The 115,343-nt window shown below is 60.1% G+C and carries 101 protein-coding genes and 3 tRNA genes (2 of these 104 cut by a window edge); 61 read left to right on the top strand and 43 right to left on the bottom strand.

The features are described 5' to 3' along the window. The 3 genes in view from CXQ82_RS25690 to CXQ82_RS25680 are tightly spaced (at most 60 nt apart) and all read right to left on the bottom strand, a layout consistent with a single transcriptional unit that may run on beyond the window. Window positions 1-537, bottom strand: partial view of an isochorismatase family protein gene (locus CXQ82_RS25690; RefSeq protein WP_101272868.1) — the 5' portion only. The gene continues 48 nt to the left of window position 1, outside the view; the window shows 537 of its 585 coding nt (coding positions 1-537); the start codon lies at window positions 535-537; its stop codon lies off the left edge, out of view. 60 nt (window positions 538-597) lie between these two features. Beyond that, on the bottom strand, window positions 598-1,434 hold the full coding sequence (locus CXQ82_RS25685) for a pirin family protein (protein WP_101272867.1): 837 nt from the start codon (window positions 1,432-1,434) through the stop codon (window positions 598-600). A gap of 11 nt (window positions 1,435-1,445) precedes the next feature. Continuing rightward, a complete protein-coding gene (locus CXQ82_RS25680) occupies window positions 1,446-2,510 on the bottom strand; it encodes an alkene reductase (protein WP_101272866.1) in 1,065 nt (354 codons plus the stop codon). 100 nt (window positions 2,511-2,610) lie between these two features. Between CXQ82_RS25680 and CXQ82_RS25675 the strand changes: the two genes are divergently transcribed. Beyond that, a complete protein-coding gene (locus tag CXQ82_RS25675; RefSeq protein WP_101272865.1) occupies window positions 2,611-3,492 on the top strand; it encodes a LysR family transcriptional regulator in 882 nt (293 codons plus the stop codon). 144 nt (window positions 3,493-3,636) lie between these two features. On the opposite strand, the gene CXQ82_RS31345 is transcribed toward CXQ82_RS25675, so the two are convergent. Continuing rightward, window positions 3,637-4,551, bottom strand: a complete 915-nt coding sequence (locus tag CXQ82_RS31345) for a hypothetical protein (protein ID WP_157832194.1) — start codon at window positions 4,549-4,551, stop codon at window positions 3,637-3,639. Window positions 4,552-4,904: 353 nt separating this feature from the next. Here CXQ82_RS31345 and CXQ82_RS25670 point away from each other — a divergent pair, with 353 nt between their 5' ends. Continuing rightward, window positions 4,905-5,282: a DUF2513 domain-containing protein gene (locus CXQ82_RS25670; protein ID WP_101272864.1), complete on the top strand. Its 378-nt coding sequence runs from the start codon at window positions 4,905-4,907 to the stop codon at window positions 5,280-5,282. 148 nt (window positions 5,283-5,430) lie between these two features. Further along, entirely contained in the window at window positions 5,431-6,267 is an 837-nt protein-coding gene (locus tag CXQ82_RS25665) for a hypothetical protein (RefSeq protein ID WP_101272863.1), read from the top strand. A 262-nt stretch (window positions 6,268-6,529) separates the two neighbouring features. On the opposite strand, the gene CXQ82_RS25660 is transcribed toward CXQ82_RS25665, so the two are convergent. From CXQ82_RS25660 to CXQ82_RS25615, 10 genes are all read right to left on the bottom strand, one after another. After that, complete coding sequence (locus CXQ82_RS25660) at window positions 6,530-6,709, bottom strand: hypothetical protein (protein WP_101272862.1); 180 nt, start codon at window positions 6,707-6,709, stop codon at window positions 6,530-6,532. Window positions 6,710-6,802: 93 nt separating this feature from the next. Beyond that, window positions 6,803-7,645, bottom strand: a complete 843-nt coding sequence (locus CXQ82_RS25655) for a chromosome segregation protein SMC (protein WP_101273869.1) — start codon at window positions 7,643-7,645, stop codon at window positions 6,803-6,805. A 98-nt stretch (window positions 7,646-7,743) separates the two neighbouring features. Beyond that, window positions 7,744-10,632, bottom strand: a complete 2,889-nt coding sequence (locus tag CXQ82_RS25650) for a DUF927 domain-containing protein (protein WP_101272861.1) — start codon at window positions 10,630-10,632, stop codon at window positions 7,744-7,746. Then, window positions 10,629-10,901, bottom strand: a complete 273-nt coding sequence (locus tag CXQ82_RS25645) for a DUF3077 domain-containing protein (RefSeq protein WP_017846197.1) — start codon at window positions 10,899-10,901, stop codon at window positions 10,629-10,631. The genes CXQ82_RS25650 and CXQ82_RS25645 overlap by 4 nt, the downstream gene beginning before the upstream one ends. Further along, window positions 10,898-11,182: a hypothetical protein gene (locus CXQ82_RS25640; RefSeq protein WP_099491479.1), complete on the bottom strand. Its 285-nt coding sequence runs from the start codon at window positions 11,180-11,182 to the stop codon at window positions 10,898-10,900. The genes CXQ82_RS25645 and CXQ82_RS25640 overlap by 4 nt, the downstream gene beginning before the upstream one ends. A 527-nt stretch (window positions 11,183-11,709) precedes the next feature. Continuing rightward, window positions 11,710-12,015: a hypothetical protein gene (locus CXQ82_RS25635; RefSeq protein WP_101272860.1), complete on the bottom strand. Its 306-nt coding sequence runs from the start codon at window positions 12,013-12,015 to the stop codon at window positions 11,710-11,712. Continuing rightward, complete coding sequence (locus CXQ82_RS25630) at window positions 12,012-12,266, bottom strand: AlpA family transcriptional regulator (RefSeq protein WP_026078127.1); 255 nt, start codon at window positions 12,264-12,266, stop codon at window positions 12,012-12,014. Before CXQ82_RS25630 ends, CXQ82_RS25635 begins: the two co-directional genes overlap by 4 nt. Before the next feature lie 82 nt (window positions 12,267-12,348). After that, complete coding sequence (locus CXQ82_RS25625) at window positions 12,349-13,293, bottom strand: hypothetical protein (RefSeq protein WP_101272859.1); 945 nt, start codon at window positions 13,291-13,293, stop codon at window positions 12,349-12,351. Between the two features lie 246 nt (window positions 13,294-13,539). Then, window positions 13,540-14,781, bottom strand: coding sequence for a tyrosine-type recombinase/integrase (locus CXQ82_RS25620; protein WP_101272858.1), 1,242 nt, complete (start codon window positions 14,779-14,781; stop codon window positions 13,540-13,542). Window positions 14,782-14,946: 165 nt separating this feature from the next. Then, window positions 14,947-15,031, bottom strand: a tRNA-Leu gene (locus CXQ82_RS25615). Window positions 15,032-15,139: 108 nt separating this feature from the next. On the opposite strand from CXQ82_RS25615, the gene queA reads away from it, so the two are divergent. The 6 genes from queA (at window position 15,140) to CXQ82_RS25585 (ending at window position 21,228) form a co-directional block, all read left to right on the top strand. Next, complete coding sequence (gene queA, locus CXQ82_RS25610) at window positions 15,140-16,204, top strand: tRNA preQ1(34) S-adenosylmethionine ribosyltransferase-isomerase QueA (protein WP_101272857.1); 1,065 nt, start codon at window positions 15,140-15,142, stop codon at window positions 16,202-16,204. 5 nt (window positions 16,205-16,209) lie between these two features. After that, window positions 16,210-17,325 (top strand): tRNA guanosine(34) transglycosylase Tgt, encoded by a 1,116-nt coding sequence (gene tgt / locus CXQ82_RS25605; protein WP_163034556.1) that lies wholly within the window; start codon window positions 16,210-16,212, stop codon window positions 17,323-17,325. Between the two features lie 43 nt (window positions 17,326-17,368). Then, window positions 17,369-17,707, top strand: a complete 339-nt coding sequence (yajC, locus tag CXQ82_RS25600) for a preprotein translocase subunit YajC (protein WP_003175975.1) — start codon at window positions 17,369-17,371, stop codon at window positions 17,705-17,707. 62 nt (window positions 17,708-17,769) lie between these two features. Then, window positions 17,770-19,638, top strand: coding sequence for a protein translocase subunit SecD (secD, locus tag CXQ82_RS25595; RefSeq protein WP_101272855.1), 1,869 nt, complete (start codon window positions 17,770-17,772; stop codon window positions 19,636-19,638). Window positions 19,639-19,647: 9 nt separating this feature from the next. Further along, window positions 19,648-20,562 carry a protein translocase subunit SecF gene (secF, locus tag CXQ82_RS25590; protein WP_101272854.1) on the top strand — a complete coding sequence of 305 codons (915 nt, stop codon included), beginning with the start codon at window positions 19,648-19,650 and terminating at the stop codon, window positions 20,560-20,562. A 123-nt stretch (window positions 20,563-20,685) separates the two neighbouring features. Then, window positions 20,686-21,228, top strand: a complete 543-nt coding sequence (locus CXQ82_RS25585) for a glycine zipper 2TM domain-containing protein (RefSeq protein WP_015885750.1) — start codon at window positions 20,686-20,688, stop codon at window positions 21,226-21,228. Window positions 21,229-21,433: 205 nt separating this feature from the next. On the opposite strand, the gene suhB is transcribed toward CXQ82_RS25585, so the two are convergent. Further along, a complete protein-coding gene (gene suhB, locus CXQ82_RS25580; RefSeq protein ID WP_003175971.1) occupies window positions 21,434-22,249 on the bottom strand; it encodes an inositol-phosphate phosphatase in 816 nt (271 codons plus the stop codon). Window positions 22,250-22,394: 145 nt separating this feature from the next. On the opposite strand from suhB, the gene trmJ reads away from it, so the two are divergent. The 21 genes from trmJ (at window position 22,395) to CXQ82_RS25475 (ending at window position 41,235) form a co-directional block, all read left to right on the top strand. After that, complete coding sequence (trmJ, locus tag CXQ82_RS25575) at window positions 22,395-23,165, top strand: tRNA (cytosine(32)/uridine(32)-2'-O)-methyltransferase TrmJ (RefSeq protein WP_003210307.1); 771 nt, start codon at window positions 22,395-22,397, stop codon at window positions 23,163-23,165. Between the two features lie 2 nt (window positions 23,166-23,167). Next, window positions 23,168-23,950, top strand: coding sequence for a serine O-acetyltransferase (gene cysE, locus CXQ82_RS25570; RefSeq protein WP_101272853.1), 783 nt, complete (start codon window positions 23,168-23,170; stop codon window positions 23,948-23,950). A gap of 301 nt (window positions 23,951-24,251) precedes the next feature. Then, complete coding sequence (gene iscR, locus CXQ82_RS25565) at window positions 24,252-24,743, top strand: Fe-S cluster assembly transcriptional regulator IscR (RefSeq protein ID WP_003194020.1); 492 nt, start codon at window positions 24,252-24,254, stop codon at window positions 24,741-24,743. Window positions 24,744-24,793: 50 nt separating this feature from the next. Then, window positions 24,794-26,008 (top strand): IscS subfamily cysteine desulfurase, encoded by a 1,215-nt coding sequence (locus CXQ82_RS25560; RefSeq protein WP_101272852.1) that lies wholly within the window; start codon window positions 24,794-24,796, stop codon window positions 26,006-26,008. A gap of 99 nt (window positions 26,009-26,107) precedes the next feature. Then, window positions 26,108-26,494: a Fe-S cluster assembly scaffold IscU gene (iscU, locus tag CXQ82_RS25555; protein WP_003175965.1), complete on the top strand. Its 387-nt coding sequence runs from the start codon at window positions 26,108-26,110 to the stop codon at window positions 26,492-26,494. A gap of 28 nt (window positions 26,495-26,522) precedes the next feature. After that, window positions 26,523-26,846: an iron-sulfur cluster assembly protein IscA gene (iscA, locus tag CXQ82_RS25550; protein WP_101272851.1), complete on the top strand. Its 324-nt coding sequence runs from the start codon at window positions 26,523-26,525 to the stop codon at window positions 26,844-26,846. Between the two features lie 8 nt (window positions 26,847-26,854). Further along, on the top strand, window positions 26,855-27,376 hold the full coding sequence (gene hscB, locus CXQ82_RS25545) for a co-chaperone HscB (protein WP_101272850.1): 522 nt from the start codon (window positions 26,855-26,857) through the stop codon (window positions 27,374-27,376). Window positions 27,377-27,427: 51 nt separating this feature from the next. Then, the gene (gene hscA / locus CXQ82_RS25540; protein ID WP_101272849.1) at window positions 27,428-29,290 is read left to right on the top strand and encodes a Fe-S protein assembly chaperone HscA; all 1,863 of its coding nucleotides are present in this window, start codon (window positions 27,428-27,430) and stop codon (window positions 29,288-29,290) included. Between the two features lie 3 nt (window positions 29,291-29,293). Then, window positions 29,294-29,635: an ISC system 2Fe-2S type ferredoxin gene (gene fdx, locus CXQ82_RS25535; RefSeq protein WP_032890689.1), complete on the top strand. Its 342-nt coding sequence runs from the start codon at window positions 29,294-29,296 to the stop codon at window positions 29,633-29,635. Window positions 29,636-29,649: 14 nt separating this feature from the next. Continuing rightward, the gene (gene iscX, locus CXQ82_RS25530; RefSeq protein ID WP_101272848.1) at window positions 29,650-29,850 is read left to right on the top strand and encodes a Fe-S cluster assembly protein IscX; all 201 of its coding nucleotides are present in this window, start codon (window positions 29,650-29,652) and stop codon (window positions 29,848-29,850) included. Between the two features lie 92 nt (window positions 29,851-29,942). After that, window positions 29,943-30,368, top strand: a complete 426-nt coding sequence (ndk, locus tag CXQ82_RS25525; RefSeq protein ID WP_083356869.1) for a nucleoside-diphosphate kinase — start codon at window positions 29,943-29,945, stop codon at window positions 30,366-30,368. Between the two features lie 29 nt (window positions 30,369-30,397). Continuing rightward, entirely contained in the window at window positions 30,398-31,546 is a 1,149-nt protein-coding gene (rlmN, locus tag CXQ82_RS25520; RefSeq protein WP_101272847.1) for a 23S rRNA (adenine(2503)-C(2))-methyltransferase RlmN, read from the top strand. Between the two features lie 12 nt (window positions 31,547-31,558). Continuing rightward, window positions 31,559-32,317 (top strand): type IV pilus biogenesis/stability protein PilW, encoded by a 759-nt coding sequence (pilW, locus tag CXQ82_RS25515; RefSeq protein WP_101272846.1) that lies wholly within the window; start codon window positions 31,559-31,561, stop codon window positions 32,315-32,317. After that, window positions 32,317-33,318: a RodZ family helix-turn-helix domain-containing protein gene (locus tag CXQ82_RS25510; protein ID WP_101272845.1), complete on the top strand. Its 1,002-nt coding sequence runs from the start codon at window positions 32,317-32,319 to the stop codon at window positions 33,316-33,318. The genes pilW and CXQ82_RS25510 overlap by 1 nt, the downstream gene beginning before the upstream one ends. A gap of 2 nt (window positions 33,319-33,320) precedes the next feature. Beyond that, entirely contained in the window at window positions 33,321-34,430 is a 1,110-nt protein-coding gene (gene ispG, locus CXQ82_RS25505) for a flavodoxin-dependent (E)-4-hydroxy-3-methylbut-2-enyl-diphosphate synthase (protein ID WP_101272844.1), read from the top strand. Between the two features lie 21 nt (window positions 34,431-34,451). Next, window positions 34,452-35,741, top strand: a complete 1,290-nt coding sequence (gene hisS / locus CXQ82_RS25500) for a histidine--tRNA ligase (RefSeq protein WP_101272843.1) — start codon at window positions 34,452-34,454, stop codon at window positions 35,739-35,741. A gap of 41 nt (window positions 35,742-35,782) precedes the next feature. Continuing rightward, window positions 35,783-36,424: a YfgM family protein gene (locus tag CXQ82_RS25495; RefSeq protein ID WP_101272842.1), complete on the top strand. Its 642-nt coding sequence runs from the start codon at window positions 35,783-35,785 to the stop codon at window positions 36,422-36,424. Next, window positions 36,417-37,568, top strand: coding sequence for an outer membrane protein assembly factor BamB (gene bamB / locus CXQ82_RS25490; protein ID WP_101272841.1), 1,152 nt, complete (start codon window positions 36,417-36,419; stop codon window positions 37,566-37,568). The genes CXQ82_RS25495 and bamB overlap by 8 nt, the downstream gene beginning before the upstream one ends. Window positions 37,569-37,702: 134 nt before the next feature. Beyond that, a complete protein-coding gene (gene der, locus CXQ82_RS25485) occupies window positions 37,703-39,172 on the top strand; it encodes a ribosome biogenesis GTPase Der (protein WP_053135513.1) in 1,470 nt (489 codons plus the stop codon). A gap of 135 nt (window positions 39,173-39,307) precedes the next feature. After that, window positions 39,308-40,456, top strand: a complete 1,149-nt coding sequence (locus CXQ82_RS25480) for a pyridoxal phosphate-dependent aminotransferase (RefSeq protein WP_101272840.1) — start codon at window positions 39,308-39,310, stop codon at window positions 40,454-40,456. Continuing rightward, window positions 40,444-41,235 carry an amidohydrolase gene (locus tag CXQ82_RS25475; protein ID WP_101272839.1) on the top strand — a complete coding sequence of 264 codons (792 nt, stop codon included), beginning with the start codon at window positions 40,444-40,446 and terminating at the stop codon, window positions 41,233-41,235. The genes CXQ82_RS25480 and CXQ82_RS25475 overlap by 13 nt, the downstream gene beginning before the upstream one ends. A gap of 159 nt (window positions 41,236-41,394) precedes the next feature. On the opposite strand, the gene leuA is transcribed toward CXQ82_RS25475, so the two are convergent. From leuA to CXQ82_RS25445, 5 genes are all read right to left on the bottom strand, one after another. Continuing rightward, a complete protein-coding gene (leuA, locus tag CXQ82_RS25470) occupies window positions 41,395-43,074 on the bottom strand; it encodes a 2-isopropylmalate synthase (RefSeq protein WP_101272838.1) in 1,680 nt (559 codons plus the stop codon). A gap of 398 nt (window positions 43,075-43,472) precedes the next feature. Next, complete coding sequence (locus CXQ82_RS25460) at window positions 43,473-47,270, bottom strand: membrane-targeted effector domain-containing toxin (protein WP_157832193.1); 3,798 nt, start codon at window positions 47,268-47,270, stop codon at window positions 43,473-43,475. A 298-nt stretch (window positions 47,271-47,568) separates the two neighbouring features. Further along, window positions 47,569-48,390 carry a M23 family metallopeptidase gene (locus CXQ82_RS25455; protein WP_101272835.1) on the bottom strand — a complete coding sequence of 274 codons (822 nt, stop codon included), beginning with the start codon at window positions 48,388-48,390 and terminating at the stop codon, window positions 47,569-47,571. A 3-nt stretch (window positions 48,391-48,393) separates the two neighbouring features. Next, on the bottom strand, window positions 48,394-49,773 hold the full coding sequence (xseA, locus tag CXQ82_RS25450; protein ID WP_101272834.1) for an exodeoxyribonuclease VII large subunit: 1,380 nt from the start codon (window positions 49,771-49,773) through the stop codon (window positions 48,394-48,396). Window positions 49,774-49,783: 10 nt separating this feature from the next. Continuing rightward, the gene (locus CXQ82_RS25445) at window positions 49,784-50,674 is read right to left on the bottom strand and encodes a LysR family transcriptional regulator (protein ID WP_101272833.1); all 891 of its coding nucleotides are present in this window, start codon (window positions 50,672-50,674) and stop codon (window positions 49,784-49,786) included. 99 nt (window positions 50,675-50,773) lie between these two features. Here CXQ82_RS25445 and CXQ82_RS25440 point away from each other — a divergent pair, with 99 nt between their 5' ends. The 4 genes from CXQ82_RS25440 (at window position 50,774) to guaA (ending at window position 55,465) form a co-directional block, all read left to right on the top strand. Then, complete coding sequence (locus tag CXQ82_RS25440) at window positions 50,774-51,541, top strand: sulfite exporter TauE/SafE family protein (RefSeq protein WP_101272832.1); 768 nt, start codon at window positions 50,774-50,776, stop codon at window positions 51,539-51,541. A gap of 143 nt (window positions 51,542-51,684) precedes the next feature. Next, window positions 51,685-52,233, top strand: a complete 549-nt coding sequence (locus CXQ82_RS25435; RefSeq protein ID WP_101272831.1) for a sugar ABC transporter ATPase — start codon at window positions 51,685-51,687, stop codon at window positions 52,231-52,233. Between the two features lie 104 nt (window positions 52,234-52,337). Further along, entirely contained in the window at window positions 52,338-53,807 is a 1,470-nt protein-coding gene (gene guaB / locus CXQ82_RS25430) for an IMP dehydrogenase (RefSeq protein WP_016977684.1), read from the top strand. A gap of 80 nt (window positions 53,808-53,887) precedes the next feature. Next, window positions 53,888-55,465, top strand: coding sequence for a glutamine-hydrolyzing GMP synthase (gene guaA / locus CXQ82_RS25425; protein WP_016977685.1), 1,578 nt, complete (start codon window positions 53,888-53,890; stop codon window positions 55,463-55,465). Between the two features lie 510 nt (window positions 55,466-55,975). Here the strand turns inward: guaA and CXQ82_RS32070 are convergent. Further along, window positions 55,976-56,194, bottom strand: coding sequence for a hypothetical protein (locus CXQ82_RS32070; RefSeq protein ID WP_371917330.1), 219 nt, complete (start codon window positions 56,192-56,194; stop codon window positions 55,976-55,978). A gap of 35 nt (window positions 56,195-56,229) precedes the next feature. Beyond that, on the bottom strand, window positions 56,230-56,934 hold the full coding sequence (gene treR / locus CXQ82_RS25415; RefSeq protein WP_101272830.1) for a trehalose operon repressor: 705 nt from the start codon (window positions 56,932-56,934) through the stop codon (window positions 56,230-56,232). Between the two features lie 191 nt (window positions 56,935-57,125). On the opposite strand from treR, the gene treP reads away from it, so the two are divergent. From treP to CXQ82_RS25390, 5 genes are all read left to right on the top strand, one after another. Then, complete coding sequence (gene treP, locus CXQ82_RS25410; protein ID WP_101272829.1) at window positions 57,126-58,568, top strand: PTS system trehalose-specific EIIBC component; 1,443 nt, start codon at window positions 57,126-57,128, stop codon at window positions 58,566-58,568. A gap of 117 nt (window positions 58,569-58,685) precedes the next feature. After that, window positions 58,686-60,332: an alpha,alpha-phosphotrehalase gene (treC, locus tag CXQ82_RS25405; protein WP_101272828.1), complete on the top strand. Its 1,647-nt coding sequence runs from the start codon at window positions 58,686-58,688 to the stop codon at window positions 60,330-60,332. Between the two features lie 71 nt (window positions 60,333-60,403). Continuing rightward, window positions 60,404-61,624 carry a carbohydrate porin gene (locus CXQ82_RS25400; protein ID WP_101272827.1) on the top strand — a complete coding sequence of 407 codons (1,221 nt, stop codon included), beginning with the start codon at window positions 60,404-60,406 and terminating at the stop codon, window positions 61,622-61,624. 94 nt (window positions 61,625-61,718) lie between these two features. Continuing rightward, on the top strand, window positions 61,719-64,223 hold the full coding sequence (gene ptsP / locus CXQ82_RS25395) for a phosphoenolpyruvate--protein phosphotransferase (RefSeq protein WP_101272826.1): 2,505 nt from the start codon (window positions 61,719-61,721) through the stop codon (window positions 64,221-64,223). A 2-nt stretch (window positions 64,224-64,225) separates the two neighbouring features. Beyond that, window positions 64,226-64,513 (top strand): PTS transporter subunit EIIB, encoded by a 288-nt coding sequence (locus CXQ82_RS25390; protein ID WP_101272825.1) that lies wholly within the window; start codon window positions 64,226-64,228, stop codon window positions 64,511-64,513. 136 nt (window positions 64,514-64,649) lie between these two features. On the opposite strand, the gene mltF is transcribed toward CXQ82_RS25390, so the two are convergent. Beyond that, complete coding sequence (mltF, locus tag CXQ82_RS25385) at window positions 64,650-66,110, bottom strand: membrane-bound lytic murein transglycosylase MltF (protein WP_101272824.1); 1,461 nt, start codon at window positions 66,108-66,110, stop codon at window positions 64,650-64,652. Window positions 66,111-66,397: 287 nt separating this feature from the next. Here mltF and purL point away from each other — a divergent pair, with 287 nt between their 5' ends. Both purL and CXQ82_RS25375 read left to right on the top strand, forming a co-directional pair. Further along, a complete protein-coding gene (purL, locus tag CXQ82_RS25380; RefSeq protein ID WP_101272823.1) occupies window positions 66,398-70,294 on the top strand; it encodes a phosphoribosylformylglycinamidine synthase in 3,897 nt (1,298 codons plus the stop codon). A gap of 4 nt (window positions 70,295-70,298) precedes the next feature. Further along, window positions 70,299-70,610 (top strand): NGG1p interacting factor NIF3, encoded by a 312-nt coding sequence (locus CXQ82_RS25375; protein WP_101272822.1) that lies wholly within the window; start codon window positions 70,299-70,301, stop codon window positions 70,608-70,610. Between the two features lie 69 nt (window positions 70,611-70,679). Here CXQ82_RS25375 and CXQ82_RS25370 read toward each other — a convergent pair whose 3' ends face one another. Beyond that, entirely contained in the window at window positions 70,680-76,424 is a 5,745-nt protein-coding gene (locus tag CXQ82_RS25370) for a membrane-targeted effector domain-containing toxin (protein ID WP_101272821.1), read from the bottom strand. A gap of 379 nt (window positions 76,425-76,803) precedes the next feature. Between CXQ82_RS25370 and CXQ82_RS25360 the strand changes: the two genes are divergently transcribed. Further along, window positions 76,804-77,067, top strand: a complete 264-nt coding sequence (locus CXQ82_RS25360) for a DUF6124 family protein (protein WP_101272819.1) — start codon at window positions 76,804-76,806, stop codon at window positions 77,065-77,067. Between the two features lie 116 nt (window positions 77,068-77,183). Here the strand turns inward: CXQ82_RS25360 and nagE are convergent, their stop codons facing one another. The 7 genes from nagE to CXQ82_RS25325 form a co-directional block, all read right to left on the bottom strand. Then, a complete protein-coding gene (nagE, locus tag CXQ82_RS25355; protein ID WP_101272818.1) occupies window positions 77,184-78,875 on the bottom strand; it encodes an N-acetylglucosamine-specific PTS transporter subunit IIBC in 1,692 nt (563 codons plus the stop codon). A 26-nt stretch (window positions 78,876-78,901) separates the two neighbouring features. Further along, window positions 78,902-81,412 carry a phosphoenolpyruvate--protein phosphotransferase gene (gene ptsP, locus CXQ82_RS25350; RefSeq protein WP_101272817.1) on the bottom strand — a complete coding sequence of 837 codons (2,511 nt, stop codon included), beginning with the start codon at window positions 81,410-81,412 and terminating at the stop codon, window positions 78,902-78,904. 29 nt (window positions 81,413-81,441) lie between these two features. After that, window positions 81,442-82,452 carry an SIS domain-containing protein gene (locus tag CXQ82_RS25345; RefSeq protein ID WP_101272816.1) on the bottom strand — a complete coding sequence of 337 codons (1,011 nt, stop codon included), beginning with the start codon at window positions 82,450-82,452 and terminating at the stop codon, window positions 81,442-81,444. Then, window positions 82,445-83,551 (bottom strand): N-acetylglucosamine-6-phosphate deacetylase, encoded by a 1,107-nt coding sequence (gene nagA, locus CXQ82_RS25340; RefSeq protein WP_101272815.1) that lies wholly within the window; start codon window positions 83,549-83,551, stop codon window positions 82,445-82,447. Before nagA ends, CXQ82_RS25345 begins: the two co-directional genes overlap by 8 nt. A gap of 12 nt (window positions 83,552-83,563) precedes the next feature. Then, window positions 83,564-84,295: a GntR family transcriptional regulator gene (locus CXQ82_RS25335; protein WP_101273868.1), complete on the bottom strand. Its 732-nt coding sequence runs from the start codon at window positions 84,293-84,295 to the stop codon at window positions 83,564-83,566. A gap of 263 nt (window positions 84,296-84,558) precedes the next feature. Continuing rightward, window positions 84,559-85,062, bottom strand: a complete 504-nt coding sequence (locus tag CXQ82_RS25330) for a murein L,D-transpeptidase family protein (RefSeq protein WP_101272814.1) — start codon at window positions 85,060-85,062, stop codon at window positions 84,559-84,561. A gap of 37 nt (window positions 85,063-85,099) precedes the next feature. Beyond that, window positions 85,100-85,648, bottom strand: a complete 549-nt coding sequence (locus CXQ82_RS25325; protein WP_101272813.1) for an NUDIX hydrolase — start codon at window positions 85,646-85,648, stop codon at window positions 85,100-85,102. Window positions 85,649-85,794: 146 nt separating this feature from the next. On the opposite strand from CXQ82_RS25325, the gene CXQ82_RS25320 reads away from it, so the two are divergent. The 5 genes from CXQ82_RS25320 to purT all read left to right on the top strand — a co-directional run bounded on the left by CXQ82_RS25320 (window position 85,795) and on the right by purT (window position 89,051). Then, the gene (locus tag CXQ82_RS25320) at window positions 85,795-86,397 is read left to right on the top strand and encodes a CoA pyrophosphatase (protein WP_016971944.1); all 603 of its coding nucleotides are present in this window, start codon (window positions 85,795-85,797) and stop codon (window positions 86,395-86,397) included. Between the two features lie 35 nt (window positions 86,398-86,432). After that, on the top strand, window positions 86,433-86,957 hold the full coding sequence (locus CXQ82_RS25315; protein WP_101272812.1) for a gamma carbonic anhydrase family protein: 525 nt from the start codon (window positions 86,433-86,435) through the stop codon (window positions 86,955-86,957). Further along, window positions 86,954-87,169 (top strand): DUF1289 domain-containing protein, encoded by a 216-nt coding sequence (locus CXQ82_RS25310; RefSeq protein WP_101272811.1) that lies wholly within the window; start codon window positions 86,954-86,956, stop codon window positions 87,167-87,169. Before CXQ82_RS25315 ends, CXQ82_RS25310 begins: the two co-directional genes overlap by 4 nt. 162 nt (window positions 87,170-87,331) lie before the next feature. Further along, the gene (locus CXQ82_RS25305) at window positions 87,332-87,799 is read left to right on the top strand and encodes a VUT family protein (RefSeq protein WP_101272810.1); all 468 of its coding nucleotides are present in this window, start codon (window positions 87,332-87,334) and stop codon (window positions 87,797-87,799) included. A 70-nt stretch (window positions 87,800-87,869) separates the two neighbouring features. After that, on the top strand, window positions 87,870-89,051 hold the full coding sequence (gene purT / locus CXQ82_RS25300; protein ID WP_101272809.1) for a formate-dependent phosphoribosylglycinamide formyltransferase: 1,182 nt from the start codon (window positions 87,870-87,872) through the stop codon (window positions 89,049-89,051). A gap of 86 nt (window positions 89,052-89,137) precedes the next feature. Here purT and CXQ82_RS25295 read toward each other — a convergent pair whose 3' ends face one another. The 3 genes from CXQ82_RS25295 to CXQ82_RS25285 form a co-directional block, all read right to left on the bottom strand. Further along, a complete protein-coding gene (locus tag CXQ82_RS25295) occupies window positions 89,138-90,448 on the bottom strand; it encodes an MFS transporter (RefSeq protein ID WP_101272808.1) in 1,311 nt (436 codons plus the stop codon). 353 nt (window positions 90,449-90,801) lie between these two features. After that, window positions 90,802-92,040 carry a transporter associated domain-containing protein gene (locus tag CXQ82_RS25290; protein WP_101272807.1) on the bottom strand — a complete coding sequence of 413 codons (1,239 nt, stop codon included), beginning with the start codon at window positions 92,038-92,040 and terminating at the stop codon, window positions 90,802-90,804. Between the two features lie 12 nt (window positions 92,041-92,052). Then, window positions 92,053-92,865 carry an inner membrane protein YpjD gene (locus tag CXQ82_RS25285; RefSeq protein ID WP_101272806.1) on the bottom strand — a complete coding sequence of 271 codons (813 nt, stop codon included), beginning with the start codon at window positions 92,863-92,865 and terminating at the stop codon, window positions 92,053-92,055. Window positions 92,866-93,084: 219 nt separating this feature from the next. Here CXQ82_RS25285 and ffh point away from each other — a divergent pair, with 219 nt between their 5' ends. The 10 genes from ffh to thrC all read left to right on the top strand — a co-directional run bounded on the left by ffh (window position 93,085) and on the right by thrC (window position 101,941). Beyond that, a complete protein-coding gene (gene ffh, locus CXQ82_RS25280; RefSeq protein ID WP_101272805.1) occupies window positions 93,085-94,461 on the top strand; it encodes a signal recognition particle protein in 1,377 nt (458 codons plus the stop codon). A 250-nt stretch (window positions 94,462-94,711) separates the two neighbouring features. After that, window positions 94,712-94,963, top strand: a complete 252-nt coding sequence (gene rpsP / locus CXQ82_RS25275) for a 30S ribosomal protein S16 (protein ID WP_003175899.1) — start codon at window positions 94,712-94,714, stop codon at window positions 94,961-94,963. 5 nt (window positions 94,964-94,968) lie between these two features. Continuing rightward, window positions 94,969-95,505 carry a ribosome maturation factor RimM gene (rimM, locus tag CXQ82_RS25270; protein WP_028617814.1) on the top strand — a complete coding sequence of 179 codons (537 nt, stop codon included), beginning with the start codon at window positions 94,969-94,971 and terminating at the stop codon, window positions 95,503-95,505. Continuing rightward, window positions 95,487-96,260: a tRNA (guanosine(37)-N1)-methyltransferase TrmD gene (gene trmD / locus CXQ82_RS25265; protein WP_024077235.1), complete on the top strand. Its 774-nt coding sequence runs from the start codon at window positions 95,487-95,489 to the stop codon at window positions 96,258-96,260. Before rimM ends, trmD begins: the two co-directional genes overlap by 19 nt. 45 nt (window positions 96,261-96,305) lie before the next feature. After that, window positions 96,306-96,656, top strand: a complete 351-nt coding sequence (gene rplS / locus CXQ82_RS25260; RefSeq protein WP_003175895.1) for a 50S ribosomal protein L19 — start codon at window positions 96,306-96,308, stop codon at window positions 96,654-96,656. Window positions 96,657-96,738: 82 nt separating this feature from the next. Beyond that, window positions 96,739-97,152: an acyl-CoA thioesterase gene (locus CXQ82_RS25255; RefSeq protein ID WP_016977715.1), complete on the top strand. Its 414-nt coding sequence runs from the start codon at window positions 96,739-96,741 to the stop codon at window positions 97,150-97,152. A gap of 108 nt (window positions 97,153-97,260) precedes the next feature. Beyond that, complete coding sequence (xerD, locus tag CXQ82_RS25250; protein ID WP_101272804.1) at window positions 97,261-98,157, top strand: site-specific tyrosine recombinase XerD; 897 nt, start codon at window positions 97,261-97,263, stop codon at window positions 98,155-98,157. A gap of 140 nt (window positions 98,158-98,297) precedes the next feature. Continuing rightward, on the top strand, window positions 98,298-99,029 hold the full coding sequence (locus tag CXQ82_RS25245; RefSeq protein ID WP_064053737.1) for a thioredoxin fold domain-containing protein: 732 nt from the start codon (window positions 98,298-98,300) through the stop codon (window positions 99,027-99,029). Between the two features lie 130 nt (window positions 99,030-99,159). Next, on the top strand, window positions 99,160-100,464 hold the full coding sequence (locus CXQ82_RS25240; protein WP_101272803.1) for a homoserine dehydrogenase: 1,305 nt from the start codon (window positions 99,160-99,162) through the stop codon (window positions 100,462-100,464). A gap of 67 nt (window positions 100,465-100,531) precedes the next feature. Beyond that, window positions 100,532-101,941 carry a threonine synthase gene (gene thrC / locus CXQ82_RS25235; protein ID WP_101272802.1) on the top strand — a complete coding sequence of 470 codons (1,410 nt, stop codon included), beginning with the start codon at window positions 100,532-100,534 and terminating at the stop codon, window positions 101,939-101,941. A gap of 81 nt (window positions 101,942-102,022) precedes the next feature. Here thrC and CXQ82_RS25230 read toward each other — a convergent pair whose 3' ends face one another. Then, window positions 102,023-102,244, bottom strand: a complete 222-nt coding sequence (locus CXQ82_RS25230; protein WP_101273867.1) for a hypothetical protein — start codon at window positions 102,242-102,244, stop codon at window positions 102,023-102,025. Window positions 102,245-102,545: 301 nt separating this feature from the next. Here CXQ82_RS25230 and CXQ82_RS25225 point away from each other — a divergent pair, with 301 nt between their 5' ends. Further along, window positions 102,546-102,830, top strand: coding sequence for a DUF3509 domain-containing protein (locus tag CXQ82_RS25225; RefSeq protein ID WP_101272801.1), 285 nt, complete (start codon window positions 102,546-102,548; stop codon window positions 102,828-102,830). A 182-nt stretch (window positions 102,831-103,012) separates the two neighbouring features. On the opposite strand, the gene CXQ82_RS25220 is transcribed toward CXQ82_RS25225, so the two are convergent. Together CXQ82_RS25220 and CXQ82_RS25215 are read right to left on the bottom strand one after the other, a co-directional pair. After that, window positions 103,013-103,897 (bottom strand): TIGR02285 family protein, encoded by an 885-nt coding sequence (locus CXQ82_RS25220; protein ID WP_101272800.1) that lies wholly within the window; start codon window positions 103,895-103,897, stop codon window positions 103,013-103,015. Then, complete coding sequence (locus CXQ82_RS25215) at window positions 103,897-105,096, bottom strand: CaiB/BaiF CoA-transferase family protein (RefSeq protein ID WP_101272799.1); 1,200 nt, start codon at window positions 105,094-105,096, stop codon at window positions 103,897-103,899. Before CXQ82_RS25215 ends, CXQ82_RS25220 begins: the two co-directional genes overlap by 1 nt. Before the next feature lie 136 nt (window positions 105,097-105,232). Between CXQ82_RS25215 and CXQ82_RS25210 the strand changes: the two genes are divergently transcribed. Beyond that, window positions 105,233-105,775 (top strand): YaeQ family protein, encoded by a 543-nt coding sequence (locus tag CXQ82_RS25210; protein WP_101272798.1) that lies wholly within the window; start codon window positions 105,233-105,235, stop codon window positions 105,773-105,775. A 174-nt stretch (window positions 105,776-105,949) separates the two neighbouring features. After that, complete coding sequence (gene recJ / locus CXQ82_RS25205) at window positions 105,950-107,659, top strand: single-stranded-DNA-specific exonuclease RecJ (RefSeq protein ID WP_101272797.1); 1,710 nt, start codon at window positions 105,950-105,952, stop codon at window positions 107,657-107,659. 77 nt (window positions 107,660-107,736) lie between these two features. Here recJ and CXQ82_RS25200 read toward each other — a convergent pair whose 3' ends face one another. The 4 genes from CXQ82_RS25200 to CXQ82_RS25185 form a co-directional block, all read right to left on the bottom strand. Further along, on the bottom strand, window positions 107,737-109,023 hold the full coding sequence (locus CXQ82_RS25200; RefSeq protein ID WP_101272796.1) for a virulence factor family protein: 1,287 nt from the start codon (window positions 109,021-109,023) through the stop codon (window positions 107,737-107,739). Next, window positions 109,023-111,665 carry a bifunctional lysylphosphatidylglycerol flippase/synthetase MprF gene (gene mprF, locus CXQ82_RS25195; RefSeq protein WP_101272795.1) on the bottom strand — a complete coding sequence of 881 codons (2,643 nt, stop codon included), beginning with the start codon at window positions 111,663-111,665 and terminating at the stop codon, window positions 109,023-109,025. Before mprF ends, CXQ82_RS25200 begins: the two co-directional genes overlap by 1 nt. A gap of 279 nt (window positions 111,666-111,944) precedes the next feature. Further along, window positions 111,945-112,021, bottom strand: a tRNA-Met gene (locus CXQ82_RS25190). A 207-nt stretch (window positions 112,022-112,228) separates the two neighbouring features. Further along, window positions 112,229-112,305 (bottom strand) — tRNA-Met (locus CXQ82_RS25185). A 279-nt stretch (window positions 112,306-112,584) separates the two neighbouring features. Here CXQ82_RS25185 and dinB point away from each other — a divergent pair. Then, window positions 112,585-113,643, top strand: a complete 1,059-nt coding sequence (gene dinB, locus CXQ82_RS25180; RefSeq protein ID WP_101272794.1) for a DNA polymerase IV — start codon at window positions 112,585-112,587, stop codon at window positions 113,641-113,643. 144 nt (window positions 113,644-113,787) lie between these two features. On the opposite strand, the gene CXQ82_RS25175 is transcribed toward dinB, so the two are convergent. Both CXQ82_RS25175 and CXQ82_RS25170 read right to left on the bottom strand, forming a co-directional pair. Next, window positions 113,788-114,741 carry a hypothetical protein gene (locus CXQ82_RS25175; RefSeq protein ID WP_101272793.1) on the bottom strand — a complete coding sequence of 318 codons (954 nt, stop codon included), beginning with the start codon at window positions 114,739-114,741 and terminating at the stop codon, window positions 113,788-113,790. Between the two features lie 20 nt (window positions 114,742-114,761). Continuing rightward, window positions 114,762-115,343 carry the 3' end of a proline--tRNA ligase gene (locus tag CXQ82_RS25170; RefSeq protein WP_101272792.1) on the bottom strand. It continues 1,134 nt past the right edge of the window, so only the last 582 of its 1,716 coding nucleotides appear in the window; the start codon falls outside the window, past its right edge; it ends in the stop codon at window positions 114,762-114,764.

The raw sequence follows: 115,343 nt of genomic DNA, 5'->3' as shown, positions 1-115,343 counted from the left end.
CGGTGTTGCCCAACTGCCAGCCAGTTCAGCAATCAACTGGTTAGTGGTGGTCAGTGTTACACCAGCTTTGTCCATGCGGCGCAGAGCAATGTCATCGGCCATGGCGGTGGGCGAAGCGCCACCATCTGCTACGACTTGGACTTCATAGCCTTCACGGACCAGCGAGAGCGCTGGATAGACGGTGCACACATCATTGGTTACACCCGCAATGATCAGTTTCTTGCGGCCTGTCGCTTTTACTGCTGCTGCGAAGTTCTCATCGTCCATGGCGTTGACGATGCCCATACGTTTGATTCGACCGGCAAACTCAGTTGGAAGAATCTCTTCCAGTTCGCTCAACAGCGGGCCTTGGGCATACTCTTCCATGCTGGAGGTCAGTACCACCGGGAGCTTCAGGATGCGGGCTGCTTTGGCCAGCATCAGAGCGTTGCGCTTCAGTTCTTCAAAGGGCATGGATTTAGCCCAGCCCATGGTTCCGACCTGATGGTCAATTAGCAGCAGAGCAGCATTATCAGCATTGAAGTTTTCGAATGACATGGTGATTCTCCTGGCAACTACGATGGGGCACTTACCCCGGTTTTTGGGTATATAAATCGCTTAACGCGCTTGCAGTGTTCCGAACTCACCGCGCCGGTAGCCATTGACTGCTGCGGCCAGTGCGTCCATCGAAGCGAGGGCCATGGACCCTTGCCAATACACGGGTTGATTTAACGGAGTTCCGGAGAGCAGCACGGCCTTGGCATCTCCATTCTTCGCTTGCAGGGTGATAACTCGATCCGTGCCCTGAGGAAGATTGACTGGTGCCTTCGGGTCGATCAGGTTGAAGGCCCTACCGTCGACGTAAACCTCGCCGTCAATTGGCATAACGAATGCCACGTGTCCTTCTGGCACTGGAATTTTCACTTCGCTTGCGGCTTCAAGGGATATGTCCAGAAGCCTTACGTCCGTAGGCAGTAATAGCGGAGAGGCCAGTCCTTCGAAGTTGCCCACGGGGACTCTGATTTTTACACCCGCCAAATAAACAGTAGGGACATCCTGAGCCTCAACACTGAAGACAAAGGGTGCATCAGCTTGCTTGTCTTCGGGCAGGTTGATGAAGATTTGCAGCATGTGAACGGTCTTGCCTGGCTGGGCTGGAACCTCTTCATGAACGATGCCTTCACCCGCCGCCGTCCAGTGCAAACCACCGGGTTGAATCACGTTGCGGTTGCCCAGCGAGTCACGGTTGTCGATGCCTGTTTCCGAATCCAAAAATAGATAAGAGACTGCTGAAAAACCTGCATGAGGATGAGGGGGAAACGTCGGTCCGCTGATCCATGCATGGTCTACGCCGAGAAACGGGTCGATGGGTTTCGCATTCTGATCACCACGCAGACTGAGTGCCCGAAACTGGCTGCCGTGGTTCATGCGCTGTAAGCGTGCGGTGGGTTGCATGACGAAGCTCCTCAGGCCCCTTGGGACATAGTTGGATAATCGACATAGCCTTCTGCACCTGGAGCGTAAAAAGTGTCTTTATTCGGCATATTCAACTCTGCGTCGGCGCGGAACCGCTCAGGCAAATCAGGGTTGGCCAGGAAGGTGCTGCCAAACACTACCGCGTCTGCTTTGCCTTCATTGATCAATGACTCGGCGCTGTCTTTGGTCTGGCCGCTGCCGATCAGGTAGCTGCCATCGAACAGTGGGCGCAGCGCCGCGTGGTAATCGAACTTGGCCCCGAAAAGCGCGACGTGCAGGTAAGCGAGCTTGAGGTCGCGAAGCTGCTTGACGAGGTACTTGTAGGTTTCCTGCGGATTTGCATCGACGATGTCGTTGAAGTTCATCTCCGGGGAAATCTTGATGCCGATACGGTCACTGCCCACTTCACTCACCATGGCGGCGAGCACTTCTTGTACGAAGCGAGTGCGGTTTTCAACCGAGCCACCGTACTGGTCGTTGCGCTGGTTGCTGCCGGTGGAGAGAAACTGCTCAGGCAGATAGCCCGAGGCAGCGTGCAATTCAACGCCGTCGAAACCGGCTTCAATGGCCCGGCGAGCAGACTGACGATAGCCTTCAACCACCTCGGCGATTTCAGAGACGGTCAGGGCGTGCGGTGTCACGAAATCCTGCAAGCCGGTGGCGGTGTAGGTCTGGCCTGCGGCCTTGATTGCAGAAGGTGCTTGCGGTTGGGCGCCTTCGGGTAGCAAAGAAGGGTGAGACACCCGTCCGCAATGCATCAGTTGCATGAAGATGCGACCACCACGGGCATGCACGGCATCAGTGATTTTCTTCCAGGCCGCGATTTGTTCGGCGGTTTCAATACCAGGGGTGCGAACGTAACCTTTGCCCAGCGCGACCGGAAACACGCCCTCGCTGATGATCAGCCCGGCAGTGGCGCGCTGTGCGTAGTAGGTGGCAACCAAATCGCTGGGTACACCTGCATCATCGGAGCGCGAGCGGGTCATCGGTGCCATGACCATACGGTTAGACAGGGTGAAGCGTCCTATCTGGACTTCGGCAAAAAGAGAGTTCATTTCGGTGCTCCTCAGAAGTGATGTGGCTATGATTCATCAAGCCGAAGTTGGGATAAATGCCGTAAAATCGAAATAACTAATCCATAAATGGGATAATGCTGTGGATTTTCTCAACGACATGGCTCTGTTTGTCGAGGTGGTGAAGGCGCGCAGTTTCACGCGTGCGGCGGAAACGCTGGGGATACCCAATTCGACGTTGTCGCGACGTATCAGTGAGCTGGAGAAAGGGATTGGCTTGCGGCTGCTGCACCGCACGACTCGCAAGATTGAGCTGACCGAAGCGGGCCAGTTGTACTTTGAACGCTGTAAACGACTCGTCGATGAAGCCCGTCTGGCGCATGAACAGCTGGGAGAAATGCTGGCCCGGCCCAGCGGGCTGTTGCGAGCTTCGCTACCGGTTGACTTCGCAACGGTCTACCTAGCCCCACTGATTGCAGACTTCGCCAGGTTCTATCCCGGTATCAGTTTCGAGTTTGACCTGAGCCCGCGTCAGGTCGATCTGATCAGCGATCCGGTGGATGTAGTAATCCGTATGGGCGAGCCGCCAAACTCGAACCTGATCGCTCGCAAACTCGCGAGTTTAGGGCGCGGACTGTATGCATCTCCACGATACCTCGAGGTTTCCGGCGAGCCTGAGCACCCAGCCGACCTGGTTAATCATGAATGCCTGCGAATGCGTAGCGCAGGTGCCGACCGTTGGACGCTGTCACGCGCCTCCGAGAGCGTGGATATCGATGTAGGAGGACGGTTCGAACTCAATAGCGTAGGCATGCTCAGGCGTTTGGCATCGTTGGATCTTGGTATTGCATTGCTGCCTGAGGGCATCGCGGGGCAGGACGTCGCAGACGGAACGCTTTGTAAAGTCCTGTCGCAATGGCAGGCATCACCAGTGTCGGTCTATGCACTGACCGAAACGCGCCTGCTTCCGGCGAAAACCCAAAGGTTTATTGAGTTTCTAAGAGATAAGCTAGAAGGTGCGTAGTGTCGAGTGCGAATGGCCGCTTTTGGCTGGTTGCTGCCCGTCACGAACGGCAGGAATCGGCCAGAAGCTGACAGAGGCTACAGGCAGAAATCGACCCAGAGCTACCTGTCGTAGACGACTGCAGTGGGCACTAGGTTTTCATTCCTATTTCGTTTGATGTTCCCATGCTGCTACTGATTGAATAAAGCCGTTGAGTATATCTGCTATACAAGAGTGGAGAGCGGCAGTCTTATCGCTGATTGTTTTGGCAAGCACCATTGTTTCTGTACTTGAGCTTTGGTCAAAATTTAAGTTTTCACCTCCGCCAACAAGAATGGCTCCGTCCGCTCTAATGTTTAGAGTGCCGGCGGGAACGAATTCAAAATGCGCGATACGGTCTCTTATTGACGGCGCACCGCCTTCGGACATTACAAATTCGAATGTTGAAATATGTTTGCTATGTATGTCTGTGATAGCTTTTACAACCTCTGAAGGGCGTTTGCGAGCGAGTTTTTTAGGTAGTGTTCGAAACGAGCTGATACGTTCTTTGAAGAATGCACTAATGGCAGTGGAAAGTTGGTCAAGGCAGCGGCGATAAGCCATCACATACGCTTGATATTCGAAGTCCAGAATCTGCGTTCCACCGATTCCGAGCGTTGAATTTTTCGAAGCGGCTGGTATCCCGCCGAGAGATGCCAGCCGTCTCATTAGCTCTGCCTCTACACCCAGCAATCTACCTTGGTGATACAGTACGCATAAAAAAGATTGCTGGACATTTCCGAGAACTCCGTTCACAAGCTGGTGATACCAATAGTCAGCTTTGTTTTCATTATTGCGAAGCCGAGTTATGAAGTCAGGCTGAGGATCGGTCACATAACGATGAAATTTTAAAAAAGGCTCTTTTAGATCAGCGCCCATTTCAAATCCAGTGACTTCTCGCGCAACTTGAAAACAAGCTTGTGTTTCAACGGAAAAAATAGCTTTAAGTGCATCTACGTGTTCTGCTGTTACACTATCTCCAAGCGTCGCAAGCGCCTCCAGTAGGGCAGCGTTTAGTAGTATGTTCTGATTATTGTTCACGCATGCTCCTGTGCTCTATGAATGATATTCAGTCGGATTCTACACCTCCGGATAGCGGAAGGCTGTCACAAAAAGTCGCAGAAATCCCTCTGTTACAAGTGGGTAAAAGGAAGCACGGAGCGAAATGTTGAGGACTAAAAACCGTCAAGAGATAGTCCGCGTCTGGCCGACTGTATTCATCCGAGAGGGGCGGTTATTGGCCGATTTCTGCCGTTCGTGACTGGCAGCAACCGTCCAAATTCGGACATCTACCTTCGCTAGCACACCTGCCACAAGGCACTTCAGCAGGCTCACTGAGCAGACTCCCTCTATGTCTGATAATGTCTTCAATAACACAAGATTGGAGGCTTTAGATGAAACTCGATAAAGACCTAGTCCGCGAGATCATGTTGGCCATCGAAGCCAGCGACAAAACCCCTGATTCCTGGATCGATCTCACCATCGAAGGCCACAGCGAGGATGAAGTTTCCTACCACGTCATGCTGCTGCACGAGGCAGGATTCATAGTGGCGCAGGATCTCTGCTCGATGAGTGATTTTGATTGGCGGCCAAAACGGTTGACCGTAAGAGGGCACGAGTTCCTGGACACCATTCGAGATCGTGAAGTTTGGCGTCTGACCAAAGCAGGTGCAGAGAAAGCGGGCGGCGTGAGCTTGATGGTCATGCTCGAGATCGGCAAAGCCTATGGCAAACAGGTGCTCAAAGATCGATTAGGGATTGAGCTACCATGAATGGATACTTACTGCACGCCAGGGCTAGGCAGCTCCCGAAAAAATTGGCCAGGAGAAAATATATTGCGGACGAATTATCGCGAAAAAATATCTTGCTGGCTGCACGCTGGCAGAAGCAGCCACCTGTTGAAAGTTGGTATCAACAGTGATGTATAACAGTGCGGAACGAGAGACGATTGGCCTATGCATATGCCTTGAAGCAATTGGAGATATTGTAAATCACGCACTCCTACTTTTTCGCGATGTATCGAGTTTTCCCGGAGAAGCAGAAGTACTCTTTCATTCGCCGATTCACCGTGATTTATTCCTAATTCGCCTTTTGGATTTCGTAAAAGAAGGTGTTGATAAAAATCTAACAGGGGTTTCTGGTTCGTGCCTGGAAGTTCTACGGGCGGCATGCAGTACCAGACACTTCGATAGAGGGGAAAGCGTCGTTGCGATGAAAGAAGCTCTTGAGGAGCTTGAGTCTTGGCTAAACCATAAGAAGGAAATAACGCTATGGTTACCAACCCTCAATACCAATGCAAAAATATCCATATCAAGACTTGAGTTCTTGAAAATTTCCGGCAATCAATCGAAGCACAATCTTTCACGTCTTACAGGGGTGTCAAGGGGCGTAGCCAAGATACTCACTGAACATGGCTACTCGATTTCAGAAGAACAAATCCCTCTAGCACTTGACGATTTTCGAGAGCATCTTTCAGAAAATTACTTTATATACTATGGCACTTGGCTTTCCGAATTGCTGAATAATATTCGCTGGGCACTCCAAAGCTATCTTATGCCAACCTTTGTTCGCGCGTACAAAATAGAAGACTACGATAGCGGAATGTATCGGTATGAGTACCCTTCTGATATTCAATCAGAAATTCCAAGGCAATGGTTTTGGAGGCTAATGAATAATGTCAGAGCCCGTCCATATTTAAAGAAGTTCAAAGGGGCACATTACTTGAAGCAGGAGAGTTCACTTGAGTGGAACGAGTAAGCTTGGTAGCCGCACAGCCTAACTCCGTCGAGATGAATGCCCACAAACTTCCCATATGGGTTCCCTTCCCAGCTTCGGCGATACGATGGTCTCTCACGTCAAGCGTTAGCGTCCATGCGGACGCCGACTGAACGTCCGCAATTGGCCGGAAGCGGTCATAAGCTCGCAGCCGCCACAGACTGAAAGCCAAAAAATCTGGGGTATTTTTTTGTAATGGAAGGATACAGCGAGGCGGAAGCTGTTTTAGGCTTCCGCTTCTTCATCACCCTCCTTTTCTTTTAAGTTGGACGTCAATGAAATCAAGCTCTGCCTTGATTGCATCAATCGTGAGCGTCTCAACCTTGGTGCTTTCGTTTGCTCTTCCGTTGAGCTTTTTCACTCCAGCCATGCCGACGATTATCCCGTTCAAATGCAGCTGTCGGGCCTTCAGGTCATCAGGCATCTGAGCGCTGTTCTTTGGTGTTTGATTCATGGTTAGACCGATGGTAGGCCCGAAGCAACCGGCCCTCGCCGGTTGTTTCGGGGAGGGTTTAGGTTAGGCCGCCAACAGGTCAAGCAGGCTGTGTTGGTGTGAGCGTTCTGCAAGCTCTCGGAAGGTCCAGCTTCCGAAGTTTTCACCTTGCTCAGGGATGTCCAGATTCAGCAGCGCAACCGGATCACGATTAATCAGTCTGCGCGCAGCCCACAACTTGCCACCGGTCTCCAGCAGTGCTTTCGCGGCCTCATTCCATTGTTCTTCCAGCACAGTGTTCGCCAGGTGAGCCGCGTTGTTCTCGATCTTGGCGCATTCTTTTTGTGCCTCAGTGATGTGCAGATCAATCGTCACTAACTCTTGCTCCAGCGCGTTGATGATCAGTTGTTGGCGACGGTGATGCTCAGCCGCAGCCGTGAGGTTTTTTGCAGCCTTTTGAGCTTCCGCGTTAGCGGCTTTCTCGCCCTCCACGTCGCCCCAGGCGACAGCCTGAGCATAAGCGGTGGCTGCGTCCGTTTCAGCTTGTCGAGCCTTTGCCATGTCTTCCTGATCGCTCTGGCGGACCTGCTGCAACCGTGTCTCAATGCTGTTGCGCTTTTCGTTGAGCTCCATCTCGTCGGCTTTCCAAGTCGCCATCGCGCTGATGTAGCCCGCAGCCAAGCTCTCACGGTTTGCCAATGTCTCAAGGCGATGAATCTTTTGATTCAGCTTGCTGATCTCCAGATTTCGCGAGTCGATGCGTCTTTTGTGATCGTTGATTTCATCCTGGACGGCCCTTTGGCGGCCCTCCTGGATAACCTCGGGATTTTCCAATGCCGCTTCAAAGGGCGCTAGATCGCGCTGAATGCTCTCCATTTCGAGGGTCAGTGTGTCGCGGCGGTCTTTCAGTTCTTGGATAGTGTTCATCTGTATTGTCTCTGTGTACTGCGGTTGATAGGGATGGTCGTCGAACGGCTGGCGAGGCCGGGAATGAGCCGGCGCTACCTCGATCAGCAGACATGCCGTCAAGCGGCCTTGGCCTCGCCTTCATCCGTTCCTGGAACGGTCTTCACTACGTAGCAGCGTTGAGGCCCCAGTCCAGGTAGCCGAATCAAGCTGTACGCTTTTCCGTCGGTTCCCGGTTCGAGCACGCCCCGTTGAAGCAGCTCCTTGTTCACCGCACTAATATTCATGCCCTTGAAGATCTCGGCCCTCCAGGCTTCCGGGAGTACGTAGTAGGTGTTGGTGGTGTGCAGGGCATCACCCATGCCGTGTTCCATCGTCTTGCGAAAGCCGAGTCGATCAATCGTGCGTGGGCCGTGTTCATCGATCTTGGCAGCCGCAGATTCCCAGCGGGTGAAGCGGCTTTCTCCAAAGCGTTCGATGACCTGGTGCAGTCGAGCCACAATCGCATCACCCTCGAAGTTACCGGCGCCGCCACGCTCGGCTAGCCATGCATGCAGGCAAACCCGTGCAGCCGTCGTGGCCGTACCATCAGGCCAACCGGTGACTCCAAAGGCGGTAGCCAACTCTCCGGCCGCTGCGGCGAGGCCAAAGCGAAGGGCGGCACGCTGGGCCTGACCACTGGCCGAGGCGGGTAGGTTTTGGGTGATAAACTGTTCCACCGTGCGGCGAACGATCACCGACCACCTGAGCATTTCTTCGGGCGCACACAGTGCGTGCAGGAAGGCGGTGAGGGGTGTGCCGTAGTATTTGGCTACACGGGCCTTGAGCGCATCGGAGAGGGCAGCAGCATCCTCAAAACCATTCAGCACATCGAACATGCCGAGGCCCTTGCTGGCATCCGCTGGCACCGCAAGCATGCGCACCTCCATACCGGCTTTCAGCTCCTTGTTTGCATCCGCCATGTGCTGCGCCAATGTCTTTTCTCCGGTCGAGAGAAACAGTAAGCGCCACTCCTGTACCTGTCGGCCCGCTTGTCCTCGATCATTCGCCCGGGCTTTACCGGTGCCATTGCCGAGCATGTACACCGTCTCGCCAATAATGCGTGGGTCACACATGCCAATTTCATCTAGCACCAGGAGGCCGTCCGAGTGAGCGGCTGCGATGGACTCCAGGGCGTTGTCTGTCGAACGCCACGAACGCACTAGGCGCGGTCCGCCATAAACCGAGGCGGCAACTTGTAGGTGAGTGGTCTTGCCACCGGAGCTGTCGCCGTACAGGTGGAAGCCGCCCGACTCATGCCCCAGCAGGTTCAGCAAAGGCCCTGCAAACGCCACAGAGACGACAAACGCCAAGCGGTGGTTACCAACGCACAGCGCACCGATTTGCTGCTGCCACTGCTCCAGAGAGCCCGTCTCGCTGATCGGTGGCAACTGGGCACCGGCCTCATAAAAATGCAGGTGTTCGGCGTGCGAGCCAATCTGTTGTTCGGGCAAAAGGAAAGCGTTGTCGTGCCAGCCCAAGCGCGTCACCAAACGTGCGCGCTGAGCACTGTCGAAGCCGCCGAGATAGCTCTGCAGGTCATTACGGGCGTTGCGCCCTGACCGACTTCCGGCAAGGCGTAGGCCCATGTCGACCAGTGGCCCAAGTACGTCCTTGCCGAAGTCACCAGTCATGGTTCGGGCCGGAATGTTCCAGCGCTTTTTGGCGCCGTCCGGGTCGTCGAATTCGACCAATAAACCCCAGTTGTGGCCCTTGTCGTCGCGAGTACGGGCGATGATTTCGAGAGGCGAACACACAGGACGCGCCTCGCCATCATCGCCGGAATAAAACACCCCTTCAGACGTCAGGCGAAAGCCGCCCGGCAATAGGTCGTTTTTCGATTTCGCGGGGCGTTTGGCGGGCGCCTTGGCCTTTTGTTCTTGAGGTTCAGTAGGCTCAGCGGCACTGCCGAAAAACTCACCGCTGCGCACCAGCTCGGCGACGTGGGCAGCGGTCCAGCCTTTGGCTAACGCATCCGCTGCATCGTCGCCGTCTGCCCATTTTCCACCCTTGAAGAGCGTGGGCTCTCCGCCTTTGCTGCTGGGCTTGAGCTTTAGCACGTCGAGCGAGATTCGTTGCACTGAAGCGGAGCCCAGCTCAATCAGCTTGAGCTCGATGGCGTCCATGCATGTCTTGCCGCTGGCATCGTTATCCGGCCATAGCACCACCGTGCGCCCTTTGAGTGGCGTCAGGTCGGCCTTGTGCCAAGAGTTGGAGCCGTTCGGCCAGCACGTGGCTACATGGTCGGGCATCAGTTCAGCGGCGGCATCAGCAGCCTTCTCGCCTTCACATAGCACCACGGGTGCGTCGGCGCGCTGTGCCAGTTCATCCAGGCGCATCAATGGCCTAGGCTCAGGCAGGCCTTGCCAGCGCCATTGTGTGGTTTGCCCATCGGAGCGTTTGCACCAGGTCAACGGCGCAAAGACCTTTCGTGGCTTGCCATCTTCATCGGGGCTCAGGTCGAAGCGATACAGCGTCATGACTGGGTGGCCCTGAGCATCGCGATAGATCCACACCTTGGACGGAACACCGTGTTGCGGGTGCTTGGCAGGACACTTGTTCATAGCCTCGACCGGGATCGGCTGAATCACGATCCACTCGGGCGCTGTGGGTTTGGTCGGTGCGCTTTTGGCAGTCGCAGAGCCAGCGGTAACATTGAGCAGATCCGCCAGCTTTTTGCAGGCCTCAACGTCCGTGCCGCCGTCGATGTAGCGCACTAGGTCGATCAGGTCACCGCCCTTATCGCCGGTGGCGAAATCCGCCCAAGTGCCTTTGCTCAAATTGACCTTGAGTGAGCCTGCACGTTTGTCCGTGCGCGTGGGGTTTGGTGCTGTGTATTCCTTGCCGCCGTCGACGCGTTTGCCGTTCGGCAGCCATTGAGCAAGCACGCGGTCGATGTTCTTCAGGGCAGCGATTTTTACGTCGGCAAAGCTGGGACGTTTTGAGGTGTTGCCGGTGCGCTGAATCATGGCGTTGTCCTCGTTGCATACAGCGCATCGTTGACGTCATCGATCAGCGCTTTTGCCATTTCGCCTAGGTAGAGAGCAGGCCAGCTGAACCGCTCGCCCTCATTACTCATGGCTGCGTCGAGGGTCAGTTGATTGGCGTAGTACTGAAACAGCGATATGGCCTCAAGTGCGTCCTCGATTGGCACGCCTGCATTGACCCTAAACAGCTTTTGAGTACCGCTGGCAACGCATGAGAATTCGGCACGCCCGAGAGTGTTGGCAGTGTTCACAGCGCACCGCCTTTCTGGCCCATTGGCACAGAGGTGGCATCACCGTACAAGGCGAGTGTTTTGATCAAACCCAAGGTGCCGCGCACGTCCCAGATAACGGAAGACAGCACGCGGTTGGAGAGCACAGGTTTATCGCCGTCGAAGTGATCTTCCAGCAGCATGAGAACTGAGTCGGCACGGTCGAGGGCGCAGGTGATGGCATCAATGGGAATACCGGCTTCGGCGTCCTGGCTGACGCAGAGCAAATCCTCGGGTAGTGAAAAGCCTGGGAGCATGCTCATTGGGCGCCCCCTGCGGCTTCCAAGGCTCGCGCTTTGGACATATGGGCGTTGTAACGGGAGAGACGTGTAGCGAGGCTGGAGTTGGCGTGTAAAGCGGCGAGAGCCATTGCTCGATGAGCAGCAGCGCGAATTTTGGACGGATTGAGGGCAGGCATAGGTGACGCTCCAAGTTTGAAGATGGAGCTGCCACGGATCGTCGCCAAACGATTTATGGTGGCAGCTGTGCGCAGGTTGGCGAACCGGGAACTTGGAACCCGGCAGACCCGAAGGTCTCCCACGCACAGCTGCCATAACACGAAGCGGCAGGCACAAAAAAAGCGCCTGCTGTCGGATGGGGCGCCTGTGCGCCAAGTATCTCGGGTCGCCAAACCCGGTCGCTGAATTTGCAGCGACGACCAAAGAGTAACGTCCGTTTTTTGAAAGTGCAACTGTGCAGATCACTTGCAGATTTTTTCGATGCGGCATAAATTGCTCAGGCATGTAGATTTACCTCAACGCCTCCGGTTGCCGCCGGGGGCGTTTTCGTTTCAGGCATGGACGTCCCAGCGCAGGGAGACAAAGGGCAGCAGGTCGCCTTCGAGGCAGGCGCGTGCATCCTCGTAGGCGTCTATCTGTTGGCCTTCGTCGACGATGATTGCTTGCGGGGCTTGGCAAGGAACTGACAATGCGCACCAGATGCCATCTCTCCATCGCATCACCATGACGTCCCGGTTCAGGCGTTTTTGCTCTGTACGGTAGCGCTCAAAACGTTGCATCCAGCGTGAAGAGAAACCGACTTTTCTGAGTACAGAGAAGGGCTGCAAAATGGCCCTATTGGCAGTTCGAATTTTCATGCTGCCACCTGATCGCGGGCAGCGATGCGTGCGCGAGTCCATGCCTGAACTTCTCCCAATACCCACGCAACCGGAGCGCTTCGGGCATTGCTGTTACTCAGCTTTACCGGCAACGGGAACCCGCTTTCAGGTTGACGCATCAGCTTGTAGATAGTCGGGCGTGCGAGCCCTACGATTGAAATGACCTCGGGCATGCGGATGAGCGTCATCGAGGGATCGTGCGAGGGAATTGCTTTTAATACGGTAGTCATAGCGAGCTAACCCTTTGTTAATTGAGACAACGGGTCATACGCTACGCAGGGGAGGAAGAGTGGACTGTGTCCGCTCCCTTTTTTATTTCAGAGGTCTAAGGCCCAGAGCGGTTAAATGCTCTCGAATGGTTTTTTTTGTGCCGTGGCTCTTCCGTTCGGAAAGAATATTGGTCAGTTCAGCATCGGACAGGCTTCGCATTTCAATTTTCCGACCATTAATGATTTGCTCGGCAGCAGCCTTGATTTTTGCTCGTCTATCCATTGTGTCGGTCTGTATTTTTGAGCTGGGATCACGGTTCCCCTTACCGGCTTCCTGGCCTCGTCTCGTCGCCTTTGTTGAAAATGCGTCGTTGAGAACTCTATGCATCAGGCTTGATGTATTGAAGCCTTTTTTAAACACATCCATCTGCTCCACCTGGCGATAAAGACTCGCCATCATCAACGCTTGATTCGCCTCACCTAACAACGTAGCGAAGTCTTCTCGTGCTCGGATTTCGTTTCCGCTACTACGGTCACGCTCTTTTTCGATTAGAGCAAGGTACTGGCGGGGTGAGTCGTGTCTCAGTTGCTCTATCAGGTCTGCATCAATGTCGTAGGTCACGAGTTCAAGGTCTAATAGCCAATTTGCGAGCGTCTCAACGGCCTGCGTTCCAAGTACCAGGGCGTAGGTAGCCACGAGCTGTGAGTCTGCTGCGGAACGGCTGACCCGAAGGAGTCCTCGAATCACGCTTGGCAACGAGCCTGCTTCCGCAGAGTCGGCATGGTCGTAGATGGCATCACGTAAGGAGTAAAGGGTTCGTGTGATCGACTCTGCACCTGGGGAGTAGGAACCCTCCTCAAGCCAGAACGATGTGGCTGTGTTGATCAGATCGAAGGCACTTTTGAAGTGTTCGTTGAACTGCGGAAACAGCGCAAGACTGTGAACGGCTGCCTCGACATCGTCCCGATCCCACACCAGGCACGTTACGTCGAAACCTGCGATTTCGAGTTCGAGCTCTTCTGCCTCGATGCCCCGTTCAAAGTCCATTTAGATCTCCCCGCCGCCCCGAAGCCGATAGGCTGTTACAGCGATTTGCAGGTGGAGGCGCCACTGCCAGCAGGGTTGATGGCGTGGCTTTTCTGTAACACGACTGCTCGATGTAACACGTGGCGCTCAGAAGCTTTGCAGTGCGTGTAACGCTAAATATATTCAATAAATACAATGGGTTATTGGTGGTCGTAACACGCGTAACACGCGTAACGCCGTTTTTGGAGGGATATAGGGTTGACGGCTTCACACGGCCTTCCCAAGTTGACCTTGCACTACATTTCCGGCCTCTAGGGAATCAAGGTGATCGGCGTACCATTGCATCATTTTTACTCGTTGCTCAAAGTATTGGGCCTTGTTGTATACCCCCGAAATGCCTTCCTCTTTGTGAGCCAACTGCGCTTCAACGTGTTCCTTCGGCCAGCCATGTTCTCGAAGTAACGTGCTCGCGGTGTGTCGAGTGCCGTGTCCTACTAGACGCCCTTTGTAGCCAATGGTAGCGAAGACTTTGTTGATCGTGTTTTCGCTGATGGTTGGGTTCTTTGCTCCGACGCCGGGGAAAAGCCAGCGACTCCGTCCCGTTAAACAGTGCAGGTCCCTCAGTGCCGTAACGGCTTGGTGGGGAAGGGGGCATACAAAATCTCGGCGCATCTTCATCTTGGCAGCAGGCGTCGTCCAAATGGCCTTCTCAAGGTCGAACTCTTTCCATTCAGCCAAGCGGACCATGCCTGGGCGGGACGCCGTCCAGATACAAAGCCATGCGGCGGTACGTGCCGTCAGTCTGCTGGGAGTGTTTTTGAGTGATTGGAGAAACTCAGCGAGTTCAGGCTCCAGCAAGTGTGGATGCTGCTGAGTCTTGGCTGCCTGGGCGGCAATGTCGCGAAGGCGGCTGCCCGGATCGTTTTCGGTGAGTCCTAAACCAATCGCTCGGCCGAAGATTTGGTTGATCCAGGTGCGGCACTTTTCTGCCACGTTGTGAGCGTTTCTAGCTTCGAGGGATGCCTGGAGATCTGCACAGTCGGTGCGGGTGATTTCGTCGAGGGGCTTATCTCCCAATGCCGGGAGTATGTCCTTGTCGAGGTAGGTGCGGATTTTGTGAAGGGTAGAGGGTGCGAGGCCCTTTTCTTCTTTGACCTTGAGCCAAGCCTCAGCAGCCGTTCGAAACGTTCGAGCCTTGGCCGCATCGATTGCAGCTTTAGCAGATCGTTTCAGCTCAAGGGGATCGGCGCCGCTACTCACTACTTTGCGTAGATCGGCAGCTTTCTCTCTTGCCAGCGCACCACTGACCTCTGGGTAACCCCCTAGCCCCATCCAAGCCCAATTGCCCGCAGGACGTTTGTAGCGTAGCTGCCAGGATTTACCACCATCAGGTTTGACCCTGAAGTAGAGGCCGTTTCCGTCTAGCTCCCGGTATTCCTTTGACTCCGGCTCCAGCCCTGCAAGCGTCGTGTCTGCGAGAGGGCGGCGCTTTATATCTGCGCGCTTCATCCTTGTATCCCAAAGTTCGGTATTTTTCTCAGGATACAAGCAGGGATACAGGGATACAACGGATAAGGGGATACAGAGGTAGATAGCCAGACACAAAAAAACCGGCTCAAGTGGCCGGTTTCTTTGGGTCTTAAAGCCTGGTAGAGACTTTCAGATACTGCTATATGGTGCCCCGAGGGAGACTCGAACTCCCACTCCTTTCGAAAACGGATTTTGAATCCGCCGCGTCTACCAATTCCGCCATCAGGGCTCAATGGCGGCGAAGTATAGAGATGAGATTACCGTTGGTCAATCACGTTTCATGGTCAATTTTAACTATTTCCGCTAGACTTCCCGGCCCTGCTAGACGAACCCCATCATGCGCGTTGCTGACTTTACTTTTGAGCTCCCTGATTCGCTGATCGCTCGCCACCCTTTGGCCGAGCGTCGCGCCAGTCGACTGCTGACCCTGGACGGGGTGAGCGGTGCCCTTGCACACCGTCAATTCACTGATTTGCTTGAGCATTTGCGCCCAGGCGACTTGATGGTATTCAACAATACCCGGGTGATTCCGGCGCGGCTGTTTGGCCAGAAAGCTTCCGGCGGCAAGCTGGAAATTCTGGTGGAGCGGGTGCTGGACAGCCATCGCGTGCTGGCCCATGTGCGCTCCAGCAAGTCGCCGAAACCTGGGTCGAGCATCCTCATCGACGGCGGTGGCGAAGCCGAGATGGTCGCGCGTCATGACGCGTTGTTCGAGCTCAAGTTTGCCGAGGAAGTGTTGCCGCTGCTGGAGCGCGTCGGCCATATGCCGTTGCCTCCTTATATAGACCGCCCCGACGAAGACTCGGACCGCGAGCGCTATCAGACCGTGTACTCCCAGCGCCTGGGTGCTGTAGCCGCGCCAACTGCCGGCTTGCACTTTGACCAGCCGTTGCTGGATGCAATCGCCGCCAAGGGCGTCGAGAGCGCCTATGTGACCCTGCACGTGGGGGCCGGCACGTTTCAGCCGGTGCGTGTGGATAATATCGAAGACCACCACATGCACAGCGAATGGCTGGAAGTCAGCCAGGAAGTCGTGGATGCCGTGGCGGCGTGCAAGGCACGTGGCGGTCGCGTAGTGGCCGTGGGCACCACCAGCGTGCGCTCCCTGGAAAGTGCGGCGCGCGATGGCGTGTTAAAGCCGTTCAGTGGCGACACCGATATCTTCATCTACCCAGGCCGGCCGTTCCATGTGGTCGATTGCCTGGTCACCAACTTCCATTTGCCGGAATCCACCCTGTTGATGCTGGTGTCGGCATTTGCCGGTTATCCCGAGACCATGGCCGCTTATCAAGCCGCCATCGATAATGGGTACCGTTTTTTCAGCTACGGTGATGCGATGTTTATCACCCGTAATCCGGCGCCGACTGCACCTGAGACAGTTGCCCCAGAGGAACAACTATGAGTCGTATGTCGTTTGAATTGTTGGCCACAGATGGCAAGGCTCGTCGTGGTCGCCTGACCTTCCCGCGTGGCACCGTCGAGACCCCGGCCTTCATGCCGGTGGGCACCTACGGCACTGTAAAAGGCATGTTGCCGCGCGATATCGTCGCCACCGGCGCCGAGATCATCCTCGGCAACACCTTCCACCTGTGGCTGCGCCCAGGCACGGAAGTGATCAAGAAGCACGGCGACCTGCATGATTTCATGAAATGGCAAGGTCCGATCCTCACTGACTCCGGTGGTTTCCAGGTGTTCAGCCTGGGCGCCATGCGCAAGATCAAGGAAGAGGGCGTGACCTTCGCCTCGCCGGTGGACGGTTCCAAAGTGTTCATGGGCCCGGAGGAGTCGATGCAGGTGCAGCGCGACCTGGGCTCCGACATCGTGATGATTTTTGACGAGTGCACGCCGTACCCGGCCGACGAAGAGGTTGCGCGGATCTCCATGGAGCTGTCGCTGCGCTGGGCCCAGCGTTCGAAGAATGCTCACGGCGACAACACCGCTGCTTTGTTCGGTATCGTCCAGGGCGGCATGCACGAAAGCCTGCGTAAGCGCTCGCTGGAAGGGCTCGACAAGATCGGCTTCGACGGCCTGGCCATCGGCGGTCTGTCGGTGGGCGAGCCCAAGCACGAGATGATCAAGGTGCTGGATTATCTGCCGGGCCTGATGCCGGCTGACAAACCTCGTTACCTTATGGGCGTTGGCAAACCGGAGGATCTCGTAGAGGGTGTGCGCCGCGGTGTGGACATGTTCGATTGCGTGATGCCAACCCGTAATGCCCGCAATGGGCATCTGTTCATCGATACAGGCGTGCTGAAGATCCGTAACGCGTTCCATCGCCATGATGATTCGCCGCTGGATCCCACCTGTGATTGCTACACCTGCCAGAACTTCTCCCGTGCTTATCTGCACCATCTGGACAAATGCGGGGAAATGCTGGGTAGCATGTTGAATACCATCCACAATTTGCGTCACTACCAAGTCCTGATGGCTGGTTTGCGCGAGGCTATTCAACAGGGTACATTGGCCGCCTTCGTCGATGCCTTCTATGCCAAGCGCGGGCTTCCTGTGCCGCCCTTGGACTGAGTTTTCCGACCCTAAGATTCACTATTTGCAACTGGAGTGCTAAATGAGCTTTTTTATCTCTAACGCCATGGCTGACGCCGCTGCGCCTGCTGCTGCCGGCCCTATGGGCGGTGGTTTCGAGTGGATTTTCCTGGTCGGCTTCCTGGTCATCTTCTACCTGATGATCTGGCGTCCACAGGCCAAGCGCGCCAAAGAGCAGAAAAACCTGCTGGGCAGCCTGCAGAAAGGTGACGAAGTTGTAACCACCGGCGGTATCGCTGGCAAGATCACCAAGGTTTCCGACGCTTTCGTGGTTCTGGAAGTTTCCGACACCGTAGAAATGAAGTTCCAGAAGGGCGCCATCGCCGCCACGCTGCCAAAAGGCACGCTGAAAGCGATCTAAGTAACAACCTTTACCAATCGACGGGGCGCGCAAGGCGCCCCGCGTTATAAGCGGGCGGCGTGATGCTGAACAAATACCCTCTGTGGAAATACGTACTGATCCTGGCGGTGCTGGCGATCGGATTTATTTATTCCGCTCCCAATCTTTATCCTGATGACCCTGCGATCCAGATCACTGGCGCCAGCACTTCGCTGCAGGTCAATCAGGCTGATCTGGAACGCGCGAGCAAAGCGCTCACCGACGCGGGTATCCAGGTTAAAGCGGCAACGTTGGCGGCTGGTGCGAAGGGCGGCTTGTTGCGCCTGACCAAGCAAGAAGACCAATTGCCGGCCAAGGATGTCGTGCGCAAGGCCCTGGGTGACGACTACGTTGTCGCGCTCAACCTGGCACAGACCACGCCACAGTGGCTGCGCAGCATTGGCGCGCACCCGATGAAGCTGGGTCTGGACTTGTCCGGTGGTGTGCACTTCCTGCTGGAAGTCGACATGGACAAAGCCCTCGACGCGCGCCTGAAAGTCTACGAAGGCGATGTGAAGAGCCTGCTGCGTAAAGAGAAGCTGCGCTATCGCAGCCTGCCGCAGCTCAACGGTGCCATCCAGCTGGGCTTCTCTGATGAAGCTTCCCGCGAACAGGCCCGTGCGCTGATCCGCAAGAATTTCAACGATTTCGACATCGTGCCGGCCGACCTCAATGGCCAGGCGGTACTGCGTCTGGCGATGAGCCCGGCGAAAATCGCGGAAATCCGCGAGTACTCCATCAAGCAGAACTTGACCACGGTACGTAACCGCGTCAACGAGCTGGGTGTAGCCGAGCCGATCGTGCAGCGCCAGGGTGCCAACCGCATCGTGGTTGAACTGCCGGGCGTACAGGACACCGCTGAAGCCAAGCGTATCCTGGGTAAAACCGCCAACCTGGAGTTCCGCCTGGCGGCTGAGCCAGGTGCTTCGCGTGCCACTTCCGAAGAGTTCGAGTTCCGCGAAGGCAACCGCCCACCGGCGCAGATCGAGCGTAGCTTGATCATCACCGGCGACCAGGTAACCGACGCCAAGGCCGGTTTCGGCGAGCACGGTACCCCTGAAGTGAACATCCGCCTGGATGGCCACGGCGGCGAGTTGATGAGCCGCGCCACGCGCAGCAACGTCGGCCGCAGCATGGCGGTGATCTTCATCGAGCAACGCCCTGTTACTACCTACACCAAGCAAACGGTCAACGGCGTCGAAAAAGACGTGCCGGTACAGACCTTCAAGGAAGAGAAGAAGATCATCAGCCTGGCGACCATCCAGTCGCCGCTGGGTGCTCAATTCCGCATCACTGGCCTGAACGGCCAGGGCGAATCCTCGGAGCTGGCCCTGCTGCTGCGTGCGGGTGGTCTGGCGGCGCCGATGTACTTCGCTGAAGAACGCACTATTGGCCCGAGCCTGGGTGCCGACAACATCACCAAGGGTGTCGACGCGGCCTTGTGGGGCATGCTGTTCGTATCCCTGTTCATCATCGCCATCTACCGCTTCTTCGGCATCATCGCCACCGTGGCCCTTGCGGGCAACATGGTGATGCTGCTGGCCCTGATGTCGCTGCTGGGTGCTACGCTGACACTGCCAGGTATCGCCGGTATCGTACTCACCATGGGTATGGCGGTAGACGCCAACGTACTGATCTTCTCGCGTATTCGTGAAGAGATCGCCAACGGCATGACCGTACAGCGTGCAATCAACGAAGGCTTCGGCCGGGCATTTACCGCAATTCTCGACTCCAACCTGACCACCCTGTTGGTCGGCGGGATTCTCTTTGCCATGGGCACTGGCCCGGTCAAAGGTTTTGCGGTGACCATGTCCCTCGGTATCTTTACCTCGATGTTCACGGCCATCATGGTGACCCGCGCAATGGTCAACCTGATCTATGGCGGGCGTGACTTCAAGAAGTTGTGGATTTAAGGGGCTGCCATGTTACGTACAATCAACTTCATGGGCGTTCGCAACGTTGCGTTCGGCGTCACTGTGCTCCTTACAGTTCTGGCGTTGTTCAGCTGGTTCCATAAGGGCCTGAACTACGGTCTGGACTTCACCGGCGGTACGCTCATCGAGCTGACCTACGAGAAGCCGGCCGACGTTACCCTGGTGCGCAATGAGCTGGTCAAGGCCGGCTATCACGAAGCCATCGTGCAGAGCTTTGGTGCAACCACCGACCTGCTGGTGCGTATGCCTGGCGAAGACCCGCAATTGGGTCACCAGGTAGCCGAGGCCTTGCAGAAGGTGGGCGGCGACAACCCGGCAGCGGTCAAGCGGGTCGAGTTCGTGGGCCCGCAGGTGGGTGAAGAGCTGCGCGACCAGGGCGGCCTCGGCATGCTGATGGCGCTGGTCGGCATCATGATCTACCTGGCGTTCCGCTTTCAGTGGAAGTTCGGTGTCGGCGCCATTGTGTCGCTGATCCACGACGTGGTCGTGACCGTGGGCATCCTGGCGTACTTCCAGATCACTTTCGACCTGACGGTATTGGCGGCGGTGTTGGCGATCATTGGTTACTCGCTGAACGACACCATCGTGGTATTCGACCGGGTGCGTGAGAACTTCCGTGTACTGCGCAAGGCGACGTTGATCGAAAACATCAACATCTCCACCACCCAGACCCTGCTGCGGACCATGGCGACGTCGATCTCCACCTTGCTGGCGATCGCTGCGCTGATGATCTTCGGTGGCGACAACCTGTGGGGCTTCTCCCTGGCGCTGTTCATTGGCGTGCTGGCGGGTACCTACTCGTCGATCTACATCGCCAACGTGGTGCTGATCTGGCTGAACCTCAACAGCGAAGACCTGATCCCTCCGGCCGCTACTGGCAAGGAGGTCGACGACCGCCCTTGATGGGTATTCGTTGATATGCTGTTACAAAGAAGGCACGAGTATTGAACTCGTGCCTTTTTTTTTGCTCCAAGGCTGGGTATAGCGCGGATCTTTCGGTCCGTTTGTGATGGTCAGGAGGTTCACGTGAACAAGTCGTTGCTGGTTGGTGCGGTATTGGGTGCTGTCGGTGTGACTGCCGGGGGTGCTGTTGCCACCTACAGCTTGGTGAAAAGCGGCCCTGAGTATGCGCAAGTGCTGGCAGTGCAGCCGGTAAAAACCCAGATAAAAACCCCGCGCGAGGTCTGCAAGGACGTCGCAGTGACCCGGCAGAAGCCGGTGCAGGATCAACATCAGATCGTCGGTACCGTGGTCGGTGCGCTGGCCGGTGGCCTGTTGGGCAATCAGGTTGGTGGCGGTAATGGCAAGAAGCTGGCTACTGTAGCCGGTGCGGTCGGTGGTGGTTACGCCGGTAACAAGGTTCAGGAAGGCATGCAGAACCGCGATACCTACACCACGACCCAGACCCGCTGTAACACCGTTAACGACATCAGCGACAAGGTTGTCGGTTACGACGTGCGTTACACCCTGGATGGCAAGGAAGGTTCGGTGCGGATGGATCGTGACCCAGGCGGCCAGATTCCGGTCGACAAGGAAGGGCGCTTGGTTCTGGGCCAGAACCAGCAGTAATTCCAGGGCCTAGTGCAATTTAAAATGTGGGAGGGGGCTTGCCCCCGATAGCGGTGCATCAGTTAATGAGTTTTTAACTGAGCCACTGCCATCGGGGGCAAGCCCCCTCCCACATTTGATTGGTATTGTTGCTGATGCCTGGGTCTGGCTCAAAACCCAGGCATAAAAAAAGCACCCCTAGGGGTGCTTTTTTGTGCTCGCTCGCTTAACGCTTCAGCGAGGCCGGCAGGTGCGGCTGGATCGCCGTCAGTACTGCCTTGAAGCATTTGGTGTTGCCGGCAACCACGTGGCCTTTCTCAAGGAAGTCGTGACCACCGGTGAAGTCGCTCACCAGGCCGCCGGCCTCTTGAATCAGCAGGGCGCCTGCAGCCATGTCCCACTCGGACAGGCCCGACTCCCAGAACGCGTCAAAACGACCGGCGGCCACGTAGGCCAGGTCCAGGCTGGCTGCACCGGCGCGACGGATGCCGGCGGTCTGGCCAACCAGGGCGCGGAACATACCCAGGTAGTTTTCCAGGTTGTCCATCTGGTCGTCACGGAACGGGAAGCCGGTGCCCAGCAGGGCGCCGTCCAGGCTGGTACGGCCGCTGACGCGCAGGCGACGGCCATTCAGCTGGGCGCCACGGCCACGGCTGGCGGTGAATTCTTCCTGGCGAACCGGGTCGAGAACAACGGCGTGTTCCAGGCGGCCACGGTATTTGCACGCGATGCTCACGGCAAAGTGCGGGATACCGCGCAGGAAGTTAGTGGTGCCATCCAGTGGGTCGATGATCCACAGGTAGTCTTCGCCTTCGCCGCTGCCTTTGTGCAGGCCGGTTTCTTCACCGAGGATGCCGTGGGTAGGGTAGGCCTTGCGCAGAGCGTCGATGATTTTCTGTTCGGCGGCGCGATCCACCTCGGATACATAATCCTTGGCGTCTTTTTCGTCGACCTTGATGGTATCCAGGCGCTCGATGGAGCGGAAGATCAATTCACTGGCGCTGCGGGCGGCGCGCAGCGCGATATTCAGCATGGGCTGCATGGATGTGTCACCTAAGGTTGTTAAAGAAAGCCGGGCATTCTAGCAGAAACTTTCTTCAGGTGAAGGACGACGTTAGCTTTCATGGCATAACCTTAGGCTGTTCTGTAAGATTTGCTCCCCTTTCCCGTGTCCGAGAGCGCCTCCCTTGCTGCAAAACATTCGTGTCGTCTTGGTCAATACCAGTCATCCCGGCAATATCGGCGGGGTGGCGCGAGCCATGAAAAACATGGGGCTGACGCGCCTGGTGCTGGTTGAGCCGCGTGTGTTCCCGCACCACGAGGCTGATGCCCGTGCCTCTGGCGCCAATGACATCCTGGAAAAAGCCCAGGTCGTCGCCACCTTGGAAGATGCCTTGGTCGGCTGCAACCTGGTGCTTGGCACCAGCGCCCGCGACCGTCGCATCCCCTGGCCACTGCTGGATCCGCGCGAGTGTGGGACCAAAGTGGTGGAAGAGGCGGCCGGCGGCGCTGAAATCGCCCTGGTGTTCGGTCGTGAAGATTCCGGCCTCACCAATGAAGAGCTGCAGCGATGTCATTATCACGTGCACATTCCATCAGACCCTGAGTTCAGTTCGCTGAACCTTGGGGCGGCGGTGCAGGTGTTGAGTTACGAAGTGCGCATGGCCTGGCTGGCCGCTGAAGGTCAGCCGAGCAAGGTAGAGAAGGATGAAGTCGCATCGACCAAAAGTGGCGAGTTGGCCACCATGGACGAGCTGGAGCGATTCTACGAGCACCTGGAGCAAACCCTGGTGGCCATCGAATTCCTTGATCCTGAGAAACCACGGCACTTGATGGCGCGCCTGCGCCGCCTGTACGGGCGCAGCTCGGTCAGCCGAGCCGAAATGAATATATTGCGTGGCATCCTCACGGAAACCCAGAAAGCGGCCCGTGGCGAGCTTCTTAAGCGGAAGGATTAAAAATGTTCGAGCGTTTGCGAGAAGATATCCAGAGTGTTTTCCACCGTGACCCGGCGGCGCGCAACGCCTTTGAAGTGCTGACCTGCTACCCGGGCATGCATGCGATCTGGATTCACCGCCTGTCCGGTGCCTTGTGGGGCATGGGCTGGAAATGGTTGGCGCGGCTGGTGTCGAACTTTGGCCGCTGGTTGACCGGGATCGAGATTCATCCGGGCGCCAAGGTCGGGCGTCGGTTCTTTATCGACCACGGCATGGGCATCGTCATTGGCGAGACCGCTGAGATCGGCGATGACGTGACGCTGTATCAGGGTGTGACCCTGGGTGGCACCAGCTGGAATAAAGGCAAGCGCCATCCCACGTTGGAAAACGGTGTGGTGGTGGGCGCGGGCGCCAAGGTGCTCGGCCCGTTCACGGTTGGCGCAGGCGCCAAGGTCGGCTCCAATGCCGTGGTGACCAAGGCCGTGCCGCCTGGCGCGACCGTGGTGGGTATTCCGGGCCGAATCATCGTCAAGCCGGAAGTCGGCGACGAGCAGGAAGCCAAGCGCAAGGCCATGGCCGAGAAGATCGGCTTCGATGCCTATGGCGTCAGCGAAGACATGCCCGACCCGGTGGCGCGCGCCATTGGCCAATTGCTCGACCATTTGCAGGCGGTAGATGGCAAGTTGGACGGCATGTGCGGCGCGCTCAAAGAGCTGGGCAGCAGCTATTGCGCCAAGGACCTGCCTGAGCTGCGCGAAGAAGACTTCGCCGAGATCAAGAGCGAAACCGCCACCAAGGCAGGCTAACGTCTCGAGCTCAGCGCAAATCCCTGTGGGAGGGGGCTTGCCCCCGATGGCAATGTGTCAGCCACTATATTTATTGACTGATCCACCGCTATCGGGGGCAAGCCCCCTCCCACATTTGATCTCCATTGGTCTTGAGATTCAGCATTGAGCCCGCCGCCGCTGGTCCATCCGGCCCCACCCTGCTATGATTCGCGCGCCCTTTTTACGGGTAATCCTGACTAAAGTACTAGGTCTTATAGTTGACTTAAATACTCGGGAATCGCATACTTGCCCCCATTCTGAAACACCTTGGTACTTGTCCATGAGACTGACTACAAAAGGCCGATACGCGGTGACCGCCATGCTTGACCTGGCCTTGCACGCGCAAACTGGGCCGGTGTCCCTGGCCGATATCTCCGAGCGCCAAGGCATTTCCCTGTCCTACCTCGAGCAGCTGTTTGCCAAGTTGCGCCGTAGCAATCTGGTTTCCAGCGTGCGTGGGCCAGGCGGCGGCTATCAACTGTCCCGCGACATGCAGGGCATTCAGGTAGCGCAGGTCATCGATGCGGTCAACGAATCCGTCGATGCCACCAAATGCCAGGGTTTGGGTGACTGCCACGCCGGCGACACCTGCCTGACCCACCACTTGTGGTGTGACTTGAGCCTGCAGATCCATGAGTTTTTGAGTGGTATCAGCTTGGCTGATCTTGTGACTCGCCGTGAGGTACAAGAAGTAGCCCAGCGTCAGGACCAGCGCCGTTGCAACACCAAGGCGCCGCGTCTGGACAAGATTGAAGCGTCCGCCGTCGAGTGACAGCCGAAGAGCTAACGGCACGCCAGCCAGCCTGATTTAGGAGAAAGTCCATGAAATTGCCGATTTACCTTGATTACTCAGCGACCACCCCGGTTGATCCGCGTGTCGCGCAAAAGATGAGCGAATGCCTGCTGGTTGACGGAAACTTCGGCAACCCAGCCTCCCGTTCCCACGTATTCGGCTGGAAAGCCGAGGAAGCGGTCGAGAACGCTCGTCGCCAAGTTGCTGACCTGGTTGGCGCAGACCCGCGCGAAATCGTCTGGACCTCCGGTGCTACCGAGTCCGACAACCTGGCTATCAAGGGCGCGGCGCATTTCTACGCGACCAAAGGCAAACACCTGATCACCACCAAGATTGAGCACAAGGCTGTCCTCGACACCATGCGCCAACTGGAGCGTGAAGGTTTCGAGGTCACCTACCTTGAGCCAACCACCGACGGTATCGTCACCCCGGCCATGATCGAAGCCGCGCTGCGTGAAGACACCATCCTGGTTTCCGTGATCCACGTGAACAACGAAATCGGCACCATCAACGACATCGCCGCCATTGGCGAGCTGACTCGCTCCAAAGGCATTCTGCTGCACGTCGACGCTGCTCAGTCCACCGGCAAGGTCGACATCGACCTGTCCAAGCTGAAAGTCGACCTGATGTCGTTCTCTGCCCACAAGACCTACGGCCCTAAAGGCATCGGTGCCCTCTACGTCAGCCGCAAGCCGCGCGTACGTATCGAAGCGACCATGCACGGTGGCGGTCACGAACGTGGCATGCGTTCCGGCACCCTGGCGACCCACCAGATCGTTGGCATGGGCGAAGCATTCCGTGTAGCCAAGGAAGACATGGCTGCCGAAAACATCCGCATCAAGGCCCTGAGCGATCGCTTCTACAAGCAGGTCGAGAACCTTGAAGAGCTGTACATCAACGGCAGCATGACCGCCCGTGTACCGCACAACCTGAATTTGAGCTTCAACTACGTCGAAGGCGAGTCGCTGATCATGGCGCTCAAGGACCTGGCGGTTTCGTCCGGTTCGGCCTGCACCTCGGCGTCCCTTGAGCCTTCGTACGTGCTGCGCGCCCTGGGCCGCAACGACGAATTGGCACACAGCTCGATCCGCTTTACCTTCGGCCGCTTCACCACTGAAGAGCAAGTCGACTACGCCGCGCAGAAAGTCTGCGAAGCCGTCAACAAGCTGCGCGTTCTGTCGCCGCTGTGGGACATGTTCAAAGACGGTGTCGACATTTCCAAGATCGAGTGGGCGGCACACTAAATATAGAAGCCGCCACCCAAGCTCTGTAGGAACGTGGCGGAAAACGCAGGCGTTTTTACAGGGTTCCAGAGCGGCCCTGATGAGTGAGGATTCAGTACCATGGCTTACAGCGAAAAGGTCATCGACCACTACGAAAACCCGCGCAACGTCGGCAAGATGAACGCGGAAGACCCAGATGTCGGCACCGGCATGGTCGGCGCTCCGGCGTGCGGCGATGTGATGCGCCTGCAGATCAAGGTCAACGACGCTGGCGTTATCGAAGACGCCAAGTTCAAGACTTACGGCTGCGGTTCGGCCATCGCCTCCAGCTCGCTGGCGACCGAATGGATGAAAGGCAAGACCCTGGATGAGGCTGTCACCATCAGCAACACCCAGCTGGCCGAAGAACTGGCCCTGCCGCCAGTGAAAATCCACTGCTCCGTACTCGCAGAAGACGCCATCAAGGCGGCCGTTCGCGACTACAAGCAGAAGAAAGGCTTGATCTAAGCATTTGGCGACGAGTAAGGAGTCAACGATGGCTATCAGCATGACAGAAGCGGCTGCGCAGCACATTCGCCGCTCCCTGAATGGGCGCGGTAAAGGTGAGGGGATTCGTCTGGGTGTTCGCACCACGGGCTGTTCCGGCCTTGCCTACGTGCTGGAGTTTGTCGACGAGGTGGTTGAAGACGACCAGGTGTTCGAAAGTCACGGCGAGAAAGTGATCATCGACCCTAAGAGCCTGACCTACCTAGACGGCACCGAACTCGATTTCGTCAAGGAAGGGTTGAACGAAGGCTTCAAGTTCAACAACCCCAACGTACGCGGTGAATGTGGCTGCGGCGAAAGCTTCAACATCTGAGGCTATTCGTGGGTACTCCTTGTCATTTCGCTTTATTCGAGCTGCAGCCGAGTTTTCGGCTGGATCTCGAGCAGCTTGCCACGCGCTACCGAGAATTGGCGCGTGGGGTGCATCCGGACCGCTTTGCCGACGCTTCCGAGCGTGAGCAACGCCTGGCCCTGGAGCAATCGGCCAGCCTCAACGAAGCCTATCAGACGCTCAAAAGCCCTCCGAAACGCGCGCGCTACTTGCTCGCGATGAACGGTGGTGAGTTGCCGTTGGAAGTCACGGTGCACGATCCGGACTTCCTGATGCAGCAGATGCAGTGGCGCGAAGAACTCGAAGACTTGCAGGACGAAGCCGATGTGGCGGGTGTCGCAGTCTTCAAGCGCCGTCTGAAAGTGGCCCAGGATGAGCTGAACGAAAGCTTCGCCGCCTGCTGGAGCGATGCCGCGCAACGCGAGCAGGCCGAGCGCCTGATGCGGCGCATGCAGTTCCTCGACAAGCTCACCTACGAAGTGCGCCAGCTAGAAGAGCGCCTCGACGATTAACCCAGTGCTGCCCGTGATGCACGCCTGATAGACAGATAAGACCTGATTACCATGGCTCTACTGCAAATCGCCGAACCCGGCCAAAGCCCACAACCGCACCAGCGTCGCCTGGCGGTGGGGATTGACCTGGGCACCACCAATTCCCTGGTTGCTGCCTTGCGCAGCGGCCTGTCCGAACCGCTGCCCGACGCTGATGGCCAGGTGATCCTGCCGTCCGCCGTGCGTTATCACGCGGACCGCACCGAAGTGGGCGAGTCGGCCAAGCTGGCCGCGTCTACCGACCCGTTGAACACCGTGCTGTCGGTCAAGCGCTTGATGGGTCGTGGTCTGTCCGACGTCAAGCAATTGGGTGACCAGCTGCCGTACCGCTTTGTCGGCGGTGAATCCCATATGCCGTTCATCGACACCGTCCAGGGCCCGAAAAGCCCCGTGGAAGTGTCGGCCGATATCCTCAAGGTGCTGCGCCAGCGCGCAGAAAAAACCTTGGGCGGTGAACTGGTCGGTGCGGTGATCACGGTTCCGGCCTATTTCGATGACGCTCAGCGCCAGGCCACCAAGGATGCGGCGAAACTTGCGGGCCTGAACGTGCTGCGCCTGCTCAACGAACCGACTGCGGCGGCCGTGGCCTATGGCCTGGACCAGCACGCCGAAGGCCTGGTCGCCATTTACGACCTGGGCGGTGGCACCTTTGATATTTCGATCCTGCGCCTGACCGGCGGTGTGTTTGAAGTACTGGCCACCGGTGGCGACAGCGCCCTGGGCGGCGATGACTTTGACCACGCCATTGCGGGCTGGATCATCACCAGCGCCGGTTTGTCAGCCGACCTGGACCCGGGCGCGCAACGTAATCTGTTGCAAACCGCCTGCGCGGCCAAGGAAGCCCTGACTGACGCAGCTTCTGTTGAAGTTTCCTACGGTAACTGGTCGGCCCAACTGACTCGTGAAGCCTTCGATGCGTTGATCGAGCCGATGGTCGCCCGCAGCCTCAAGGCCTGTCGCCGTGCTGTGCGTGATTCCGGTATCGAGCTGGAAGAAGTCGGCGCGGTGGTCATGGTTGGCGGTTCCACCCGCGTACCGCGTGTTCGGGAAGCAGTGGCCGAAGCCTTTGGTCGTCAGCCGCTGACTGAAATCGACCCGGATCAAGTGGTCGCCATCGGCGCCGCCATCCAGGCTGATACCCTGGCCGGCAACAAGCGCGATGGCGGCGAACTGCTGCTGCTCGACGTGATTCCGTTGTCGCTGGGCCTGGAAACCATGGGCGGCTTGATGGAGAAGGTGATTCCACGCAACACCACCATCCCCGTCGCCCGCGCCCAGGACTTCACCACGTACAAAGATGGCCAGACGGCCATGATGATTCATGTGCTGCAAGGTGAGCGCGAGCTGATCAGCGACTGCCGCTCCCTGGCGCGCTTTGAATTGCGCGGCATCCCGGCCATGGTTGCCGGTGCGGCGAAGATTCGCGTGACCTACCAGGTCGACGCCGATGGCCTGCTCAGTGTCGCTGCGCGCGAACTGGCCTCGGGCGTTGAAGCCAGCATCCAGGTCAAGCCGTCCTACGGCCTTACCGACGGCGAAATCGCCAAGATGCTCAAGGATTCGTTCCAATATGCCGGTGACGACAAGGTCGCTCGCGTGCTGCGTGAGCAGCAAGTGGATGCCCAGCGCCTGCTCGAAGCGGTGCAGGGCGCCCTTGAAGCCGATGGTGAGCGCCTGCTGGATGCCGAGGAGCGCATGGTCATCGACCTGCAGATGCAGGAACTGGCCGAACTGATGAAAGGCAACGATGGCTACGCCATCGAGCAGCAGACCAAGCGCTTGTCGCAGGTGACTGACGCCTTTGCCGCCCGGCGCATGGATCAGACGGTGAAAGCCGCACTGGCCGGGCGCAACCTGAATGAAATCGAGGAATAATTAATGCCGCAGGTCATTTTTCTGCCACACGCCGAGCATTGCCCGGACGGTATGGTTGTGGAGGCTGAGACCGGCAAGTCCATCCTCGAAGTTGCCCATGACAACCATATCGAGATCGAAAGCGCCTGCGGCGGTGTGTGCGCCTGCACTACCTGCCACTGCATCATCCGTGAAGGCTTCAACAGCCTGGAAGAAGCGGACGAGCTGGAAGAGGACTTTCTTGATCGCGCCTGGGGCCTGGAGGCGCAATCGCGTCTAAGCTGTCAGGCAAAGGTCGGAACTGAAGACATCACCGTCGAAATTCCGAAATATTCGCTCAACCATGCGGCCGAAGCGCCGCATTGATTCAAGGAAATGTCATGAGCCTGAAATGGGTTGATGTACAAGAAATCGCTATACAACTTGCTGAAAGACACCCGGATGTCGATCCTCTGTCGGTGAACTTCGTCAAGTTGCGCAACCTCGTGATGGAGCTGCCGGAATTCGACGACATCCCTGATCGGGGTGGCGAAAAGGTTCTGGAGGCGATTCAAGGCATGTGGATCGAAGAAGCAGACTGAGCCGCCTTTTTACGCAGTTAGGCAATACCCAATAACCCGCGTATAATTCGCGGGTTTAATTTTTCGTAAATTACCGTTTCTGGAGTTACACCATGGCTGTTCAACGTACTTTCTCCATCATCAAGCCTGACGCTGTTGCAAAAAACGTCATCGGCGAGATCACCACTCGTTTCGAAAAAGCCGGCCTGAAGGTTGTAGCTTCGAAACTCAAGCAACTGTCCAAAGCTGAAGCTGAAGGCTTCTACGCTGAGCACAGCGCTCGTGGCTTCTTCGGCGACCTGGTCTCCTTCATGATCTCCGGCCCTGTTGTTGTTCAGGTTCTGGAAGGCGAAAACGCTATCGCTCTGAACCGTGAGCTGATGGGCGCTACCAACCCTAAAGAAGCTGCTGCCGGCACCATCCGTGCTGATTTCGCTGAGTCCATCGACGCCAACGCTGTTCACGGTTCGGACTCCGAAGCCGCTGCTGCTCGCGAAATTTCGTACTTTTTCGCTGCTACTGAAGTAACCGCTCGCTAAGCATCGGCTTAAAGAGTGAGGGTGAATCCATGACTACATCGACTGTTAAAACCAACCTGCTGGGGCTGACCCAGCCGGAAATGGAGAAATTCTTCGACTCAATCGGGGAGAAGCGTTTCCGTGCCGGTCAGGTAATGAAGTGGATTCACCACTTTGGTGTCGACGATTTCGACGCCATGACGAACGTCAGCAAGGCCCTGCGCGACAAGCTCAAGGCCATTGCTGAGGTCCGTGGTCCCGAAGTGGTCAGCGAGGACATCTCCAGCGACGGCACCCGTAAGTGGGTGGTGCGCGTGGCGTCCGGCAGCTGCGTCGAGACTGTATACATTCCCCAGGGCAAGCGCGGCACCTTGTGCGTTTCGTCCCAGGCAGGCTGTGCCCTGGACTGCAGTTTCTGCTCCACCGGCAAGCAAGGCTTCAACAGCAACCTCACCGCCGCCGAAGTCATCGGCCAGGTGTGGATTGCGAATAAATCCTTTGGCAGCGTCCCGGCAACCGTCGACCGTGCCATCACCAACGTGGTGATGATGGGCATGGGTGAACCGCTGCTGAACTTCGACAACGTGATTGCGGCCATGCATCTGATGATGGACGACCTGGGCTACGGCATCTCCAAGCGCCGTGTGACCCTGTCGACCTCCGGCGTGGTACCGATGATCGATGAGCTGGCCAAGCACATCGACGTCTCCCTGGCGTTGTCGCTGCACGCACCCAATGACGCATTGCGTAACCAATTGGTGCCGATCAACAAGAAGTATCCGCTTAAGATGCTGCTCGAATCTTGCCAGCGTTACATGGCGACCTTGGGTGAGAAGCGTGTGCTGACCATTGAGTACACCATGCTCAAGGACATCAACGACAAGGTCGAGCACGCGGTCGAGATGATCGAGTTGCTCAAGAACACCCCGTGCAAGATCAACCTGATTCCGTTTAACCCGTTTCCACATTCTGGCTACGAGCGGCCGAGCAACAACGCCATCCGCCGTTTCCAGGATCAACTGCACCAGGCCGGGTACAACGTCACCGTCCGCACCACCCGTGGTGAAGACATCGACGCCGCCTGTGGCCAATTGGTAGGACAGGTGCTGGATCGCACCCGTCGCAGCGAACGTTATATTGCCGTGCGCGAACTGAACGCCGCCGAAGATATGCCGCAGATCGCTGTGAATCGAATCTGAGAGAGGATCTCTATGCCCTTGCGCCTTGCGCTGCTTTTGCTTGTTACCGGCCTTGCGGCCGGATGTGTTTCATCGGGCTATGACGGCCCTTTGCAAACCGGTAAAGGCCGTGACGAGGCGCGAGCTGCCTATGTGCAGTTGGGCTTGGGTTACCTGCAGCAAGGGATGAGCGAACAGGCCAAGGTGCCGTTGCAAAAGGCCCTGGCGCTGGACAGCGGCGATGCCGACGCCAATGCCGCACTGGCCTTGGTGTTCCAGGCCCAGGCCGAGCCTGAGCTGGCCGAGCAATATTTCCACAAGGCCCTGGCTTCCCGTCCTGCCGACCCAAGGATGCTGAACAATTACGGCAGCTTCCTGTTCGGGCAGAAACGTTATGACCAGGCCGCCCGTTATTTCCAGCAGGCCAGTGCCGATACCCTCTATCCTGAGCGCTCGCGCGTTTTTGAGAACCTTGGCGTGACGTCGGTGCACCTCGGCCAGCGCGACAGCGCGCGCCAGCAACTGGAAAAAGCCCTGCACCTCAACAGTCGCCAGCCACGGGCCTTGCTCGAAATGGCTGAGTTGTCTTACGAAGACAGGCATTATGTGCCGGCACGTGACTATTACGAGCGTTTTAGCCTGCTCAGCGGGCAAAATGCACGTAGTCTATTGCTCGGTGTGCGGCTGGCGATGGTTCATGAAGAACACGCCACGGCCGCACGTTTTGGCCAGCAACTCGAACGACTCTATCCCGGTACGCCGGAATATCAGCAATACCTGTCGGAGCAATGATGAAAGCGGCGCACCCGGAAGTTGTAGCAGCTAATCGCGTAAACCCAGGCGAGACCTTGCGTCAGGCCCGCGAAAGCAATGGTTGGTCGCTGGCAGAAGTGGCCCTCAAGCTCAATTTGACCGCCACGTCCCTGGGCAACCTGGAAGCCGGCGCGTTCGACAAGCTGCCGGGGCATACCTTCGCCCGCGGCTATATCCGTGCCTATGCCAAGTTGCTGGGTATCGACCAGGCCGTGCTGGTCCAGGAATTCGATCAGTTCACCGGTACCGATTCCCAGGGCAGTAACGTGCATGGCCTGGGTCGCATCGAAGAGCCGGTGCGGGTCTCCCACACTATCTTGCGGATTGTCAGCCTGTTGTTGCTGATCGCTGTGATCGGCGGCGGTTTTGTCTGGTGGCAGGACCAGACCTCCCTGCGCACCAAGGACCTGGTCAGCAACGCCATGGAGCACGTCGAAGTCGAAAGCGCCGACGGCACCACTCAGATCCATCCGCTGGATGAGCCCGAAGACCAGGCGGTTGCCGAAGCCCAGGCTGCGCCTGAAGCCCCGGCTACCGCCGAGCAGGCTGCGCCGCAAACAGCGCCAGCCGATACGGCGGCTGCAGCGGCTCCGGCTGTACCTGCTGCCCCTGCGCATACCCCGACGGCTCCGGTCGCCCAGGCGCATACACCGGCCGCGCCGGCGCCAGCGACTACCGCGCCAACTGCCCCGGCAGCGCCTGCGATGTCGCCGCCTACCACCCCCGCGTTGATCGCCGGTGATGGGCGCGTACAGATTACTTTCATCGCTGACTGCTGGACGCAGGTCACCGATGGCAATGGCAAAGTGCTGTTTAGCGGTCTGAAGCGTAAGGGAGATACTCTTGACCAGGGCGGCAAGCCTCCTTTGACGCTGCGTCTGGGCTTTGCCCGTGGCGCGCAAGTGGCCTACAACGGCCAGCCTGTGGACGTGGCGCCGTTCACCAGTGGCGAGACTGCTCGCCTCAAGTTGGGACAATAGTCATGCACGGCGAATCTCCAATCAAACGTCGCGTATCGCGCAAGATCTGGGTCGGCTCGGTGCCGGTGGGTGGCGACGCCCCCATCGCGGTACAGAGCATGACCAACAGCGACACCAATGACGTTGCCGCCACCGTCGCCCAGATCAACCGTCTGGAAGCGGCCGGCGTGGACATCGTGCGGGTATCCGTACCCGACATGGACGCTGCCGAAGCGTTTGGTCGCATCAAACAATTGGTCAAGGTTCCGCTGGTTGCCGACATTCACTTCGACTACAAGATCGCTTTGCGCGTGGCCGAACTGGGTGTGGACTGCCTGCGTATCAACCCGGGCAATATCGGTCGTGAAGACCGTGTGCGCGCGGTAGTGGATGCGGCGCGTGACCGTGGGATCCCGATCCGTATCGGCGTCAACGCCGGCTCCCTGGAAAAAGACCTGCAAAAGAAATACGGCGAGCCGACCCCGGCGGCGCTGGTTGAGTCGGCGCTGCGCCACGTTGAACACCTCGAACGCCTGAATTTCCAGGACTTCAAGGTCAGCGTAAAGGCCTCCGACGTGTTCATGGCGGTAGAAGCCTACCGCCTGCTGGCCAAGGAAATCGTGCAGCCGCTGCACCTGGGTATCACTGAAGCAGGCGGTTTACGCTCAGGCACAGTGAAATCTGCGGTGGGTCTCGGTATGCTGCTCGCCGAAGGGATTGGCGATACCATCCGTATCTCCCTGGCTGCAGACCCCGTAGAGGAAGTGAAAGTCGGTTACGACATTCTAAAGTCCCTGCGTTTGCGTTCCCGCGGTATCAATTTCATTGCCTGCCCGAGCTGCTCGCGGCAGAACTTCGACGTGGTGAAAACCATGAACGATCTGGAATTGCGCCTCGAAGACCTGCTGGTGCCGCTGGATGTTGCGGTGATCGGCTGCGTGGTCAACGGCCCGGGTGAAGCCAAGGAGGCCCATGTGGGCCTGACCGGCGGTACCCCGAACCTGATTTACATCGACGGCAAGCCGTCGCAGAAGTTGACGAATGACAATCTGGTGGATGAGCTCGAAAGGCTGATCCGCGAGAAAGCGGCCGAGAAGGTCGCGGCTGACGCAGCGCTTATCGCGCGCGGCTAAGAACGAATTTAAGGATTTGATGTGAGCAAGTCTCTGCAAGCCATTCGTGGCATGAACGACATCCTGCCGGAGCAGACGCCGTTGTGGCGCTACTTCGAGAGCACGGTCGCGCGCCTGCTGGATAACTACGGTTACAAACAGATCCGCATGCCGATCGTGGAATTCACCGAGCTGTTCAAGCGCTCCATCGGTGAAGTGACCGACATCGTCGAAAAAGAGATGTACACCTTTGAAGACCGCAACGGCGACTCCCTGACCCTGCGTCCGGAAGGTACTGCTGCGTGCGTGCGCGCCGTGCTCGAGCATGGCCTCACCGGTGGTGGCCAGCCGCAGAAGCTGTGGTACATCGGCCCGATGTTCCGCCACGAACGCCCCCAAAAAGGCCGCTATCGCCAGTTTCACCAGATCGGCCTGGAAGTCTTCAACCTTGACGGCCCGGATATCGACGCCGAGCTGATCGTGCTGACCTGGCGCCTGTGGGGCATGCTGGGTATTCGCGATGCGGTCAAGCTTGAGCTGAACAGCCTGGGCACCAGCGAGTCCCGTGGGCGCTACCGTGAAGCCCTGGTGGAATTCCTGTCTGCGCGCCTGGACAAGTTGGACGAAGACAGCCAGCGCCGTCTGAAAACCAACCCGCTGCGCGTTCTCGATACCAAGAACGCCGACACGCAAGCCGTACTGGTCGACGCGCCGAAAATGGCCGACTACCTGGACGACGAGTCCCGCACGCACTTCGAGGGCCTCAAGGCTCGCCTGGATGCGGCCGGTATTCCTTACGTGATCAACCCGAAACTGGTGCGTGGCCTCGATTACTACAGCAAGACCGTGTTCGAATGGGTCACCGACAAGCTCGGCGCCCAGGGCACCGTGTGCGCGGGCGGCCGTTATGATGGCCTGGTCGAGCAGATGGGCGGCAAGCCGACCACCGGCGTAGGCTTTGCCATGGGCATTGAGCGGCTGATCCTGCTGCTGGAAACCCTGGAGCAGGTCCCGGAAGAAATCTCCCGTCAGGTGGACGTGTACCTTTGCGCCTTTGGCGAGGCTGCCGAACTGGCTGCCCTGGCCTTGAGCGAAAAAGTGCGCGACCAACTGCCAAACCTGCGCCTGCAGATCAATGCCGGCGCCGGTAGCTTCAAGAGCCAGTTCAAGAAGGCCGACAAGAGCGGTGCGTTGTATGCACTGATCCTTGGCGATGACGAGCTGGCCCAGCAAGTGATAGGTTTCAAACCCCTGCGTGGCCAGGGCGAGCAACAGAACATTGCCTTTGATGCGCTCGCTGCGCACTTGGCCACCTGCGTCGTGCAGGGTTGAAACTGTCGAACAGCCGAATTTAGCGATTAAGGAGTATTGGGGTGTCGAGTACTGATGATGAGCAGTTGGCCGAGTTCAAGGACTGGTGGCAGCGTAACGGCAAGCCCCTGGTTACCGGCGGCCTGCTGGCTTTAGTGGTGGTGTTCGGCTGGCAAGCCTGGACCAAGTATCAGGCCAACCAGTCCCAGGGCGCCTCGATCCTCTATCAGCAATTGCTGGAAACCACGTTGACGCCTGACGGCAAGCCTGACCCTGCGCAAGTAGCGGACCTGGCCGGCAAGCTCAAGAACGAATTCGGCGGTAGCACCTACGCCCAATACGGCAGCCTGTTCGTCGCGAAAGTCGCGGTCGACACCGGCAAGCTGGATGACGCAGCCACCGAGCTGAAGGCTATCGCCGACAAGCCGACCAACCCGACCCTGGGTGAAATCGCACGTCAGCGCCTGGCTCAGGTATTGGCGGCACAGAACAAGGCTGACGAAGCACTCAAACTGCTCGACGGCGATGCTGACAAGGCATTTGTAGCCACTCGCGAAGAGCTCAAGGGCGACCTGTTGGTCCAATTGGGTCGTACCGACGAAGCCAATGCTGCGTACAAGAAAGCCAAGGCGGCGCTGTCTGATGAAGCAGCGGTCGGTGGCTTACAAATCAAGCTGGACGACTTGGCCAAAGGGGATGCGTGACGTGATCCGTTGGAAACATGCAGCATTGCTGGCTCTGGCCGTTCTGGCCGCGGGTTGCAGCAGCAACAGTAAAAAAGAACTGCCTCCGGCCGAGCTGACCAGCTTCAAGGAAGAAGTGGTCCTGCAAAAGCAATGGAGCCGCTCTATCGGTGACGGTCAGGGCGAGACCTACAACATGTTGGTACCGGCAATCGACGGTGACAACATTGTGGCCGCTGACGTGACCGGTGTCGTGATCTCCATGGATCGCATGAACGGCGACGTGAAGTGGAAGAAAGACCTCGAATTGCCAGTGTCCGGCGCCGTAGGCGTGGGTTACGGCCTGGTGATGCTCGGCACGCTGAAAGGCGAAGTCGTGGCCCTGGATTCCAGCACCGGTGAAGAGAAATGGCGCGCTCGCGTGACCAGTGAAGTACTCGCACCGCCTGCTACCAACGGCGATATCGTCGTGGTGCAAACCCAGGACGACCGTGTAATCGGCCTTGACGCCGCTACCGGCAACCAACGCTGGTTGTACGACAGCACCCCGGCGGTGTTGACCCTGCGCGGTACCAGTGGTCCGGTTGTGACCAACAATCTGGCCGTTGCAGGCCTGTCGACCGGTAAAGTAGTCGCCCTGGACACCCAGAACGGCGTGCCGGCCTGGGAAACCCGTGTGGCCATCCCGCAAGGTCGTTCCGAACTGGATCGCGTAGTGGACATCGACGGCGGCCTGCTGCTGTCGGGCGAAACCCTCTACGTCGCAACTTACCAGGGCCGCGTTGCCGCACTGGACCTGCAGAGTGGCCGCGTCAACTGGCAGCGTGATGCTTCCAGCTACGCGGGTGTCGCCCAAGGGTTTGGCAGCGTCTACGTAAGCCTGGCGTCCGGCACCGTTGAAAGTGTCGACGAGCGTTCCACCACTGCACTGTGGAGCAACGACTCCCTGGCCCGTCGTCAACTGTCGGCCCCGGAAGTGTTCTCCAGCTATGTAGCGGTTGGCGACTTCGAAGGCTACCTGCACCTGCTGAGCCAGGTAGACGGTCGCTTTGTAGGTCGTGAGCGTATCGACAGCGACGGCCTGCGTGCTCGTCCGCTGGTCGTGGGTAACATGCTTTATGTGTTTGGCAACAGCGGCAAGCTGGAAGCCCTGACCATCAAGTAAGAACTATGCTTGGGGTAACACCCAGGCGGCCCCGCTTCGGCGGGGCATGCGGCATTTGAATATGCTGCCCCGAGCACCAGCCGCTGCCATGCAGCGGCTTTTGTATTTTCTGAAATAACGAAGTGGAGAGCCGCATGGTTCCCGTAATCGCCCTGGTGGGCCGACCTAACGTCGGCAAGTCCACCTTGTTCAACCGCCTGACCAGGACTCGCGACGCCATTGTCGGCGACTTGTCCGGTCTGACCCGTGATCGCCAATACGGTGAGGCAAAGTGGCAAGGGCGCTCCTACATTATCGTCGACACCGGGGGTATCTCCGGTGATGAGCATGGCATGGACGAAAAGATGGCCGAGCAGTCGCTGCTCGCTATCGAAGAAGCCGATGTCGTGTTGTTCCTGGTAGACGCCCGCGCGGGCTACACCGCTGCCGACCAGATGATTGGCGAGCACTTGCGCAAGCGCAACAAGCGTTCCTATCTGGTCGCCAACAAGATCGACAACATCGATCCTGAAGCGGCCCGTGCCGAATTCAGCCCGATGGGCCTGGGCGACGCGATCCCGGTCGCCGGTGCTCACGGTCGCGGCATCACCCAAATGCTGGAAATCGCCCTGCGCGACTTCCCGAAGGATGACGCTGAGGAAGAAGAAGGCGAAGAAGAGATCGTCGCCGAAGGTGAGGAAGCCAAGCGCATTCCTGGCCCGAGCGAAAAAGACGGTATCAAGATCGCCATCATCGGCCGCCCTAACGTGGGCAAGTCGACCCTGGTTAACCGCATGCTCGGTGAAGACCGGGTAATCGTGTATGACCAGCCGGGCACCACCCGCGACAGCATCTACATCCCGTTCGAGCGTAACGACGAGAAGTACACGCTGATCGACACCGCCGGTGTGCGCAAGCGCGGCAAGATCCACGAAGAAGTTGAAAAATTCTCCGTGGTGAAAACCCTGCAGGCGATCAAAGACGCCAACGTGGTGATCTTTGTGATGGACGCCCGCGAAGGCGTGGTGGACCACGACCTCAACTTGCTGGGCTTTGCCCTGGAAGCCGGTCGCGCCCTGGTGATCGCGATCAACAAGTGGGACGGCATGACGCCGAGCGAGCGCGATTTCGTCAAGATCGAGCTGCAGCGTCGCTTGTTCTTCGTCGAGTTCGCCGATATTCACTTTATCTCGGCACTGCATGGCACCGGCGTGGGCAACCTCTACGCGTCCGTACAGAACTCGTTCAAGTCTGCGGTTACCCGCTGGCCGACCAACCGCCTCACCCAGATCCTGGAAGATGCGGTGGGCGAGCACGCCCCGCCGATGGTCAACAACCGCCGGATCAAACTGCGTTACGCCCACTTGGGTGGTGCCAACCCGCCGATTATCGTGATCCACGGTAATCAGATCGAGAAGGTGCCAAAGTCCTACGTGCGTTACCTGGAAAACACCTACCGCCGTGTCTTGAAGCTGGTCGGTACGCCGATCCGCATCGAGTTCAAGGGGGGCGAGAACCCATACGAAGGCAACAAGAACACACTGACTGACCGTCAGGTGAACAAGAAGCGTCGTTTGATGACTCACCACAAGAAAGCCGACAAGAAGCGCCGCGACAAGAAATAAGCGCTGCTTTGAGTTGTAAGCTACACGCTGCAAGAGAGGGCTCCTTTGGAGCCCTTTTTTGTGTGCGATGGTTTGTCGCTTGACCCGCCTGTGGCTTGCAGCTTAAAACTTGGGGCTCACCTGCAGGGGCCTCCGATGATCACCAGCAAGCTGCCGAATGTCGGCACCACCATCTTCACCACCATGTCTCAATTGGCCGCCGAAACCGGCGCGCTCAACCTGTCCCAGGGTTTTCCAGACTTCAATGGCCCCCAGGCATTGCTCGATGCCGTGGGCAGGCACGTTGCCAGCGGGCATAACCAATATTCACCGATGACCGGCCTGCCGGCCCTGCGCCAGCAAGTGGCGGCCAAGATCGCCCGCAGCTATGGCGCTACGGTCAACCCGGACAGCGAGGTCACCATCACGCCCGGCGCCACGGCGGCGATCTTCTGCGCGATCCAGGCGGTGATCCGCAGCGGCGATGAAGTCATCGTGTTCGACCCCAGCTACGACAGCTACGAGCCCTCGGTCGAGTTGGCCGGTGGCCGCTGCGTGCATGTGCAATTGAGCCTGCAAGGCTTTGCGCTGGACTTCGACAAGATCAAGGCCGCGTTGTCGCCACGCACACGGATGATCATCCTCAACACCCCACACAACCCTACCGGGGCGCTGATCAGCCGCGCCGAGCTGGATCAACTGGCCGAGCTGATCCGCGACCGCGATATCTACCTGGTCAGCGATGAGGTCTACGAACACCTGGTATTTGATGGCGTGCCCCACGTCAGCGTGCTGGCGCATGAAGAACTGTATCAACGTGCGTTTGTGGTCAGCTCCTTCGGCAAGACCTATCACGTCACCGGTTGGAAAACCGGCTACGTGGTCGCGCCGCCGGCACTGACCGCGGAGCTGCGCAAGGTGCACCAATACGTGAATTTTTGCGGCGTGACGCCGTTGCAGTTCGCGTTGGCCGACTTTATGGCCGCCCACCCGGAACACGTTGATGAGCTGCCGGCGTTCTATCAAGCCAAGCGCGACCTGTTCTGCGACCTGCTGGCGCCGTCTCGTTTCAGCTTTACCCGGGTGACCGGCACTTACTTCCAATTGGTGGATTACTCACAGATTCGCCCGGACCTGGATGACGTCGCCATGTCCTTGTGGATGACCCGCGAGCATGGCGTGGCGACCATCCCGGTGTCGGTGTTCTACCAGAACCCACCGCAAGGCCAGCGCCTGGTGCGCCTGTGCTTTGCCAAGCGCGAGGAGACGTTGCAACAAGCAGCGGAAAAACTATGCGTGATCTGAGTGCATTGCCGAACCTGAATATCGCCCTGGTCCAGACCCACCTGGCGTGGCATGACCGCCAGGCCAACCTTGAGCATTTCGAACTGTTGCTGGAGCAGGCCAGGGGCGCCGACCTGATCGTGCTGCCGGAGATGTTCACCACGGGGTTTTCCATGGAGTCGGCGACCCTGGCCGAGCCGGAAAATGGTCCGACCCATCACTGGCTCCTGGCCCAGGCGGCCCAGTACAACGCGGTGATCACCGGCAGCGTGATCATCCAGGCCGCCGACGGCAGCCACCGCAATCGCTTGCTGTGGGCGCGACCGGACGGCGAGGTGCTGCATTACGACAAGCGCCATCTGTTCCGCATGGCCGGCGAACACGACCACTACACCCCCGGCGAACGCCAGGTGCAGTTCGAGTTGAAGGGCTGGCGAATTCGCCCGCTGATTTGCTATGACCTGCGTTTCCCGGTGTGGAGTCGCGATGCTCAGGATACGGACCTGCTGCTGTATACCGCCAACTGGCCGGGTGCGCGGCGCCAGCACTGGAACCGCCTGTTGCCCGCGCGGGCGATCGAGAACCTGTGTTATGTCGCGGCGGTTAACCGCGTGGGCACGGATGGCAAGGGCTTTGCCTACACCGGTGACAGCCAGGTGCTGGATTTCCAGGGAGAGACCCTGCTGAGTGCGGGGGAGGCGGATGGGGTGTTTCAGGTCTGCCTGGATGCGGCGGAGCTGGCAGCCTATCGCAGCAAGTTTCCAGCGAACCTGGATGCAGATAGTTTTCAGTTTGTCTGATAGACCGCTATCGGGGGCGAGCCCCCTCCCACAGGGGAATGCATTCCAAGTGTGGGAGGGGGCTTGCCCCCGATGAGGCCCTGACAGGCAACACACATCTCAAGCCAAAAAAAAGCCCCTGAGTTCTCACTCAAGGGCTTTTTAGATTTCAGCGCTCAGTTACGCCGCTTTAGCTTCCTGCTGGCTCAACGAGCGGTTCAGCGCGCTGAACACCGCCTTGAAGCTCGCGGTAGTGATGTTTTCATCAATGCCCACGCCATGCACCGGACGCTCGCCGTTCACACGCAGCTCAATGTAGGCAGCCGCCTTGGCGTTGGTGCCCGCACCGATCGCATGTTCGTTGTAGTCCATGATCTCCACACCAATCGGCAGGCCCGCCACCAGCGCTTCCAGCGCGCCGTTGCCTTTGCCTTTCCAGTGCAGGTTGGTTTCGCCCTGGCCCTTGCCCGAGACTTCCACCTCGACAAAGCTGTTGCCGTTTTCTTCCTGCAGGCGATGGCTGACCAGCGCGTACGGGGTGTTGGCTTGTAAGTATTCACGCTGCAGCAAGGCGTAGATCTGCGGTGCGGTCATTTCCAGGCCCACGCGGTCGGTTTCGGCCTGTACCACCTGGCTGAATTCGATCTGCATGCGACGCGGCAAGCTGATGTCGTATTCCTGCTCCAGCAGGTAGGCGATACCGCCTTTGCCCGACTGGCTGTTCACCCGAATCACTGCTTCGTAGCTGCGGCCGATGTCGGCCGGGTCGATCGGCAAGTACGGCACTTCCCACAGGGCGTCGGCTTTTTGCTGGGTAAAGCCCTTGCGGATGGCGTCCTGGTGGGAGCCGGAGAACGCGGTGTGCACCAGGTCGCCGACGTACGGGTGGCGTGGGTGCACTTGGATCTGGTTGCACTCCTCGACGACTTTGCGCACGCCGTCGATGTCGGAGAAGTCCAGCTGCGGGTCGAGGCCCTGGGTGTACATGTTCAAGGCCACAGTGACCAGGTCGACGTTACCGGTACGCTCGCCGTTGCCGAACAGGCAGCCTTCGACACGGTCGGCACCGGCCATCAGGCCCAGCTCCGTGGCGGCTACGCCGGTGCCACGGTCGTTGTGGGTGTGCAGGCTGATGATCACGCTGTCGCGGCGGTTGATATGGCGACCGAACCACTCGATCTGGTCGGCATAGATGTTCGGCGTGGCGCACTCGACGGTGGCGGGCAGGTTGAGGATCATCTTGTGCTCAGGCGTCGGGTTCCACACCTCGATCACCGCGTCACAGACTTCCTTGGCGAACTCCAGCTCGGTCGCGCTGAACGTCTCCGGCGAGTATTCGAACGTCCACTGGGTTTCCGGCTGCTGGGCGGCATATTTGACGAACAGCTTGGCCGCGTTGACCGCGATGGCCTTGATGCCTTCCTTGTCCTGGTTGAAGACGATGCGGCGGAACGACGGCGACGTGGCGTTGTACAAGTGCACGATGGCCTTTTTGGCGCCGCGCAGGGATTCGAAGGTGCGTGCGATCAAGTCTTCACGGCCCTGGGTCAGCACCTGGATGGTGGTGTCCTCGGGGATGTGGTTGTCTTCGATCAAGGTGCGCACGAAGTCGAAGTCGGTTTGCGAAGCGGCCGGGAACGAGGCTTCGATTTCCTTCACGCCGACGGCGACCAGGGTCTTCCAGAAGCGCAGCTTTTTAACCGCGTCCATTGGCTCGATCAGCGACTGGTTGCCATCACGCAGGTCGGAGCTGCACCAGATCGGCGCTTCGGTGATGGTCTTCGACGGCCAGGTGCGGTCCGGGATGTCGATGGTCGGGAACGCGCGGTACTTCGAAGACGGGTCTTTGAGCATGCTCATCGGGAAATCCTTTGTTGTAGGGGCCGAGAAAAGGCGGCCTGCCGTGAAACTGTTTTTGGGTAGAAAGCTTGGGGCGAGGCAGATCGATTCAGCCTGGCAGTCGTGCGCTGACGAGGCACAGGCTGCGGTGCTGGCGGAGCTGAATGAGGGTGTGAGAGGTTTTCATAAGCTCAACCCTAATCGTGGGCAGGGGAGATGGCAAGTGGTCTGAAAAAATTGATAGGATTTCTTCATAAATTGAATTTTATAGCTATTTATTGTGGTTTATCCCTGACTTCATTGATTTTTTTGCGGCGGTATCCAGAGCTGTGCAATTTAGAAGGGGCAGGTGTCATGAGTGCGATTTCGCATTGGACGTACGCAATGATGATGCATTCACCATTGCGTAACCGGAGCCTTCAGGTGACTTTATGGAAAATCTGGTAGTCCCCGGCGGTAAGGCTGTCCGTTACGCTCCTCCCGGGATCTCTCGGTATTGAGGGAGCGCGGGTGATCATACTCCGGTTGGAGGTTGTCGCCGGGTACACGCCTATCCCCATACCGCCATTGAGTTCAGCCAGGCCTGGAACATTGCGAGACGTGTTCATATGGGACCTGCCCACCAGGGCGAGTACTTTCTCGCCGGGCTTGCGGTTTTGCAGAACACGAGTCGCGTAGTAGTTGAACTCCTGCAGGCGCGTAATCCCCTTCGCGTTGTCTCCGACGTCATTGTAGAAACCTGGCATATCTGATCGCCGGGTCAGGTAGCGATGCTCAAGTGCTTTTATCGTTATACCGTTTTCACGCGCAAGCTCAGACAGTTCCGAGAGTGTGGGTGACGCGCCCTGCGGCCGGCCACTGCCCATGCCCGCATCGACGACGTGGCCTGCGGCGTTGGTTTCGACGTTTTCAAGATAGAGCGTGGTGACACCGGCCTCTTTGAGGGTCTGCATATGCTCTTTGATCAACTGAAAACTGACGATTTCGTTGTGCAACTCGCCCAGCACGACAACGTCGTTGGTTTTATAGGCTTCACGCAAGAGATCGGCAGGCGATGCGTCGGCCGCAAGCGTCAGCTGAGGCGGGCGCGGCGGCATTTGGCCCTCTGCGACCATGTTGTGATAGAAGCGCTGTGCGTCCCGCCTGAACCAACTCCTGGCCACCGGAAGTGTTCGTGGGGTGAAATCGGCCTCGATCAGGCGGCCGTTGCTGCGGCTGAAATACTCGGTCGTGGGTAACCCTTTGCCTGTCGGGTCTCCGCCCGGTAGTTCATTCAGCCGCCATTCACCGTTTCCTGCGGATTGCACAGATGCCACTATTTTATTGCCCTTGGGGGCTGTCGGCGAGGCATTGGGATTCACGATATTGACCCGTCCGCTGCGCGCGTGAAACGCTGAGTCGATCTGATACACCTTGTTCAGTCCAGTGCTGTCGGTAAAGCGCACATACCAATTGTCGCCGACGTTGTAGGTGCCGTCCGGCCTCAGCGGTCGTCCCTCGATCAACGAATCCGACACGGTGTAGCGACTCAGGTCACGGCTCGCACCTGAGGACGGAACGCGGGTCGAGCCTGCCACCGGAGGTGCGCTCGCAGGCAGCTCTGGGGTTATGGGCAGGCGAGGCTTGGCCAGCGGTCGCAGCGGCGAAGTGCGAATCAATGGGATGCCCGTCGCCGACGTCGCAAAATCAGCATAGATCGCACGCCCAAGTGCTGGCTGCTTGATCAGTTTGGGCAGGGATCTTGCGTTTGCGCGCAGAGCCGTTACTCCGGCTTTTCCTAACCGGACTGCTGTGGACGCGCCTTTGCCGAGCACCGGCAGCAGGTCCAGGAATATCGTAGCGACTTCAATGCCGAACTGGATCTTGTTGGTGGTCGATTGCGCTGCTACTTCTGCGCTGCTGACTGACTGGTGGTCGGCTTTATCGACCAGCAGCTGTACCTGTTGTTGGTATAACGCGTCTTGGAAATTGCCCGTCATGGGCGCGAGGGTAGTGGCGTCCCCCGTGAGCTTGAGGGCCTGGACGAGCGTGTTGATGGCGCCGACTGGGTTCTTGCCGAAATCGGTGCCCTGCGCTTTGAGTGCGTCCATTGCTTTGGCCACATCATCTTTATCGACGGGCGACTTTCGGTTCGCGGTATAGAGTTTCCATTGGTTTTTTTCCAGCAGGAGGTTGAGTGCTTTCTGGTCCGCCATTTCTCGAAAGGTCACACCGTCTGGTGCATTGGGTGTGTACAGCACCCGCTCTGGGTCCTTGTTGTTACCAATGACCATCACGCCCTGCACAGGCAAGCCACGCTGGAGGAGGGCATGGGCGACGATGGTTTCGCCGTCGACGGTTGGACGGGTGCGCGGGTCCGGGTAGTCCAGCACAGCCGCTACCCATTGCACTGCGCGTTTGGATGTCTTGTCCTCTTTCGCTTCCGCCGTGTAGGCAGAAGGATTCAGCTCCGCGAGAAAAGCCTCTTTATGCATCTGGTCAGTCTGGCTCGCATTCCACGCGACGCGCCTGTCACCCGCGGCCCCTGACACAGCGTCCGGCGCCAGCTGATTCTTCAGCAGGCGGGTGTACTCACCGCCCACATCCGCCCTGTTGACCATTGCCTTGAGCTGGTCGGTGTCCAGGACCACGGGGTTGCCATCGGCGTCCAGTATGGGTTTGCCCAGCTTGTCGATCAGCGGCAGATTCAGGCTTGTCAGTGTAAATTTGGCGGTTTCGCCGGCGGCGAACTCGGTGGGGTTTTTCAGGGCAAGATCGGTCAGCGACAGGCGTGTGTTTTTTTCGAAGGACGACTGAGCCAGCCCTGGGCGGCCGGTATGAATGCGGCTCTTGGTTTGCGCCTGGACGATCAACTGATCGGCATCCACCTCTGCCGTTGGATACTGCTGTTTTATCGCCGCGTTCATCTGGTCTCGGGCGAAGGCGGCCAGGGAGGGGATTGCCTCAAGCAGCGGGACCAACCGGTTCGCGCTTTTGGCTTCGGCGCTGTCGAGTTGCTCAAAAAGCATTTCCTGGGCGGGAGTGAGATTTTTCAGCCACTCGGGTTGCAGGCTGTCAGCCAGTTTCTGGTTGCGTGCCTGCATCGCATTGCTGCCGTCAAGCAGGTAGGACCAGTCGGCCGCGTCGTCAATGGTCTGATGTAATGGGCGGTTGGACTCGGTAGATGTACTAGCAAAGCCCGCGTTGATTTCGGCCTGCTGACGCCTGAGCATTGCAGGTATTCCTTCGGCAAGAACATCTCCTGCCAAAGGCTCGGCGCTGAGCATCAGGTCGTCCCCGGTAGGTGGGTTGGACCGGTTTTGCAACGATAGCGGTAGTGTCTGCAACAGCAGGTCGGCGCCTGTTCCGCCTTGATCCAGGCGTTGCGCCAACGTTTCGCGCGCCTGAGCGGGGGTTGCGAACTCTTCGAATCCTTCACCGGGTGTATACAGCACGACCGGGCCATTGGCATCGTTAAGCGCCAGGGATCTGCCTTTGGGCCAGGTCGGCGAAGTGGCGAAGGCCCCGTCAGTCTGGGTGATGAGAAAGGTGCCCGCGAGTAAAGCACCGCGTTCGGTACCGTCATCCAGGGTGAGCGGATACACACCAGGACGGGCTCCATCGGCAAAGACCTTCTCGCGTTCAGCGAGGGTTGGGTATTGCAGTGCCGTGTCGATCAGTTGTTTACCTGTCGGGCTCAGGGTACCGTCGCTTGCGCGCAGTGCCGCTAATGTCGAGAGTTGGCGCTTGTGCAGGGTCAATAGCTCGTCCTGTGGCGCCTTTATTATCCCCTGTTTTAGGCTGGAGGGGCGTGGTGTTGTCCAGAAGGCTTGTGACGTTCGGGGATATTGCGTGGTGATGCGCTCGGCAATGACGTTTAACGAATACGTTGTGTCGATGAGTATCGGCTCTTGGCTGGATGTGCCTTGGCTGAATACGCCTGACAGGATGTCGGGGCCTTCGTCAGTACGCTTCCCCGGATTGCTCTGCAATTGCGCAATCGTTTTCTCCAGTGCATCCAGAAGAGGCTGTTCAGAGATTGTTTTCATACCGCCATCACTCAATTTGATCCAGCGCTTGAAGGTCAACTCTGTTGGTTTGAGATGGGGCTGGTCGGCAAACATTGTGGCCATTTGCTGCAGTAGGAAATCCTTGAAGTTCGGCTGTTGGTTCTGCAGCCGTTGCATCGCGTACGTGAGGGAGTCGTGTTGAATGAAGAATGCTTGCTGATCGCTCACGTTGAAATGGTCTGCGAGTGCTGAGCGTTGCTCCGGTGGTATTCCTGGCGAGTCGGGCAACAGGCCTGGTTGGCTGGTGTTGACGACGGGTGTTGGGGGGGCGGGAGGTAGGGCCGGGGGCTGGATCGAGGTACGCTGCATCGACGTTTGGGAGGGAGCAAGCATAGGGGAACCTCAAAGTATTTGAATGTTGTTACGCTCCTTGTAAGTAGTTAGGTAGGTGAGTGTTCACGGTGGGTTGGTTCCTGCAGGAAATGTAAGCAAACTGAGCTGCACCGGCGTGGATGCAGCGCAGAATTCAGGGTTGGAACGCGCCGATAAAGATCGCCGGGTCGACTCGCGCATCGTTGAGGCTGACATTCCAATGCATATGCGGCCCGGTTGCGCGGCCGGTCGAACCGACCTTGCCCACCACGGCGCCGCGTACCAGTTGCTGGCCGACTTTCACGTCGATTGTCGACATATGGCAGAACATGCTGATAAAGCCCTGGCCATGGTCGACAAATACGGTGTTGCCATTGAAGAAGTAGTTGCCCACCAGAATCACCTTGCCGTTCGCCGGTGTCTTGATCGGCGTGCCGGCCGGTACCGCAAAGTCGAGGCCGGAGTGGGGGTTGCGCTCTTCGCCGTTGAAGAAGCGGCGCACGCCGAACTTGCTCGACAGCGGTCCATTCACCGGTTTATCGAGCACCAGGTTGCTCGGCAGGTTGGGGCTGAAGCTGCGGTAAGCCTTGAGCTGCACCGCCAGTTCCGCTTCGATGCGCTTGAGCTGCGCCGGGTCGGGGTTGACCTGGCTTTTGTTCTTCAAGGTGATGCGCTGTTCCGGATACTTCTTGTAGCCGACGATAAACGGCAAGTTGCGCCCGCCGCTGCTGATGCGCTCGTTGCCTGGCTTGACGGTCAGCGGGATGCCGACAATTGCCAGCCAGTTGTCCTGTTCTTTCACCACCAGCACCGGCTTGCCCTGGTACGTGGCTTTTGGCGCGGCGGCCGCAGGGCCGAGTTCGACCACGGCGACGCCGCCGGGCACGGGTTTGTTCAAGGTGCGGGTGATGTAGCTGTCGGCGTGGGCGTTGCAGGCGAGGCACAGCAGCATCAGCAGGCTAAATAGACGTGGCATCGATCAATCCAATAACGAAAGGGTGACGGGTGTCAGGTGGTTGTCTTCCACCCGCACTTGCAATTGGCCTTCACCCAGGCGCGCGGTCAGGCGCTGGCCGGTGTGGGTTTGCGCGGCATTGCGGATGGCCTGGCCGCGTTCGTCGAGCAAGATGCTGTAGCCACGGCCCAGGGTTGCCAGCGGGCTGACCACGTGTAGTGTCTGCACTTGGCTTTGTAGTTGCAGGCGGCGTGCCTTGAGGCCTTCGCGCATCGCGCGGGGCAGGCGTTCGGCCAGGCTGTCCAGGCGCTGGCGCAGCAGGGCGAGTTGGCGCCCCGGGTGCTGGCCGGCAAGGCGGGTTTCCAGGCGGATCAGGCGTTCGCGACGGGTATTGAGGCTACGCTCGAAGGCGCGGCGCAGGCGCATGTCCAGGTCGTCCAGGCGCTGGGCCTGCTGGCGCAGACGCTCGCCGGGATGGCGCAGGCGGCGGGCCATGCCCTCCAGGCGCAGGCGGTCGTGGGTCAGGCGATTGCGCATCAGCATCACCAGGCGCCGGTGCAGGTTCTCGACCTGGCGCACCAGGTGGCCGGCGTCCGGAGCCAGCAGTTCAGCAGCAGCAGACGGGGTAGGCGCGCGCACGTCCGCCACAAAGTCGCTGATGGACACATCGGTTTCGTGGCCGATGGCGCTGACGATGGGCGTGACGCAGGCATCCACCGCACGGGCCACGGCTTCTTCGTTGAAGCACCACAGGTCTTCCAGCGAGCCGCCGCCTCGGGCCAGGATCAGCGCGTCGAAGCCACGTGCGTCTGCGAGTTTCAGCGCGCGCACAATCTGCGGGATGGCTTCGCGGCCTTGCACGGCGGTCGGGATCAGTGTCAGTTCAATATTCGGCGCGCGGCGGCGGAACACGCTGATGATGTCGCGAATCACCGCGCCAGTCGGCGAACTGATAATACCGATGCGCCGCGGATGCGCCGGCAGCGGCACCTTGTGGTCGGCACTGAACAGCCCTTCGGCGCTGAGTTTTTCCTTCAAAGCATCAAAGGCCAGACGCAGCGCGCCATCGCCGGCAGGCTCCACGGTGTCGAGGATCAACTGGTAGTCGCCACGGCCCTCGAACAGCGAGACCTTGCCGCGCACCTTGACCGCCAGGCCATCCTTGAGTGCCTGGCGCACCCGTGCGGCGTTGTTGCGAAACAACGCGCAACGCACTTGGGCGCCGCTGTCCTTGAGGGTGAAGTACACATGGCCGGAGGCCGGGCGGGCGAGGTTGGAGATCTCGCCTTCAACCCAGATATTGGTGAACACGTCTTCCAGCAACACCCGCGCGCGGCCGTTGAGTTGGCTGACAGTGAGGACTTCGCGGTCCAGGCCCAGGCGGGCAAAAGGGTCTTTAATCATGGGCGGCAGTTTATAGGCATTCGTGCACGGTTTGACAGAACTGCTCCACCAGCGCGCTCGGCGCTTGCGCACAAGCCAGGGCCACGGTACTCAGGCAGTCGGTGTCGGCCAGGGGTAAAAAAAGCACATTGGTGGGGGCGATGTGCTGCATGGATTTTGGTAACAAGGCAATACCGAAGCCGGCCTGGATCAACTGCAGCTGCGTGGTTTTACGCGACATTACCCGCGCGGCCTTGGGAAAAAAGCCCGCGCGCATGCACAACTCGGCTGACAGATAACTCAGGCCGCCACGCTGCGGATGGGGGATCGAGATAAATGCCTCGTCTTTGAGCTGCGCCAATTCGACAGGGGCATTGCTACGTGCCAATCGATGGCCAGGCGGCACGGCCAGCAGCACGTGCTCTTCATATAACGGCACGACGCGCACGCCTTCGCGCTGGCGCAACACCGGCAAACGCAGCAGGCCGACGTCCAGCCGCCCTTCGGCGATTTCCTCCAGTTGCGCTTCGGAGGACAGTTTGGCGATATCCATCGACGCGCCGGGGCAGCGCTGCAGCCAGGTGCTGATGCCTTGCAGCAAAACACCGCTCATCGGCACGGTGCTCGAATGGCTCAGGCGCAGGGTGCCGAGCTGGCCATTGCCCACTTGGGTCGCCATTTCACTGGCCTTGAGCAACTCACTCAGCAGGTTGCGCGCCCGTGGGTAGAAGGCCTCGCCGGCAGCGGTCAAGCGCGGTTGGCGCGCGGTGCGCTCGAACAGCGGGGTTTGCAACTGGGCTTCCAGCTCCTTGATCTGTCGGCTCAGAGCGGACTGGGCGATAAAAAGGCGCTCGGCGGCAGCACTGAAACTGCCGCTGTCGGCGATTTCAACGAAATAACGCAGTTGGCGGGTAGAGATCACGCGTCATGCCTTTTTGAGATGGGTGGAGGGCTTTGATGATATTAGTCGCAACCCTCACCGACGGCTAAAGTGATGTCCATCTCTAACAAGGAATAATCCATGAGCCTGGTTGAGCTGATGAGCCAATGGTCGTTTAGCGCTGTGGAGTGGCTGGTGATCGGCGTGGGGGTGGTGGTTGCCTACATCGTGTTCGGCATCGCCGGGTTCGGCACGGCGCTGGTGGCGGGGCCGATCCTGATCGTGTTTATGCCGCTGTCGAAGATCATTCCACTGTTGGTGCTGCTGGATTTTGTCGCCGCCTTTGGCAACCTCCTGCAATCGCGGCGTGACGTGAATAAGTCGGAATTGCTGCGGCTGCTGCCCTGCATGGCGATTGGCTGCACGCTGGGCGTGGTGTTCCTGCTCAACCTGCATTCCGACCTGTTGTTGCTATTGATGGGGCTGTTTATCAGCGCCTATGCGCTCTACAGCCTGGCGGTGAAAGCGCGGCCTACGCAGCTGTCGGCGGGGTGGTCGGTGCCCATGGGCACGGTCGGCGGGTTGTTTGGGGCGTTGTTCGGCAGTGGTGGCTTTTTATATGCGATCTACCTCAACAGCCGTTTGCCCAAGGACGCAGCGCGCGCCACGCAAAGCGCGCTGATCAGTTGCAGCACGGTGGTGCGCCTGAGCCTGTTCCTGCTCGCCGGGGTGTATGCGGATTTGCCGCTGTTGATATTGGCGCTGTGCCTGCTGCCGGCGATGGCGTTAGGGCTGTGGTTTGGCCGTAGGTTGACGATGCGCATGTCGCGGGAGGCGTTTGTGCGGTTGGTGACGTGGTTGGTGTTGGCCAGTGGGCTTGCGTTGATTGGGCGGTATTTGAGTACTTGACCTGTGTGGGGCAGGGATTAAGCTGCCAGCCTTTAGGGCCCCTTCGCGGGCAAGCCCGCTCCCACATTTGACTGTATTCGCACATCAACATGTGGGAGCGGGCTTGCTCGCGAAGGGGTCAGCAGCCACACCGCAGGACTCCCATGAATTCCCAAAGCATCCTTGTCCCCAAAATCTCCACCTTGCCGGTCCACGAACCCCGCGCCCGGGCGATCGTGCGCTGGCTGGTGCGCAAGAACATCATCAAGGAAGAGCTGACCACCTGCGGGCGCACCGGCAACCGCATGGGCTACGCCCTGGCCGACGGCGCCCGCGCCGTGGTCCTGCACCCCGAGGCGCTGCCGTTCAACGAGCCGGTCAACGGCCTGGAGATCATCTACAAACGCTGCATCTACACGCCGGCCAAGGGCTTTCTCGAAGAAGCCGGCTGCCCGGAGTGCCGCAAGGAAGTCGGCGAAGCACTGTTCGAAAGCCTGGAAGACTGGATGCCCGGCCACACCGACAACTTCACCTGTCCGCTGTGTGGGCATGAAGACGATATCAACGGTTTCCTGTTCCTACAGGAATGCGGGTTTTCCAACCTGGGATTCATCTTCAACAACTGGGCGGAGGCGGGGTTCAAGCAGAGCTTTATCGACGAATTTGCCGATTGGTTGGACCAGAAGATCGCTTGGGTCAAAGTCGAACTTTAATCCATCTATCAGTATTACCAAGTTTGTCAGAGTTTTACATTGAGCCCGACAGGGTGCATGTATATAATGGCGCGCTTCCATTTTCCCGCTCGGGAGCCCCCGCGATGCTGCGTATCAGCCAAGAAGCTCTGACATTCGACGACATTCTCCTAGTGCCCGGTTATTCCGAGGTGCTTCCTAACGAAGTCAGTCTCAAGACCCGCCTAACCCGTGGCATCGAGCTGAATATTCCCCTGGTTTCCGCTGCGATGGACACCGTTACCGAAGCCCGCTTGGCCATTGCAATGGCGCAGGAAGGCGGTATCGGCATCATCCACAAGAACATGACCATCGAGCAGCAAGCTGCCGAAGTGCGCAAGGTCAAGCGTTACGAAGCCGGTGTGGTGAAAGATCCAATCACCATCGAAGCCGACGCCACCGTGCGTGACCTGTTCGACCTGACCCGCCTGCACAACATCTCCGGCGTTCCGGTGCTGCACGATGGCGACCTGGTCGGCATCGTCACTTCGCGTGACGTGCGTTTCGAGAACCGTCTTGAAGTTACCGTCCGTGAAGTGATGACGCCGAAAGAGCGCCTCGTTACCGTCAAGGAAGGCGCCGACAAGAACGACGTGCGCGAACTGCTGCACAAGCACCGCATCGAGCGCGTGCTGATCGTCGACGACAAATTCGCCCTCAAAGGCATGATGACCGTCAACGACATCGAAAAAGCCAAGGCTTACCCGCTGGCCAGCAAGGATGACCAAGGTCGTCTGCGCGTTGGCGCCGCCGTCGGTACCGGTAAAGACACCGGCGACCGCGTTTCGGCGCTGGTTGCTGCCGGTGTGGACGTGGTGGTGGTCGACACCGCCCACGGTCACTCCAAAGGTGTGATCGACCGCGTGCGTTGGGTCAAGCAGAACTTCCCTGACGTGCAGGTGATCGGCGGCAACATCGCCACCGGCGCTGCCGCCAAGGCCCTGGCCGAAGCGGGCGCCGACGCGGTCAAGGTCGGTATCGGCCCTGGCTCGATCTGCACCACGCGCATCGTCGCCGGTGTGGGCGTGCCGCAAATCAGCGCCATCGCCAACGTCGCCGCTGCCCTTGAAGGCACTGGCGTACCGTTGATCGCTGACGGCGGCATCCGCTTCTCCGGTGACCTGTCCAAGGCCATCGTCGCCGGTGCTTCCTGCGTGATGATGGGCTCGATGTTCGCCGGTACTGAAGAAGCGCCAGGCGAGATCGAACTGTTCCAGGGCCGTTCGTACAAGGCTTATCGTGGAATGGGTTCGCTGGGCGCCATGTCCCAGGCGCAAGGCTCTTCCGACCGTTACTTCCAGGACTCCTCGGCAGGCGCCGAGAAGCTCGTACCGGAAGGCATCGAAGGCCGTGTGCCGTACAAAGGCACCCTGAGCGCGATCATCCATCAACTGATGGGCGGCCTGCGTTCCTCGATGGGCTACACCGGCAGCGCCGACATCGAAGAAATGCGCACCAAGCCTGAGTTTGTTCGGATCACCGGCGCCGGCATGGCTGAATCCCATGTCCACGACGTGCAGATCACCAAGGAAGCGCCAAACTACCGCGTAGGTTGAGGCTTCCAGCAAAATGTTAAGTAACCGGGGCTGTTCTTCAGCCCCGAGTTGTTTCTGATTCATTAGACGAGACTGACTTCATGGCCCTCGACATTCACGCCCACCGCATCCTGATCCTCGATTTCGGTTCCCAGTACACCCAACTGATCGCCCGCCGCGTGCGTGAAATCGGCGTGTACTGCGAACTGCATCCGTTCGACATGGACGACGAAGCGATCCGCGAATTCGCACCTAAAGGCGTCATCCTCGCCGGTGGCCCCGAGTCCGTGCACGAAGCCAACAGCCCGCGCTGCCCGCAAGCCGTGTTCGACCTGGGCGTGCCTGTTTTCGGTATCTGCTACGGCATGCAAACCATGGCCGAGCAACTGGGCGGCAAGGTTGAAGGTTCCGAGCTGCGTGAATTCGGTTATGCCCGTGTCGACGTGGTCGGCAAAAGCCGCCTGCTGGACGGCATCGAAGACCACGTCGACGCCGACGGCCTGTTCGGCCTCGACGTGTGGATGAGCCACGGTGACAAGGTCACCAAGATGCCGGAAGACTTCCACATCCTGGCCAGCACCCCGAGCTGCCCGATCGCTGGCATGTTCAGCGACGAGCGTCGTTACTACGGCGTGCAGTTCCACCCGGAAGTGACCCACACCAAGCAAGGCGGGCGCATCCTGTCGCGCTTCATCCTCGACATCTGCGAGTGTGAAGCCCTGTGGACCCCGTCGAAAATCGCTGAAGACGCCATCGCCCAGGTTCGCGCCCAGGTTGGCACTGACAACGTACTGCTCGGCCTGTCCGGCGGCGTTGACTCCTCCGTGGTTGCCGCGCTGCTGCACAAAGCCATCGGCGACCAGCTGACGTGCGTGTTCGTCGACAACGGCCTGCTGCGCCTGCACGAAGGCGAGCAGGTTATGGCCATGTTCGCCGAGAACATGGGCGTCAAGGTGATCCGCGCCAACGCCGAGGACCAGTTCCTCAACAACCTGGCTGGCGAAAGCGATCCAGAGAAGAAGCGCAAGATCATCGGCCGCACCTTCATCGACGTATTCGATGCCCAGTCGAACAAACTGGACAACATCAAGTACCTCGCCCAGGGCACCATCTACCCTGACGTGATCGAGTCGGCCGGCGCCAAGAGCGGCAAGGCCCACGTGATCAAGTCCCACCACAACGTGGGTGGCCTGCCTGAGGAAATGAACCTCAAGCTGGTAGAACCGCTGCGCGAACTGTTCAAGGACGAAGTCCGCCGTCTGGGCCTGGAACTCGGCCTGCCGTACGACATGGTCTACCGCCACCCATTCCCGGGCCCGGGCCTGGGCGTGCGCATCCTCGGCGAAGTGAAGAAGGAATACGCCGACCTGCTGCGTCGCGCCGACCACATCTTCATCGAAGAACTGCGCAAAGCCGACTGGTACCACAAAGTCAGCCAGGCCTTCGTGGTGTTCCAGCCAGTTAAGTCCGTGGGTGTTGTAGGCGATGGCCGTCGTTACGCGTGGGTTGTTGCGCTGCGTGCCGTAGAAACCATCGACTTCATGACCGCCCGCTGGGCACACCTGCCGTACGAACTGCTGGAAACTGTCAGCGGCCGTATCATCAATGAGATCGAAGGCATTTCGCGCGTCACTTATGACGTGTCGAGCAAGCCGCCGGCGACCATTGAGTGGGAATGATCCTGCTTTAGCAGGTGAGTGCTGAATAACAAAACCCCGGCCATGTGCCGGGGTTTTGTGTTTCATGGAAGTAAAAAGGAGGGTTAGGCTTGGACATAATCAAATTTATGCAGTGCTAACCGGATTTCACGATCCGGAGCATATGTAATTGATTTTGAGCAGGCCAAATTCTTCCCAAGCAACACGCTAGGTTCAATTTTCCAGTAGCTATTCGTTGGGTTCCGCGAGAACAGTGTACCTGTGGCGAGGGAGCTTGCTCCCGTTGGACTGCGTAGCAGTCCTAAGCTCTTTCAAAGAGCGGGGCCACTTCACGACCCAGCGGGAGCAAGCTCCCTCGCCACAGGGGGGCTTTGCGTCCTTCCTATCTCTTACGTGACGGCCTTACCGACTTGAATCGGGTTTAGAGATAGGTATCGAGGGTACGTTCAGCATCAGAAAAACTCATCCAGCAGACAATAGAACTTGATTCGCTGCTCATCGGGCTCAACACCGTAAAGCTCAAAGAACGCTTTAACCCATGCCAGGGCAAGGTCTTGATAACGGATCGCTGATCCCCAGGCGCCCGCAGCCACCGAAGCCACTCGATTGCGTCTGCCCGCTCACCGTGTTGCTCAGTGGGGTGGACTTCAGGTACAGACCCGTGCCGTTGTCCTGGCGCGGGCGAAAGACGTCTGCGCGCGACGCGCCGATGGCCTGCTGCTCAATGAGTGCACGGGGGGAAGCGTTCACGCCATTTGCTTGGAATTGTCATGGCGGTGTCCGGCTCAACGCCGAGCAATATCCGAAAAGTAAAACTTATCCAACGTATGCCGCGACTCGGTGTACTCGAACTGCCGCCCATCCTGCAAAAACGTCTGGTTGCTCACCACGATCACATGGCTTTGGCCATCGAGGTCCAGGTGTGCCTGGTCGTCTTTGCTGCGGGGCAGGGCTTCGATGGTGCGTTGGGCGTAGCTGATCTGCAGTTGCAGGGTCTGTTCGATGAACGCGTAGATCGACTGCTCGGCGATGCTGCGGTCCAGGCCCGGGATCAGGTCGGCGACGAAGTGGTTGATGTCGAGGATCACCCGTTTGCCGCCGATGCGCCGTACCCGTTTGATGCGGGTGATCAGCGTGCCGGCTTCGGCCTCGATGTGTTGCAGCAGTGAACCTTCCAGCGGGAACTGGGTGAATTCGACCACTTCGGTGTGTACGTCATCGCCCAGGTCAGCGTGGGTTTCGTAAAAGCTGACGATGCCGCCCAGTTGGAATTCAATCGGGTTGGGCGACAGCACGAAGGTGCCCTTGCCATGGATTTTTTGCGCGAAGCCGCGTTCCTGCAACTGCTCGATGGCGCGGCGCACGGTGCCACGGCTGGCCTGGTAGGCGTCCATCAATTCGGTCTCGGAGGGAAGGCGCGTACCGCGTTGCAGGCGTTCGGTGGTGATGCTGGCAAGCAGATCCGTATAGATCTGGTTGTATTTGCTCATGGGGATGGCTCTGTGCCGATTTTCGGTCAAGGCAGGAACCTTAGTGGCCTGGCAGGGCTTTGTCCATTGCGCTCACCCCCGACAAAAGATCATCAATTTTAAACTCGTCTGTACGAGTTGTTGCTTTAACTCGTACAGACGAGTACTTTTGCCTCGTTCCTCCAATAAAAATATCAAAGTGGAAACCAAGCATGAGCCACGACTATTCGACTATCGCCCGCGAGATTCTCGAGCACCTCGGGGGCAGCGAAAACCTTGAGCAAGCTGCCCACTGCGTAACCCGCCTGCGCCTGGCGCTGAAGGACCCGAGCCTGGTCAACGCCAGCGCCTTGAACCAGGTCGACCTGGTCAAGGGCTCGTTCTTTACCGGCGGTCTGTTCCAGGTGGTGATCGGCCCCGGCGAAGTGGAAAAGGTTTACGCCGCCCTGCGCGAACAGACCGGCCTCGCCGCCGCCACCATCGCCGACGTGAAGAAGAAAGGCGCCGACAAGACCAACGCCATGCAGCGTCTGGTGCGGGTATTTTCCGACGTGTTCATGCCGATCCTGCCCGCGTTGATCATCGCCGGCCTGCTGATGGGCGTGAACAACCTGATGGGCGCCAAGGGCATGTTCATCGAGGGCAAGACGCTGTTGGAGGCCTACCCGAACCTGGATGGCCTGTGGAGCCTGATCAACCTGATGGCCAACACCTCGTTCGTGTTCCTGCCGGCGCTGGTGGGCTGGTCGGCGGCCAAGCGCTTCGGTGGCAGTGAAATCCTCGGCATCGTGCTCGGCCTGATGCTGGTGCACCCCGACCTGCTCAACGCCTGGAACTACGGCAAGGCGGTCGCCGGCCTCGACGGCCAGAGCCTGCCGTACTTCGATATTTTCGGCTGGTTCAAGATCGAAAAGGTCGGCTACCAGGGGCAGATCCTGCCGATCCTGATGGCGGCCTACGTGATGAGCGTGATCGAGAAATGGCTGCGAGCCCGCGTGCCTAACGCGATCCAGCTGCTGGTCGTGCCGATTACCACCATCGTCGTTACTGGCGTGCTGGCCCTGGCCATCATTGGCCCGGTGACCCGCCATCTCGGCATCCTGATCACCGAAGGCGTGGTCACCCTGTTTGACCTGGCACCGATGCTCGGCGGCGCGATTTTCGGCCTGCTGTATGCGCCGCTGGTGATCACCGGTATGCACCACATGTTCCTTGCCGTGGACCTGCAACTGATCTCCACCCAGGGCGGCACCTTTATCTGGCCGATGATCGTCATGTCCAACCTGGCCCAGGGCAGCGCCGCGCTTGCGGTGTTCTACATGACCCGCAATGCGCGGGACAAAAGCATGGCCTCGACCTCGGCGATTTCCGCCTACTTCGGCATCACTGAACCGGCGATGTTTGGGGTCAACCTGCGCTTCAAGTTTCCGTTCTACGCCGCGTTGCTCGGCTCGGCGCTGGGCAGCATTTTCCTGGCGCTGAACAAGGTCACGGCCTCGGCCATCGGTGTGGGTGGCTTGCCGGCGTTTATTTCAATCCTCCCGCAGTACATCGCGGTTTTTGTGATCGGGATGGTCATCGCGATGGTCGTGCCGTTTGTTCTGACCTGTGCGTTGAGCATGAAGATTGTTCGGCCTGGGTATCGGGTTGCCTGATCCATCGCCATCGGGGGCAAGCCCCCTCCCACATTTGAAATGAGTTCCCCTGTGGGAGGGGGCTTGCCCCCGATGAGGCCCTCAAAGCCAGCACACAATCAATTGAAGGAACCCACCATGCAAGATTGGCAACACTCGGTGATCTACCAGATCTACCCTAAAAGCTTCCACAGCCACGCGGGTAACGCCACCGGTGACCTGCTGGGCATTGTGGACAAACTCGACTACCTCCAATGGCTGGGCGTGGATTGCCTGTGGATCACGCCGTTCCTGCGCTCGCCGCAGCGCGATAACGGTTACGACATCAGCGACTACTACGCCATCGACCCCAGCTACGGGACCATGGCCGACTGCGACCTCTTGATCTGCGAGGCAGCCAAGCGCGGCATCAAGCTGATGCTCGATATCGTGGTCAACCACACCTCCATCGAGCACGAGTGGTTCCAGCAGGCGCGCAGCAGCCTCGACAACCCGTACCGCGACTTCTACATCTGGCGCGACCAGCCGAACAACTGGGAATCCAAGTTCGGCGGCTCGGCCTGGGAATACGAGGCGCAAACCGGCCAGTACTTCCTGCACCTGTTCGACCACACCCAGGCCGACCTGAATTGGGACAACCCCCAGGTGCGCGCCGAGGTGTTCAAGCTGATGCGCTTCTGGCGCGACAAAGGCGTGGGCGGTTTCCGCCTGGACGTGATCAACCTGATCTCCAAACCGGCAGACTTCCCCGAGGACAACACTGACGGTCGCCGTTTCTACACCGACGGCCCCCACGTGCATGAATACCTGCAGGAAATGCACCGTGAAGTCTTCGACGGCCATGACCTGATCAACGTCGGCGAGATGTCGTCCACCAGCCTGGAACACTGCATCCGCTACTCGAACCCGGCCTCGAAAGAGCTGTCGATGACCTTCAACTTTCATCACCTGAAAGTCGATTACCCGAACCTGCAAAAGTGGCTGAAGGCCGACTTTGATTTCCTCCAACTCAAGCGGATTCTCTCCGACTGGCAAGTGGGCATGCAGGCGGGTGGCGGCTGGAACGCGCTGTTCTGGTGTAACCACGACCAGCCACGGGTGGTTTCGCGGTTTGGTGATGACGGCGAGCACCGCGCGGTCTCAGCGAAGATGCTTGCCACGGCGTTGCACTTCCTCCAGGGCACACCGTTTGTGTACCAGGGCGAAGAGCTGGGCATGACAAATCCGGGTTTTGATCGGATTGAGCAGTACCGTGATGTGGAGACGTTGAATATCTTCCGCCTCAAGCGCGATGCCGGTGAGTCCGAAGCCTCCAGCATGGCGGCGATCATGCAGAAGTCCCGCGACAACGGGCGTACGCCCATGCAGTGGAACACCGAGGCGAACGCCGGTTTCAGCACCGGCGAACCGTGGATCGGCATCCCGGCGAATGCCCAGATCATCAACGTCGAAAGCCAACTGGATGACCCGGATTCGGTGCTGCATCACTACCGTGCGTTGATCGCCCTGCGTCGGCATGCACCGCTGATCCAGCAAGGCGTTTACCGCCAACTGCTGCAAGACCATCAACAGGTATGGGCCTACCTGCGCGAAGGCGTCGGCGAGCGCCTGCTGGTGCTGAACAACTTCTACGGCCAGCCCTGTGAAATCCAACTGCCCGATGCCGTGATTCCGTCGACAGGCGAACAGCGCCTGCTGATCAGCAACTACCCCGATTGCCCGGTGCGCACGGCCACGGTGCTGCTGCGTCCGTATGAATCCTTGGTACTGCACCTCAAGGACTGAGACCCGTTGTAACCCCCGTATGGGAGTGCGGGGGCGCTTCAAAACCAATAATAAAAATGTCGGAGTGCTGCATGAAAACAACTATAAAGCTGGGCGTTGTTGCGTCCTGCCTGAGCCTGCCATTCGGCGCTCAGGCGCTGGAATTTGCCGGGTATTTGCGTAGCGGCGCGGGGACGTCAACGGGCAGTGGCCCGCAGCAATGTTTCCAGTTGCCGGGGGCGCAATCCAAATACCGCTTGGGTAACGAATGTGAGCAATACGCCGAACTGGAATTGCGCCAGGACCTGCTGACCCTCGATGACGGCTCGGTGCTCAGCGTCGATGCCATGGCCTCGCTCTACAACAAGTACGACCGCGCGCTTAAATTCCAAGGCGAAGACAACGGCACGGCGCGCATGCCGCAGATGTACGCGCAGTGGTCGAACTTGCCGGCCCTCAACGGCGGCTCGGTGTGGGCCGGTCGGCGTTACTACAAACGTAACGACATCCATATCTCCGACTTCTACTACTGGAACCAGAGCGCCACGGGCGGCGGTATCGAGGACGTGCTGATCGGCGACCTGAAATACAGCTACGCCATTTCGCGCAAGGACAACCTGTACCAGAAGGAGTACGCCACCCGTCACGACTTCAACGTCGCGGGCTTCAAGACCAATCCCGGCGGCGAGCTGGAGCTGGGCCTGAGCTATATCGAAAAGGCCGGCGGCCGCGATACCAACAGCGGCTGGGCGCTGACGGCGCAGCATGTGCAAAAGCCTTTTCTTGGCGGCAAGAACAAATTCGCCCTGCAGTACGGCGAAGGCCCCGGCACCGGCCTGGGTTACACCGGCAATACTTTCCTGGATAACAGCAGCAAAAGTTACCGCGCCGTGGAGTTCTTCGACTGGCAAGTGACCCCGCGTTTCGGCGGGCAGATCGAAGCGGTTTATCAGAAAGACATTCGCCCCGGCAACGGCGACCAGACCTGGATGTCGATCGGTGTACGCCCGGCGTATGCCATCAGCGAACAGTTCAAACTGGTCACGGAACTCGGCCACGATCAGGTCGACGCCACGGGCGGCACACGCAAGCTGAGCAAATTTACCTTCGCCCCGACCTGGTCGCCCAAGGGCGCGGATTTCTGGGCGCGGCCGGAAGTACGGTTGTACTACACCTATGCAACCTGGAACGAAGCGGCCAAGCGCGCGGCGAATGAGTTGGCGGCGGGGTCGGCATTGTCCGATACGGGCGCGTACGGTACGGCGCGGCATGGGTCGAATTTTGGTGTGCAGGTCGAATACTGGTGGAAGTGAATCGTCGCACCGCCCCTCCCACAGTTGATCGCTGTCATCCATGGGATTTGTATCCAGCCAATGATTTTTACAGAACAAAACAACAGGTGATGTCATGACCACAACTCAATCGCTGGAATTGCTGGCGCCCCTGACCGGGGTGCTGCTGGCGCTGGATCAGGTGCCCGACCCGGTGTTCGCCAGCCGTATGATTGGCGACGGCCTGTGCATCGATCCCACCTCGCAGACGCTCTGCGCGCCGCTGGCTGGGGTTATCAGCAACATCCAGGACAGTGGGCATGCGGTCAGCATCACCGCCGACAACGGCGTGCAGGTGCTGATGCACATCGGCCTGGACAGCGTGAACCTGGCGGGCCAGGGCTTCACCCGCCTGGTGCAGGAAGGCCAGCGGGTAGAGGCCGGGCAAGCGCTGATCGAATTCGATGCCGACTACGTGGCGCTCAATGCAAAGAGTTTGCTGACCTTGATGCTGGTGGTCAGTGGCGAGCCGTTCAGCCTGTTGGCGAACGGTTTGGTGGAGTTGGGCCAGCCGGTGCTGAAAGTAATGCCCGGTGCTGGCGCTGAAGAGGTGATGGAAGAGGAGGGCGATGCACTGTTCTCCAAGCCGCTGACCCTGCCCAACGCCAACGGTTTGCACGCGCGCCCGGCGGCCGTATTGGCCCAGGCGGCGAAGGGTTTCAACGCGAGCATCTACTTGCACAAGCAAACCCAGAGCGCCAACGCCAAGTCGCTGGTGGCGATCATGGCGTTGCAAACCGTGCACGGCGATACCTTGCAAGTCAGCGCGGCGGGGCAGGACGCCGACGCGGCAATCACGGCACTGGTTGCGTTGTTGCTGCAAGGCTGCGGCGAGACGGTCGCGGCGCCGGCTGCAGTGGTTGAGCCGCTGCCCTCGGCGACATTGCTGCGGGGCGTGTGTGCTTCGCCGGGTTCGGCGTTCGGCCAGGTGGTTCAAGTACGCGAGCCCGAGCTGGCGATCACTGAACAAGGCGCCGGTGAAACCGCCGAGCGCGCCGCCTTGGAACGCGGCCTGCTGGCCGCGACCGAGGCGTTGCAAACCTTACAAGGCAAAGCTGCCGGCAGTGCCCAGGCGGAGATTTTCCGCGCCCATCAGGAACTGCTCGAAGACCCGACCCTGCTCGAGCAGGCCCACGCCCTGTTGGCCGAGGGCAAGAGCGCCGCATTTGCCTGGAACAGCGCCACCGCGGCCACCGTCAAACTGTTCCAGGGCCTGGGCAATGCCTTGATCGCCGAACGTGCGGCGGACCTGGCCGATGTCGGCCTGCGGGTGCTCAAACTGATCCTCGGTATTGCGGACAGCGCCTGGGACTTGCCCGAACGCGCGATCCTGGTTGCCGAGCAACTCACGCCCTCACAAACCGCCAGCCTGGATACGCGCAAGGTGCTGGGGTTTATCACCGTCGGCGGCGGCGCCACCAGCCATGTGGCGATCCTCGCGCGTGCGCTTGGCTTGCCGGCCATCTGCGGCGTGCCGGTTCAGGTCCTGGCGTTGGCGAATGGCAAACAGGTGCTGCTCGATGCCGACAGGGGCGAACTGCACCTGGAGCCGAACCTGGCCGACATCGAACAACGCGAAACCGCGCGCCAGCAGCAGGCAGCTCGGCGCCAACGCGACGTGGCGCAGGCGGCATTGCCGGCCATTACCCGCGACGGCCATCACGTGGAAATCACCGCCAACGTCGCCTCGTTGCAGGAGGTGGAGCAATCCCTGACGCTGGGTGGCGAAGGCGTCGGCCTGTTGCGTTCGGAGTTTCTTTACCTGGACCGCAACCGCGCCCCAAGCCCCGCGGAACAGGCGAGCACCTACAGCGCTATCGCCCGCGCCCTGGGCACCGAGCGCAACCTGGTGGTGCGCACCCTGGATGTCGGCGGCGATAAGCCACTGGCGTATGTGCCGATGGACGCCGAGACCAATCCGTTCCTGGGTTTGCGGGGCATTCGCCTGTGCCTGGAGCGCCCCGAGCTGTTGCGCGAACAGTTCCGGGCGATCCTTGCCAGTGCCGGGCTGGCGCGGCTGCATATCATGTTGCCGATGGTCAGCCTGCTGTCGGAACTGCAGCGGGCGCGCACCATGCTTGAAGAGGAGGCGCTGGCGCTGGGCCTCACCGAGTTGCCCAAACTGGGCATCATGATCGAAGTGCCGTCCGCCGCCTTGATGGCGGACGTGTTCGCACCCCATGTGGATTTCTTCTCGATCGGCACCAATGACCTGACCCAATACACCCTGGCCATGGACCGCGACCACCCGCGCCTGGCCAGCCAGGCCGACAGCTTGCACCCGGCGGTGCTGCGCCTGATCGCCACCACCGTCAAGGCCGCCCATGCCCACGGCAAGTGGGTCGGCGTGTGCGGTGCGCTGGCGTCCGAAGTGCTGGCGGTGCCGGTGCTGGTCGGGCTGGGGGTGGATGAGCTGTCCGTCAGCGTGCCGCTGATCCCGACCATCAAGGCCAGCGTGCGCGAACTGGACCTGGCCGACTGCCAGAGTATCGCCCGCCAGGTGCTGGCCCTGGAAGAAGCCGGCCAGGTACGCGAGGCGTTACGTGACTATCAAACAGCCACCGTTGTGCTGGAGAACTGAGCATGTTGGATAAATTGAAGCAGGCCTTCTGGAAAGCCCTGACCCCGGATTTGATTGCCGAAACGGTCGTTGCACCCGCTCAGGGTTTGTTGTCAGCTGATGTGCTGGCGGCGTTGGGTGGGGCGGATAACCTCAAGTCGCAACAGCGCGTGGCACTGACGCGGGTGCGTGTGCAGTTGCAGGATGCGGCGAAGTTTGATGCTGCGGCGTTAAAGGCAGCGGGCGTGCCGGCAGCAATGGTATTGACGGGCGGGATAGTGCATCTGCTCACCGGCCTACAAGCCAAGTGACGATCAAAATGTAGGAGGGGCGGTGCGACGATTCGACTTGCCCCCGATGGCAGAGTGTCAGTCAACACATACAGTGAATGATGCACAGCCATCGGGGGCAAGCCCCCTCCCACATTGGTTTGGTTCTATGGTGTTCTTACAGCTGCGGGTTATCTTCCGGCGGCTTGGTCTTGTCCACGCCCGGCACATGCAGGTTGCCTTCGACCACCTGGTTGCCTTCCAACTGCGGCTGGGTCACCCAGGTGAGGATGTCGTAATAACGCCGGATGTTCGCCACAAAATGCACCGGCTCACCGCCCCGGGCGTAGCCGTAGCGGGTCTTGCTGTACCACTGCTTCTGCGACAGGCGCGGCAGCATCTTCTTCACGTCCAGCCACTTGTTCGGGTTCAGGCCTTCTTTCTTCGCCAGGATGCGTGCGTCGTCCAGGTGGCCGGTGCCCACGTTGTAGGCGGCGAGGGCAAACCAGGTGCGGTCGGGCTCGGCGATCTTGTCGTCCAGCTCCTCCTTGATCTTGGCCAGGTACTTGGCGCCGCCCATGATGCTCTGCTTGGCGTCCAGGCGGTTGGACACGCCCATCGCCTGGGCGGTGTTCTGGGTCAGCATCATCAGGCCGCGCACGCCGGTCTTGGACGTGACCGCCGGCTGCCACAGGGATTCCTGATAGCCGATGGCGGCCAACAGGCGCCAGTCGACCTTTTCTTCCTTGGCGTAGGCGCGGAAGTGTTTCTCATACTTGGGCAGGCGTTGCTGCAAATGCTGGGCGAAGGTGTAGGCGCCGACATAGCCGAGTACATCGACGTGCCCGTAGTAGCGGTCTTTAAGGCGCTGCAGGGTGCCGTTCTTCTCTACCTTGTCCAGGTAGCTGTTGATCTCATTGAGCAGGCTGTTGTCTTCACCCGGCGCGACGGCCCAGCTCTGGTTGCTGGCGTTGCCAAGGTCGAACGCCACGCGCACGTTGGGGAAGTACACCTGGTTCATCGCGACTTCGTTGGAGTCCACCAGGGTCAGGTCGATTTGCCCCTCGTCGACCATGCGCAGCAGGTCGACCACCTCGACGGCGTCGGATTCCTCGTACTCGATTGCCGGGTTCTGCTGTTTCAGCGCCGCCAGTTGCTCGGCGTGGGTGCTGCCCTTGAGCACCATGATCTTCTTGCCCACCAGGTCCGCCGCGTTGGTCGGACGTGATTGGCCGTTGCGGTAGATGATCTGCGGGGTCACTTCAAGGTACGGGTGGGAGAAACGCACCTGCTGCTTGCGCTGCTCGCTGCTCACCAGGCCGGCGGCGGCCAGCACCGGGCCGTTGGGCTTGCCCAGTTGGCCGAACAGATCATCGAGGTTGTCGGCGGTCTCGATTTCCAGCTTCACCCCCAGGTCATCGGCAAAGCGCTTGACCAGTTCGTATTCGAAACCGGTTTCACCGTTGCGGTCCTGGAAATACGTAGCGGGGCTGTTTCGGGTAATCACCCGCAATACGCCATCCTCCTTGATTCGCTCGAGCGTGCTGGGTTTATCAACACAGGCGCTGAGCATCAGGAAGAGTCCGGTTGCGATGAGCCATTTGGCGCATCGCGGGCGCAAAGCAGTTGGGGAGAACATCTGCGCAGTATACGCAAACGGCCCACGGCGCCATATCTCGACAGCGGCGGACTTGTCTGCTAGCACCGCCAAAACTGTGCTGCAGCCCGCAGAAACGTGGCCTGGCGGCCGATTGTGACGGTTAAAATAACTGCACGGAATGCCTCGGATAACGCCCCGATAGCGTGCAAACCGTGCCAACTGACGTTCGGCAGCAGCCAGTGGTGCCGTTTCGGGTGCCGTTGGCGGCGGTTTACGCTAGAATGCACGGCCTCAAAGCACACCCCCTTCCCGAGGCTGTCCCGAAGATGTTGATCCTGCGCGGCGCTCCTGCCCTTTCTGCCTTTCGCCACAGCAAACTCCTTGAGCAACTGAGCCAGAAGGTTCCAGCTGTTACAGGCCTGTATGCTGAATTTGCTCACTTCGCCGACGTTACCGGCGTGTTGACCGCCGACGAACAGCAAGTGCTCGCACGCCTTCTGAAGTACGGCCCCAGCGTTCCTGTTCAAGAGCCAACCGGCCGCTTGTTCCTGGTTCTGCCGCGGTTCGGCACCATCTCGCCCTGGTCGAGCAAGGCCAGCGATATCGCCCGTAACTGCGGCCTGGAAAAAATCCAGCGCCTGGAGCGCGGTATCGCCTTCTACGTCGCTGGCCAGTTCAGCGATGCCGAAGCCGAGCTGATCGCCAGCAGCCTGCACGACCGCATGACCCAGATCATCGTCAGCCAGCTGGAACAGGCTGCCGGCCTGTTCAGCCATGCCGCGCCCAAGCCGCTCACCGCGATTGACGTGCTTGGCGGTGGCCGCGCCGCCCTCGAGAAGGCCAACACCGAGCTGGGCCTGGCGCTCGCCGAAGACGAGATCGACTACCTGGTCGAGGCCTTCAACGGCTTGAAGCGCAACCCGCACGACATCGAACTGATGATGTTCGCCCAGGCCAACTCCGAGCACTGCCGCCACAAGATCTTCAACGCCAGTTGGGACATCGACGGCCAGAGCCAGGAAAAAAGCCTGTTCGGCATGATCAAGAACACCTACGTGATGCACAGCGAAGGCGTTCTGTCGGCTTATAAGGACAACGCTTCGGTGATCGTCGGCTCCGTCGCCGGGCGTTTCTTCCCGGACCCTGAAACCCGCCAGTACGGCGCGGTGCAGGAGCCGGTGCACATCCTGATGAAGGTTGAGACCCACAACCACCCGACCGCGATTGCCCCGTTCCCGGGCGCAGCCACCGGTTCCGGCGGCGAAATCCGCGACGAAGGCGCAACCGGCCGTGGCGCCAAGCCAAAGGCGGGCCTCACCGGTTTCACCGTGTCCAACCTGCAGATCCCGGGTTTCGAACAGCCGTGGGAAGTGCCGTACGGCAAGCCTGAGCGCATCGTTACCGCACTCGACATCATGATCGAAGGCCCGCTGGGCGGCGCCGCGTTCAACAACGAGTTCGGGCGCCCGGCGCTCACCGGTTATTTCCGTACCTTCGAACAGTCCATCACCACCCCGCGTGGCGATGAAGTGCGCGGCTACCACAAGCCGATCATGTTGGCCGGCGGCATGGGCAACATCCGTGAAGAACACGTCAAGAAAGGCGAGATCCTGGTCGGCTCCAAGCTGATCGTCCTCGGCGGCCCGGCCATGCTCATCGGCCTCGGCGGCGGCGCAGCTTCCTCCATGGCCACCGGCACCAGCTCGGCCGACCTCGACTTCGCTTCCGTACAGCGCGAAAACCCAGAGATGGAGCGTCGCTGCCAGGAAGTCATCGACCGTTGCTGGCAGTTGGGTGACAAGAACCCGATCAGCTTCATCCACGACGTCGGCGCTGGCGGTTTGTCCAACGCCTTCCCGGAACTGGTCAACGATGGCGACCGCGGTGGCCGTTTCGAACTGCGCAACATTCCAAACGACGAGCCGGGCATGGCCCCGCACGAAATCTGGAGCAACGAATCCCAAGAGCGTTACGTATTGGCCGTTGGCCCTGAAGACTTCGCGCGCTTCCAGGCCATCTGCGAACGCGAGCGCTGCCCGTTTGCGGTGGTCGGCGAAGCCACTGCCGAGCCGCAGTTGACTGTTACCGACAGCCACTTCGGCAACAGCCCGGTCGACATGCCGCTGGAAGTGCTGCTGGGCAAAGCCCCGCGCATGCACCGTTCGGCAGTACGTGAAGCCGAGCTGGGCGATGATTTCGACCCAAGCACACTCGAACTGGCCGACAGCATCGAACGCGTGCTGCACCACCCGGCCGTGGCGAGCAAAAGCTTCCTGATCACCATCGGCGACCGCACCATCACCGGCCTGGTTGCCCGTGACCAAATGGTCGGCCCGTGGCAGGTTCCGGTGGCCGACGTTGCCGTCACCGCCACCAGCTTCGACGTGTACACCGGTGAAGCCATGGCCATGGGTGAGCGCACGCCGCTGGCCCTGCTGGACGCTCCGGCGTCGGGCCGCATGGCTATTGGTGAAACCCTCACCAACATTGCTGCGTCGCGCATCGGCAAGCTGTCCGACATCAAACTGTCGGCCAACTGGATGTCTGCCGCCGGTCACCCGGGTGAAGATGCACGCCTGTACGACACCGTAAAAGCGGTCGGCATGGAGCTGTGCCCGGAGCTGGGCATCACCATTCCGGTGGGCAAGGACTCGATGTCCATGGCCACCCGTTGGAACGATGAAGGCGTCGACAAGACTGTAACGTCGCCGCTGTCGCTGATCGTTACCGGTTTTGCACCGGTCACCGACATCCGCCAGACCCTGACCCCGCAACTGCGCATGGACAAGGGCACCACCGATCTGATCCTGATCGACCTGGGCCGTGGCCAGAACCGCATGGGCGCGTCGATCCTCGCGCAAACCCACGGCAAGCTCGGCAAGCACGCGCCGGACGTGGATGACGCCGAAGACCTCAAAGCTTTCTTCGCCGTGATCCAGGGCCTGAATGCCGATGGCCACCTGCTGGCTTACCACGACCGTTCCGACGGTGGTTTGCTGACCAGCGTTGTCGAGATGGCCTTCGCCGGTCACTGCGGCCTGAACATCGTGCTCGACAGCGTTGCCGAGGATGCTTCCGAAATCAACGGCATCCTGTTCAACGAAGAGTTGGGCGCAGTGATCCAGGTTCGCCAGGACGCTACCCCGGACGTACTCGCACAATTCAGCGCCGCCGGCCTGGACGACTGCGTGGCGGTGATCGGCCAGCCGATCAACAACGGTGAAATCAACATCTCGTTCAATGGCGATACCGTGTTTGCCGGCCAGCGCCGCTTGCTGCAACGCCAGTGGTCCGAGACCAGCTACCAGATCCAACGCCTGCGTGATAACGCCGACTGCGCCGAGCAGGAATTCGACGTGATCCTGGAAGAAGACAACCCGGGCTTGAGCACCAAGCTCAGCTTCGACGTCAACCAGGACATCGCCGCGCCTTACATCAAGAAAGGCATCCGCCCACAAGTTGCCGTACTGCGTGAGCAGGGCGTCAACGGCCAGGTGGAGATGGCGGCGGCGTTCGACCGCGCCGGTTTCAACGCGATTGACGTGCACATGAGCGACATCCTCGCCGGTCGCGTTGACCTCAATGAGTTCAAAGGCCTGGTGGCCTGCGGTGGTTTCTCCTACGGCGACGTGCTGGGTGCCGGCGAAGGCTGGGCCAAGTCGGCCCTGTTCAACAGCCGTGCCCGCGACGCGTTCCAGGGCTTCTTCGAGCGTAACGACAGCTTCACCCTGGGTGTGTGCAACGGTTGCCAGATGATGTCCAACCTCAGCGAACTGATCCCGGGCAGCGAGTTCTGGCCGCACTTTGTGCGCAACCGTTCCGAGCAGTTTGAAGCCCGCGTTGCGATGGTGCAGGTGCAGGAGTCGAACTCGATCTTCTTGCAAGGCATGGCTGGTTCGCGCATGCCGATCGCCATCGCCCACGGCGAAGGCCATGCCGAGTTCGCCAGCGAAGAAGCCTTGCTTGAAGCCGACCTGTCCGGTTGTGTGTCGATGCGTTTCGTCGACAACCACGGCAAAGTCACCGAGAGCTACCCGGCCAACCCGAACGGCTCGCCGCGCGGGATCACCGGCCTCACCAGCCGCGACGGCCGCGTGACCATCATGATGCCGCACCCGGAGCGTGTATTCCGCGCCGTGCAGAACTCGTGGCGTCCGGAAGAGTGGAACGAAGACGGCGCCTGGATGCGCATGTTCCGCAACGCCCGCGTGTGGGTGAACTAAGGCGGTGTACAAGCTGGCCTTCTTTGTGCCCGACAGCCATGTGGAGACGGTGAAAACCGCCGTCTTCGCAGCCGGCGGCGGGCGCATCGGCGACTACGACAGCTGCGCCTGGCAAGTGCTGGGCCGCGGCCAGTTTCGCGCGTTGGACGGCAGCCAGCCGTTTATCGGGCAGGTTGGCCAGGTTGAAGTGGTTGAGGAATGGAAGGTTGAGCTGGTAGTGGCGGATGCGTTGATCGTGGCTGTTGTGGCCGCGTTGAAGCTCAGCCACCCGTATGAAACACCGGCTTATGAAGTATGGCAGTTGGCGGATTTCTGATCGGCTGGCTGTAAAACAGGAAACCCGCTGGGCCATCATGGCCAGCGGGTTTTTTGTTGGGTACGCCCTTTACTTCACGGCTATCAGGTTTACCTCAGACTCAAGCATCTTGAGTAAGGTGAACAGGTGCTTGAAGCGTTTTGCTTGCTTGCCCCAGCGATCAATGAAGAACATCCCGTTGTCGTCCACTTGAATCGGCGTGGTGACGATCTCTCCCGTTTGGGAGTGGTGCACCAGGCGGGTTTCTGTGGTGGACGGCCGTTCGATCAGATAGTGTCCGGCATGGGTCAATTTCGACCGCTCAATCGCGACAAAAGCGATGGGAAGCGGCCGGCCAGCTTTACCGACATCGAGCTTGAAGTCACTGCGCAGCGCAACCGAAGTGAGGCTGCCAAGATCGCTTTCCCAGTAGCCGGGGTGAATGCCTCTGGCCAGTGCCGGCGCGGTGTCCCGCACATGCAGGCTGACGGCGCCCAGCATCTCGGCCAGCCCCGGCACCCCCTCGTTGATATTGGTGTGTGCACTGCCGACAAAGGCGATCCATTTGTGCGCGCCCTGCGCCGCCTGGTCGGCTTCGATGACCCTGGTCGCGAAGTAACTGAACATCTGGTTTCGCGATGGGTTGGCTACCGACAACCCTTTAACGTGATAGCTGGCGGTACAGTCGAGGGCCCGCACGCGCATGCCATATTTATTGGCGGCCTGGATCACTTGCGTGTAGGTGTCGGGGCCGCTGTACGGCCACATATGCCCTTCATCCTGACCTTTGAGATAAGCCTTGAGGCGGCCGGGAACGCGCTGGGTACGCTGGAACAGATCGAGTTCAGTCTGATGCAGATCCGTGAGCAGGTGTTCGACATAGAGGGTCTTGAAACCCGCCTCCTTGAAGGTCTTCATCTGCGTTCTGAGCAGCGTTTTGCTGGCTTCGTGAGCATGGCCTTCGCCGATTACCAGCCCTGACAGCCGGCTGTCGCTGACCTGTTTGATAAACGCTTGGGGCGTCGTGGCTGCCGTGACCACCGGCAGTGTTGGCCGGATGGGTGGTACATAGTTGGCGAAGAAGGTTTCGGCGCTGCTGCGCAACCGCGAGCGTGTGTCGATGAATGCATTGAAGGCAGGCATTCGCGATGTCGTAACCAACCCGTATCGGCTGTCCAGGCCATGGGGCTCCTGCGCCAGTTGGACGATATCGTCTCTGAAGGCCGGGGCGATGTCGAAGTTGCTGAAATGTTCAGCGACGGGGGTAGGCGCCGATACGGCTGGTGCGGCAGGCTCGGCCACCTTATAGGCGCTGGGCAAGGTCATGAGGTAGTCGCCCTGGGCTTGTGCGTCGCCGGGTATCGAGCCAGGCGTATCAATACGAATGCCCATGGGCTGATCTGTGCCGACATCTTCGATGCGCAGTGCGACAGCGTCTTGCAGGTCTGCCAAACCAGGCGTCTGCTCGAACGTGCGCAGGCGCGACGGCTCCACCAGAGCCACCCAGCGTTCCTGCGGGGTGTCGGCCATATCCGCTTCGATGGCTTTATGCGAGTAGAAATTTCTCAGGCGATTATTGCGTGGCGTGGTAGGCGGCTCGTCTCCCAGGATCAGCGCGCTATCGAGCTGATAGGACGTCGACGCGTCCAGCGCCCTTACCTGCAGGCCTTTCGCCCTGGCTTTGCTGACCAGCGCCAGGTACGAATACTGCGCGTCTGACGCAAAGCCCAGAGCCTTATCGACGGTGCTCAAATGCTTGCGGATATGGCGCCAGGACTCACCACTGTTCAGTTTCTGCAATTTTACCCTGAATACATCTCCCGGCAGGTATTCCAGATACAGCGTGTTGAACCCCTTTTCAATCAGCGCATCCATGTTGTCGATCAGTACCTGCTTGCCGGCAATCGAGCCCGGCAGGGCGCCGACGAGCAGGTGCTTGTTGCCGGTAAATGCTTGTGTGCCAATCAGTTCGGCGAATGATGCACTGGCGTCGACAGCTGGCACTTTTGCCACGGCAGGCAGCGGCACAAACGTCTGGAAAAATGCCTGGGCGTCGCTGGCCAGGCGCATGACCTGCTGCTGATAGATGCCCCGTGCAGGGCGCAGTTTCATGGCGGTGTTATCCAGCTGCATTTGCGCGGGGATTTGCGCGACATCGGCCCACAGGATCATGTCCGGTTTCATCTGTGGGTTGAGGACGAGTTCAACGTCACGCCAGTATTTCGCTGGCACCCCGTAATCTTTATGTGGTCCGGGGGTTTCTGGCAGGCTTTCATACTTGGGCGCACCACCGGCCAGCCCGCTGCGCACCCACACACCGTCGACGTTGGGTTCGGCCAAGCGGGCGGTGGACACCAACTGGCCGGCTGCTGGGTCGAGGCGATACAGCAAGTAACGCCCGAGCGCATCCGGGGTCTTGGGCGCCCATAACGCCTGGCCGTCGAAGATCACCGGTTGCATGCCTTGCGGGGCGGGCGACGCGGCTTCCAGTTGGTTGATCAGTTGCAGCGCACGGCTTTGCCCGGCATCGGCCGCACTCAAACGCAGTGGTTTGGTCACGGGGTTGAGTGCGCGCAGTGCGGGCCGTAGGTCGGTGAACAGCGCGCCGGCACTGTTGAACAGGTAGCCGAGGAAGTGCTCGAAAGCGGCCGAGGTATCGCCCTGATTGTAGGCATGCAGGGCCAGCATGGCGTCCTTGAATGCCAGCAACAGGCCGACACTCAGGCTCAGCACCGGAAACGGCGCCGTGGCAACGGCGGCCACCCATTCCACGCATGTCCAGAGAATGCCGGTGATCATCTGCGTGCGGCTTACGGTGGTGGCTGCCACGTCGTCGATCTTGCGTTGCAGCTTCATGTTGTACAGCGCCTGGCGCAGGTCGGTGATGGGGGCAACGCGCTGGGTGGTGTCGTAGCGCGCGGGGCTGATGCTGGTTTTGTCCAGCTGTTCGGGGAGCTTGCGTCGGGCTTCTTCAAGGAAGTTGCGCACCCGCGTACGCGATTGCACGCCCACCCGCTCGGTGAGGTAAGCAATCATGCCCGGCTGCTTTTTCAGCAGGTAATTGAACAGGCGTGCCTCGCGAAAGCTGATGCCATCGGGGGCCTGCGGGGTGTAGAGCAGCACCGGGTTGTCCGCGTGGGTGAACAGCCAGGCGCCGATGACCCAATCGCCATCGATCATCAGGCGATGCATGGTGTAGCGGGTGCGGGCCTGCACCGAGGTGTCGCCCATGCCGGCGATGCACAGGTCCAGCCACTGCCGATCAACCTCGGCGATATGGCCTTGCAGCTGGCTTTCGAGGGCGGCGCTTTGCAACTGCCATTGCGTGATGGCCAGTACGGTCCTGCGCCGGATGTCATACGAGGGCTCACGGCTGTTCAGCAATTCGCCCCGCACCTTATCGATGTAGCGTTCGCCGACCCACACGCCTGTGATCGAGCGCGCCACGGTTTGTGCGGTCAGTGGCGTCAGGTCGATGCCTTGCGGGCCTCTGAAGCGTGCCGAGTGGGAGAATTTTTCGTCGATAAACCCCACGCCATCGGCGTAGCCGTCGCGATACAGCTGGGTATACGTCTGCGGAGCAGGTGTCCAGGCACCGATCAGCGCGGGCGGTGAGTAGGCCCATACGCTGTCCGGGTCGACATCGTTTTGTGAGCGCCCGAGCAACCGGTTCAAGCGCAGCCGCGCCTGTTGATGCACGTAACTGTCGAAGCTTGGGAAGCTGGCTTCCGAAAACGCCTGGGCGTTGTAGACCTGCAGGGTGTTGTCGGCATTTTCGTTCAGCGTCAGCAGTGTTCTTCGCTGTTCGGTGCTGGCCGAGCGAAACCACGGCGGCGTACTGAAGTCATAGTCATCCACGCGTGTGCGCAGCGCATGCTCGGCCATTGATTGCAGGCAGGCTTGATAGCTCGGCGCAGTGTTGAAGCTGACCTCCTGGTGTTCCTGGCTATGGGGCTTGAAGCCCAGGCCGGCCAGCACGGTGTTCATGGTGCCGCGAAAGCGCATGGGCAGGCGCGTGATCAGGTAATCGGTCAGGCTGCCGGAAGCCGCCTCGACGCCGTTATCCACGGCCCAGCCCAGGATATGGGCTTGGCACTGCGCTTCGCTGTCGAAGGCCATGAACTGCTGCGCACGCGGTGCCTGCGGGGTGCACAGCAGCACGCGCTTGATCGTGCCGGTGCTGTCGGCCTGGCGCAATGCCCACAGGTCCAGCAGTTGCGCACCGTGCAGGGACAGCGCGCCGGAGCCCAGGCTGGCGGCGCTCAGTTGTGGGTCGCTGCCGGCGCGCAGCCGCTGGATCAACTGGAAGTCATCGTCGCTCAAGTGGTTTTGCAGCACAGCGGTGTAGGCCAGCGCATTGATCCGCCGGTCCAGCATCTGTTCGATGGCCTGTTTGAGTTCGACGCGGCCATGCAGATCCTGTTGCACCTGGGCAAAATCGATACGCGGCTGCAGGGTGCTCAGCTGCTTGGCGAGCCAGGTGGGGGTAAGGTCGCGGTAGGTGTCGGGCAGCGCTGCACCGTGATAAGTCAGCGTGGTTTTTTGCACAAAGTCCGAGCCGGGCAATTCGTCGCCTGTGTGCAGGCCGCGCAGGGCCAGGTCGATCAGGTTGCGCTGTTGTTCATAAGGGCCAAGGCCGGTCATCACGCGCTGGGTGGTGACCAGCAGGTGCTCGGGCTGCAGGTCGTCAATCTCCAGCTCATCGCTCAAGCGCTCGCGCCACTGATGCGCGGCCAGGGCGTGGGGCGTGGCGGCCGGGCCGAGCAGGTCAAGCAACGCCTGGCGGGCCTGGTTGTATTGCCCCAGGTGCTCGGCCAACTCGGCACGCCGGGTTTCGCTGGCGCTGCGATACCAGTCAGGCGCACTCAGACGCAGATGGCGCTCGAGCAAGGCCTGGGCGCGCAGTTCAAGGCGGGCGCTGAAGTCGGGCGGGGTGGTGGTGATGGCGGTGTCGAGGGCACTGTGTAATTGGGCCGGGTCGCGACTCGGGTTGTCGGCGAAGCTCAGCGCGTAATCGATATCCTGCGTGCGCTTGTCCACCTGGGTATCGAACAGGTGCTCGAACAGCGGCTTTTCGTTGATGCTTGCCAGCGCCAGTGGCCAGATGCCTGCCGCCGTCAGGGTGTGGTAACGCTTGGGCAGCAACGTCATGAATTCATGGCGGCTGGTGGGGTGATTGAGGATTTGCAGCAGGCGGTCATTGAGTTCGCTCAGTGAGTCGAACGCTTCGATCCCCCGCACTGGCGTGAACAGCAACACGCGGCCAACGGCTTCGGTGGCGGTCAACGACGTTACGATCGGGCTGTTCTTTTGCGTGGCGACAAAGGCGCCTGCCAGCTCGATGGTTTTATCCTGATAGCCGAACCTCAGGGCGTACAGGCCCGGCCGCAGGGAGGGGCCCGAGCGCACCTGCGCCAGCATGGCGCTGTCTTGCGGGTGCAGCAGGCGATCCTGAACCCCCAGCCGTGCCTCGTACTCCAGGGCCATAAGCCCCGCCGCCTCGATCAGGAACGACTTGCGTGAGGCGCCGTTGATCGGCTCGCGCAGGTCCATGTCCAGCAGCTCGGCGTTGAGGCTGCGCTTGAGTGTGTCGACCAGTGCTTGCCCTTGTGTGCTGTACAAGTCAGTGCCCGGCAATGTTTCGTAAAGCTTGCGGCTCTTACCCAGCAGGGTTTGGTAATGGGTTTTGAGCAGGCTGTTGACGCGCTCCAGATAGGCTTGCTCGGCAGACGGTTGGTGCTCGGGCAGCAACTGTGCCGGGCTCAGAAACAGATGGCCGCCGATCTGGTGCAGCGAGCCTTTGATATCGCTGAAGGACAGGGTGGAAGTGCTCATCGGCACATTCTCCATGCTAAGGGTTAGAAGCCTCAGCTTGGGGAAGGTGATGGGGGGCGGGGCTGTAGATAGATAGTCGTGTTGTAAGGCGTTTTCCTACGAGGTTTTCAGGTTGTCCCTCGGAACTGGCTTGAATAGTCTTCGTGGGTCGCTGCCAATTCAGCGACCGGGACTGCAAGCCCGCCGAAATTATGTTGGAGCTCATAAGCGCCGCTATAATCGTGGCGCTTTTCATAGTCATCGCTTTATGGTGGCTGTGTGCGGGAGACCTTTGGGTCTACCCGGGAGGCTCCTTCCTTGGTCTTGCAGGCCTGCGCACAGCTGCCACCCATCATCTGCAAGTGATGTTGGTAGTTCCCATTATTTGAGGAGCATTACCATGATCAAAGACAGTCCAAATCCCCCATCTAACTCTCAGCCCACTGACCAACTTTTCACCTTACTCCCCAACCTGAACAGCGAAACCCTGCTGGCCAACGCCTCTCAAGACCTGGCATCAGTGCAGGCGCTGGCGGGTAATCTGGCTTTTGAAGTCGACGGCCCGCAACGCGATGCGGTGCTGGGGATTCATCGGATGGTGGAAGGGATTCAGTTGATGGTGGATCGGGTGTTGGATTTGTTTGAGGTGCCTGAGCAGAAGTAATCAGGTGCCTGTGAGGGCCATTCGCGAGCAAGCCCGCTCCCACATTTGAATGTATTCACACATCAAAATGTGGGAGCGGGCTTGCTCGCGAATAGGCCAGAACAGTCACTGCACCTCTACACCCCGGCGCCCACCTCACGGCTACCGACCAACCGCTCCAACGCCTCACCCAACCCCGATGCCTTGTCACCAATCAACAGGTGCCAAACACCGCTATCAAGCTGGCTGACACCTTGGCAACCCAGCGCAGTCAGGTCTGCTTCAGACACTACCGAATCATCCCCCAACTCCACCCGCAACCGGGTCATGGCCACGGCTTCCAGCTGGCGCACATTCGCCCGGCCACCCAGGGCAATCAGCCATTTTTCCGCTTCATGCAGGTTCACCGCCACCGGCTTATCCACAGGCGCCGTGGCAACAAACGACGGCATCGCCAAGCGAATCTCATCGGCAATGCTGTCGGCCAGCGGCCCCACCACCACTTGCAAACTCCCACCATTGCCCGGGCGCACCACGGCCATGGCGCCCAGGGCTTTCAGTTCGGCGTCCACGGCTTTGTTGCGATCCACCATGTCCAGGCGCAGACGCGTGGTGCAGGCGCCCACACTCAACAGATTGGCCGCACCCCCCAGCGCACGGATATACGCCCCGGCCCGCTGGTTGTCGCTCATCGCTTCAGCCGGCGCGACCTGGATATCCTCACGCCCCGGCGTCTTCAAATTGAAGCGGCGAATGCAGTAGTTGAACACGCTGTAATACACCAGCGCATACGCCAGCCCGACGGGGAACACCAGCCAGCCATTGGTGGACTTACCCCAACCCAGCACCATGTCGATAAACCCGCCGGAGAAGGTAAAGCCCAGGTGGATATTGAGCATATTGGTCACGGCCATCGACAAACCGGTGAGCAGCGCGTGGATCAGGTACAGGAACGGCGCGAGGAACATGAACGCGAATTCAATCGGTTCGGTCACGCCGGTGAGGAACGAGGTCAGCGCCATCGACAGGAAAATCCCGCCCATGACTTTGCGCCGCTCCGGCAGGGCATTGCGGTACATCGCCAGGCACGCGGCGGGCAAGCCGAACAGCATCACCGGGAACATGCCGGTCATGAACTGGCCGCCCTTGGGGTCGCCGGCAAAGTAGCGAGTCAGGTCGCCGGTCACTACCGCACCGGTGAGCGGGTCGGTAAAGCTGCCGAACACAAACCACGCCATGTTATTGAGGATGTGGTGCAGGCCGGTGACGATCAGCAGGCGGTTGAACACGCCGAACACGAACGCGCCGAAGCTGCCGCTTTCCATCAGCAACACGCCGAAGCTGTTGATACCGTGCTGGATCGGCGGCCAGATCAGGCCGAAGATCACCCCCAGCGCCACTGCCGAGAACCCGGTAACAATCGGCACAAACCGTCGCCCGCCGAAGAACGCCAGGTACTCTGGCAGCTTGATGTCCTTGAAGCGGTTATACAGCGCCCCCGCCATCAAGCCGCTGGCGATACCGGCGAGCATGCCCATGTTGATGCTGCTGTCCATCACCTTGAGCGTAGAGACCATCACCAGGTAGCCAATCGCCCCGGCCAGCCCCGCCGTGCCGTTGTTGTCGCGGGCAAAACCCACGGCGATACCGATGGCGAAGATCAGCGCGAGGTTGGCGAAGATCGCTTGCCCCGCGTCGTGCATCACGGCGATGTTGAGCAGGTCGGTGTCACCCAGGCGCAGCAGCAGGCCGGCGATCGGCAAAATGGCGATCGGCAGCATCAATGCACGGCCCAGGCGTTGCAGCCCTTCGATGAATAGTTGGTACATGGCGGGTCTCCTTTTTCTTGTTGTTGTCAGCTCAGCGGCCAGTGGGTTTGACAGGCTTGGCGCACGGCCTTGGCGCTGCTCAGGTCGAGCAGGCCTTGGCTCAATTGCCGGCATTGCGCCGCGTCCAGGTGGCGGACGCGGTCCTTGATTTCGCCGATTTGCAGCGGGCTGACCGACAGCTCGCGGACCCCCAGGCCAACCAGTACCGGCGTGGCCAGCGGGTCGGACGCCAGGGCGCCACACACACCGACCCAACGCCCATGTTTCGCCGCGCCAGAGCAGGTCTGGGCGATCAGCCGCAGCAGGGCCGGGTGCAAGGCATCGACCCGCGCGGCCAGGCCGGCGTGGTCGCGGTCCATGGCCAGGGTGTACTGGGACAGGTCATTGGTGCCGATGGACAGAAAGTCCGCATGCTTGGCCAATTGCTCAGCCATCAGCGCGGCGGCGGGCACTTCGATCATTACCCCAAGCTCGGGGCGCTGGTTCAGTTCCAGCTCTACGCAGAGTTCATCCAGGCGCTGGCGAATCTGCAGCAGTTCATCCACCTCGCTGACCATCGGCAGCAGGATGCGGCAGCGCTCCAGCGGGCACACTTGCAGCAGCGCGCGCAGTTGCTGGTCGAGCACCTCCGGGCGCACCTGGGCCAGGCGAATACCGCGTAGACCCAGCACCGGGTTGGCCTCGGCGGGCAGCGGCAGGTAGTCGAGCTGTTTGTCGCCGCCGACGTCGATGGTGCGGATAATCACCGACTTATCCCCCATGGCATCCAGCACGGCTTGATAGGCCTGACGCTGTTCCTGTTCGTCGGGAGCGGTACGGCGGTCGACGAACAGGAACTCGGTGCGCAACAGGCCGACACCATCGGCGCCGTTTTCAAAGGCCACTTGGGCCTCGTTGCTGGACGCGACATTGGCGGCCACTTCAATGCTCACGCCATCGCTGGTGATCGCCGGTAATTGGGCGTGTGCCTGTTGCTGCTGGCGCCGCAGCTTTTGCGCGTCACGCAGTTGGTGGACTTCGGCGTGACGGGCGTCGCTGGGTGCCAGTTCCAGGCGACCGTTGGCGGCGTCGAGCACCACGCGTTGGCCTTGGGGCACGTCCAGCACGTCTGCACCCAACGCCACTACACACGGCAGGCCTTTGCCCCGCGCCAGTATGGCCACATGGGAGGTGGCGCCGCCTTCGGCCATGCAGATACCGGCCGCCTGTTGCGCGCTCAGTTGCAGCAGGTCCGAGGGCGTCAGCTCATGGGCGCTGACAATTGCCCCGGCCGGCAATTCGAAGTGCCAGGCCTCGCCCAGCAGCGCGCGCAACACGCGTTGTTGCAAGTCGCGCAGGTCGTTGGAGCGCTCGGCAAACAACGGCTTGCCCAAGGCCAGCAACACCGCACACTGGGCCTGGATTGCATCGCGCCAGGCATGGGTGGCGGCGCTGCCGTGTTCGATGGCGTGGGTGGCTGCGTCCAGCAGGGCCGGGTCTTCGAGCAGTGCGAGGTGGGCGGCGAAGATGTCTTCCTCTTCGACGGCTTGGCGTTGGCGGGCGTGGTCCAGGGTGCCGCGGATTTCGCCGCGCACCTGCTCCAGCGCCGCGTCCAGGCGTTGCAGTTGTTCGTCGGGGTTATGCGTGCCGGTGTCGGCCGGCAGCTCGATGCCGGCCAGGCGGAACAGCGGCCCGCAGACCAGGCCCGGTGCCGCGCACACGCCTTGCAGCACGTGCGCTTCGGTAGTGGCCCGACGTGGCGCGGTGACGACCGGCGCGTGATGCTGCTCTTTAATCGCAACCGACAAGGCGGCGACCAACGCCTGCAATGCTGCGTCGGCATCTTTGCCGCGACAGCTCACGCGCACCTCGTCGCCTTCGCCGATCCCCAGGCCCATCAGGCCAATCAAGCTGTCGCACGGCGCCGATTTGTCGCCGAAGTGCAAATGCGCCTGGCTGCTGAAACCTTGGGCGGCCTTGCGGACCAGGGCGGCGGGGCGCGCATGCAAACCGCCACGGTGGGTGATGCGCACGTGGGCGCTGGCTTCGGCCTGGGCGTTATCCACAGCCGTTTGCGCGGTGGCGGTCGCGCGCGCGGCAACCTGCATCAGCGGGTCGCCGAGCTTGACCGTTTGCAGCGCGAGCGGCGTCAGCTCAAAGCGCTCGCTGTTGGTCAGAATGATCAGGCTCACCAGGCTCTTGCACTGGCGCGCAATGCGGTCCAGGTCAAACTGCACCAGCGCCTGGCCCTTGCTCACTTGCGCGCCTTGCTTGACCAGCAGCGCAAAGCCTTCGCCATTCAACTCCACGGTGTCGATGCCCACGTGCATCAGCAGCTCGGCACCGTTGTGCGCGCGAATCGTCAGCGCGTGGCCGGTGCGGGCGACATGGATGATCACCCCATCACACGGCGCGTGCAGGCAATCGTTCAGCGGGTCGATGGCGATACCCTCGCCCATGGCGCCACTGGCGAACACTTCATCGGGAACGTTGCCCAGGGTCAGCACCGGCCCGCTTAAGGGGGCGCAGAGGGTCAATGCATTATTGTTGTTGGACATGGGCACGGTACTCATCAGGAAAACGCCACTCAGTGAGTGCGGGTGACTTTGCTCAGGTGGCGCGGTTGGTCGGGGTCCATGCCCCGGGCCACGGCCAGGCCTGCGGCCATCACGTAGAAACTCATGATTGCCAGGATCGGGTCCAGGCTCGGGTGTTCGGCGCGGCTCAGGGTCAGGTCGCGTTCGCTGATATCGTCCGGCGCGGCCAGTAACACGCGGGCGCCGCGTTGGCGCATGTCGGCGGCCAGGCTCAACAGGCCGGCTTGTTCGGCGCCGCGTGGGGCGAAGATCAGCAGCGGGTAGTTGGCGTCGATCAAGGCCATCGGCCCGTGGCGCACTTCGGCGCTGCTGAAGGCTTCGGCCTGGATTGCCGAGGTTTCCTTGAGCTTGAGCGCGGCTTCCTGGGCGATGGCAAACCCGGCGCCACGGCCGATCACCATCAATTGCTGGCAGCCACGCAGCGCCTCGATGGCGCTGCTCCAATCCTGCCCGGCGGCGTCGCGCAGGCCATCCGGCAGCGCGCGGCAGGCTTGCAGCAAATCGGCTTCTTGGTTCCAGTGGCCGATCAATTGCGCGCTGGCGCTGAGGGTGGCGATAAAGCTTTTGGTCGCCGCCACGCTGAGCTCCGGTCCGGCGCACAACGGCAGGTGAAATTCACACGCGGCTTGCAGCGGCGAGTCATCGGCGTTGACCAGCGAGACGCTCAAGGCTCCACGTTTGCGCAGCAGGCGCAGGCTGTTGACCAGGTCCGGGCTTTGGCCGGACTGAGAAAAACCAAACGCCACCTGGCCACTGACCTTCAACGGCGCCTGCAACAAGGTCACCACCGACATCGGCAACGACGCCACCGGGATGCCCACATGTTGCATGGCCAGGTAGGCGAAGTAGCTGGCGGCGTGGTCCGAACTGCCGCGCGCGATGGTCATCGCCACTTGCGGCGGCTGGCGGCGCAGGCGACCGGCGACTTCCTCCAGCAGCGGGTCCAGGCGTTGCAGTTGCGCGGCAACCGCGTCACCGGAGGCCAAGGCCTCTTCAAGCATTTTTGAAGTCAATGGTGTCTCCTTCGACCATTACGTCGGTGAGGTGCAGGGAGCGGTCCAGGCGCACACAGTCGGCAAAGCTGCCGGGCTGCAGGCGACCACGTTGTTCCAGGCCCAGGTAGTCCGCAGGAAATTGCGACAGGCGCTGTGAGGCTTCGCTGATCGGCAGGCCGATTTTCACCAGGTTGCGCAGCGCCTGGTCCATGGTCAGCGTGCTGCCGGCCAGGGTGCCATCAGCCAGGCGTACGCCGCCCAGGCATTTGGTCACGGTGTGGCTGCCCAGCTTGTATTCGCCATCGGGCATGCCGGCGGCGGCGGTGGAGTCGGTGACGCAATACAGGCAGGGGATCGAGCGCAGGGCCACGCGCATGGCGCCGGGGTGCACGTGCAGCAAGTCCGGGATCAGTTCTGCGTATTGGGCGTGGGCCAGCGCGGCACCGACGATGCCTGGCTCGCGGTGATGCAGCGGGCTCATGGCGTTATACAAATGGGTGAAGCTGGTAGCGCCGGCGGCGAGGGCGGCGACGCCTTCTTCATAGCTGCCCAGGGTGTGGCCGATCTGCATGCGCACGCCGCGCTGGCTGAGCGCGCGGATCAGGCCGTCATGGCCGGCGATTTCCGGGGCGATGGTGATCACCCGGATCGGCGCCAGGCGCAGGTAGTCCTCGACTTCGGCCATCAACGCGGTGTGGGCGAAGTTGGGTTGCGCGCCGAGTTTTCCCGGATTGATGTAGGGCCCTTCCAGGTGCACGCCGAGTACACGGGCGCTGCCGGTAGGCCGTTGCTCGCAGAACGTGCCGAGTTCACCGAGTACGCGGGAGATTTCCTCGGGCGGCGCGGTCATGGTGGTGGCCAGCAGCGAGGTGGTGCCAAAGCGCACATGGGTGCGGGTGATGGTTTCGAAGGCGGTCGCGCCTTCCATGATGTCCTTGCCGCCGCCGCCGTGCACATGCAGGTCGATAAAGCCTGGCAGCAGGTAGGGCAGGTCGTTGTCGGCGGGGTCGCAGGGCACGCCTTCAATGGCGGTGACCTTGCCATGCGCGTGCACGAGGCGGCCGCGCACCCAGCCTTGGGGCGTGAGGATGTTGTCTTCGGACATGGACAGTTCTCTCTAGCGTCGAAGCTCTGCGACGAAGTCGTAGTAGTCGTTGCGGCAGTAGGTGTCGGTGATTTCGATTGGCGTGTTGTCGGCGGTGTAGCCCACCCGGGTCATCAGCAACATGGCGGTGCCGGGGGCGATGCCCACCAACTGGGCGAATTCGTCCGAGGCGTTGATGGCCTGGATGTGTTGCAAGGCGCGGACGATGGGTTTGCCGATGCTCTCGAGGTATTCGTACAGCGAGCTGCCGAGGTTTTGCGGGTGCGGCAGCACCGAGGCGGGAATCGCGGTCATTTCAATCGCCATCACCGTGTCATCGGCTTTGCGCAAGCGCTTGAGCCGCGCCACCTTGTCGGTGTGCGAAAGGCACAGGCGGATCAACTCTTCGGGGGTGGGCGAGGTGATGTCGCGCTCCAGCCACTGCGAACCCGGCACAAAGCCCTTGAGCCGCAGCATCTCGCTGAAGCCAGACAGGCGTGACAGCGGTTGTTCAAGGCGCGGCGTGATAAAGGTCCCGGAGCCTTGGCTGCGGCGGATCAAGCCTTGTTCAAAAAGTACTTCCAGCGCCTTGCGCGCGGTGACCCGGGAAATGCTCAGTTGCTCGCTGAGGGCCCGCTCCGAGGGCAGCGCCTGTTCGGATTTCCATTGGCCGGCATGGATCGCCGCTTCAAGGCTACGGGCCAGTTGCAGGTACAGCGGGGTCGATTGTTTGTCGTCAGGGCGCAAGGCCAGGATGGCGTTCATCATGTTCGGTTTCCGATGCGGTTATTGGAGTGTTGTCGCCCGGTAGTGGTCGCAAGCTAATACCACTTAAATACCATGTCAACGCCACGAAAATGGTGCGCGCGCGTGTTTCATGGCCCTTTATTGGTGCCTGGTATCAAGTGGTATTAGAGAGGTCTTTATTGCGCGCAGAAGCGTGCGGCCCGCGCGATGAATTGGTATTCACCGGCAGGCGCTGCCAGGGGCAGGAATTATTTTTTGATTATTTTACCAGCGGTCGAAGATCAGGGCCGAATCTCGATCAGGGTGCCGTCTTTGACCAGGTTCCAGACTTCGCGCATGTCGACGTTGCGCATGCCGATGCAGCCGTCGGTCCAGTCCAGGGTGTGGAACCACTGCTCCGGGTAGTCTTCGGTGTCGGGCGTGCCGTGGATCATGATCATGCTGCCGGGCTTCACCCCTTCGCGGCGGGCGCGGGCGGCGTCGCTTATATTGGGGTAGGAGATATGCATGGCCAGGTTGAAACGGTCGCTGGTCTTGCGCCAGTCGATCCAGTAAAGGCCTTCCGGGGTGCGGCGGTCGCCCTCGATCAGCTTGTGGCCCTTGGGGTTTTTACCCAGGGAAATACGGTAGGTCTTGAACGGCTTGCCGTCGTTGATCAGTTGCAACTGGTGGGCAGACTTGAGCACCAGGACTTTTTCGACGGTTTTGCCGCCCAGGGTTTGCACAGTGGCGGCGGGTGAAAGGGTAGCGAACGACAGGCAGATAACAGCAAGCAACCAACGCATTAAAACGGTATCCCTTCAAAGGCCATCTGCCGGAGTGTCATTGGGCGGGCTTGCCCATCGGCGGCACAGCCTCGCTGCGCACCGGGTACGACTGCAGCCGGCGGTCAGCGAAAAAGCATTCTAAGGTACGCCCCACCGTGCGGAAAGCCAGCTCGGACCAAGGGATATCGGCTTCGTCGAACAGCTGCACTTCGAGGCTTTCGGGGCCGGCGGCGAAGTCCAGGTCGACCAGTTCGGCGCGGTAGAAGATATGCACCTGGCTGATGTGTGGCACATCGATCAGGGTATAGATGCTCAGGTTGCGCACGCGGGCGCAGGCTTCTTCCAGGGTTTCGCGCATGGCGGCCTGTTCCACGGTTTCGCCGTTTTCCATGAACCCGGCGGGCAGGGTCCAGTAACCCAGGCGCGGTTCGATGGCGCGGCGGCACAGCAGCACCTTGTCGCCCCACACCGGCACTGTACCCGCGACGATATTGGGGTTCTGGTAGTGAATGGTCGAGCAGTGATCACACACAAAACGCAGGCGCCCGTCGCCTTCGGGAATGCGCTGGGTAACCGGTTTACCGCACTGGCTGCAGAAATTCATGCTGGGGTTCCTGGAAAGTGCGTCTATCTTGGCTTGGCTGGCAGGGCCCTGCAAGTTGTCGTTTAGCGACACCGCAGGGGTTTTGGGGTTGGGCGCCTGCGCGCTTTGGTGCATGATGCAAGGTAGCCAACAGACCGAGATGACTCATGCTGGACGAGCTACTTCGCCGGGTAAGCAATCACACCCCCCACACGCTGGAAACTGACGGGCGTTTTCCCGAGGCTGCGGTGTTGGTGCCGATTACCCGCAGTGATGAACCCGAGCTGATCCTGACGCTGCGCGCCAGCGGCCTGTCGACCCACGGCGGCGAAGTGGCCTTTCCTGGCGGGCGCCGCGACCCTGAAGACCCGGACCTTATCTTTACCGCACTGCGTGAGGCCGAAGAAGAAATCGGCCTGCCGCCTGGCCTGGTGGAGGTTATCGGCCCGCTGAGCCCGCTGATTTCCCTGCATGGCATCCGGGTTACGCCCTACGTGGGAGTTATCCCCGATTACGTTGAATACCTGGCCAACGATGCTGAGATTGCCGCGGTTTTCAGCGTGCCCCTGGATTTTTTCCGACAGGACCCGCGCGAACATACCCACAGAATCGATTACCAGGGCCGCAGTTGGTATGTGCCCAGCTATCGGTTTGGCGAATATAAAATCTGGGGGCTGACGGCGATCATGATCGTCGAGCTGATCAACCTGCTCTATGACGACGCCAAGATCAGCCTGCACCAGCCGCCCAAGAGCTTCATCAATATCTAAGCCATCGTGTGAATGGCAAGCCGTGAGGAACCACCATGAAATACCGCCTGGGCGACGCCCGCGTCGAGACGCACCCCAACAGTTGGGTAGCCCCCAATGCCACCCTGGTAGGTAAGGTCAAGCTGGAGGAGGGCGCCAACGTCTGGTTCAACGCGGTGTTGCGTGGCGATAACGAACTGATCCTGATCGGCAAGAACAGCAACGTGCAGGACGGCAGCGTGATGCACACCGACATGGGCTACCCGCTGACCCTGGGCACCGGCGTGACCATCGGTCACAACGCCATGCTGCACGGCTGCACCGTGGGCGATTACAGCCTGATCGGCATCAATGCGGTGATCCTCAACGGCGCCAAGATCGGCAAGCATTGCATCATCGGCGCCAATTCGCTGATCGGCGAAGGCAAGGAGATCCCCGATGGCTCGCTGGTGATGGGCTCGCCGGGCAAGATCGTACGTGAGCTGACCGACGCGCAAAAGAGCATGCTGGAAGCCAGCGCCGCGCACTATGTGCACAACTCACAGCGCTATGCGCGTGACTTGGCTGAGCAGGAAGAATGAACCCGAGCGAACGCCCCGTCGCCTCGCCGTGCGTGAGCATTTGCGCGCTGGATGATGACGACATTTGCACCGGCTGCCAGCGCACTGTGGCTGAGATCACGCGCTGGAGCCGCATGGACAATACCGAGCGCCGGGTGGTGTTGGGGTTGTGCCATGAGCGGGCGCTGGCGAGTGGGTTGGTGTGGATGACTCCCGGCAAATCTGGCGGCTGACAGATTGCTATCGGGGGCAAGCCCCCTCCCACATTTTGACTGCATTCCTACAGGAGAAACACGGTCACCTGTGGGAGGGGGCTTGCCCCCGATAGGGCCTCCCAGACGACATATTTCAAAATGTGAAGTACCCTGTGCCGATTGCTCACAGGTCCATCCCCCATGCTCTTCCTGATCGCCTACATCAGCAGCGTCGTGCTGATCAACTTCGCCTTTTCCACCGCCCCGCACCTGGACGTTATCTGGTCGGCCTGGGGTGGCCTGGTGTTTATCCTGCGCGACATGGTGCAAACCCGCTTCGGCCACGGCGCAATCGTTGCCATGCTGGCGGCGCTGGTGCTGTCGTATGTGACGTCCGACCCCGCCATCGCCCTGGCCAGCGCCACGGCGTTCGCCGTGTCCGAATGCATCGACTGGCTGGTGTTCAGCATCACCAAGCGCCCGCTGCACGATCGCCTGTGGATAAGTTCGGCGCTGAGCATTCCCCTCGACACCTTTATCTTTTTCGGCCTGATCGGCGCGCTCACGCCGGCTGTAGCGGGCACCGCGCTGGTGTCCAAATTCGCCGGGGTCACCGTGGTGTGGCTGATCATGGCGTGGCGCATGCGCAAACGGGCCGTCGCCAACTGAGGCCAATTTTCACAGTTCATGTAAAATGCCGGCCTTTCTCCACCATGATCCGCTCCCCTGAGGACCTGAGATGACCCGAATCGGAACTCCATTGTCGCCAACCGCGACCCGCGTAATGCTGTGTGGCTGCGGTGAGCTGGGCAAGGAAGTGGTAATCGAACTGCAACGCCTGGGCGTTGAAGTGATTGCCGTGGATCGCTACGCCAACGCGCCGGCCATGCAGGTGGCGCATCGCAGCCACGTGATCAACATGCTTGATGGCGCCGCCCTGCGTGCGGTGATCGAGGCCGAAAAGCCGCACTTCATCGTGCCGGAAATCGAAGCCATCGCCACCGCCACCCTGGTTGAGCTGGAAGCCGAAGGCTTCACCGTGATCCCTACCGCGCGTGCCACCTCGCTGACCATGAACCGCGAAGGCATCCGTCGCCTGGCCGCCGAAGAGCTGGACCTGCCGACCTCGCCGTACCACTTCGCCGACACCTTCGAAGACTACAGCAAGGCCGTCCAGGACCTGGGCTTCCCGTGCGTGGTCAAGCCGGTGATGAGTTCGTCGGGCAAGGGCCAGAGCCTGCTGCGTAGCACCGACGACGTGCAGAAAGCCTGGGACTACGCCCAGGAAGGCGGCCGCGCCGGCAAGGGCCGGGTGATCATCGAAGGCTTTATCGACTTCGACTACGAAATCACCCTGCTGACCGTGCGCCACATTGGCGGCACCACCTTCTGCGCGCCGGTTGGCCATCGCCAGGAGAAGGGCGATTACCAGGAATCCTGGCAGCCACAAGCCATGAGCCCGGTGGCCCTGGCCGAATCCGAGCGCGTGGCCAAAGCGGTGACTGAAGCCTTGGGCGGTCGTGGTCTGTTTGGCGTGGAGTTGTTCATCAAGGGTGATCAGGTATGGTTCAGCGAAGTGTCGCCGCGCCCGCATGACACTGGCCTGGTAACCCTGATCTCTCAGGACCTGTCGCAGTTCGCGCTGCACGCGCGCGCCATCCTCGGCCTGCCAATTCCGTTGATCCGTCAGTTCGGCCCGTCGGCGTCGGCGGTGATCCTGGTGGAAGGGCAGTCGACCCAGACCGCATTCGCCAACCTCGGCGCCGCCTTGAGCGAGCCGGACACGGCGTTGCGTCTGTTTGGTAAGCCTGAGGTGAATGGCCAGCGTCGGATGGGTGTGGCGTTGGCGCGGGATGAGTCGATTGAGGCGGCTCGGGCTAAAGCGACTCGTGCCTCCCAAGCGGTTGTTGTAGAGCTCTAAAAGCATCGGGAGCAAGCCCCCTCCCACATTTTGAACTGTGAATACATTCAAAATGTGGGAGCGGGCTTGCTCGCGAAAGCGGTCTATCAGGCAACCTTGTTCAAATCATTATCCCGCGTCTCTTTCAGGCACAGCACAGCAATCAAGCTGAGCAACGCTGCCGCCGACACATACCCGCCGACATAACTCAGCCCGCCCATCGCCACCAGCTTGGTCGCGAAGAACGGTGCGGCCGAAGCGCCGACGATCCCACCCAGGTTATACGCCGCTGAAGCGCCGGTATAACGCACACGGGTCGGGAACAGCTCCGGCAGCATCGCGCCCATCGGTGCGAAGGTCACGCCCATCAGGAACAGCTCCAGCGCCAGGAACAGCGCAACGGCCCAGGTTGAACCGTGGGTCAGCAGCGGCTCCATGGTAAAGCCCGAGAGAATCGCCAGCACCGCGCCGACGACCAGCACCGGCTTGCGCCCGTAGCGATCACTGGCCAAGGCCGCCAGCGGCGTGGCCAAGCCCATGAACAGCACGGCAAAACACAGCAGGCCGAGGAAGGTTTCGCGGCTGTAGCCCAGCGTGGACACGCCATAGCTCAGGGAAAACGCCGTGGTGATATAGAACAGCGCATAGCACACCACCATCGACGCGGCGCCCAGCAGCACGGGCAGCCAATGTTGGCTGAAGAGCTCCACCAGCGGCACTTTTACCGGTTTTTCCTTGGCCACGGCGTTGGCGAATACCGGGGTTTCATGCAGCTTCAATCGCGCATACAGGCCGACCATCACCAGCGCGGCGCTGAGGATGAACGGGATGCGCCAGCCCCAGCTGCGGAACTGCTCGTCATTCAGGCTCATGGCCAGGATCAGGAACAAACCGTTCGCCGCCAGGAAGCCAATCGATGGGCCCAGTTGCGGGAACATGCCGAACCAGGCGCGCTTGCCCTTGGGCGCGTTCTCGGTGGCCAGCAAGGCCGCGCCGCCCCATTCACCGCCAAGCCCCAGGCCCTGGCCGAAACGCAGCACACACAACAGGATCGGCGCCCAGGCCCCGATGCTGTCATAGCCGGGCAGCAAGCCGATCAGCGTGGTGCACACGCCCATCAGCAGCAAAGAGGCCACCAGCGTGGACTTGCGCCCGATGCGGTCGCCAAAGTGGCCGAACAGTGCCGAGCCCAGCGGGCGGGCGATAAAGGCGATACCGAAGGTCAGGAACGACGCCAGCATCTGCGCGGTGCCGGAGGTCTGCGGAAAGAACACTGGCCCGATCACCAGCGCGGCAGCCGTAGCGTAGATATAGAAATCGTAAAACTCGATGGCGGTGCCGACGATGCTCGCGGTAGCGACGCGGGCGGTCGAGTTGGTCGGGGCGGCGGTCGCGGCCTCGTTATAGGTGGTGCTCATTGAGGTATCCCTGACGGTCATTGCGCGTTTGGACGCGGATTATTATTGGTCGAACACCCATGGATCAGGGTAGTGCGCGGGGTGGCTCGGGATGGGAGCGAACACCGGTTAGACACGATGCAGCGGTGCCTGGACGCGCGGAGTGCGGGTAGCACGCGGTCGGGCGGGGCTCTGGTAAGCCGCACCGATTATAGGAAGGGGTTTTGAAATACAACAAGTAGTTGGAGCGCCGCAAAACAAAATGTGGGAGGGGGCTTGCCCCCGATTGTGGTGTGTCAGTTCAAGATGAGCTGACTGACACACCGCATTCGGGGCAAGCCCCCTGCCACATTTGATTGTGGTGTGCCGGGAAGTTATGCCGCGACGGGCACGCGGCTGGTGTGCCAGATCAGCACCTTGGCCACGCGGTTGTCCTCGGTCTCGAGGATTTCCAGGCGATAGCGCCCGATTTTCAGGCACACCGCGCAATCCGGGATGGTCTCCAGCGCTTCGGTCACCAGGCCGTTGAGGGTTTTGGGGCCGTCGCTGGGCAGGTGCCAGCCCAGGCTCTTGTTCAGTTCGCGGATCGAAGCGGCGCCGTCGATGATGTAGCGGCCATCGGGCTGGGCTTCGATATGGGGGTTATCCACAGCCTGATCGCTTTCGAATTCGCCGACGATTTCTTCGAGGATATCTTCCAGGGTGACAATGCCCAGCACTTCGCCATACTCGTCCACCACCATGCCCAGGCGCCGCTGCTGTTTGTGGAAGTTCAGCAACTGCAGTTGCAGGGGCGTACTTTCCGGGACGAAGTAAGGCTCGTGGCAGGCGGCGAGCAACGCCTCTTTGGTCAGGCTGGCATCAGGCAGCAGGTGCTGGATCTGCCGCGTGTTGAGCACGGCCTCGACCTGGTTGATGTCACTGTGGAACACCGGCAGGCGCGTGCGCTGGGACGTACGCAGCTGTTCGATGATCTCTTCGATCGAGTCATCCAGGTTGATGCCGTCCACTTCGCTGCGTGGCACCAGGATGTCGTTGACGGTGATGTTGTCCAGGGCGTGGATGCCGGGCATGCCGGGGGTACGGCTGTCGTCGACATCCGGTTCAGGCTCGTCATCGTGGTCGGGCAGCGGTTCATCGCTTCTTTTCACCACGCCGGATTTGCGCGCGAATGGGCGCAGCAGCAACAGGCTGATGCCATTGAGCAGCCAGGCCAGGGGGTAGAGGATTTTCAGCGGCACGCCCAACAGCGTGTTACCAAAGCCCAGCACCGCCTGCGGATGGCGGGTGGCCAGGGCGCGGGGCAGGTAGTCGGCGAGTATCAGCAGCACGGCGCAGGAAATCAGCCAGCCCAGCCACGGGCCGTTCTGCGCCCAAGCGTAGATCGCCAGCAGGGTGCACAGGATCACTACGGCGGCGCGGCACAGGCTGTTGCACAGGATCAGGCTGTTACGCGGGAAGCTCAGGCGGGCGGCGGCCTTGTCACCCTGGCGGGTGCCGGGGCGCAGGGCCAGCAGGTGTTGTTGGGCGGCTTCGATGGCGGTAAACAGCGCCGCCCATAACACCAGCAAGGCGATTACCGCGAGCATCGGCCCCAGGGGCAAGTTGTCCATGATCGCCGCCCGTCAGATATGCAGGATGTATTCGCGAACCAGCTTGCTGCCGAAGTAGGCCAGCATCAGCAGGCAGAAACCGGCCAGGGTCCAGCGGATCGCCTTGTGCCCGCGCCAGCCGAGGCGGTTGCGGCCCCACAGCAGGACGCTGAATACGACCCAGGCCAGGCACGCCAGCAGGGTCTTGTGCACCAGGTGCTGGGCGAACAGGTTTTCGACGAACAGCCAGCCGGAGATCAGCGACAGCGACAGCAGGGTCCAGCCGGCCCACAGGAAGCCGAACAACAGGCTTTCCATGGTTTGCAGCGGCGGGAAGTTCTTGATCAGCCCGGACGGATGCTTGTGCTTGAGCTGGTGGTCCTGCAGCAGCAGGAGCAAGGCCTGGAACACCGCAATGGTGAACATGCCGTACGCGAGGATCGACAGCAGGATATGCGCGAGGATACCCGGCTCTTCATCAATGACCTGCACAGTGCCGGTCGGGGCGAATTGCGCCAGCAGCACCGTCAGCAGCCCCAAGGGGAACAGCAGGACCAGCAGGTTTTCGACCGGGATTCGGTAGCAGGCCATCAGCGTCAGCGCGATGACGGCCGCGGCGATCAGGCTGGCGGCGCTGAAAAAATCCAGGCCCAGGCCCACCGGCGTCATCAAGTGGGTGAACAGGCTCGCGGCATGGGCCAGCAGGGCGAGGACGCCCAGGCCTACCAGCAGACGTTTGTCCGCCTTGGCGCCTTGGGCCAGACGAGTGCCCTGATAGAGGGTCGCAGCGGCATACAAGATGGCGGCGGCGAGGCTGGGTAGCAAACTGGGTGACAAGGGGACCATAAATCCTGATAGACAAGCCCGAAAGGCGCTGAGTTTGGCATACCCCTGCGTTCCACGAAAGACTCCCGGGCCAGACAGCGGGTGTGCATGGGCGCAGTCTTCGCTATAATCCGCGACCTGCCCACGCCGCAGGCTCGCCGAGCGCTGTTTTTAATAGCGATTTACCACAGCCTGGGCCGCCATTACCTCGGTCTACCATAGGGCCAGAAAGGATCGCGCATGTTTGAAAACTTGACTGACCGTCTCTCGCAGACGCTGCGCCACGTTACCGGCAAGGCCAAGCTGACCGAGGACAATATTAAAGACACCCTGCGCGAAGTGCGCATGGCGTTGCTGGAAGCCGACGTGGCCTTGCCTGTGGTCAAGGACTTCGTCAACTCGGTCAAAGAGCGCGCGGTCGGCACCGAAGTGTCGCGCAGCCTGACCCCGGGCCAGGCGTTTGTGAAGATCGTCCAGGCCGAACTCGAAAGCCTGATGGGCGCAGCCAACGAAGACCTGAACCTCAGCGCCGTGCCACCGGCCGTGGTGCTGATGGCTGGCCTGCAAGGTGCGGGTAAGACCACCACCGCCGGCAAACTGGCGCGCTTCCTTAAAGAGCGCAAGAAGAAGTCGGTCATGGTGGTGTCGGCTGACGTGTACCGTCCGGCCGCTATCAAACAGCTGGAAATGCTCGCGGGCGAAGTCGGTGTGACCTTCTTCCCGTCCGACCTGAGCCAGAAGCCGGTCGACATCGCCAACGCGGCTATTAAAGAAGCGCGGTTGAAGTTCATCGACGTGGTCATCGTCGATACCGCCGGTCGCCTGCACATCGATGAAGAAATGATGGGCGAGATCAAGGCGCTGCATGCCGCGATCAACCCGGTCGAGACGCTGTTCGTGGTCGACGCCATGACCGGCCAGGATGCGGCCAACACCGCCAAGGCCTTCGGCGACGCACTGCCGCTGACCGGCGTGATCCTCACCAAGGTCGACGGCGACGCCCGTGGCGGTGCTGCGCTGTCGGTGCGCGCCATCACCGGCAAGCCGATCAAGTTCATCGGTATGGGCGAGAAGAGCGACGCGCTCGAGCCGTTCCACCCGGAGCGTATCGCCTCGCGCATCCTCGGCATGGGCGACGTGCTCAGCCTGATCGAACAGGCCGAAGCCACCCTCGACAAGGACAAGGCCGAGAAACTCGCCAAGAAGCTGAAGAAGGGCAAGGGCTTCGACCTCGAAGACTTCCGTGACCAGCTGCAACAGATGAAGAACATGGGCGGCCTCGGCGGCCTGATGGACAAGCTGCCGAACATGGGCGGTGTGAACCTGGCGCAAATGGGCAATGCCCAGGGCGCGGCAGAGAAGCAGTTCAAACAGATGGAAGCCATCATCAACTCCATGACCCCGGCCGAGCGCCGCGACCCTGAGCTGATCAGCGGTTCGCGCAAGCGTCGGATCGCCATGGGTTCCGGCACCCAGGTGCAGGACATCGGTCGCTTGATCAAGCAACACAAGCAGATGCAGAAGATGATGAAGAAATTCTCCGCCAAGGGCGGGATGGCCAAGATGATGCGCGGCATGGGCGGTATGTTGCCCGGCGGCGGCATGCCAAAAATGTAAAGAATTCGAGCGGGAGCCTGCTCCTGCTCCGCCCCACAAGGATGTGGGATCTCCAGCAAACCCGCCGTTGGCGGGGGCTGACCTGCCGTTTTAACCGACGGCTCTATAGCAGATCTGAATGGCACGCTGATAGGCGCCAGAAAAAGACATTTGCAAAAGTCCGGATATTCCTTAGAATATGCGGCCTTTCGGGCACCTATGCCCGCTGTGCATTTAGATTTGCAGCACCGACTACAGGAACGATCTTCACATGCTAACAATCCGTCTTGCCCTCGGCGGCTCCAAAAAGCGCCCGTTTTACCACTTGACCGTAACCGACAGCCGCAACCCGCGCGACGGTTCGCACAAGGAACAGGTTGGTTTCTTCAACCCTGTTGCTCGTGGTCAAGAAGTTCGTCTGTCCGTGAACCAAGAGCGCGTAGCCTACTGGCTGAGCGTTGGTGCACAGCCATCCGAGCGCGTTGCAAAACTGTTGAAGGACTCGGCTAAGGCCGCAGCCTGAGCAATATGAACGCGACGCCAGCTGTTGCTGATGATTTGATCGTTATCGGCAAGATTTACTCTGTTCATGGCGTTCGCGGCGAAGTGAAGGTGTATTCCTTTACTGATCCGACTGAAAACCTGTTGCAGTACAAAACCTGGACGCTCAAGCGCGAAGGTAGTGTGAAACAGGTCGAGCTGGTCAGTGGACGCGGGAGCGATAAGTTCCTGGTCGCAAAGCTCAAGGGTCTTGATGATCGTGAAGAAGCTCGTCTTCTGGCCGGTTATGAGATCTGCGTGCCGCGAGACCTGTTCCCTGAATTGACCGACGGCGAGTACTACTGGTACCAGCTGGAAGGTCTGAAGGTTATTGATCAACTCGGGCAATTGTTCGGGAAAATCGATCATCTTCTGGAAACCGGCGCCAATGATGTAATGGTGGTCAAGCCTTGCGCTGGCAGCCTGGATGATCGCGAACGCCTGTTGCCCTATACCGAGCAATGTGTGTTGGCCGTCGACCTGGCAGCGGGCGAGATGAAGGTGGAATGGGACGCGGACTTCTAAGCGTGGCTAATTTGCGCATTGAAGTGATCAGTTTGTTTCCCGAGATGTTCTCCGCCATCAGCGAGTACGGCATCACCAGTCGGGCGGTGAAACAGGGGCTGTTGCAGCTCACCTGTTGGAACCCGCGAGACTACACGACGGATCGACATCACACTGTGGACGATCGCCCATTTGGCGGTGGCCCGGGCATGGTGATGAAGATCAAGCCCCTGGAAGACGCATTGGTTCAGGCCAAGGCTGCTGCCGGGGAGAAGGCGAAGGTAATTTACCTGTCCCCTCAAGGCCGCCAGCTGAAACAGGCTGCGGTGCGCGAACTGGCGAATGAGGAAGCATTGATCCTGATTGCCGGTCGCTATGAAGGCATTGACGAGCGTTTTATTGAAGCTCATGTCGATGAAGAGTGGTCGATTGGGGACTATGTCCTGTCTGGCGGCGAGCTGCCGGCGATGGTCCTGATAGATGCGGTTACACGACTGCTGCCTGGAGCTTTAGGGCATGCGGACTCCGCGGAGGAAGATTCCTTCACGGATGGTTTGCTGGATTGCCCGCACTACACCCGACCGGAGGTGTATGCGGATCAGCGTGTTCCCGACGTATTGCTAAGTGGCAATCACGCACACATCCGGCGTTGGCGTTTACAGCAGTCCCTTGGTCGGACCTATGAACGACGCGCCGATCTTCTGGAAAGCCGCTCGCTTTCTGGAGAAGAGAAGAAGCTGCTCGAGGAATACATCCTCGCGCGGGACGATAGTTAACAACGTATCGATGGTAGGTCCATTGACTTACCTTAGGAGCACAGCATGACTAACAAAATCATCCTTGCACTCGAAGCAGAGCAGATGACCAAAGAAATCCCTACCTTTGCCCCAGGCGACACCATTGTCGTTCAGGTGAAAGTGAAGGAAGGCGACCGTTCGCGTCTGCAAGCGTTCGAAGGCGTTGTAATCGCCAAGCGTAACCGTGGTGTGAACAGTGCTTTCACTGTTCGTAAAATCTCCAACGGTGTTGGCGTAGAGCGTACTTTCCAGACCTACAGCCCGCAAATCGACAGCATGGCCGTTAAACGTCGCGGTGACGTACGTAAAGCCAAGCTGTACTACCTGCGTGACCTGTCCGGTAAAGCAGCTCGCATCAAGGAAAAACTGGCTTAAGTCCAGCTTCCCGATGCAGAAAAAAGCAGCCTACGGGCTGCTTTTTTGTGCCTGAAATTTGCCTATTTGCCGGTACTTGTCCATGACCACCCGCCTCGAAGAAATCCAGCGTCGCACCGACCTGTCCGTGACCCACGTGACCAAGGCCGTGTTCCCGCCGACCACCAACCACCACAACACCCTGTTCGGCGGTACTGCCCTGGCGTGGATGGATGAAGTGTCGTTCATCACCGCCACGCGTTTTTGCCGTCTGCCGCTGGTGACGGTGTCTACCGACCGCATCGACTTCAATCACGCGATCCCGGCCGGTTCCATCGTGGAATTGATCGGCCGCGTGATCAAAGTCGGCAACACCAGCCTCAAGGTCGAGGTGGAAGTATTCGTCGAGAGCATGAGTGCCGATGGCCGCGAAAAGGCCATCCAGGGCGTGTTCAGCTTTGTCGCGATTGATGCCGACAAGCGCCCGGTGCCGGTGTTGCCCGGGTTTGCAGACTGAGCCGCAACCGAGTCGCAGCTCCCACATTTGGAATGCATTCCCCTGTGGGAGTGGGCTTGCCCGCGATAGGATGTCACTGACAACATTTCTCCCAAGCCTTGAGTTCCCATGCCTGCCATTGACCATCCCTTGATCGACCGCTTCCTCGACGCCCTGTGGCTGGAAAAAGGCCTGTCAGACAACACCCGCCAGGCCTATCGCAGTGACCTGGCCCTGTTCAATGGCTGGCTGCAGGAAAACAACCTCGAACTGATCAACGCCGGCCGCGAGTTGATCCTCGATCACCTGGCATGGCGCCTGGAGCAGAACTACAAGCCGCGCTCCACCGCGCGGTTTCTCTCCGGTGTACGTGGCTTTTATCGCTACCTGCTGCGGGAAAAGTTGATCGTCCTCGACCCGACGCTGCAGATCGATATGCCGCAACTGGGCCGGCCATTGCCTAAATCCCTGTCGGAAGCTGACGTGGATGCCTTGCTCGCGGCGCCCGACTTGAGCGAGGCGATTGGCCAGCGTGACCGCGCCATGCTGGAGGTGCTGTACGCCTGCGGCCTGCGGGTGACCGAACTGATCAGCCTGACCCTGGAGCAAGTCAACCTGCGCCAGGGCGTGTTGCGGGTAATGGGCAAGGGTAGCAAGGAGCGGCTGGTGCCCATGGGCGAAGAGGCAATTGTGTGGGTCGAGCGCTACATGCGCGATGCGCGCAGCGAATTACTCGGTGGGCGCCCCAGCGATGTGCTGTTCCCCAGCCTGCGTGGCGAGCAAATGACCCGCCAGACCTTCTGGCACCGTATCAAGCATCAGGCCAAGGTCGCCGGGATTAGTAAGACGCTGTCGCCCCACACGTTGCGTCATGCATTCGCCACCCATTTGCTCAACCACGGTGCGGATTTGCGCGTGGTGCAGATGCTGCTCGGGCACAGCGACTTATCCACAACCCAAATCTACACCCATGTGGCGCGCGCACGTTTGCAGGATATGCACGCCAAGCACCACCCGCGCGGGTGAAAACCGCCAATTTATCCCGCCACGGGCTGCCCTGCGGCCCAACTGTGGTAGGCTTTGCCGGTTAGCAAAGGGGACGGCCACTGCCCGTGTTTCAAGATCGGTGTTCCTTGCCGTCCCTGCATCTGCCTTCAGGAGTTCCCATGCGCTTGACCCAGATTATTGCCGCCGCAGCGATTGCGTTGGTTTCCACTTTTGTTGTCGCGGATGACGCCGCCGAGCAAACCATTCGCAAGAGCTTGGCCAACCTGCAACTCGACACGCCGATCGAAAGCATCAGTGCCAGCCCGATGGCCGGCCTGTATGAAGTCAAGCTCAAAGGCAGCCGTGTGCTGTACGCCAGTGCCGACGGCCAGTACATCGTCCAGGGCTACCTGTTCCAGCTGAAGGATGGCAAGCCGGTCAACCTCACCGAGAAAGCCGAGCGCCTGGGCGTGTCCAAGCTGATCAACGGTATTCCGGTGGCTGAAACCGTGGTCTACCCGGCCATCGGCGAAACCAAGACCCACATCACCGTGTTCACCGACACCACCTGCCCGTACTGCCACAAGCTGCACGCCGAAGTGCCGGCGCTGAATAAGCTGGGCGTGGAAGTGCGCTACGTAGCGTTCCCGCGCCAGGGCCTCGGCTCGCCGGGTGACGAGCAGCTGCAAGCCGTATGGTGCTCGGCCGACAAGAAAGCAGCCATGGACAAGATGGTCGATGGTAAGGAAATCAAGGCCGCCAAGTGCGCCAACCCGGTTTCCAAACAGTTCGCCCTGGGCCAGTCCATCGGTGTGAACGGTACACCGGCCATCGTTTTGGCTGACGGCCAAGTGATTCCGGGCTACCAGCCGGCACCACAAGTTGCCAAACTGGCGCTGAGTGCCAAATAAACCAGCATCGTCGAACCTTTGACGATCATGGCCTGTGGATAAGTCGACGGGCCATCAAATTGAAAGCCGCAGTCGTGCGGCTGTTTTCCACGGCCGACCTAGCGTCGGCCGTTTCATGGGGAGTTCTTCAGTGAAACCGGTCAAAGTAGGCATCTGTGGGTTAGGGACCGTCGGTGGCGGCACCTTAAACGTACTTCAGCGTAACGCTGAGGAAATTTCCCGCCGCGCAGGTCGCGGGATTGAAGTGGCGCAAATTGCCACGCGTTCGCCAAAGCCTCAGTTCGAAACGACCGGTATTGCGATTACCAACGATGTATTCGCCGTGGCCACCAACCCTGAAATCGATATCGTCATCGAGCTGGTGGGTGGTTACACCGTGGCCCGCGAGCTGGTGCTCAAGGCCATCGAGAACGGCAAGCACGTGGTCACCGCCAACAAGGCGCTGATCGCCGTGCACGGCAACGAGATCTTCGCCAAGGCCCGCGAGAAGGGCGTGATCGTGGCGTTCGAAGCCGCCGTGGCCGGTGGCATCCCGGTGATCAAGGCGATCCGTGAAGGCCTGTCCGCCAACCGCATCAACTGGGTGGCCGGCATCATCAACGGCACCGGTAACTTCATCCTCACGGAAATGCGCGAGAAGGGCCGTACCTTCGAAGACGTGCTGGCCGAAGCCCAGGCCCTGGGTTACGCCGAAGCCGACCCGACTTTCGACGTGGAAGGCATCGACGCTGCCCACAAGCTGACCATCCTGGCGTCCATCGCCTTTGGTATCCCGCTGCAGTTCGACAAGGCCTACACCGAAGGCATCACCAAGCTGACCACTGCTGACGTCAACTACGCCGAAGCCCTGGGCTACCGCATCAAGCACCTTGGCGTGGCGCGCAGCACCCCGGCCGGTATCGAGTTGCGTGTGCACCCGACGCTGATCCCGGCTGATCGCCTGATCGCCAACGTCAATGGCGTGATGAACGCGGTGATGGTCAACGGTGATGCGGCAGGTTCGACCCTGTTCTACGGCGCCGGCGCCGGCATGGAGCCGACGGCGTCGTCGGTGATCGCCGACCTGGTGGACGTGGTTCGCGCCATGACCAGCGACCCGGAAAACCGCGTGCCGCACCTGGCCTTCCAGCCGGATTCGCTGTCGGCCCACCCGATCCTGCCGATCGAGGCGTGCGAAAGCGCCTACTACCTGCGCATCCAGGCCAAGGATCACCCCGGCGTATTGGCCCAGGTGGCCAGCATCCTGTCGGAGCGTGGTATCAACATCGAGTCGATCATGCAGAAGGAAGTCGAGGAGCAAAACGGCCAGGTGCCGATGATCCTGCTGACCCACCGCGTGCTGGAGCAGCACATCAATGATGCCATCGCTGCGCTCGAAGCCCTGCAAGGCGTCGTAGGCCCGGTGGTGCGTATTCGTGTCGAACACCTGAACTAACCGATCTGTTCCAGGGGCCCCGTGCGTTCGGCGGCCCCTGTTCGAGAATGTTTTAGAGGAGCCAGTCATGCGTTACATCAGCACCCGCGGCCAGGCACCGGCCCTGAATTTCGAAGACGTTTTGCTGGCAGGCCTTGCCACTGACGGCGGCCTGTACGTGCCGGAAAACCTGCCACGCTTCACCCAGGAAGAAATCGCTTCGTGGGCCGGCCTGCCGTACCACGAGTTGGCGTTCCGGGTGATGCGCCCGTTCGTCACCGGCAGCATTCCGGATGCGGATTTCAAGAAAATTCTGGAAGAGACCTACGCCGTATTTTCCCACAGCGCCATCGCCCCCCTGCGCCAGCTGAATGGCAACGAGTGGGTACTGGAGCTGTTCCACGGCCCGACCCTGGCGTTCAAGGACTTCGCCCTGCAACTGCTGGGTCGTCTGCTGGATTACGTGCTGGAGAAGCGTGGCGAGCGCGTGGTGATCATCGGTGCCACCTCGGGTGACACCGGCTCGGCCGCCATCGAAGGCTGCAAGCACTGCGAAAACGTCGACATCTTCATCCTGCACCCGCACAAGCGGGTGTCGGAAGTGCAGCGTCGCCAGATGACCACCATCTTCGGTGAGAACATCCACAACATCGCCATCGAAGGCAACTTCGATGACTGCCAGGAAATGGTCAAGAACAGCTTCGCTGACCAAAGCTTCCTCAAGGGCACGCGCCTGGTGGCAGTGAACTCGATCAACTGGGCGCGGATCATGGCCCAGATCGTCTACTACTTCCACGCCTCCCTGCAGTTGGGCGGCCCGGCGCGCTCGGTGTCGTTCTCGGTGCCGACCGGCAACTTCGGCGATATCTTCGCCGGTTACCTGGCGCGCAACATGGGCCTGCCGATCAACCAGTTGATCGTCGCCACCAACCGCAACGACATCCTGCACCGCTTCATGAGCGGCAACCAGTACGTCAAGGAAACCCTGCACGCCACCTTGTCGCCGTCCATGGACATCATGGTCTCGTCGAACTTCGAGCGTTTGCTGTTCGACATGCACGGCCGTAACGGCGCTGCGCTGGCCGAGCTGATGAACAGCTTCAAGCAAGGTGGCGGTTTCAGCGTTGAACAAGAGCGCTGGACCGAAACCCGCAAGCTGTTCGACTCGCTGGCTGTAGACGATCAGCAGACCTGCGAAACCATCGCTGAAGTCTACGCCCAGACCGGCGAGCTGCTGGACCCGCACACCGCCATTGGTGTGAAGGCCGCCCGCGAATGCCGTCGCAGCCTGGACATCCCGATGGTGATCCTGGGCACCGCCCACCCGGTCAAATTCCCGGAAGCGGTGGAGAAGGCGGGTGTTGGCAAGGCGCTGGAACTGCCGGAGCACTTGGCTGACCTGTTCGAGCGCGAAGAACGTTGCACGGTATTGGCCAATGACCTGAAGGCTGTGCAGGCGTTTGTGGGCCAGCATGGCAACCGTGGTAAGCCGTTGTAAGGCACACCGCGTACACAAAAACGCCGCTTTCCCTTCCTGGGGTCAGCGGCGTTTTTTGTTTATGGCAGGCCCGATCGAGCGTTACGAGAATAGTTTTTGTGCGACTATGATTACCGTCCCCACAGCGGCATAGAATCCAGTCGCGATAGCCACCGGGTACCAGAAAATCTCACAGGTTATCTTCAGGGATTCTTTGTTGAGTTTGTTTTGCTCTGCGTTCATACGTGCTATTTCAGCAAGAATGCGGGATACCTCAGCGTTCATTCTGTCTGTCGCCTCGTGTGGTTCATTTTGTTCCGCCATCATCTCTATCCTTCGCAATAAGGGCTTTCAACCTGCGCGTTTATCTGCGCGAGCACTCATCGAGTATAGGATTCGCCTCGGGTAGCAGCCGTCGGAAAACCCCAAAACAGCCACCCATTGCGTAAGCAGTTATGTGCCGCCGTTTTTTACTTGTCATGTTGCAAGCGCATGCTGGATACGTCATCCCCCGACGGCCCCATAAAGACGATAAAGCGAACTTTCCTACGTCACAAACAGTCACTTAGGATAGATGCAGCTCCCGTTGAAACGCTTGTTCCCGAACTATTGAGTGGTGATCGAGATGGAAAGTATCAGCCTATTGCTCGAAGAAGCACTGAGCCCTTATCAGGTTACGCTGACCACCTCTGGTGTGCAGGGCGACTGCCTGGTGACCGTGAAGAACCCTGCTGGCGCCATCGTGGTCGAGCGCGAAGTCGACCGCGCGCAATTGATGGACAAACGCGTGCTGGTGGACGTAGTGGACTGCCTGCTGCGCGACCTTAAGATTGCCGAAGGGCGCCTGGAACCGTCGGTCATCGCGGCCTTGCGCAACGCTGCCCAGACTCGCAGCACTGCTGTTGCATGAAGAATTGTTTATATGTGGAAACTTCCTACGTGATGCCCTGTCAGATTTCGTAACAGCAAGAGCAAACATTGTGCTCCGGTGTTTGTGCCTTGCTGTACTGGTCTTTGTAGGCCACGTTTAACCCCGAATTGTCTCCCCACTCTTCGGGGTTTCTTTTTGCCTGGAATTTGTCCCATGGCCTTTCAGGGCTCGGGCGAGTCCTGGAAAAAACTCGGGTTATCACGCAGGTAATGCGCGCGCATCATCGGGTCCAGCCATGAAGCGTAGGATTGCTGCACCTGCTCAAGGGGAACCTCGCGCAGCACCTGGTTGATCCGTTCCATGGCCTGGCGGCCCTGGGGCGTATCGGCGCAACCGATATGCGTACGTTGGTAGGGCGCCGAGCCTTTGATGGGGTAGAAGCTCAGGTCGTCGGCAGGGATGCCTTGTTGCATCGCGTGATAGCGGATTTCCGGCCAGTAGCCGAGCACCGCCTCCAGCCGCGCCAGGCGCTGCATCTGTAACAGGCTGCCCAAGGCATCGTTACCGTAATGCAGCGCCAGTATGTGCGGGTCGGCCCGCTTGAGCTGCGCATCGATGACGGGCCCGTAGCTGCGCTCGGCGATGATCCCGACCCGTGCTTGATGGGCTTGGAGAAACGCTTGCAGATCAAACTGGCCGTCGACGATAAACGGCGCCATGCCTTCCTGCTGGCTGCGCCGGAGCGTGATGCCGTTGCTGGCGACCACAAACGCCTGGCTGGAAAACACCATGTATCTGGCCCGCTCCGGCGTCCACAGCAACGAGGGGTCACAGCTGAGCCTGGGCTCGCGCAGCATTTGCATGCCGCGCGCGCGATTGACGTGCAGTACCTGATGGCGGTATTCCGGCAAGCGCTCGATGAGGATCGGCAGCAGTTGGTCCAGTGCACCCTGGCCTTTTTTCGGCCCTTCGAAAATGGTCAGTGGCGGCAGGTCGCGCAGCAACCAGGTCAAGGTGGCGTCGGCATTCGCCGACAGGGGCCAGCCGCCAAATATCACGCCGGCGACGCACAGTTGCGGGAGCCAGCGCCGGCACCGAGGCGTCATCAGATCGCGCCTGCCTCACGCAAACGCACGATGGCGGCGGCGTCGTAGCCCAGCTCGTGCAGCACCACCGTGTTGTGTTCGCCCAGCTGCGGCCCCACCCATTCGCAGCTGCCCGGCGTATCCGACAGCTTAGGCACGATGCCTGGCATCTTGAAGTCCTTGCCGCCGGGAAGCTGGGCCTTGAGGAACATTTCCCGCGCGAGGAATTGCGGGTCACCGAGCATGTCCTCGGCGCTGTAGATGCGGCTGGCGGGCACATCGGCCTGATTCAACTGTTCCACCACCTGGTCCAGTGGCAGCGAATTGACCCAACGATCAATTACCCCATACAGCTCATCGCGGCGGCTGTCGCGCCCGTCATTGCTGGCCAGCTGCGGATCATTCGCCAAATCCTCGCGGCCGATGGCCGTCATGAAACGCTTGAAGATTGCATCACCATTGGCGCCGATCTGCACATGCTTGCCGTCCGCGCTGGTGTGAATGGAGGACGGCGTGATGCCCGGCATGATGTTGCCGGTGCGTTCGCGAATGAACCCGAACACATCAAACTCCGGGATCATGCTTTCCATCATGGCGAAGATGGCTTCATACAGGGCCACATCCACCACCTGGCCGAGGCCGCCGTTGACCTCGCGATGACGCAGTGCCATCAGCGCGCCGATCACCGCCCATAACGCGGCGATAGAGTCGCCGATGGAGATCCCGGTGCGCACTGGCGGGCGGTCCTCGAAACCGGTGATGTAGCGCAGCCCGCCCATGGATTCGCCCACTGCGCCAAACCCCGGTTGGTCTTTCATCGGCCCGGTCTGGCCAAAGCCCGAGAGCCGCACCATCACCAGCTTGGGGTTGAGCGCGTGCAGGGTTTCCCAGCTCAGGCCGAGTTTCTCCAGCACGCCGGGGCGGAAGTTTTCGATCAGGATGTCGGCATCCGCCAGCAGCTGCTTGAGGATCGCCAGGCCGTCCGGGTGCTTGAGGTTCAGCGTCAGCGACTTTTTGTTACGTGCCTGCACAAACCACCACAGTGAAGTGCCCTCGTACAACTTGCGCCATTTGCGCAGGGGATCGCCGCCGTCCGGGGATTCGACCTTGATCACCTCGGCGCCGAATTCGGCGCAGATGCGTGACGCGAACGGGCCGGCGATCAGGGTGCCGAGTTCGATGACTTTCAGGCCGGCAAGCGGTTTGGCATTAAACGACATGGGGATCCTTGTCTGCGCGGGGCGGTGGTGTGATGCCTTTTAACATAGGCGGGCGGCTCAATGCAGTGCAGGATTCGTTGAATGGCCTCACCATCGGTTAGACTGGCCGCCTTTCCCTGTCTCTAGAAGCCCGTTCATGGCCCAGCCGTCCACGACCTACAAATTCGAACTCAACCTCACCGACCTCGATCGCTCGGTGTACGAGAGCGTGAAACAGACCATCGCCCGTCACCCTTCGGAAACCGAAGAGCGCATGACTGTGCGCTTGCTGGCCTACGCCCTCTTCTACAACGAGCAGTTGGCGTTCGGCCGTGGTCTGTCAGATGTAGACGAGCCAGCCCTGTGGGAAAAAAGCCTGGATGACCGGGTTTTGCATTGGATTGAAGTCGGTCAGCCCGACGCCGACCGCCTGACCTGGTGTTCGCGCCGCACCGAACGCACCAGCCTGTTGGCGTACGGCAGCCTGCGTGTGTGGGAAGGCAAAGTGGTGCCGGTGGCCAACAACCTGAAAAACGTGCACATCGCTGCCGTGCCTCAGGAAATCCTCGAGACCCTGGCCAAGGACATGCCCCGCGTGATCAAGTGGGACGTGATGATCAGCGAAGGCACGATTTTCGTCACCGATGATCGCGGCCAGCATGAAGTACAACTGCAATGGCTGGTCGGCGAGCGCGGCTGAAAAGCCTTGGAGCTTGCTTGTGTGGGAGCGGGCTTGCTCGCGAAAGCATCTGCGCGGTATCACTGCTTTACCGAGTCGCCTGAATCGCAGGCAAGCCAGCTCCCACATCTGATCGCTATTGATTTCAGAATTGTTGTTTAACCGTTGTATCAGAAGAGAAGCCCCCGTCACCCCATGCGTATCGAACCCCGCCCGCTGCCCGCTGTCCTGCCGTTTCTCGGTGAACTGCCACCGCTGTTGACCCGTCTCTACGCCGCGCGCGGGGTGCAGTCCGAAGCCGAGCTGGACAAGAGCCTGGCACGGTTGATCCCCTACCAGCAGCTCAAGGGCATCGACGCGGCGGTAGACCTGCTGGTGACCGCGCTGGAACAGCGCCAGCGCATCCTGATCGTCGGCGACTTCGACGCCGATGGTGCCACCGCCAGTACTGTGGGGACCCTGGGCCTGCGTTTGCTCGGCGCGGCTCATGTCGACTACCTGGTGCCCAACCGTTTCGAATACGGCTATGGCCTGACCCCGGAAATCGTCGCCGTAGCCTTGCAGCGCGAGCCGCAGTTGCTGATCACCGTGGACAACGGCATCTCCAGCGTCGAAGGCGTGGCGGCGGCGAAAGCGGCGGGCTTGCAGGTGTTGGTGACCGACCACCACTTGCCCGGGGATGAGTTGCCCGCGGCGGATGCCATCGTCAACCCGAACCAGCCCGGCTGCGAGTTCCCGAGCAAGGCGCTGGCCGGCGTCGGTGTGATCTTCTATGTGCTGATGGCCTTGCGCGCGCGTTTGCGCAGCCTGGGCTGGTATGACAACAAGCCCCAACCGAACATCGGCGAGCTGCTCGACCTGGTGGCCCTCGGCAGCGTCGCCGACGTGGTGCCCCTGGACGCCAACAACCGCATCCTCGTGCACCAGGGCCTGGAGCGTATCCGTGCCGGGCGTGCGCGGCCGGGGATCAAGGCGATCCTCGAAGTGGCCAAGCGCGATGCGGCGCGTATCACGTCCACCGACCTCGGTTTTATCCTCGGGCCACGCCTGAACGCGGCCGGGCGCCTGGATGACATGAGCCTGGGCATCGAATGCCTGCTGACCACCGATGTGGGCGCAGCACGGGAAATGGCCGCGCAATTGGACGGCATGAACCAGGACCGCAAATCCATCGAGCAAGGCATGCAGCGCGAGGCCCTGGCCCAGCTCAAGGACTTGCCGGTGGAATCGATGCCCTATGGCCTGTGCCTGTTCGACCCGGAGTGGCACCAGGGCGTGATCGGGATCCTGGCGTCGCGTATGAAAGAGCGCTACTTCCGCCCGACCATCGCCTTCGCCGACGCCGGTGACGGCCTGCTCAAGGGCTCTGGGCGCTCTGTGCAGGGTTTTCACATCCGTGATGCCCTGGCGGTGGTCGCCAGCCAGCATCCCAACCTCATCGCCAAGTACGGCGGCCACGCCATGGCGGCGGGGCTGACCTTGCCCGAGGAAAACTTCCCGCTGTTTGCCGAAGCCTTTGATGCCGAAGTACGTCGGCAACTGCGCGAAGAAGACCTGACCGGACGCCTGCTGTCCGACGGGACCCTGGCCGTGGAAGAGTTCCACCTGGAACTGGCGCGCGCATTGCGGCATGCCGGCCCATGGGGGCAGCACTTTCCCGAGCCGTTGTTTCACGGGGTGTTTCAACTGGTAGAGCAGCGGGTGGTAGGGGAGCGGCACCTGAAGGTCGTGCTCAAGAGCGAATGCGGCTCTGTGAAGCTCGACGGCATTGCGTTTGGTGTGGACCGTGATGTCTGGCCGAACCCGACCGTGCGTTGGGTGGAATTGGCCTACAAGCTGGATGTGAACGAGTTTCGTGGCAATGAAACCGTGCAGTTGATGATTGCCCACATCGAACCGCGTTAGATATTCCTGACAATCCAAAACAAATGTGGGAGGGGGCAAGCCCCCTCCCACATTTTTAATCTGCTTACAGCTTGAAGTTACTCAGCTTTGTCCTTGGCCTGGTGCTTCACAATGATGTCCACCAAGCGCTGCGCCAGCGCCGGGTAGTTCTCATCGAAGTGATGCCCGCCCGGCAGCTTCAGCGCCTCGCCGACGGCGGTCTTGTCGGTGCAGCCGCTCTCGTCGACTTCTTCGGCACCGTAGATGCACACCACTTTGTCAGCCGGCAGCTTGGCCATTTCCGGGCCGGTGGCGGCTTCTTTGCCGGCGTTGCCCAGCCAGCCTTCCACTTCGATTTCAAAGCTGCCGGTGCGGGCGAAGGCCAGCAGGATGATCGCGTCGACCCGCTGCTGTTCGTTTTCCGGCAGGCGGTTGTAGATCGCGGGCAGCACGTCGGCGCCGAACGAATAACCGGTCAGCACGAAACGCTTGGTGCCCCACTTCTGACGGTAGTGCTGCATCAGCTCGGTCAGGTCCTTGGCGCTCTGTTCCGGGGTCTTGTGCTGCCAGTAGTAGCGCAGGGTGTCGATGCCGACCACCGGGTAGCCGATCTTGGCCATTTCGCCGGCCACGTCGCGGTCCAGGTCACGCCAGCCGCCATCACCGGACAGGAACAGGGTCACGGTGTCTTTGGCCTGGCCAGCGGGCACTTCGACCACGGGAATCGCCAGGCCGCCGTTGTCCGAGCCCACCAGTTGCTTGCGCAGCTCGTTGTTCAGTACTTGCGGGTAGTGAATGTCGTAGTCGCTGATGCTGGTGGTGGCGCGCGGTGTGTCGCGGACGAAACTGGCGCTTTCATCGTCAGGGTTGTCGTTCCAGGCCACCAGCCAATTGCCGTGGGCGGCGGTTTTCGGCAGTGGGTCCTTGCAGCCTTCCTGTACCAGGGCGAAGCCGACGGAGATGGCGTTGGCCTTGTCGTCGCTCTGGGTGGCCAGCCAGCGCCAGGCGAGTGCAGCGCCAGGGCCGATGCCGCTGACCAGCGTGGCCTGGCCCTGGAGCTGGCCCAGGGCGTTTTGCAGCGCTTGTTCCTGCAGCTTGCAGTCATCCTTGGGCAGGACCACTTGAACGATCTGCGCCTTGCCGCCCTGGCTAAGCGCGATCAGTTGGCTGTCGGTCAGGGTTTCATCGGCCATCACGGCCACGGCCACACGGGCCTTGGCGGTGCCGGCAGGGGTCACGCGGGTCATCACCGAGCCATCGGCCTGGGGCAGTTGCTCCAGGACGGGCTGCGGGGCAGGGCGGTTCCAGTACCAAAAGCCGCCCGCCGCGATCAGCGCGAGCAGCACTACTAAGGCCAATACATACCGCCAGGAGCGTCGAATCATCAGCGTTTCACCAATCCAGTCAAGCCGCCCGCGATCAGGGCGGCGGTATCGGCCAGTGCCACCAGCGGATCAAGTCCTGCGGGCACGGCCATGTAACGGGGTTCCCAGTCAGGCTGGAACTTGTCTTTGAAGCGGCGCAAACCTTGGAAGTTATACAGTTGCTCGCCACGGCGGAACACCATCGAGCCCAGGCGTTGGGTCAGCGGGGCGCCACGTCGCGGTTGCAGGCCCGACAACGGCACCATGCCGAGGCTGAAGCGGGCGTAGCCGTGACTCTTATAGTGTTGAATCAGGCCGACCATCATGAATTCCATGGTCAGCTTGGGCGCGTCCGGGTGGGCGCGCATCAGGTCGAGACTGGCCAGGTCATGGTTGTAGGTCTCGAGCAGGTTGGCGAAGGCTACCGGGTGCCCTTCGAAGCGAATGATCGCGATGCGAAAGTGCTTGAGGTAGTCGTCGCTGAATCGTCCCAGGGAAAAGCCTTTTTCCCGCACGTTCTTGCCGGTCAGCCAGGCATCGGAGATGACCTTCAGCTCGTCCATCGGCGCCTGGCCCGGTTCATGGATCTCCAGGGACAGGCCGTCCCGGGTGCCACGGTTCCAGGTGTAGCGCAGGTCCTTCATCTCTTTGCCCTTGGCTTCCAGGTCAAAGCGTTTGAGGTCGACGCGGGCTTCTTCGCCCAGCTTGATCGCGGTGAGACCGATGTCCATGTAGTAGGGCAGGTTCTCGGCCCGCACCTGGTAGAACACCGGGCGCGCGTGGTGGATGTCACACAGGTCGCGGAACTGCCAGATCATTTCGGCGCGCGGTTGGGTCGGGCCGATCGGGTCGTACAAAGCCACCAGGCTGCGCCCGCGACGGGCATACATCAGGAAGGCTTCGTCGTTGGGGTGAAACAGCAGCGCCTTGTCTCCGGTCAGTGCCAGGCCGCCGTCGGGTTGCGACGACTCCATCAGGATCTTGGTCGCACGCTCCAGCTCCTCGGGTGTCGGCAGGTGGATCACCGGGCGCGCGGTGCGCAACAACCAGGTCAGCGACACGATCACCAGCAACACGGCGGCGCCCAGCAGCGAACGCAGGCCACGCGGGGCGTTGGCGTCGAGGGTGAACTGCCACCACAGTTGATGGCTGTAAGGCACATCCTGGTAGGCAAACAGCAGCAGCCAGATCGAAGCCCCCAGCACGCAGACGCTGGCCACCAGGTACAGCGGTGAAAACGGTAGTTCGGTCAGGCGGCTGGCGCGGTAGAACGAGCGCCGGAAAATCGCCAGCAGCACCGCGGTCATGGTCATCAGGCTGGCTTCTTCCCAGTCGAAGCCTTTGAGCAGCGAGAGCAGGGCGCCCACCAGCAACAGCACCATGGTCAGCATCCAGGCCGCCGACAAGCGTCGACGCAGGCCCTGGGCCAGCAGCAGGCACAGCACACCGATCAGGCTGGCACCAAAGTGCGAAGCGTCAATCAGGCGGTGGGGAATCAGGAAGCCGATGTTTTCCAGGCGTGAGTCGATTTCTGGCGTGGCGCCGGAAAACAGCAGGACCACGCCGGACAAAAAAACCAGTACGGCCAATACCGGCGCCGCCAGGCCCGAAGCCACCCGCAGGCTTTGCTGGGTCTGGAACAGGCGTTGCGCTTCATTGACCAGCAGGAAAACACAGGCGATCAACAGAGGCAGCACTACGTAGATCATGCGGTACAGCAGCAGGGCGGCGGCCAATGGCGCGGCACCGAGCTTGTCGGCGAAGGCGGCGAGCAGGATCGCTTCGAATACACCGACGCCACCGGGTACATGGCTGAGCACGCCGGCGGCCAGGGCCAGCAGGTACACCAGCAGGAACGGGCCAAAGGGCGGGGCTTCCGGCAACAGCATATAAAGGACAGTAGCAGCGGCCGCGACATCCAATGCGGTGATGATCAGTTGCAGGAAGGTCAGGCGCCGGCCAGGCAGGCGCAGCGTGCGGCGGCCGGCCTTGACCAGCAGGTTGTCCGGGTAGGGTTGTTCCGGCAGGCGGCGGCGATAGATGCCGATGCACAGCACAGCCGACAGCAGCAGCACGGCGCCAGCAATACCGCCGAGCAGGCTTTGCGGTAAATGCAAATAGGTGGACGCCGCTGGCAAGTTGCTCAAGGTGGCCAATGCGGCCAACGGCGGCAGTGCGCAGCCCAGCGACAGGCTGGCAAACACGGTCATGTGGGCAACTTCTGAAGCCCCGATGCCATGGCGTGCATATAAACGGTAACGCACCGAGCCGCCCGAGAGCATCGACAAGCCAATGGCATTGCCGATGGCAAAGGCGGTAAAGCCGCCGAGGGCCAGGGTCTTGGCCGGCAGTTTTACCCCGGCATAACGTGCGCCGGAAAATTCATAGCCCAGCAGGATGATGAAGCCTACGACCGCTGCGGCAAATGCACCCAGCAACGCAGGCTTGGGCACCTCCAGGATCGAGTCGTGGAGGGCGTAAAGATCCAGCTCCAGCAGCAGGTGTCGGCAGGCGATCAAGGCGATTGCGAACAGCAACAGGGTCACGGCCAACCCGATGGGTTGCCGATATTTGCTCAACAGATCCAACCAGCGCAAACGGGTGGGAGCGATCGGTTGTTCTGCTGTAACAGTGTCTTGTGGTTCAGACGAGTTGGCGCGCATCAATCACCTCGTGGATTGTGCGCGACAGGATGGAGGTATCCAGCCAAGTTACCAATCCCTATGGACAAAATAATTACAAATATTAACGCGTATCACCGGGTGCGGCGACAGCGGCCATTGGTCGTAGAGGGTAGCGCTTGAGCATTGAGCATAGCTTGCAATGAGATGGACTCTACAAACCGTGTACGGTTTCATGAAAGATGCCATGCCATTGTTTCAGAAGAACTTTTTCACCGGATACAAAAAAGGCCACTCTTTCGAGTAGCCTTTTTTGATGTTTGGTTGCGGGAGCCGGATTTGAACCGACGACCTTCGGGTTATGAGCCCGACGAGCTACCAGACTGCTCCATCCCGCGTCTGTGGGCGGCATTCTACAGCCCAGCGGCGGGGTGTCAACCGTTAATGGGCTAATGGGTCAAATAAGTGTGAATTAGCCGCTGAATGCCAACCATGCGCGGTAAGTGCTCGACGGGCAAAGATTTTTCTGTCTTACAATTTTCGTACAGGGGTAAAACAGGCGCGCACAAAAAAGGCCACTCTTTCGAGTAGCCTTTTTTGATGTTTGGTTGCGGGAGCCGGATTTGAACCGACGACCTTCGGGTTATGAGCCCGACGAGCTACCAGACTGCTCCATCCCGCGTCTGTGTGTCGGCATTCTACAGAGGAACGCGAGTGTGTCAACCCGCGATTTGAAAAAAAGCGCTTGTGGTTCAATCGCTTAGCTCTCCATAAGGGCTGCTTTCAGCGCTCCGGGCCAGTCTGGCCAAGGGTTTCAGCTCTATTGGGATGCCAAATTCGATTGAGAAAATAAATTCATCTAGGGATTTTCCTACCGCTCAGGCGGAAGATTCAAACTACTGGTGCTATATACAGGGGTGAGTGAGATACTGGCCATCTGTTGAATCAACCTCCTGTTTATATGACGCAACGCAAAATCATCCACGTCGACTGTGACTGTTTTTACGCCGCCATCGAGATGCGCGATGACCCGAGCCTGGCGCAAAAGCCGCTGGCGGTTGGCGGCTCGGCAGACCGGCGCGGGGTGATCGCCACCTGCAATTACGAGGCGCGGGCCTACGGTGTGCGCTCGGCCATGTCGTCACGCCATGCCTTGAAGCTGTGCCCGGACCTGACCATCGTCAAGCCGCGCATGGATGCCTATAAAGAAGCGTCGAAGGAAATCCACACGATCTTTCGCGACTACACCGACCTGATCGAACCGCTGTCGTTGGACGAGGCCTACCTGGATGTGTCCGATTGCGCGCATTTTGGCGGCAGCGCCACGCGCATCGCGCAGGATATCCGTCGGCGTGTCTCCAACCAGCTGCATATCACCGTGTCTGCCGGCGTGGCGCCGAACAAGTTCCTGGCCAAGATCGCCAGTGACTGGAAGAAACCCAACGGCCTGTTTGTGATTACCCCGGATCAGGTCGAGGACTTTGTCTCGCAGTTGCGCGTGAGCAAGTTGCACGGCGTGGGCAAGGTCACGGCCGATAAGCTGGCGCGCCTGGGCATCGAAGACTGCCTGCAACTGCGCGAATGGAACAAGCTGGCGCTGGTGCGCGAATTCGGCAGTTTTGGCGAGCGACTGTGGAGCCTGGCTCGTGGGATTGATGACCGCGCGGTGCACAACGACAGCCGGCGGCAATCCATCAGTGTGGAAAATACCTACGACGTTGACCTGCCGGATCTTTCAAGCTGCCTGGCCAAACTGCCCGAGCTGATGGAAACCCTGGCCGGGCGCATGGCGCGCATCGACAGCAGCTACCGTGCAGGCAAGCCGTTCGTTAAGGTGAAGTTTCATGACTTTACCCAGACCACCCTGGAGCAGGCGGGGGCAGGGCGGGACCTGGAGAGTTATCAACAACTGATGACTCAGGCGTTTAACCGTGGCGGAAAGCCGGTGCGGTTGTTGGGGATTGGGGTGCGGTTGCTGGACCTCAGTACGGGCAACGAGCAACTCGAATTTTCCTGGTAAAACCCACAAACAAATGTGGGAGCGGGCTTGCTCGCGAAGGCGGAGTGTCAGTCGATACATTCATCACTGATACACCGCCTTCGCGAGCAAGTCGAATCGTCGCCCCGCCCCTCCCACATTTGGATTTTTATCCCGTCTGGAGACTCAGCGAGCCCCGGGATCCGCGACTAACCGCCCCGCATCCTTGGTCAGCGCCTGCAAAAACTCCTGCTGCAACTCCGGATCATTGCGGGTCAGTTCGATCAGGCTTTGTTCCAGTTCGCTGGCTTCTTCTTCCAGGCCCAGCTCCGACAGGCGCTTGACGCGGTGCACCCACTGGCTGACCTCATCGTCTTCCAGGTCGTCGTAGATCAGGCCATGGGCTTCGAGCAATTTGCCGCGCAAGGTGCTGCTGATCGCCAGGGTCGAGTCGGAATGCACGTCGTCCTGGCCATCTTCCACGCTGATCTTCAGGGTGCTGATGCGGTTCAAGTCCTGCTCGGCAAACGGGCTGTCCAACAGGTTCAGGCGCAATACGCCGTTGCGGTCGGTGGTCAGCTCATGGATCTGCTTGCCGGCGGTGACCTGTACCGGGCGTTCGCTCCAGGGCAGGCTCGAATACTCCGTGCGCTTGTCGCGCTGGACTTCATCGATACCCGCCAGGTTCTGTTGCGCACGGCCATGGGACTGCACGTTCATGAACGGGTTGAGGCCGTCCACGCCGTAGGTCAGCCAGTCGCGGGTCACGCTGGTCGGCAGGTTGCCAAGGGCGAAAATATTCACCACGTTGGCGCCGGCACCGGCCACCAGGGCTACGGCACCCAAGGGCATCTCATAGAGTTTGCGCCAGGGCTGGTAGGGGGTGTAGCGGTCGTAACGGCGGGTGACTTCGAACTCGGTGACCTCAAAGGTCTTTTGCTCGTGAATGCGCACCCGGCGTTGCGGCAGTTCCAGCACTTTGGGTTCGCCTACATCGATCTGCAGGCTGTGGTCGAGCAACTTACGCTCGACCCGCTCCTCGTGCTCACTGCGTTGCGACATCTGGTTGGCGCAGCCGCTGACCAGCAGGGCGCCGCACAAGGCGGCGCCCCCCAGGGCTCTGGTGTTTCGCTTGAACATGACTTCTCTTGATCTGGTTTTCAGCGACGAATACGCGCCTGAAGGAAAGACAGCACGTCAGCCACCGGCAACGGTTGAGCTTCGGCTTCGGTCCGGCTTTTGTATTCCAGATTGCCATCGGCCAGGCCGCGGTCACTGACCACGATCCGGTGCGGGATGCCAATCAGTTCCATGTCGGCGAACTTGATGCCCGGGCTGGTTTTCTTGTCCCGGTCATCCAGCAGCACTTCAAAACCGGCAGCGGTGAGTTCCGCATACAGTTTGTCGGTGGCTTCGCGTACTTGCTCGGTTTCGTAACGCAGTGGCACCAGGGCGATCTGGAACGGCGCCAGGGCGTCACTCCAGATGATGCCTTTTTCGTCGTTGTTCTGCTCGATGGCAGCCGCGACCACGCGGGAAACACCAATGCCGTAGCAACCCATGTCCAGGGTGATCGGCTTGCCGTTCTCGCCCAGCACTTCGCACTTCATCGCCTTGCTGTACTTGTTGCCCAGCTGGAAGATGTGCCCGACTTCGATACCGCGCTTGATCTCCAGGGTGCCCTTGCCATCCGGGCTTGGGTCGCCGGCAACCACGTTACGCAGGTCGGCCACGGTCGGAAC

Origin of the sequence: Pseudomonas sp. S09G 359, from assembly GCF_002843605.1 — a bacterium.
GTDB lineage: Bacteria > Pseudomonadota > Gammaproteobacteria > Pseudomonadales > Pseudomonadaceae > Aquipseudomonas.
The sequence above is the reverse complement of the archived record's forward strand: the minus strand, read 5'-3'. Positions and strand labels throughout refer to the sequence as shown.

Bases quoted from the DNA above. Each gene is read 5' to 3' on its own strand.
- CXQ82_RS25685 (WP_101272867.1), bottom strand. From the start codon at position 1,434: ATGCAACCCACCGCACGCTTACAGCGCATGAACCACGGCAGCCAGTTT.
- CXQ82_RS25680 (WP_101272866.1), bottom strand. From the start codon at position 2,510: ATGAACTCTCTTTTTGCCGAAGTCCAGATAGGACGCTTCACCCTGTCT.
- CXQ82_RS25670 (WP_101272864.1), top strand. From the start codon at position 4,905: ATGAAACTCGATAAAGACCTAGTCCGCGAGATCATGTTGGCCATCGAA.
- CXQ82_RS25665 (WP_101272863.1), top strand. From the start codon at position 5,431: ATGTATAACAGTGCGGAACGAGAGACGATTGGCCTATGCATATGCCTT.
- CXQ82_RS25660 (WP_101272862.1), bottom strand. From the start codon at position 6,709: ATGCCTGATGACCTGAAGGCCCGACAGCTGCATTTGAACGGGATAATC.
- CXQ82_RS25655 (WP_101273869.1), bottom strand. From the start codon at position 7,645: ATGAACACTATCCAAGAACTGAAAGACCGCCGCGACACACTGACCCTC.
- CXQ82_RS25650 (WP_101272861.1), bottom strand. From the start codon at position 10,632: ATGATTCAGCGCACCGGCAACACCTCAAAACGTCCCAGCTTTGCCGAC.
- CXQ82_RS25640 (WP_099491479.1), bottom strand. From the start codon at position 11,182: ATGAGCATGCTCCCAGGCTTTTCACTACCCGAGGATTTGCTCTGCGTC.
- CXQ82_RS25635 (WP_101272860.1), bottom strand. From the start codon at position 12,015: ATGAAAATTCGAACTGCCAATAGGGCCATTTTGCAGCCCTTCTCTGTA.
- CXQ82_RS25630 (WP_026078127.1), bottom strand. From the start codon at position 12,266: ATGACTACCGTATTAAAAGCAATTCCCTCGCACGATCCCTCGATGACG.
- CXQ82_RS25625 (WP_101272859.1), bottom strand. From the start codon at position 13,293: ATGGACTTTGAACGGGGCATCGAGGCAGAAGAGCTCGAACTCGAAATC.
- CXQ82_RS25620 (WP_101272858.1), bottom strand. From the start codon at position 14,781: ATGAAGCGCGCAGATATAAAGCGCCGCCCTCTCGCAGACACGACGCTT.
- queA (WP_101272857.1), top strand. From the start codon at position 15,140: ATGCGCGTTGCTGACTTTACTTTTGAGCTCCCTGATTCGCTGATCGCT.
- tgt (WP_163034556.1), top strand. From the start codon at position 16,210: ATGTCGTTTGAATTGTTGGCCACAGATGGCAAGGCTCGTCGTGGTCGC.
- yajC (WP_003175975.1), top strand. From the start codon at position 17,369: ATGAGCTTTTTTATCTCTAACGCCATGGCTGACGCCGCTGCGCCTGCT.
- secD (WP_101272855.1), top strand. From the start codon at position 17,770: ATGCTGAACAAATACCCTCTGTGGAAATACGTACTGATCCTGGCGGTG.
- secF (WP_101272854.1), top strand. From the start codon at position 19,648: ATGTTACGTACAATCAACTTCATGGGCGTTCGCAACGTTGCGTTCGGC.
- suhB (WP_003175971.1), bottom strand. From the start codon at position 22,249: ATGCAGCCCATGCTGAATATCGCGCTGCGCGCCGCCCGCAGCGCCAGT.
- cysE (WP_101272853.1), top strand. From the start codon at position 23,168: ATGTTCGAGCGTTTGCGAGAAGATATCCAGAGTGTTTTCCACCGTGAC.
- iscR (WP_003194020.1), top strand. From the start codon at position 24,252: ATGAGACTGACTACAAAAGGCCGATACGCGGTGACCGCCATGCTTGAC.
- CXQ82_RS25560 (WP_101272852.1), top strand. From the start codon at position 24,794: ATGAAATTGCCGATTTACCTTGATTACTCAGCGACCACCCCGGTTGAT.
- iscU (WP_003175965.1), top strand. From the start codon at position 26,108: ATGGCTTACAGCGAAAAGGTCATCGACCACTACGAAAACCCGCGCAAC.
- iscA (WP_101272851.1), top strand. From the start codon at position 26,523: ATGGCTATCAGCATGACAGAAGCGGCTGCGCAGCACATTCGCCGCTCC.
- hscA (WP_101272849.1), top strand. From the start codon at position 27,428: ATGGCTCTACTGCAAATCGCCGAACCCGGCCAAAGCCCACAACCGCAC.
- fdx (WP_032890689.1), top strand. From the start codon at position 29,294: ATGCCGCAGGTCATTTTTCTGCCACACGCCGAGCATTGCCCGGACGGT.
- iscX (WP_101272848.1), top strand. From the start codon at position 29,650: ATGAGCCTGAAATGGGTTGATGTACAAGAAATCGCTATACAACTTGCT.
- ndk (WP_083356869.1), top strand. From the start codon at position 29,943: ATGGCTGTTCAACGTACTTTCTCCATCATCAAGCCTGACGCTGTTGCA.
- rlmN (WP_101272847.1), top strand. From the start codon at position 30,398: ATGACTACATCGACTGTTAAAACCAACCTGCTGGGGCTGACCCAGCCG.
- pilW (WP_101272846.1), top strand. From the start codon at position 31,559: ATGCCCTTGCGCCTTGCGCTGCTTTTGCTTGTTACCGGCCTTGCGGCC.
- CXQ82_RS25510 (WP_101272845.1), top strand. From the start codon at position 32,317: ATGAAAGCGGCGCACCCGGAAGTTGTAGCAGCTAATCGCGTAAACCCA.
- ispG (WP_101272844.1), top strand. From the start codon at position 33,321: ATGCACGGCGAATCTCCAATCAAACGTCGCGTATCGCGCAAGATCTGG.
- bamB (WP_101272841.1), top strand. From the start codon at position 36,417: ATGCGTGACGTGATCCGTTGGAAACATGCAGCATTGCTGGCTCTGGCC.
- der (WP_053135513.1), top strand. From the start codon at position 37,703: ATGGTTCCCGTAATCGCCCTGGTGGGCCGACCTAACGTCGGCAAGTCC.
- CXQ82_RS25480 (WP_101272840.1), top strand. From the start codon at position 39,308: ATGATCACCAGCAAGCTGCCGAATGTCGGCACCACCATCTTCACCACC.
- CXQ82_RS25475 (WP_101272839.1), top strand. From the start codon at position 40,444: ATGCGTGATCTGAGTGCATTGCCGAACCTGAATATCGCCCTGGTCCAG.
- leuA (WP_101272838.1), bottom strand. From the start codon at position 43,074: ATGAGCATGCTCAAAGACCCGTCTTCGAAGTACCGCGCGTTCCCGACC.
- CXQ82_RS25455 (WP_101272835.1), bottom strand. From the start codon at position 48,390: ATGCCACGTCTATTTAGCCTGCTGATGCTGCTGTGCCTCGCCTGCAAC.
- xseA (WP_101272834.1), bottom strand. From the start codon at position 49,773: ATGATTAAAGACCCTTTTGCCCGCCTGGGCCTGGACCGCGAAGTCCTC.
- CXQ82_RS25440 (WP_101272832.1), top strand. From the start codon at position 50,774: ATGAGCCTGGTTGAGCTGATGAGCCAATGGTCGTTTAGCGCTGTGGAG.
- CXQ82_RS25435 (WP_101272831.1), top strand. From the start codon at position 51,685: ATGAATTCCCAAAGCATCCTTGTCCCCAAAATCTCCACCTTGCCGGTC.
- guaB (WP_016977684.1), top strand. From the start codon at position 52,338: ATGCTGCGTATCAGCCAAGAAGCTCTGACATTCGACGACATTCTCCTA.
- guaA (WP_016977685.1), top strand. From the start codon at position 53,888: ATGGCCCTCGACATTCACGCCCACCGCATCCTGATCCTCGATTTCGGT.
- treR (WP_101272830.1), bottom strand. From the start codon at position 56,934: ATGAGCAAATACAACCAGATCTATACGGATCTGCTTGCCAGCATCACC.
- treP (WP_101272829.1), top strand. From the start codon at position 57,126: ATGAGCCACGACTATTCGACTATCGCCCGCGAGATTCTCGAGCACCTC.
- treC (WP_101272828.1), top strand. From the start codon at position 58,686: ATGCAAGATTGGCAACACTCGGTGATCTACCAGATCTACCCTAAAAGC.
- CXQ82_RS25400 (WP_101272827.1), top strand. From the start codon at position 60,404: ATGAAAACAACTATAAAGCTGGGCGTTGTTGCGTCCTGCCTGAGCCTG.
- ptsP (WP_101272826.1), top strand. From the start codon at position 61,719: ATGACCACAACTCAATCGCTGGAATTGCTGGCGCCCCTGACCGGGGTG.
- CXQ82_RS25390 (WP_101272825.1), top strand. From the start codon at position 64,226: ATGTTGGATAAATTGAAGCAGGCCTTCTGGAAAGCCCTGACCCCGGAT.
- mltF (WP_101272824.1), bottom strand. From the start codon at position 66,110: ATGTTCTCCCCAACTGCTTTGCGCCCGCGATGCGCCAAATGGCTCATC.
- purL (WP_101272823.1), top strand. From the start codon at position 66,398: ATGTTGATCCTGCGCGGCGCTCCTGCCCTTTCTGCCTTTCGCCACAGC.
- CXQ82_RS25370 (WP_101272821.1), bottom strand. From the start codon at position 76,424: ATGAGCACTTCCACCCTGTCCTTCAGCGATATCAAAGGCTCGCTGCAC.
- CXQ82_RS25360 (WP_101272819.1), top strand. From the start codon at position 76,804: ATGATCAAAGACAGTCCAAATCCCCCATCTAACTCTCAGCCCACTGAC.
- nagE (WP_101272818.1), bottom strand. From the start codon at position 78,875: ATGTACCAACTATTCATCGAAGGGCTGCAACGCCTGGGCCGTGCATTG.
- ptsP (WP_101272817.1), bottom strand. From the start codon at position 81,412: ATGTCCAACAACAATAATGCATTGACCCTCTGCGCCCCCTTAAGCGGG.
- CXQ82_RS25345 (WP_101272816.1), bottom strand. From the start codon at position 82,452: ATGCTTGAAGAGGCCTTGGCCTCCGGTGACGCGGTTGCCGCGCAACTG.
- nagA (WP_101272815.1), bottom strand. From the start codon at position 83,551: ATGTCCGAAGACAACATCCTCACGCCCCAAGGCTGGGTGCGCGGCCGC.
- CXQ82_RS25335 (WP_101273868.1), bottom strand. From the start codon at position 84,295: ATGAACGCCATCCTGGCCTTGCGCCCTGACGACAAACAATCGACCCCG.
- CXQ82_RS25330 (WP_101272814.1), bottom strand. From the start codon at position 85,062: ATGCGTTGGTTGCTTGCTGTTATCTGCCTGTCGTTCGCTACCCTTTCA.
- CXQ82_RS25325 (WP_101272813.1), bottom strand. From the start codon at position 85,648: ATGAATTTCTGCAGCCAGTGCGGTAAACCGGTTACCCAGCGCATTCCC.
- CXQ82_RS25320 (WP_016971944.1), top strand. From the start codon at position 85,795: ATGCTGGACGAGCTACTTCGCCGGGTAAGCAATCACACCCCCCACACG.
- CXQ82_RS25315 (WP_101272812.1), top strand. From the start codon at position 86,433: ATGAAATACCGCCTGGGCGACGCCCGCGTCGAGACGCACCCCAACAGT.
- CXQ82_RS25310 (WP_101272811.1), top strand. From the start codon at position 86,954: ATGAACCCGAGCGAACGCCCCGTCGCCTCGCCGTGCGTGAGCATTTGC.
- CXQ82_RS25305 (WP_101272810.1), top strand. From the start codon at position 87,332: ATGCTCTTCCTGATCGCCTACATCAGCAGCGTCGTGCTGATCAACTTC.
- purT (WP_101272809.1), top strand. From the start codon at position 87,870: ATGACCCGAATCGGAACTCCATTGTCGCCAACCGCGACCCGCGTAATG.
- CXQ82_RS25295 (WP_101272808.1), bottom strand. From the start codon at position 90,448: ATGAGCACCACCTATAACGAGGCCGCGACCGCCGCCCCGACCAACTCG.
- CXQ82_RS25290 (WP_101272807.1), bottom strand. From the start codon at position 92,040: ATGGACAACTTGCCCCTGGGGCCGATGCTCGCGGTAATCGCCTTGCTG.
- CXQ82_RS25285 (WP_101272806.1), bottom strand. From the start codon at position 92,865: ATGGTCCCCTTGTCACCCAGTTTGCTACCCAGCCTCGCCGCCGCCATC.
- ffh (WP_101272805.1), top strand. From the start codon at position 93,085: ATGTTTGAAAACTTGACTGACCGTCTCTCGCAGACGCTGCGCCACGTT.
- rpsP (WP_003175899.1), top strand. From the start codon at position 94,712: ATGCTAACAATCCGTCTTGCCCTCGGCGGCTCCAAAAAGCGCCCGTTT.
- rimM (WP_028617814.1), top strand. From the start codon at position 94,969: ATGAACGCGACGCCAGCTGTTGCTGATGATTTGATCGTTATCGGCAAG.
- trmD (WP_024077235.1), top strand. From the start codon at position 95,487: ATGGGACGCGGACTTCTAAGCGTGGCTAATTTGCGCATTGAAGTGATC.
- rplS (WP_003175895.1), top strand. From the start codon at position 96,306: ATGACTAACAAAATCATCCTTGCACTCGAAGCAGAGCAGATGACCAAA.
- CXQ82_RS25255 (WP_016977715.1), top strand. From the start codon at position 96,739: ATGACCACCCGCCTCGAAGAAATCCAGCGTCGCACCGACCTGTCCGTG.
- xerD (WP_101272804.1), top strand. From the start codon at position 97,261: ATGCCTGCCATTGACCATCCCTTGATCGACCGCTTCCTCGACGCCCTG.
- CXQ82_RS25245 (WP_064053737.1), top strand. From the start codon at position 98,298: ATGCGCTTGACCCAGATTATTGCCGCCGCAGCGATTGCGTTGGTTTCC.
- thrC (WP_101272802.1), top strand. From the start codon at position 100,532: ATGCGTTACATCAGCACCCGCGGCCAGGCACCGGCCCTGAATTTCGAA.
- CXQ82_RS25230 (WP_101273867.1), bottom strand. From the start codon at position 102,244: ATGGCGGAACAAAATGAACCACACGAGGCGACAGACAGAATGAACGCT.
- CXQ82_RS25225 (WP_101272801.1), top strand. From the start codon at position 102,546: ATGGAAAGTATCAGCCTATTGCTCGAAGAAGCACTGAGCCCTTATCAG.
- CXQ82_RS25220 (WP_101272800.1), bottom strand. From the start codon at position 103,897: ATGACGCCTCGGTGCCGGCGCTGGCTCCCGCAACTGTGCGTCGCCGGC.
- CXQ82_RS25215 (WP_101272799.1), bottom strand. From the start codon at position 105,096: ATGTCGTTTAATGCCAAACCGCTTGCCGGCCTGAAAGTCATCGAACTC.
- CXQ82_RS25210 (WP_101272798.1), top strand. From the start codon at position 105,233: ATGGCCCAGCCGTCCACGACCTACAAATTCGAACTCAACCTCACCGAC.
- recJ (WP_101272797.1), top strand. From the start codon at position 105,950: ATGCGTATCGAACCCCGCCCGCTGCCCGCTGTCCTGCCGTTTCTCGGT.
- CXQ82_RS25200 (WP_101272796.1), bottom strand. From the start codon at position 109,023: ATGATTCGACGCTCCTGGCGGTATGTATTGGCCTTAGTAGTGCTGCTC.
- mprF (WP_101272795.1), bottom strand. From the start codon at position 111,665: ATGCGCGCCAACTCGTCTGAACCACAAGACACTGTTACAGCAGAACAA.
- dinB (WP_101272794.1), top strand. From the start codon at position 112,585: ATGACGCAACGCAAAATCATCCACGTCGACTGTGACTGTTTTTACGCC.
- CXQ82_RS25175 (WP_101272793.1), bottom strand. From the start codon at position 114,741: ATGTTCAAGCGAAACACCAGAGCCCTGGGGGGCGCCGCCTTGTGCGGC.